The 115343-nt window shown below is 43.3% G+C and carries 84 protein-coding genes, 1 tRNA gene and 2 pseudogenes; 40 read left to right on the top strand and 47 right to left on the bottom strand.

What is annotated here, in order from left to right:
• Positions 1-158: 158 nt before the first annotated feature.
• The 5 genes and pseudogenes from M0Q51_03930 (at position 159) to M0Q51_03950 (ending at position 5559) form a co-directional block, all read left to right on the top strand.
• On the top strand, positions 159-557 hold the full coding sequence (locus M0Q51_03930; GenBank protein MCK9399134.1) for an ABC transporter transmembrane domain-containing protein: 399 nt from the start codon (positions 159-161) through the stop codon (positions 555-557).
• A 229-nt stretch (positions 558-786) separates the two neighbouring features.
• A pseudogene (locus tag M0Q51_03935) lies at positions 787-1134 on the top strand (ATP-binding cassette domain-containing protein).
• 172 nt (positions 1135-1306) lie between these two features.
• Positions 1307-2530, top strand: coding sequence for an ATP-binding protein (locus M0Q51_03940; GenBank protein MCK9399135.1), 1224 nt, complete (start codon positions 1307-1309; stop codon positions 2528-2530).
• 359 nt (positions 2531-2889) lie between these two features.
• Positions 2890-3561: an EthD domain-containing protein gene (locus M0Q51_03945; protein ID MCK9399136.1), complete on the top strand. Its 672-nt coding sequence runs from the start codon at positions 2890-2892 to the stop codon at positions 3559-3561.
• A 54-nt stretch (positions 3562-3615) separates the two neighbouring features.
• Complete coding sequence (locus tag M0Q51_03950; protein ID MCK9399137.1) at positions 3616-5559, top strand: acetoacetate--CoA ligase; 1944 nt, start codon at positions 3616-3618, stop codon at positions 5557-5559.
• Positions 5560-5633: 74 nt separating this feature from the next.
• Here M0Q51_03950 and M0Q51_03955 read toward each other — a convergent pair whose 3' ends face one another.
• From M0Q51_03955 to M0Q51_03980, 6 genes are all read right to left on the bottom strand, one after another.
• Positions 5634-8207 (bottom strand): outer membrane beta-barrel family protein, encoded by a 2574-nt coding sequence (locus M0Q51_03955; protein ID MCK9399138.1) that lies wholly within the window; start codon positions 8205-8207, stop codon positions 5634-5636.
• A gap of 93 nt (positions 8208-8300) precedes the next feature.
• Positions 8301-9119 carry a GLPGLI family protein gene (locus M0Q51_03960; GenBank protein ID MCK9399139.1) on the bottom strand — a complete coding sequence of 273 codons (819 nt, stop codon included), beginning with the start codon at positions 9117-9119 and terminating at the stop codon, positions 8301-8303.
• 143 nt (positions 9120-9262) lie between these two features.
• The gene (locus tag M0Q51_03965) at positions 9263-9466 is read right to left on the bottom strand and encodes a hypothetical protein (protein ID MCK9399140.1); all 204 of its coding nucleotides are present in this window, start codon (positions 9464-9466) and stop codon (positions 9263-9265) included.
• 813 nt (positions 9467-10279) lie between these two features.
• Positions 10280-10456 carry a hypothetical protein gene (locus M0Q51_03970; GenBank protein ID MCK9399141.1) on the bottom strand — a complete coding sequence of 59 codons (177 nt, stop codon included), beginning with the start codon at positions 10454-10456 and terminating at the stop codon, positions 10280-10282.
• Positions 10457-10747: 291 nt separating this feature from the next.
• Positions 10748-11092: a hypothetical protein gene (locus tag M0Q51_03975; GenBank protein MCK9399142.1), complete on the bottom strand. Its 345-nt coding sequence runs from the start codon at positions 11090-11092 to the stop codon at positions 10748-10750.
• The gene (locus tag M0Q51_03980) at positions 11089-11892 is read right to left on the bottom strand and encodes a DUF4065 domain-containing protein (protein MCK9399143.1); all 804 of its coding nucleotides are present in this window, start codon (positions 11890-11892) and stop codon (positions 11089-11091) included. Before M0Q51_03980 ends, M0Q51_03975 begins: the two co-directional genes overlap by 4 nt.
• Before the next feature lie 178 nt (positions 11893-12070).
• Between M0Q51_03980 and M0Q51_03985 the strand changes: the two genes are divergently transcribed.
• The 3 genes from M0Q51_03985 to M0Q51_03995 are packed head-to-tail and all read left to right on the top strand — an operon-like array spanning position 12071 to position 14325.
• The gene (locus M0Q51_03985) at positions 12071-12622 is read left to right on the top strand and encodes a sigma-70 family RNA polymerase sigma factor (GenBank protein MCK9399144.1); all 552 of its coding nucleotides are present in this window, start codon (positions 12071-12073) and stop codon (positions 12620-12622) included.
• A 9-nt stretch (positions 12623-12631) separates the two neighbouring features.
• Positions 12632-13303 carry a hypothetical protein gene (locus M0Q51_03990; GenBank protein MCK9399145.1) on the top strand — a complete coding sequence of 224 codons (672 nt, stop codon included), beginning with the start codon at positions 12632-12634 and terminating at the stop codon, positions 13301-13303.
• Positions 13300-14325: a hypothetical protein gene (locus tag M0Q51_03995; protein ID MCK9399146.1), complete on the top strand. Its 1026-nt coding sequence runs from the start codon at positions 13300-13302 to the stop codon at positions 14323-14325. The genes M0Q51_03990 and M0Q51_03995 overlap by 4 nt, the downstream gene beginning before the upstream one ends.
• Positions 14326-14375: 50 nt before the next feature.
• On the opposite strand, the gene M0Q51_04000 is transcribed toward M0Q51_03995, so the two are convergent.
• Together M0Q51_04000 and M0Q51_04005 are read right to left on the bottom strand one after the other, a co-directional pair.
• On the bottom strand, positions 14376-15005 hold the full coding sequence (locus M0Q51_04000; GenBank protein MCK9399147.1) for a hypothetical protein: 630 nt from the start codon (positions 15003-15005) through the stop codon (positions 14376-14378).
• Between the two features lie 12 nt (positions 15006-15017).
• Entirely contained in the window at positions 15018-18419 is a 3402-nt protein-coding gene (locus M0Q51_04005) for a methylmalonyl-CoA mutase family protein (GenBank protein MCK9399148.1), read from the bottom strand.
• Positions 18420-18509: 90 nt separating this feature from the next.
• Between M0Q51_04005 and M0Q51_04010 the strand changes: the two genes are divergently transcribed.
• Entirely contained in the window at positions 18510-20630 is a 2121-nt protein-coding gene (locus tag M0Q51_04010) for a (Fe-S)-binding protein (protein ID MCK9399149.1), read from the top strand.
• A gap of 57 nt (positions 20631-20687) precedes the next feature.
• Here the strand turns inward: M0Q51_04010 and M0Q51_04015 are convergent, their stop codons facing one another.
• From M0Q51_04015 to elbB, 10 genes and pseudogenes are all read right to left on the bottom strand, one after another.
• Positions 20688-21659 carry an electron transfer flavoprotein subunit alpha/FixB family protein gene (locus M0Q51_04015; protein MCK9399150.1) on the bottom strand — a complete coding sequence of 324 codons (972 nt, stop codon included), beginning with the start codon at positions 21657-21659 and terminating at the stop codon, positions 20688-20690.
• A gap of 31 nt (positions 21660-21690) precedes the next feature.
• Positions 21691-22440 carry an electron transfer flavoprotein subunit beta/FixA family protein gene (locus M0Q51_04020; GenBank protein ID MCK9399151.1) on the bottom strand — a complete coding sequence of 250 codons (750 nt, stop codon included), beginning with the start codon at positions 22438-22440 and terminating at the stop codon, positions 21691-21693.
• A gap of 262 nt (positions 22441-22702) precedes the next feature.
• Positions 22703-23842: an acyl-CoA dehydrogenase family protein gene (locus M0Q51_04025; GenBank protein ID MCK9399152.1), complete on the bottom strand. Its 1140-nt coding sequence runs from the start codon at positions 23840-23842 to the stop codon at positions 22703-22705.
• 16 nt (positions 23843-23858) lie between these two features.
• Positions 23859-24818 (bottom strand): nitronate monooxygenase, encoded by a 960-nt coding sequence (locus M0Q51_04030; GenBank protein ID MCK9399153.1) that lies wholly within the window; start codon positions 24816-24818, stop codon positions 23859-23861.
• Between the two features lie 137 nt (positions 24819-24955).
• Positions 24956-25219, bottom strand: a pseudogene (locus tag M0Q51_04035) (hypothetical protein).
• A 139-nt stretch (positions 25220-25358) separates the two neighbouring features.
• Entirely contained in the window at positions 25359-28298 is a 2940-nt protein-coding gene (locus M0Q51_04040; protein ID MCK9399154.1) for a DEAD/DEAH box helicase family protein, read from the bottom strand.
• A complete protein-coding gene (locus M0Q51_04045) occupies positions 28295-28558 on the bottom strand; it encodes a hypothetical protein (protein ID MCK9399155.1) in 264 nt (87 codons plus the stop codon). The genes M0Q51_04040 and M0Q51_04045 overlap by 4 nt, the downstream gene beginning before the upstream one ends.
• 10 nt (positions 28559-28568) lie before the next feature.
• A complete protein-coding gene (locus M0Q51_04050; protein MCK9399156.1) occupies positions 28569-28910 on the bottom strand; it encodes a hypothetical protein in 342 nt (113 codons plus the stop codon).
• Positions 28911-28989: 79 nt separating this feature from the next.
• Entirely contained in the window at positions 28990-30549 is a 1560-nt protein-coding gene (locus tag M0Q51_04055) for a hypothetical protein (GenBank protein MCK9399157.1), read from the bottom strand.
• A gap of 145 nt (positions 30550-30694) precedes the next feature.
• Positions 30695-31342 carry an isoprenoid biosynthesis glyoxalase ElbB gene (elbB, locus tag M0Q51_04060; protein MCK9399158.1) on the bottom strand — a complete coding sequence of 216 codons (648 nt, stop codon included), beginning with the start codon at positions 31340-31342 and terminating at the stop codon, positions 30695-30697.
• 187 nt (positions 31343-31529) lie between these two features.
• On the opposite strand from elbB, the gene M0Q51_04065 reads away from it, so the two are divergent.
• Genes M0Q51_04065 through M0Q51_04075 form a run of 3 tightly spaced genes read left to right on the top strand, consistent with a single transcriptional unit; the run spans position 31530 to position 36049 of the window.
• Positions 31530-32594 (top strand): arabinogalactan endo-1,4-beta-galactosidase, encoded by a 1065-nt coding sequence (locus M0Q51_04065; GenBank protein ID MCK9399159.1) that lies wholly within the window; start codon positions 31530-31532, stop codon positions 32592-32594.
• A gap of 21 nt (positions 32595-32615) precedes the next feature.
• Positions 32616-33686 carry an arabinogalactan endo-1,4-beta-galactosidase gene (locus tag M0Q51_04070; GenBank protein ID MCK9399160.1) on the top strand — a complete coding sequence of 357 codons (1071 nt, stop codon included), beginning with the start codon at positions 32616-32618 and terminating at the stop codon, positions 33684-33686.
• 2 nt (positions 33687-33688) lie between these two features.
• Positions 33689-36049, top strand: coding sequence for a DUF4982 domain-containing protein (locus tag M0Q51_04075; protein MCK9399161.1), 2361 nt, complete (start codon positions 33689-33691; stop codon positions 36047-36049).
• A 224-nt stretch (positions 36050-36273) separates the two neighbouring features.
• Here the strand turns inward: M0Q51_04075 and M0Q51_04080 are convergent, their stop codons facing one another.
• The 4 genes from M0Q51_04080 to M0Q51_04095 all read right to left on the bottom strand — a co-directional run bounded on the left by M0Q51_04080 (position 36274) and on the right by M0Q51_04095 (position 44025).
• Complete coding sequence (locus M0Q51_04080) at positions 36274-37416, bottom strand: SusE domain-containing protein (protein ID MCK9399162.1); 1143 nt, start codon at positions 37414-37416, stop codon at positions 36274-36276.
• Between the two features lie 23 nt (positions 37417-37439).
• On the bottom strand, positions 37440-39023 hold the full coding sequence (locus tag M0Q51_04085; GenBank protein ID MCK9399163.1) for a RagB/SusD family nutrient uptake outer membrane protein: 1584 nt from the start codon (positions 39021-39023) through the stop codon (positions 37440-37442).
• A 19-nt stretch (positions 39024-39042) separates the two neighbouring features.
• Positions 39043-42078, bottom strand: a complete 3036-nt coding sequence (locus M0Q51_04090) for a TonB-dependent receptor (GenBank protein ID MCK9399164.1) — start codon at positions 42076-42078, stop codon at positions 39043-39045.
• A 96-nt stretch (positions 42079-42174) separates the two neighbouring features.
• Complete coding sequence (locus M0Q51_04095) at positions 42175-44025, bottom strand: glycoside hydrolase family 13 protein (protein ID MCK9399165.1); 1851 nt, start codon at positions 44023-44025, stop codon at positions 42175-42177.
• Positions 44026-44203: 178 nt separating this feature from the next.
• Here M0Q51_04095 and M0Q51_04100 point away from each other — a divergent pair, with 178 nt between their 5' ends.
• From M0Q51_04100 to M0Q51_04120, 5 genes are all read left to right on the top strand, one after another.
• Positions 44204-44734: a hypothetical protein gene (locus M0Q51_04100; GenBank protein ID MCK9399166.1), complete on the top strand. Its 531-nt coding sequence runs from the start codon at positions 44204-44206 to the stop codon at positions 44732-44734.
• A gap of 177 nt (positions 44735-44911) precedes the next feature.
• Positions 44912-47317: a TonB-dependent receptor gene (locus M0Q51_04105; protein ID MCK9399167.1), complete on the top strand. Its 2406-nt coding sequence runs from the start codon at positions 44912-44914 to the stop codon at positions 47315-47317.
• A gap of 113 nt (positions 47318-47430) precedes the next feature.
• Positions 47431-48111 carry a hypothetical protein gene (locus tag M0Q51_04110; GenBank protein MCK9399168.1) on the top strand — a complete coding sequence of 227 codons (681 nt, stop codon included), beginning with the start codon at positions 47431-47433 and terminating at the stop codon, positions 48109-48111.
• A gap of 127 nt (positions 48112-48238) precedes the next feature.
• A complete protein-coding gene (menA, locus tag M0Q51_04115) occupies positions 48239-49198 on the top strand; it encodes a 1,4-dihydroxy-2-naphthoate octaprenyltransferase (GenBank protein MCK9399169.1) in 960 nt (319 codons plus the stop codon).
• Positions 49199-49227: 29 nt separating this feature from the next.
• Entirely contained in the window at positions 49228-49842 is a 615-nt protein-coding gene (locus M0Q51_04120; protein ID MCK9399170.1) for a CPBP family intramembrane metalloprotease, read from the top strand.
• Positions 49843-49881: 39 nt separating this feature from the next.
• Here the strand turns inward: M0Q51_04120 and M0Q51_04125 are convergent, their stop codons facing one another.
• The gene (locus tag M0Q51_04125; protein MCK9399171.1) at positions 49882-50700 is read right to left on the bottom strand and encodes a nucleotidyl transferase AbiEii/AbiGii toxin family protein; all 819 of its coding nucleotides are present in this window, start codon (positions 50698-50700) and stop codon (positions 49882-49884) included.
• A 4-nt stretch (positions 50701-50704) separates the two neighbouring features.
• Complete coding sequence (locus tag M0Q51_04130; protein MCK9399172.1) at positions 50705-51523, bottom strand: hypothetical protein; 819 nt, start codon at positions 51521-51523, stop codon at positions 50705-50707.
• An 81-nt stretch (positions 51524-51604) separates the two neighbouring features.
• On the opposite strand from M0Q51_04130, the gene vsr reads away from it, so the two are divergent.
• The 4 genes from vsr to M0Q51_04150 all read left to right on the top strand — a co-directional run bounded on the left by vsr (position 51605) and on the right by M0Q51_04150 (position 55633).
• Positions 51605-52021 (top strand): DNA mismatch endonuclease Vsr, encoded by a 417-nt coding sequence (gene vsr / locus M0Q51_04135; protein MCK9399173.1) that lies wholly within the window; start codon positions 51605-51607, stop codon positions 52019-52021.
• A 2-nt stretch (positions 52022-52023) separates the two neighbouring features.
• Positions 52024-52284, top strand: coding sequence for a hypothetical protein (locus M0Q51_04140; GenBank protein ID MCK9399174.1), 261 nt, complete (start codon positions 52024-52026; stop codon positions 52282-52284).
• A gap of 7 nt (positions 52285-52291) precedes the next feature.
• Entirely contained in the window at positions 52292-52615 is a 324-nt protein-coding gene (locus M0Q51_04145; protein ID MCK9399175.1) for a DNA cytosine methyltransferase, read from the top strand.
• 75 nt (positions 52616-52690) lie between these two features.
• Complete coding sequence (locus tag M0Q51_04150; protein ID MCK9399176.1) at positions 52691-55633, top strand: T9SS type A sorting domain-containing protein; 2943 nt, start codon at positions 52691-52693, stop codon at positions 55631-55633.
• 142 nt (positions 55634-55775) lie between these two features.
• Here the strand turns inward: M0Q51_04150 and M0Q51_04155 are convergent, their stop codons facing one another.
• Complete coding sequence (locus tag M0Q51_04155; protein ID MCK9399177.1) at positions 55776-56861, bottom strand: PQQ-dependent sugar dehydrogenase; 1086 nt, start codon at positions 56859-56861, stop codon at positions 55776-55778.
• A 141-nt stretch (positions 56862-57002) separates the two neighbouring features.
• Between M0Q51_04155 and M0Q51_04160 the strand changes: the two genes are divergently transcribed.
• The 12 genes from M0Q51_04160 to M0Q51_04215 all read left to right on the top strand — a co-directional run bounded on the left by M0Q51_04160 (position 57003) and on the right by M0Q51_04215 (position 69048).
• Positions 57003-57329 (top strand): helix-turn-helix domain-containing protein, encoded by a 327-nt coding sequence (locus tag M0Q51_04160; GenBank protein ID MCK9399178.1) that lies wholly within the window; start codon positions 57003-57005, stop codon positions 57327-57329.
• The gene (locus tag M0Q51_04165; GenBank protein MCK9399179.1) at positions 57313-59160 is read left to right on the top strand and encodes a KTSC domain-containing protein; all 1848 of its coding nucleotides are present in this window, start codon (positions 57313-57315) and stop codon (positions 59158-59160) included. Before M0Q51_04160 ends, M0Q51_04165 begins: the two co-directional genes overlap by 17 nt.
• A 12-nt stretch (positions 59161-59172) precedes the next feature.
• Positions 59173-59382 (top strand): KTSC domain-containing protein, encoded by a 210-nt coding sequence (locus M0Q51_04170; GenBank protein ID MCK9399180.1) that lies wholly within the window; start codon positions 59173-59175, stop codon positions 59380-59382.
• A gap of 11 nt (positions 59383-59393) precedes the next feature.
• Positions 59394-59681 carry a WYL domain-containing protein gene (locus M0Q51_04175; GenBank protein ID MCK9399181.1) on the top strand — a complete coding sequence of 96 codons (288 nt, stop codon included), beginning with the start codon at positions 59394-59396 and terminating at the stop codon, positions 59679-59681.
• An 11-nt stretch (positions 59682-59692) separates the two neighbouring features.
• Positions 59693-60793 carry a PIN domain-containing protein gene (locus M0Q51_04180; GenBank protein MCK9399182.1) on the top strand — a complete coding sequence of 367 codons (1101 nt, stop codon included), beginning with the start codon at positions 59693-59695 and terminating at the stop codon, positions 60791-60793.
• A 6-nt stretch (positions 60794-60799) separates the two neighbouring features.
• Complete coding sequence (locus M0Q51_04185; protein ID MCK9399183.1) at positions 60800-61018, top strand: hypothetical protein; 219 nt, start codon at positions 60800-60802, stop codon at positions 61016-61018.
• Positions 61019-61163: 145 nt separating this feature from the next.
• Positions 61164-61511, top strand: coding sequence for a hypothetical protein (locus tag M0Q51_04190; GenBank protein MCK9399184.1), 348 nt, complete (start codon positions 61164-61166; stop codon positions 61509-61511).
• 3 nt (positions 61512-61514) lie between these two features.
• A complete protein-coding gene (locus M0Q51_04195) occupies positions 61515-62528 on the top strand; it encodes a DUF4263 domain-containing protein (GenBank protein MCK9399185.1) in 1014 nt (337 codons plus the stop codon).
• 161 nt (positions 62529-62689) lie between these two features.
• Positions 62690-62989, top strand: a complete 300-nt coding sequence (locus M0Q51_04200) for a hypothetical protein (GenBank protein ID MCK9399186.1) — start codon at positions 62690-62692, stop codon at positions 62987-62989.
• 11 nt (positions 62990-63000) lie between these two features.
• A complete protein-coding gene (locus tag M0Q51_04205) occupies positions 63001-63189 on the top strand; it encodes a hypothetical protein (GenBank protein MCK9399187.1) in 189 nt (62 codons plus the stop codon).
• The gene (locus M0Q51_04210; GenBank protein ID MCK9399188.1) at positions 63173-65587 is read left to right on the top strand and encodes an AAA family ATPase; all 2415 of its coding nucleotides are present in this window, start codon (positions 63173-63175) and stop codon (positions 65585-65587) included. Before M0Q51_04205 ends, M0Q51_04210 begins: the two co-directional genes overlap by 17 nt.
• 62 nt (positions 65588-65649) lie before the next feature.
• The gene (locus M0Q51_04215; protein MCK9399189.1) at positions 65650-69048 is read left to right on the top strand and encodes a T9SS type A sorting domain-containing protein; all 3399 of its coding nucleotides are present in this window, start codon (positions 65650-65652) and stop codon (positions 69046-69048) included.
• Positions 69049-69168: 120 nt separating this feature from the next.
• Here the strand turns inward: M0Q51_04215 and M0Q51_04220 are convergent, their stop codons facing one another.
• From M0Q51_04220 to M0Q51_04245, 6 genes are all read right to left on the bottom strand, one after another.
• Positions 69169-70668 carry a T9SS type A sorting domain-containing protein gene (locus M0Q51_04220; protein MCK9399190.1) on the bottom strand — a complete coding sequence of 500 codons (1500 nt, stop codon included), beginning with the start codon at positions 70666-70668 and terminating at the stop codon, positions 69169-69171.
• A 275-nt stretch (positions 70669-70943) separates the two neighbouring features.
• Complete coding sequence (locus M0Q51_04225) at positions 70944-71696, bottom strand: thioesterase (protein ID MCK9399191.1); 753 nt, start codon at positions 71694-71696, stop codon at positions 70944-70946.
• A gap of 136 nt (positions 71697-71832) precedes the next feature.
• Positions 71833-72414 carry a YceI family protein gene (locus tag M0Q51_04230; protein ID MCK9399192.1) on the bottom strand — a complete coding sequence of 194 codons (582 nt, stop codon included), beginning with the start codon at positions 72412-72414 and terminating at the stop codon, positions 71833-71835.
• A gap of 102 nt (positions 72415-72516) precedes the next feature.
• Positions 72517-73278, bottom strand: coding sequence for a LytTR family DNA-binding domain-containing protein (locus tag M0Q51_04235; GenBank protein ID MCK9399193.1), 762 nt, complete (start codon positions 73276-73278; stop codon positions 72517-72519).
• Between the two features lie 16 nt (positions 73279-73294).
• Entirely contained in the window at positions 73295-76213 is a 2919-nt protein-coding gene (locus M0Q51_04240; protein MCK9399194.1) for a histidine kinase, read from the bottom strand.
• A gap of 4 nt (positions 76214-76217) precedes the next feature.
• A complete protein-coding gene (locus M0Q51_04245; GenBank protein MCK9399195.1) occupies positions 76218-76772 on the bottom strand; it encodes a YceI family protein in 555 nt (184 codons plus the stop codon).
• A 241-nt stretch (positions 76773-77013) separates the two neighbouring features.
• Here M0Q51_04245 and carA point away from each other — a divergent pair, with 241 nt between their 5' ends.
• From carA to M0Q51_04265, 4 genes are read left to right on the top strand one after another with little or no spacing between them, the layout of a single operon-like run.
• Positions 77014-78126 carry a glutamine-hydrolyzing carbamoyl-phosphate synthase small subunit gene (gene carA / locus M0Q51_04250; GenBank protein ID MCK9399196.1) on the top strand — a complete coding sequence of 371 codons (1113 nt, stop codon included), beginning with the start codon at positions 77014-77016 and terminating at the stop codon, positions 78124-78126.
• Positions 78123-81347, top strand: coding sequence for a carbamoyl-phosphate synthase (glutamine-hydrolyzing) large subunit (gene carB, locus M0Q51_04255; GenBank protein MCK9399197.1), 3225 nt, complete (start codon positions 78123-78125; stop codon positions 81345-81347). The genes carA and carB overlap by 4 nt, the downstream gene beginning before the upstream one ends.
• A complete protein-coding gene (locus tag M0Q51_04260; protein ID MCK9399198.1) occupies positions 81334-83097 on the top strand; it encodes a glycosyltransferase family 39 protein in 1764 nt (587 codons plus the stop codon). The genes carB and M0Q51_04260 overlap by 14 nt, the downstream gene beginning before the upstream one ends.
• Positions 83094-83831, top strand: a complete 738-nt coding sequence (locus tag M0Q51_04265; GenBank protein MCK9399199.1) for a glycosyltransferase family 2 protein — start codon at positions 83094-83096, stop codon at positions 83829-83831. Before M0Q51_04260 ends, M0Q51_04265 begins: the two co-directional genes overlap by 4 nt.
• A 343-nt stretch (positions 83832-84174) precedes the next feature.
• On the opposite strand, the gene M0Q51_04270 is transcribed toward M0Q51_04265, so the two are convergent.
• The 7 genes from M0Q51_04270 to M0Q51_04300 form a co-directional block, all read right to left on the bottom strand.
• Entirely contained in the window at positions 84175-86472 is a 2298-nt protein-coding gene (locus M0Q51_04270; protein ID MCK9399200.1) for a PKD domain-containing protein, read from the bottom strand.
• 202 nt (positions 86473-86674) lie between these two features.
• A complete protein-coding gene (metF, locus tag M0Q51_04275) occupies positions 86675-87628 on the bottom strand; it encodes a methylenetetrahydrofolate reductase [NAD(P)H] (GenBank protein MCK9399201.1) in 954 nt (317 codons plus the stop codon).
• A 115-nt stretch (positions 87629-87743) separates the two neighbouring features.
• Positions 87744-91499, bottom strand: a complete 3756-nt coding sequence (gene metH, locus M0Q51_04280) for a methionine synthase (GenBank protein ID MCK9399202.1) — start codon at positions 91497-91499, stop codon at positions 87744-87746.
• Positions 91500-91819: 320 nt separating this feature from the next.
• A tRNA-Ala gene (locus tag M0Q51_04285) sits at positions 91820-91893 on the bottom strand.
• Between the two features lie 93 nt (positions 91894-91986).
• Positions 91987-93510 (bottom strand): hypothetical protein, encoded by a 1524-nt coding sequence (locus M0Q51_04290; protein MCK9399203.1) that lies wholly within the window; start codon positions 93508-93510, stop codon positions 91987-91989.
• Between the two features lie 95 nt (positions 93511-93605).
• Entirely contained in the window at positions 93606-94139 is a 534-nt protein-coding gene (locus M0Q51_04295) for a hypothetical protein (protein ID MCK9399204.1), read from the bottom strand.
• Between the two features lie 63 nt (positions 94140-94202).
• A complete protein-coding gene (locus M0Q51_04300; protein MCK9399205.1) occupies positions 94203-95435 on the bottom strand; it encodes a transposase in 1233 nt (410 codons plus the stop codon).
• A 398-nt stretch (positions 95436-95833) separates the two neighbouring features.
• On the opposite strand from M0Q51_04300, the gene M0Q51_04305 reads away from it, so the two are divergent.
• Genes M0Q51_04305 through M0Q51_04315 form a run of 3 tightly spaced genes read left to right on the top strand, consistent with a single transcriptional unit; the run spans position 95834 to position 101638 of the window.
• Positions 95834-96943, top strand: coding sequence for a glycoside hydrolase family 16 protein (locus M0Q51_04305; GenBank protein ID MCK9399206.1), 1110 nt, complete (start codon positions 95834-95836; stop codon positions 96941-96943).
• Between the two features lie 24 nt (positions 96944-96967).
• On the top strand, positions 96968-100063 hold the full coding sequence (locus M0Q51_04310; protein MCK9399207.1) for a TonB-dependent receptor: 3096 nt from the start codon (positions 96968-96970) through the stop codon (positions 100061-100063).
• Between the two features lie 18 nt (positions 100064-100081).
• Positions 100082-101638: a RagB/SusD family nutrient uptake outer membrane protein gene (locus M0Q51_04315; GenBank protein MCK9399208.1), complete on the top strand. Its 1557-nt coding sequence runs from the start codon at positions 100082-100084 to the stop codon at positions 101636-101638.
• Between the two features lie 295 nt (positions 101639-101933).
• Here the strand turns inward: M0Q51_04315 and M0Q51_04320 are convergent, their stop codons facing one another.
• From M0Q51_04320 to M0Q51_04360, 9 genes are all read right to left on the bottom strand, one after another.
• Positions 101934-102470, bottom strand: a complete 537-nt coding sequence (locus M0Q51_04320) for an archaemetzincin family Zn-dependent metalloprotease (protein ID MCK9399209.1) — start codon at positions 102468-102470, stop codon at positions 101934-101936.
• Positions 102463-103800 carry a sigma-54 dependent transcriptional regulator gene (locus M0Q51_04325; protein ID MCK9399210.1) on the bottom strand — a complete coding sequence of 446 codons (1338 nt, stop codon included), beginning with the start codon at positions 103798-103800 and terminating at the stop codon, positions 102463-102465. Before M0Q51_04325 ends, M0Q51_04320 begins: the two co-directional genes overlap by 8 nt.
• Positions 103801-103810: 10 nt before the next feature.
• A complete protein-coding gene (locus tag M0Q51_04330; GenBank protein MCK9399211.1) occupies positions 103811-105001 on the bottom strand; it encodes an ATP-binding protein in 1191 nt (396 codons plus the stop codon).
• A gap of 568 nt (positions 105002-105569) precedes the next feature.
• Positions 105570-106289 (bottom strand): hypothetical protein, encoded by a 720-nt coding sequence (locus M0Q51_04335; GenBank protein MCK9399212.1) that lies wholly within the window; start codon positions 106287-106289, stop codon positions 105570-105572.
• A gap of 49 nt (positions 106290-106338) precedes the next feature.
• Positions 106339-107568: a polysulfide reductase NrfD gene (nrfD, locus tag M0Q51_04340; GenBank protein MCK9399213.1), complete on the bottom strand. Its 1230-nt coding sequence runs from the start codon at positions 107566-107568 to the stop codon at positions 106339-106341.
• Entirely contained in the window at positions 107558-108427 is an 870-nt protein-coding gene (locus M0Q51_04345) for a 4Fe-4S dicluster domain-containing protein (GenBank protein ID MCK9399214.1), read from the bottom strand. The genes nrfD and M0Q51_04345 overlap by 11 nt, the downstream gene beginning before the upstream one ends.
• Before the next feature lie 50 nt (positions 108428-108477).
• Positions 108478-110169 carry a hypothetical protein gene (locus M0Q51_04350; protein ID MCK9399215.1) on the bottom strand — a complete coding sequence of 564 codons (1692 nt, stop codon included), beginning with the start codon at positions 110167-110169 and terminating at the stop codon, positions 108478-108480.
• Positions 110170-110587: 418 nt separating this feature from the next.
• Positions 110588-114586, bottom strand: coding sequence for a T9SS type A sorting domain-containing protein (locus M0Q51_04355; GenBank protein ID MCK9399216.1), 3999 nt, complete (start codon positions 114584-114586; stop codon positions 110588-110590).
• Positions 114587-114703: 117 nt separating this feature from the next.
• Entirely contained in the window at positions 114704-115288 is a 585-nt protein-coding gene (locus M0Q51_04360; protein MCK9399217.1) for a hypothetical protein, read from the bottom strand.
• Positions 115289-115343 lie beyond the last annotated feature (55 nt).

The following is a 115343-nucleotide window of genomic DNA, read 5'->3' on the forward strand; positions in this document are numbered from 1 at the left end:
GCTGAGAAATTAACAGGCTCTTGGCCTTGTATCACTGAGTGATGGTATTTTGTTGCGAAAAATCCCCCTGCGCTTCAAAAAATCGGATGGTTATTATTAAAATGGGGGACATTATGGACAGACACTAATTATATAAATTTGTAAAATTCTGATAATTAATGGCCAGATACCACCAACAAAACGGCGACCGGGAAGTAGCAAAGAAAAAGATCACACGGGAAGGCATTAAGAGGCTTTATCGCTTATTCCGCTTCATCGGGCCGCAGAAATACGTCTTTATTGCAGGCCTGGCATTTCTCATCCTTTCCAGCCTGACCACACTGGTTTTTCCGATGCTTATCGGTGAACTGCTGGATTCAGCAACGAAAGGGACTTTGGATAAAATCAACCAGTTAGGATTTATCCTGATCATCGTTTTCCTCGTAAATGCCGTTTTTTCCTATTTCCGGATTTACCTGTTTGCCGTTGTGACCCAAAAAACGCTGGCATTACTCAGGCAAACAACCTATAACCACCTGATCAAGCTTCCGATGTCGTTTTTTTCAAGCAGGCGCTGATCCCGGTGGAGAGGTTTATTTGTTTCATTCATCGTCTTTGCCTTGTTCGGCTCTATTATCGGGGTGATCTGGTATGGGGTTTACCTGATCAACCAGGGGGCCGGCCTTTCCACCGGTGATTTGCTGAAATTTGTCCTTTATTCGGTATTTATCGGTGGATCAATCAGTGGGGTGGCTGATCTTTATTCAGATATACAAAGATCGATCGGTGTATTTCCCGGAGGGGTTGGAAACCCTGGTGGGAGAAAGAGGGATCCAATTATCCGGAGGTCAGCGGCAGCGTATTGCCATCGCCCGTGCGATCCTGAAAAACCCGGCTATCCTGATCCTGGATGAAGCCACCAGTTCGCTGGATTCCGAAAATGAACGCCTGGTGCAGGAAGCCCTGGAGAAGCTGATGGAAGGCAGGACCTCCTTCGTGATCGCCCACCGCTTATCCACCATTCATAAAGCCGACAAGATCATTGTGATAGACCATGGCGAGGTTAAGGAAATGGGGACACACGAAGAACTGCTTGCCCTGGAGGATGGTATCTACTATCAGCTTACGAAGCTGCAGATTAATGTGATTGCTTAAGGGAAGTTGACAAGTAGGCAGTTGACAGTTGACAGTCATATGGTAGTGATCAGGATACCGATTTGATAAGAAAGCGATAAATCAAATATAGTTCAAGATGTGAAGCAATTAATTTCAATCATAATTGAATTTAATATTACATTTGTAGCATTCATCAATTACAATTGAAACAATGATATTCCCCTTCAGAAGTTATAAACCCAGGCCTCTCTATATTGAAAGAATAAAACCTTTCATCGGTTTGGATATTATCAAAGTGATTACAGGCCAACGGCGTGTTGGCAAGAGCTATTTGCTTTATCAGCTTATGGATATGATTAACATTACATACCCAGGCAGTACCATTGTATATCTGAACAAAGAGCTGGATGAATTTTCAGGTATCACCAATGATAAGGAATTGCTTGAGTTCGTATATCAAAACAAAGGGAAAACGGGTAAAACTTCTCTTTTCATTGATGAAATACAGGATATCACCGATTTCGAAAAAGCCCTGCGCAGCCTGCAAGCCGACGGCAGCTATGACATTTATTGCACCGGAAGTAATGCCAGTATGTTATCAGGCGAGTTGGCAACTTACCTCAGTGGCCGGTATGTTGAATTCAAAGTGTTCAGTCTTTCGTATCCAGAATTTCTGAGCTTCCACCAAAAAGAAGATTCCATTGAAACATTTACAGAATATCTCCAAAAAGGAGGGTTGCCTTATCTCATCCATTTGCCTGATGAACAGCATATTGTAAATGAATATCTCAGGAATATTTACAGTACAATTCTTTTTAAGGATGTTGTAACACGCTACGGAGTAAGAAACGTCCCCTTTCTTGAAAACCTGGTGCGGTTTCTTTGCGATAACACAGGGAGCCTTGTTTCGGCCAAAAAGATCAGTGATTTTCTGAAATCCCAACGCATCAACATCTCTACACAGGTTGTGTTGAATTATTTGGGATATCTTGAATCGGCGTTTTTTCTGTTCAAGGCAAACCGCTCTGATATTACCGGGAAAAAAATATTTGAAGTAGGCGAAAAATATTATTTCGAGGACCTTGGCCTGCGGAATTCAATCATTGGATACAAAGTTGCCGACATTGGTAAGATCCTTGAAAATATCGTGTATATTCACCTTAAGATTGCTGGATTTACTATCTATGTGGGAAAATCGGGGGATAAAGAGGTGGATTTTATTTGCGAAAAAAACGGAGAAAGGATTTATGTACAGGTTTGTTACCTGTTATCAAGCCAGGAAACGATCCAACGGGAATATGGCAGCCTGATGGAAATACCGGATAATTATCCCAAATACCTGGTGACTATGGATGATGTGGGTAAAACGACCAGTTACAAGGGTATAGAACATTTTCATGCAAAAGATTTTTGCTTGAATCTGATGGCAAAATGAAACCTGTGATTGACAAAACCCTCAGGGCTTATCTGAATTGTTTATCAAAACTGGCTGGAAGTTAAAAAAAACTACCACAATTTTATAATTTTCTTCGCCATCTTAATGACCTTCCCCAGGGTTTCCAACCCTCGGGTTGGAAACCCTTCCTTTCCTCACGATAATAGCTGATTGTCCGCTCCAATGCCTCCTCATGGCTGTATTTCGGCTTAAACCCGAAATCGCGCCGGAACGAGAAGCTCCCTTATGATGGCTTTTCCTAAAAACCCGGCCCCACCGGTAACCAGGACATTATATTTTTTCTGTGAGAACATAATTTATCTTTGACATAAATTTCAGCCTGCAAAGAAACAAAGAATATGAGAAAAGAGATGTATCTCATTCGCGGTAATGCAAAAGAAGATCACCGGCATTTTACTGACCGCATACTAAACATGGCTATTACAACAGCAGAGCTAATCAATCCGGAGGCCCTTAAGGTTACCCTGACACAGGAGCCTCCTCCAAAAATATCTGTCATCCCGTTCAGGAAAAGCAAGATAGCTGTTTTCTCTGTTTATAAAGAAGATCATGTAAAGGTTGATTTTTTAATGAAATCCGAAGGATTTGCCGGGGCCTTCACGGTAGAGGAAGCGCTCCCGGTGTCTTATGAAAAAACATGGGCTGATCGTGAACCGACGCCGGGCATCTGCCTGCTCACCCTTTTCCACCGGAAACCGGGGATCAGTTATGATACTTTCATCCACCGCTGGCACAACGGCCACACCCCCCTGTCACTAAAGCTTCATCCCCTGTGGAATTACAACCGGAATGTCGTTATTCAAAAGATTTCTGAACATCCTGACTGGTACGACGGCATTGTGGAAGAGCAAACCTGTACCAGGTCGGAACTGATGAATCCATTTAAGTTTTTTGGCAATCCCCTGGAGATAGCTGGCAATATGTACGCGGTTTATACTGATACCAAATCGTTTCTGGATTATAAAAGAATTGAAACCTACCTGGCGATGGAATATCACATCGTGAGTTAACAGGATTTCCAACCTGAGATGTCATCTCAAAATCAAATCAAAATAACTAAACCAATGGAATATAAACGTCTCTGGACCCCGGACACTGATCTTGCTAAAAAGTCACAGATGTGCCAATATATGGAGTTTGTGAACGCCTATTCTGACAGGAAGTTTAAAACCTATGACGAGCTCCACCGCTGGAGCGTAGAAAACATTCAGGCATTCTGGGGAACTTTCTGGCATTACAGCGGGATCAAATTTTCCGTTGATTTCGACCAGGTTGTGGATGATCCGAAGAAAATGCCTGGTGCCAGATGGTTTCACGGGGCCCGGCTCAACTTCGCCGAAAACCTGCTGCAACGGCGCGACAATCATCCGGCCATCATTTTTCGTGGTGAAAACGGCTACACACGGATATTCTCCTTCGGTGAATTATACGAAGAGATCCACCGTGTGGCCGAAGGCCTGAAGCGGCTTGGCGTGAGTAAGGGTGATCGGATTGGGGCCTTTATGCCCAATATACCGGAAACCGTTATCGCCATGCTGGCCGCGGCTTCCCTAGGCGCCATCTGGTCGTCGACCTCGCCCGATTTCGGGATCAAAGGGGTGCTCGACCGGTTCAGCCAGATCGAGCCGAAGATAATCTTCGCCGTGGATGGCTATTTCTATAACGGAAAACATTTCGATTCGCAGGAAAAACTCCGTGGAATCCTTGGGGAGCTTCCTACCATTGAACACGTGGTGATGGTTAATTTCACCGGGAAGCCCGATTTGGAAGGTATCCCAAATGCTATATCCTGGGAAGCTTTGGCATTACCGGTTGAAGGAGATATGAACTTCGTTCAGCTCCCCTTCGACCATCCGCTTTACATCATGTACTCTTCCGGCACTACGGGCCTGCCGAAAAGCATTGTCCATTCCGCAGGCGGCACCCTGATCCAGCACCTGAAAGAACTTAAACTGCATTGCGATGTACGCCCGGATGACGTTGTCTTCTATTTCACCACATGTGGCTGGATGATGTGGAACTGGTTCGTGAGCAGCCTCGCTCTTGGCGCCACTATCGTCTGTTTCGACGGAAATCCTTTCTATCCCGGACCGGAAGCGCTTCTCCAACTGGCTGATGAACTGAAATTTACCCTCTTCGGTACCAGTGCCAAATACATTGCCTCTCTCCAGCAAGCCGGCGTCAAGCCAAAAGAAATATCAGGCTTTCCTTACCTTAGAGCCATAACTTCAACAGGATCCCCATTGGCTGATGAAAGCTTTGAATATGTTTACGACAAATGGAAAAAGGATGTTCAGCTATCTTCTATCTCAGGCGGTACTGATATTATCTCCTGTTTTATGCTGGGGAGCCCCATTTTGCCCGTTTATCGCGGAGAGATCCAATGCCGCGGGCTGGGTATGGATGTTGATTGCTTTGATGACAGCGGAAAGCCGGTCATTGATAAACAGGGCGAACTGGTTTGCAAGTCCGCGTTCCCCTCCATGCCCATCTATTTCTGGAATGACCCGGATGGCAGGAAATACCACAGTGCCTATTTTGAGAACTTCCCTGGAATATGGTGCCATGGCGATTATATGGTGCTAAGCCCGCATGGCGGGATCACCATGCTTGGCCGGTCTGATGCCACGCTGAACCCCGGCGGCGTTCGGATCGGAACGGCTGAGATCTACCGGGTGGTGGAAAATATGGAAGAAATCGAAGATTCAGTGGTTATCGGGCAACAATTTGAAGGAGACGAAAGGGTAATCCTGTTTGTAAAGATGAAACCAGGTTTTGAACTGAACGAAGATCTTCTCAAAAAAATCCGGACCAGTATCCGCCAGCAATGCAGCCCCCGGCATGTTCCGGCTGTAATCCTCACCACACCTGACGTGCCGTATACCATCAACGGGAAAAAAGTAGAGGTTGCCGTAAAAAAACTCATCCAAGGGCAGGAAGTCAAAAACCAGGATGCGCTGAGGAACCCGGAGTGTTTGGAATTTTATAAGTTAGTGGTTATTGGTTAGTGGTTATTGGTTAGTGGTGGTCATAAAGTTGTCATTAGGTAGTCAATTACCCAATAACCATTAATCATTCCTCACTAAAAACTAAACTTAACTGACAGAAATACCTGGGAAGGACGTAAAAAATAACTGGATTCCCAAACTATGAAGGCATTTGCCTGGTATGTTGTATAGGTTTTACTGTTGAAGATGTTGTTCCAGCGGAATTCGACATCAATTTTTCGTTTTGTAATTGTGTAACGGTATAGAAAATCAACAAAGAGGTTATTGTCGCCCTGGCATTTGTAATATTCGGATGAAATGCTGATCAGTTGGCTTTTTGTTGGAAAAGCAAAGACATTGAAGTTGTTTCTCAAGATGGAAATGTTGCCCTTCTTTTCATTTTCGATAAAGGTTTGAATATAACTTGCATTTAATCCATATTCTGCATTCAGCCATTTGGTTATGCGAATATTTAGCTCGGGTTTGAAGTTGAACAATATACTTGTGGCAATAAATAATTCTCCATTCATCAATGACTTTCCCCGGCGCTGATTGTAGTTAGCATGAAAGCTGATGGTTGTTTTAGTTACAGCAAAATACTTACTGGTATATGCCTGCAGGTTATGGGAATAGCTTGTATTAGGCAACTCAACCGCTTGTATTATAGTTGTCCCGTCAGACTGAACTTTGTTACCGTATATCAAGTTATTATGACTAAAAACATAGATATAGCTGAAGGAGTTAAAAAAGGAAGTGATAGGGTTGCGGTATGACAGATTCAATGAAAAATTGTTACTGGAAGTTTCTGAAAGGGGCGCTGCATTCTGGCTAAGGTCACGATAGTTTCTCAGGATAAAACCGAAGTTTACCCTGTCAATGTCGCCTAATCGGTTGGCATAGCTCCATGAGCCTCTCACGCGCCAAAAACCGTTAATCCGGTAATCCACCGATAGATGAGGATCGAACAGTAAGCGGCTGAGTTTCTGCTCCCCTTCTGATGTCAAATCATCCATATATATCTGTTGCCAGCTAAGCGGTAGCCTGGCCTTGAGTGTAAGGCCTGACTTTCTGTATTCAACTTCAGTTTGCAAATAGGCGCGGGTATGGCGGCCGTCAAGTTTATTGATAAAGCTGGGTCCGGCTTCACGCTCTTCTTCCTGCTGTGTGATAAAGATATTACTTTCGAGCATCTGCCGGCGGTAAGCTATACCTAGCCGGGGATTGATATTTAGTCTTTTCCAACTCAACACCAGGCTGGCTGAGTGGTCAGCATAAAAGTGTTTCAAATCCATTTGCTGGAGTACCTTTTTGTAAGACTCACCATAGTTCAGGTTCTCCTCGAACTGGCCGGGGCTAACTGCCAGGCTATGCGGACTATGGTCGTAAGTAATAAAGGACCAAAATTCCACCAGATATTTACCCACCGGGTTTACTGTTCTCAATTCGTTTGAAATGGCCTTAAAAGGATCTTTCAGTGATTGGACAATATCTTCACTTCCTGTATTAATCACTCCCGTCTGTTTGTCCCATCGCGATTGTATCTTCAACTCATTATTCAGGTAATTGTTCTTAACATTGCGGGTTAGTGTGAACTCACTATTCAGGTAATTGTCGTGAAGCCGGTTATTGAAATCTTCTGTAAATGTTAGGGTGTCGCTAGGAGTATAGAGAGTGCGTTGCAGGGCAGCCTGTTCCCCTTGAATGTCGTTTATATAATAAAGGTTGGCTCTTAACTGAAAATCCCGGCTGATGCGCTGTAGTCCATTGAAATTAAGTAAGTTTATGTTGTTATCAAGGTAACGGTTCATGGAAATTTCAGGAGGATTTACATCTATTATTTGTAACATTCCAGGGTTTTCAGCAGGGCGGTCTACATTCTTGAGTAAATCTTCCAGGGTCAAAACTTTGAGTTGTTGAGAAACATCATTACCCGTGTTGTTGGTTTGATAAGAAGCTAACACTTGAAAGTTTTTGGTGAAGATCATGGGCGTAATGTTAACATCCCAAAGAAAAGGCTTGACCCCTGTTCCCAGTTTGGCAGTACCTGTGGTGGTGATATCGTGTTTGAGCTTAAGGTTAAGTGAAGGCTGGTAGGATGTGGTTCGTTCTTCCAGAATTCGGATTGGCTGGTGATTTTCGAGTATTTCAACGACGCTGACAGAGCTTTGGGGGAGATTTTTACTTACAACCCCATAACGGCCATCCATCAGGTCGAGCCCTTCCACGTAAAACTTTTGAAGAGGTACTCCCTGGTAAAGAATACGTCCGTTGGGTTCAACTTCTATACCCGGCATACGGCGCAATACATCTTCTATCGCCCTGTCCTCTTTTACCGCGAACGAACTTACCAGATAGCTGATGGTGTCACCCCTTTGTTCGATGGGTGATGCTTTTATCGTGATGCCTTTCAATTGTTTTACATCAGGAAGAAGCTCGAATTGCAAGTTTTGTGAGGTATTGGCAATGCTACGGTATTCTTTGCGGTATTGAATGGAACTCACCTCAATATCAAGGCTGTCTGAAGTGCTGTTTACACTGGTTTGGAAATGCCCCTGATCATCGCTTACCGCGAAAGCCACAAGCACCTTACTGCCAGGATTATACACCAGTATATTGATATTTGACAAGGCTTCACCTTCGGTATTCATCACCCGACCCTGAAGGTTCACCTGCCCCCAAAGGTTTTGCCAGAAAAGCAATGTAATTATAAACGCTGCTAAAAATCGCATATGACTGGTACCCGCTGGCTTTCAATTTATATTTTACTTTCGCTTTAACTCGATGGGATTGTTATCCTCGGCCATCATTCTCACGGCACTTTGTTGTTCTTCGTCACTGAAGCCTCTGTTTTTTGCCCAACTTAAAATGTTATCACGATGAGCATCTTTGGCTTTAAAAAAACCCTGTTTTGTGGTTTCAATGTATTGCCTTTCCGCATATTTAATCATAAGTTCATTTGAAGGTTTTTCGATAGATACCAGTTCAAACACATAATGATTACGGGTATCATAAACCGTTATAATCAAACCAGGCAGGCCATTGAATACATAGGGACCGTCATTTGAAGGAATTTCAGGACTAAACCAGGCAACCCAGCTTCTGCCTCCAAAATCGCAGGTGGCTTTTTGTGCTTTGTATCCATTGATAGTAGTCGTATCATTATCTAATTGCCACTTAAACAAATCAAGGTTTTCTTCATATTTTAGATGATTAGGAGAAACATAATCAGTAAAGGAAATTTTTCCTTTAGGAAAATTCTTATAAATCCTGTACACAAGATGTGGCATGGGGGGCCTTTGATTCAAATACTCCTGAAGTTGAGATTCAGTGGCGATTTTTTTCATGTCATTTTCGAAAACATAAGAATTATTGCTTAAAAATTGACTGATATTTTTTCCTAAAAAAAGCAACATATTATCCTGCCTTATAAAGTTTGGATTTAACGAATCTTCCTGATATTTCAATGAATAAGTAACGACATATTCAGCCGGTTCCAAGTCTTTTACGGGATAGTCGGCCAGCAATTGTGAGAATGAAGGCTCAGACCATATTATTATAATAATGATAAAAAGTATTCGCATGATAAAATATTTTTAAATTAGAATCATAATGATGATTAGTTTGTCAAATTAAATATAATGAAATTGAAATAGAAACTTAGTTCTATACTGATTTCGTCAGATAGAACTAAGTTTCATTACTTTGTCAAATTAAATATTTCATCTTAATTAATTGCTCCACAAAGTACCTCATAACCTTGCACCAAATCTTCCCAATCACAAACTAATAAATAGTGTTGTGACCCATTGCTACATGTTATTATTACGGTAAAGCAATCAGGAACAGGAGCGGGAGCAGCTTCGGATACATTGGATGTTCCAAAGGCGAGTAGCCCCAAAAATGCAAGAATAATTAATAATTTTTTCATTATTTCTTATTTTTTATTGTTGAAAAAATGTAAAATGTGAGAAGTGAATTTTTGCGATCTAACTTACTTCTCAATATGCTCTGTCTAATGGTGTCTAGGCTCGCATTTTCCATGAAAAGCCACCCCGCATCAACCAGCCAAACACGGGGTGACTTTGTTTGTCAAACTTGTTCTTGCCAATAAAAAAAATATATTTATTGCAACAATAGGATAAATACGCGTAATGTTTGTCGTCATTTATCGGGTTGTTTGAGCAGATGAAACCAAGTACGGGAAATGCTTGAACATGAAAGATATTGGCAAATAAAAAAAGAAAGAAGTTTATGCCATAGTTTAAAAAAGCCTCCGGTATTCCGATTGATAATAGAATCGGCGTACAAAAGCAGGACTGGGGGGGGGGGGGGCTAAATGCCTTTATACCAAAACAGTTTGGCAGCCTTCTAAAAATATTGCTTTGTATTTTTGGATGAAATGACATTTCTCATTTCCGATTAAATTGCACCTAAATTAGCAATAATTATAATACAAATGGAAAAATATGGTGAATATTTTATATTTTAATTTGTTTTATTGCAACAATTGGCGGTTAAAAAAATCAATAATTAAATTATCTTATGAAAACATTGTCTCATTGCAGTAATGTCTTCGCAATGAATTTCAGTTAGCTTTGTAAAGTATTGGCAATGTTTCGGTATTCATTACCCGACCCTGAAGGTTCACTTGCCCCCAAAGGTTTTGCCAGAAAAGCAATGTAAAAATAAACACTGTTAAAAATCGCATATGACCGACACCCACTGGCTTTCAATTTATATATTACTTTCGCTTTAATTCGATGGGGTTGTTGCGTTCTTCCATATTTCTTGCAGCATTTTGTTGTGCCACGCTGCCAAGGCCTGCTTCTTTAGCGCTGCTGATAATATCGTCACGAAAAGCATCTTCCGCATGGAAAAATCCCTCTTTGGTGGTTTCAATATAATCCTTCTCTATCATATTAATCATCACTACATATCCGGGCTTTTCGGGTCTGATAACAATCCTTGAAACTCGGCAAGAGAAGTTATCCGTCTCGTTATAGTATCGAAAACAAATAAATCATTGCTTATAAACTTGCTGATGTTTTTCCCAAAAAGAGCAACATATTATCCTGTCTGATAAAGTCCGGATTTAAGGAATCCTGCTGATATTTCAACAAATAGGTAAAGATTAACTCAGTAGGTTCCAATTCTGTTATCGGATAATCAAATCGCAATTGAGCAGATGCCGGCAGGGAAAATAACAACATTAATAAAAATTGTCAATTATCCTCTGTCTATCCTCATTTTCCTTATCACGCTTATGAGATAGTTCAATGAAAGTAATTTTTTGTTCCTCTTTAAAATAGGCATAAATCAACCGTAATCCTGAATTTACTCCACTGCCTTTCAGCGCTTTACAGGCAATCTTTTTCACTTTGATGATGCATGTTTTCAGACCCAGTCCATCAATACGAAAACTGAAAGGTGGTCTTTCATCGGGCATTACTTCCAGAACTCTCCTGACAATCTCCAGGTCATCATTCAGTGTCCTGTATTTCTTTAACAGGGTTTTCAAATCCTTTCTGAATTCGGTTAATTCATCAAAAGTCATTGTTCTTCAATTTCGTCCTCATAGTCTCTCACAGAATGGGGAGATTCTCTGTAAAAAACCAATTCGTAATTAATTTCTTCTCCCTCTTTTGAAACCAACCAGGGCATATCTTTATGAGAATAATTGCTGATCCTGGCAGCCGACCAATCACTCATTTGCTCAATAACCCTGTCGATAACTTCTTTTTCACTGGCTTTTAACTGGGTCAGATCCGCTTTCACCAAAGGCAGGTAGCGGGCTTGCGGATAGTCATGATATTCTGTTTTCACTCTTTGTAATTGACTTTGGTCAATCATTTGGTTAATGATTGCGTCTAACTTTTGCGGAACCGGTCCGTAAGGTAACTTCCGATAACTGGCGCCTGTCAATTGCTCTTCATACAATTCGTAGTAGTTGAAATCGGAGAAATACAACAACTTGTAAAGGACAGTTTCACCGACATTCGGTTTACCTGCACACCGTTCAAGAATGTATAAAAGCACATTCTTAAACTTATTGACTTGCAAATTGGGAACAGAAATACGCTCTTGCTGTATTTTGGTTTTCATTTCTGCATTAATTTCAATTTCCTGGCTGACCTTGTAATCGCTTGACATAAAATCATCTAAGGAAAAACCCAAGACCATTGACAAACTTTGTAATTCAAGAATATCAACACTTCTATTCCCTAACTCTATCTGAGCCAAAGACGGTCGGGAAATCTTGATGCTCTTTGCCAAATCTTCCTGAGACAGCCCTTTCCGTTTGCGAAGTTCGGCTATCCTTTGGCCTATTTGTTTTTGCGACAGTTTTATGCTCATATTAATTGGCGTTTTGCTTTACAACGGGACAAAGATAAGAAATGTTTCAATACAAAACAATAGTTTGTTTAAATATAAAACATTTATTTTTCAACTGTCAACTGCCAACTGTAAACTGCCAACTCATTTTACTTTTCCCTATCTTTATCGTAATATAATCAGAAGCCAAAATTATTCTATGCTGACTGACCTGCAGGAAATCATTGAAAGCGTTAAAAAAGGCGATCAGGCCGCGTTCCGCAGAATAGTGGAGGAATACCGGCAGCAGGCTTTCAGCCTGGCGTTCCGGATAATGTGCGACGAAGAAGAGGCACGGGATGTCGTCCAGGAAAGTTTTATCAAGGTCTGGCAAAAGATAGAAACATACGACATGACGCAGAAATTTTCAACCTGGCTTTACAAGATAGTCGCCAACAGTGCGATAGACCGGTTAAGGCAGATCAAAAGGCACAACCTGGTCAACCTTGAAAAAGTCATCAGCCAATTAGATCACATCAATCGTGAGATCACGCAGATGGAGGTCGATAATAAAGAAACCACCGAGCTCATCAGGTGGTTGGCAGAAGGACTTCCTGAAAAACAACAGATTGTATTTGTCTTGAGGGACCTCCAGGGCATAGAATCTTCGGAAGTCCGGCAAATCCTCAACCTGTCAGAAAACTCGGTGAAAAGTAATTTATATCATGCCCGGAAAGCAATAAGGGAAAAACTGCTCAAAGTAATAAAATAAGAGATCACCATGGAATGCATCAATGTCAGAAAGGAAATTGAACGGTTGGTTTATCTGGATAATCAGAACCTGGGTGATGAAATATACCGTCACATCGAATCCTGCAGGGCTTGTGCCCAATACCTGGAAGAGACCAGGCTGGTCGCCGGTAAGATTGCTGGAATACGCCACAGGGAGCCCATTTTAAAAAATCCTGAGGGGTTTACTGAAGATATCATGAAAGCTATCCAAATAGATTCAAAAGAGAATCATTTCCAAATAACTGAAAAATCCGGAAAATTCCCGGTTATCACATTCCTGCAGCGATTATTGGCTGCAGCTTCGGTTTGCCTATTCCTGGTCTTTGGTTATGAGGAGTATGTTGTGGTGGATAAAATCTCCCGACTGGAGAAGCAAAATGCAGCAATCTCCCAATCTTCTCAATACCGCAGTGCCTTAAAGCTAAAAAAAACCATAAGTATTCTCTCGGCTGATCCGGAAATGCTCAATCAGTATACAGAATTAAAAACAAAAAAGATAAACCTCCGGACATTGCTCAAGGCGGCTATGTATGCCGATGTGGCCGGTATCACCCCGGATGCTCCTGGATGGCTAAAAAGGTCTGACTATAATGCTTCAATATCGCCTTTCATGTCCATCCTTAAACAATTCGATTCAACCCATTATACCATACAACGATGAAAACACAAAACATCATTTTATCGCTAATCATCATGCTGCTATTGGCATTCAGCGCCTGCCGGGAGATTACGGTCACCACGAAGGTTAACCCTGACGGGACTTTTACCCGGATCATCACAGTTACCGGTGACTCATCGGATGTTTTCAAAACTGATTTACCGTTCCCGGTAAACGAAACATGGGAACAGAAGTCCTCGAAGAATCCGTCAGACAGTACGAAGTATATGGTAACCTATACCAAATCTTTTAGGAACAGTGATGATCTCAAGACAGAAATCAAAGGTGATACCAGTGAGTATAGAAATCTTGACCGTGATATATCGGTTACAAAAAGGTTCCGTTTTTTCTTTTCCTACCTAACTTTCAATGAGGTTTATAAATCCGCCAATCCATTCAATAAACTGGATTACCGGGATTACCTTACCGAAGATGATATCCTGTGGGTCAACGACCAGAAGATACCTGTCTCTGAAGCTGACAGCACACGCAAAGAGGAAGCCGAAGATAAATTCTCGGTTTTCCTCACCAAATCTGCCGTGGCAGAAGTGGAATCCGTATTGCAGGATGGAATTAAAAGACTGAACAATCCTCAGCTAAATCCTGTGGATCTCTCCATTTATTATGACAGCCTCTATAAAAATATGGAAGGCTTGAACTTTATGAATGGGATTGATTTTATTGACTTATACCGCAAATGGTCAGGGAATGAAGCTTTTTCTCTATTGGATGATCTCGAGCCTCCATTATTTGAAGACTTCGCAAAAAAATTGAAAATGCTGGAAACCATTATTGAACTTGAAGGATATACTGAAGAAGTGGAGATGCCCGGGTTGATTACTAATACCAACTCAGCTATGCTGAACGGAAACCAGGTTGGCTGGGAATTCCAGTTTGGGTATGTCCTGATCAGTGATTTTGAAATGTATGCAGAATCAAGAGTGATCAACTACTGGGTCTTTATCCTGGCCGGCCTGGTGCTGCTTGCGCTGGTAATAATACTTGTAATAAAAGCAGTAAGGTGAATTTCCATAAAAAATTCCCCAACTTAAACCTTAAAACTTAAACCTTAAACCTATTCTTTAAAACGCGGTTCCCCTTCCAGCACAATGGGAATATGGTTCACCTCTTCATGGAAAGCAAGCCAGTCGATGATCCTGAATGCAAGTTCATCGTTCAGTTTGCTCATTTCATAGTAATAAATCTCATGAAACCTATCTTTTTCGGAATGAGGTTTATGAGAATCTTTCGGGTTTTCATGTGCGGCAATGATCTGTCCGTCACGGCGTTTTTTTTCCAGAAGTTCTTCATAAATTTCAACCTCGACTTTATCCATAAGTTTGGCCACATTGAAAAAAATCACCCGGACATGCTTGTAATGAATCATCTTGAAAGGATGCAACAGGTTTTTGAACTCCGTCTTCTCCGTTCGCCGGCTGCTTGAAAAATAGCTGAGATGGTTGTCAAGCCTGGATTCTTTTTGTTTTGTATTAATTTTCCCAAAAACTTCACGGTGCTCCATGGGAAGGTTATTCACCCTTTCTACCAGGCTTTGCATCTTGCTGATAAATCCTCCGTAAGTTTCTTTGTTCTTCTGATAGTTCTGCTGGATCCTGAATTTTTTATCCTGAACCCTCGCGCTTCCGGAAGCCGATCCTTTCCTCCGGCTTTCCTGTTGTTCTATTTCATCAAGCCAATGCGCCATAACTTCGTGAGTTTACATGTTCCTTCTGTATTGCCCTCCCACTTCAAAGAGTGCGCGGGTGATCTGGCCGATGGAGCAATATTTTGCCACTTCCATCAAGCCTTCGAAAATATTCTCGTTATTTCTTGCCCTTTCCTTAAGGCCTTCTAACAGTGCTGTTGTCTTATCTGAAAAGGTTTTGTGCAGTTCTTCAAGCATCGTTATCTGGTATTCCTTCTCCTCCGGCGTTGCACGGATCACTTCTCCTGGCGTAATGGTAGGCGATCCTTCGGACGACAGGAAAGTATTCACGCCGATTATAGGCAACTCACCGGTATGCTTAAGTGTTTCGTAGTAGAGCGACTCTTCCTGTATTTTGCTACGCTGGTACATGGTCTCCATGGCCCCGAGCACCCCTCCCCTTTCCGTCAGCCTGTCGAATTCCTTCATAACTGCTTCTTCCACCAGGTCGGTCAGTTCTTCGATGATAAAAGAGCCCTGGAGCGGGTTCTGGTTCTTTGCCAGCCCGAGCTCCTGGTTAATAATGAGCTGAATAGCCACCGCCCGGCGCACCGATTCTTCGGTCGGAGTAGTGATGGCCTCATCGTAAGCATTGGTATGCAGCGAGTTGCAGTTGTCATAAACGGCGTAAAGCGCCTGCAGCGTGGTGCGGATATCGTTAAACCCGATCTCCTGCGCATGCAATGAGCGTCCGGAGGTTTGAATATGATATTTCAGCTTTTGTGAACGGTCATCACCACCATACTTGTATTTCATCGCCTTCGCCCAGATCAGCCGCGCAACCCTTCCCATGACCGAGTATTCAGGATCGATACCGTTGGAGAAAAAGAAAGAAAGGTTTGGCGCGAATTTGTCGATGTCCATCCCTCTTGACAGGTAGTACTCCACATAGGTAAACCCGTTTGACAAGGTCAAAGCGAGCTGGGTGACTGGATTGGCACCTGCTTCAGCGATGTGGTACCCGGAGATGGAAACTGAATAGAAGTTTCTGACATGGTGAAGGTTAAAATATTCCTGAACGTCGCCCATCATCTTAATGGCAAAGTCGGTAGAAAAGATACAGGTGTTCTGTGCCTGGTCTTCTTTCAGGATATCGGCTTGAACCGTTCCCCGGACCCGACAAAGCGTATCGGTTTTGATCTTCTTATAAACATCCGTCTGTAGGACCATATCGCCGGTGACTCCCAGCAGCATCAGTCCCAGCCCGCCGTTTCCTTCCGGTAACTGTCCCTGGTACTGCGGCCGTTTGGTGCCTTTTTTGGCATAAATCGCCGCGATTTTCTTTTCAACTTCATCCGCCAGCCCGTTTTCCCGGATATAGATCTCACATTGCTGGTCTATGGCGGCATTCATGAAATAACCCACCAGGGTTGGCGCAGGGCCGTTGATGGTCATGGAGACCGATGTCTTGGGATCGGCCAGGTTGAAACCGGAGTAAAGCTTCTTGGCATCGTCGAGACAGGAGATCGAAACGCCGGAATTGCCGATCTTTCCGTAAATATCCGGGCGGATATCAGGGTCGTTACCATATAGGGTGACGGAATCGAAAGCGGTGGAAAGCCTTTTGGCCGGCATTCCTTTGGAGAGATAATGAAAACGTTTGTTGGTGCGCTCCGGGCCACCTTCACCGGCGAACATCCGGGTCGGATCCTCGCCTACCCGCTTGAATGGGAAAACCCCTGCCGCGTAAGGAAATTCACCCGGCACATTCTCTTTCAGGCTCCACCTGACAATATCTCCCCAGCCTTTGTATTTGGGAAGCGATATTTTCGGGATGTTGGTGTGGGAAAGGGATTCAACATGCGTATTTACCCGGATCTTCTGGTCCCTGACCTGGAAAATGTACTCCGGCTGGCTGTAAGAACCGACCTTAAGCGGCCAGGTCTCCAGGATGAATTTAGTCTTGCCGTCGAGCTCCGGCTCAATCTTCTTATATTCCTCTTCAAGAGCGCTTTTCACGTCTTCATTTGCAGTGTTTCCGCCCTTGAGGATTTTAATGGTCTCCTGGATGGAATGAAGCCGCTGGGCCACTCCGGCCTGCTTTTCGGCCCACTTGTTATAATTTCTTACCGTTTCAGCGATCTCTGAAAGATACCGGGTCCTGTTGGGTGGGATGATAAAGATCTTATCCGCCATGCCGGCTTCGGCACGTATTTTCGTGACAAAGCCGGCGCCGGTCTTTTCATTGATAATATCGATCAGCGCCTTGTAGAAAAGGTTCACGCCCGGGTCATTGTACTGTGAGGCGATGGTTCCGTAGACCGGCATTTTATCCGGTTCTTCATGCCAGAGCTGGTGGTTGCGGGCAAACTGCTTTCGCACGTCGCGCAGGGCATCCAGTGCGCCCCTCTTATCGAATTTATTGATGGAGATGATATCGGCGAAATCGAGCATGTCGATTTTCTCGAGCTGCGTGGCCGCGCCATATTCGGGGGTCATCACGTACATCGACACATCGCTGTGGTCGACGATTTCCGTATCCGACTGGCCGATGCCGGAGGTTTCGAGGATGATGAGGTCATAACCTGCTGCCTGCAGGATGGTTTCCGCGTCTTTCACATAACGTGAAACGGCCAGGTTCGATTGGCGTGTAGCCAGCGAGCGCATATAAACCCGCGGGTTGTTGATGGCATTCATCCGGATACGGTCACCCAGCAGGGCGCCGCCGGTTTTGCGCTTGGAAGGATCGACGGAGATGATCCCGATGGTTTTCTCCGGGAAATCGTGTAAGAAGCGGCGGACTATTTCATCTACAAGGGAAGATTTGCCAGATCCGCCGGTGCCGGTTATCCCCAGCACGGGAGATCTCTTTGAGTGATGCTTTAGCCCGTCGATCAGGTCCCTGGCGCTTTCAGGGAAATTTTCAGCAGCAGAGATCAGCCTGGCAATGGCGTAAACGTCTTTTTGCCCTGATTTTTTTATTTCGATGTCTTCTATCTGGTTACCCGTGGGGTAATCGGATTTCTCCATCAGGTCGTTGATCATGCCCTGCAGGCCCATCTCACGGCCATCGTCAGGTGAATAGATCCGGGTAATGCCATACTGGTGAAGCTCTTCCATCTCGTCGGGAAGGATCACCCCGCCGCCGCCGCCGAAAATCTTAATGTGTCCGCAGCCTCTTTCACGGAGCATGTCGAGCATGTATTTGAAGAACTCCATATGGCCGCCCTGGTAGGAGGTGATAGCGATAGACTGGGCATCTTCCTGTATGGCGCAGTCGACGATCTCTTTCACAGCTCTGTCATGGCCGAGATGGATCACTTCGGCTCCCGTAGACTGGATAATGCGGCGCATGATATTGATCGCGGCATCGTGGCCATCGAACAACGACGCTGCGGTGACGATGCGGATGTGGTTCTTCGGCTGATAAGGTTTCTGCTCAGGGTGCATGAATTTGCGGATATGATATTGCAAAGATATAAAAAAGTTTGCATGGAGGCATGGGGGCATGGAAGCATGGATGTTAACATTTCATTATCTTTACCTCTCTAACTAATAACCATTATGCTGAAACAGATCCTCTTCGCCATCTCATTGCTGATTACGCTGGGAATCTTTGCCTATACGACCTGGCAATATTACCTCAGGTTCAAACTGACCAAACCCTATCCTGTCAAAGAATTCGGCAGGCGTTTCAAGATTATGCTGACGGTGGCTTTCGGACAGACCAAGATCCTGCGAAAACCTGTCATTGGCCTGATGCACGCACTCGTCTGGTGGGGTTTCCTGGTGATCCTCATCGGGAGCATCGAAATGGTGATCGACGGGCTGTTTGGGACGGAAAGGGCGCTGTCTGTTCTCGGTCCGGTGTATGATGTGATTACTGCCTCCGGCGACATTTTCGCTCTCATTATCCTCTTTGCCATCATCGCTTTCCTGGTCAGGAGGATATTTCTGAACATCCGCCGTTTTACCGGCATCGAGATGAAGCATATCTCCCATAAGGATGCTAACCTGGCGCTTTCGCTGATCCTTTTCCTCATGGTGTCTCTGCTGGGGATGAATACCTTTTACCTGGTGATTCATGGGGGCATGGAAGCGGGGAGGCATGGAGGCGTGGGAGTTTTCCCGGTGAGCCAATTCATTGCGGGATGGTCTGGGGGAATGCCCGGAGGAGCAATCCATGTGTGGCACGAAATCTTTTGGTGGTCCCATATCCTTGGCATATTCCTTTTTGCCAATATCCTTCCGTACTCAAAGCATTTCCACGTCTTCATGTCGGTGCCGAATGTGTTTTTAAGCAGGCTGGAACCCCTGGGCTATCTTCCGAATATGCCGGATATCACAAAAGAGGTTAAGAAAATGATGGATCCCAGCCTGGCTTTTGCTGCTCCGGCCGAAGGGGAAGCTGCGCCTGTATCGCGCTTCGGGGTATTGGATGTGGAAGATATCACATGGAAGAACTACCTGGACTCGCTGGCCTGCACAGAATGCGGAAGATGCACCGAAGTCTGCCCGGCGAATATCACCGGGAAGAAACTCTCACCCCGGAAAATCATCATGGATGTCAGGGCGAGGATGAAGGAAAAAGCGCAGGGGCTGATCAGGGACAAGACATTTGGCGATGGCAAATCCCTTATCCGGGATTATATCTCTGAAGAAGAGCTCTGGGCCTGTACCACCTGCAACGCCTGTGCCCGCGAGTGCCCGGTGAACATCAACCATCCCTCGCTGATCGTGGATATGCGGCGCTACCTGGTGATGGAAGAAGCCAAAGGGCCCGGGGAACTGAATGCGATCTTCACCAACATAGAAAACAACGGCGCTCCGTGGCAGTTTTCACCGCAGGACAGGATGTTGTGGGCTGAGGAGATTTATATGGAAAAAGTAAAAGTTTCTGTTCCAATTATGTCCGACTGTTACGCCCGGGGCGAAAAACCTGAGTATCTCTTTTGGGTTGGTTCTGCAGGCGCTTTTGACGACCGCTATAAAAAAGTTACCCGCGAGTTTGTGAAGATATTGGCCCATTTTGGCATAAGCTACGCGGTGCTGGGCACCGAAGAAGCCGACAGCGGCGACGTGGCCCGCCGTGCCGGCAATGAAATGCTCTTCCAGATGCAGGCTCTGATGAATATAGAGCTTTTTAACATGTATGAAGTGAAGAAGATCCTCACCTGCTGCCCGCACGACTACAACACCCTCAAAAATGAATACCCGGATTTCGGCGGGCAGTTTGAGGTGATTCATCACACACAATTCCTCGCCGAAATAGTTCAAAGTTCAAAGTTCAAAGTTCAAAATGCCAAATCCAAATTTCAAATTTCAAATTTCAGGATCACCTTCCATGATCCGTGCTACTTAGGCCGGGCAAATAGCGAATATGACGCTCCGCGCGCAGTGCTCTCCGCCCTATGCCCTTCGCTGATCGAAATGAAAAGGTCGAAAAGCTTTGCCCTTTGCTGCGGTGCCGGTGGCGGACAAATGTTTAAGGAAGCCGAACCGGGGAATAAGGAGGTGTTTATTGAGAGAATTGAAGATGTCATCTCAGCCGGCGCCGATATCGTCGCTACTGCCTGCCCATTCTGTATGGTGATGATGACCGACGGGATCAAGTATAAGAATAGGGAGGAATCGCTGAAAAACTATGATGTTGCAGAACTAGTTAGCATAGCGTTGGGATTGTGATTGGTGATTGGTTATTAGGTGAATCTGCTGACTGTCAACTGTCAACTGTCAACTCCCTCAATGCTTCTTCGCTTCCCTTACTGCTTCGATCAGCCTGGGCAGTACCTGGTGGACATCAGCTATCATTCCATATTCCGCCGCTTCAAAGATCGGGGCGTCTTTGTCGGTATTGATCGCAATGATATGTTTCGATGCGCTTACGCCGCCCAGATGCTGGATAGCTCCGGAAATACCCAGGGCAATATAAACGTTCGGGCCGATGATCTTTCCGGTCTGGCCCACATGTTCCTGATGTGAACGCCAGCCTTCGTCGGAAACAGGCCTGGAGCAGGCAGTGGCAGCGCCTAAAAGCCCGGCCAGCTCTTCCAGCGGGCCCCACTTGTCAGCGCTTTTCATGCCCCTTCCGCCTGAAACAACAATTTCTGCATCCGTGAGCAAAATTTTATCTGTGACTTTTTTTACATCCAGCACCCTGGTCGCAAAATGTGCATCGGTCAGTTGGGGCGTGAAAGATTCTATCGTAGCTTTTTCATCTGATGCAATGGTTTCGACAGAATTCGGGAAAAGGGTCAGGATCTTTTTTGGGGATTTAATGGTGATATGGCCGATGGCTTTACCGGTAAAAACTCCCTTTTTGACGACAAAAGGCTGAAGAGAGTCTGGCAAAGCGTTAACGCCGGATGCAACGCCGGCTTTTAGCTTCACCGCTACCCGGGGTGCAAGGGCCTTACCGGTGAAATTATGGGAGAAAACCACCACATCAGCCGATTCCTTTTCAGCTACCTGAGCAATGATCGCCGCGAAAGCCTTGTTGATCAATCCATCTATCCGGCTGTCTACAACCTTAATAATTTTTGAAGCCCCATAATGACCAAGCTTTTTAAGTTCTTCTTCAGGTACATCCCCGATAGAAACAACAATTGCATGGGTCCCCATCTGAACGGCAAGCTGATGCGCGTAAGAAACCAGCTCATAGCTGATCTTCTTGAATTTTCCGTCCCAATTCTCTGTATATGCTAGTACTGACATAATTTTCAAATTTCAATTTTCAAATTTCAATCTAGAACATCTTCAAATTATTCTTCATGACATCCACCAGTTCGTCGATATTATCCGCATCAATCATCCTGCATTTCGCATGGGTAGGTGGAAGTTCAAAGCTGGTAAATTCCGCCAGCTCTTCCGCTGCAATAGCCGGTTTGACGGTGAGAGGCTTGGTCCGGGCCATCATAATACCTCGCATGGACGGGATTCGGGGTTCTTTGGTTATGCCTTTCTGTACAATCGCCACAAAAGGCAGGGTCGTCTCCAGGACTTCCTGCCCGCCATCGATCTCCCGGCTGAGCCTGACCTGGCCATTCTCCAGTTGCAGGCTGGAAACAGAAGAAACTGAAGGGCAATCGAGAAACTCGGCAAGCATTCCTCCGACAGTGGAACCGTTATAGTCGCTCGATTCAATCCCGCAAAGGATAATATCGTAGGGCTGGGATTTGATAAAATCAGCTATTTGAGCTGAAACCTGGAAAGAATCTTTGCAGTCAGCATCCACCCGTACGGCATCATCCGCGCCAATAGCAAGCGCCTTCCGGAGAGTAGGCTCCGTTTCCGGCTTGCCAACCGTGATCACGGTAACCTTTTCAATCGTGGTTCCTGATGTTTCCTTGATTTCAAGAGCGCGGGTCAGGGCCAGTTCGTCCCACGGGTTGATGATCCATTGGACACCCGTCGCATCAAAATTCTTCGAGTCACCTGTGAATTTTATTTTCGTCGTGGTGTCGGGGACATTGCTCAGGCAGATCAGGATTTTCATCTTTTACTTGTTAAATGGTTCGATTGTTCGACTGTTCAATTGTTCGATTGTTAGTCGCAAAAATATAATTTTATTTTGACAGAACCATATCGGTGTACTTTATCCATTGGTTGAATATCCGTGAGTTATTAAAAATAGAACGCGGATGACACGGATACAACGGATTTACGCGGATTACATTAGCAATACGAAACTGGGTACTACGGACTGCCAATTTTCTAATGCTGACTGTCAACTGTCAACTGTCAACTACTGACTTCTCTCACCGCTGCAGCGCTCTTGAGATCACGATCCTCTGTATCTCCGAAGTGCCTTCGTAGATCTGGGTTACCTTAGCTTCCCGCATCAGGCGTTCGACGTGATATTCCTTTACATAGCCATAACCGCCGTGGATCTGGACGGCTTCGGTGGTGACCCACATGGCGGCATCAGCGGCATAGAGCTTGGCCATGGAACTGGCCAGTCCATAAGGTTGGTTGTTATCTTTAAGCCAGGCGGCTTTGTAAACAAAATTCCTGGCAGCCTCCACCTTGACAGCCATATCGGCTATTTTAAAACTGATGCCTTCGTGTTCTATGATAGGCCTTCCGAATGCTTTTCTTTCCTGTGCATATTTCAATGATCTTTCGAATGCGCCGGCAGCAATACCGGTGGCTTGGGCAGCGATACTGATCCGTCCTGTTTCGAGCATCTTCATGGCAAATGCAAATCCGAAGCCATCCGCGCCGACGCGGTTTGCTTTCGGGACTTTTACATCGCTGAACATGACGGAATGGGTGTCGGAACTGCGCAGGCCCATTTTATCTTCATGGGGAGAGAGAGAAATTCCGGGCCACTCTTTTTCGACTATGAAAGCATTTATCCCTTTATGGCATAACTCCGGGTGGGTTTGGGCAAAGACGATATAGACCGATCCGCAGTTTGCATTGGAGATCCAGTTTTTCGTGCCGTTTACCAGGTAATAATCGCCCATGTCGGCAGCGGTAGTACGTTGGCAAGTGGCATCAGAGCCGGCTTCCGGTTCTGATAACAGAAAAGCGCCGATAGTCTTTCCGCTTGCAAGGTTTGGAAGGTATTTTTCTCTCTGTTCCTCCGTACCGTATTTCTCAATGCCAAAGCAGGGAAGCGAATTATGAACCGAAAGGATTACCCCCATGGCGGCATCGATTTTTGATATTTCCTCGATGGCCAGCACGTAAGCAATAGTGTCCATCCCGCCGCCGCCATATTTCGGGTCGACGTTCATACCGAAGAATCCCAGTTCAGCCAGGTTTTTAATGTGCCGCCAGGGTATTTCCGCCCTGGCATCGCGCTCTAAAACATCCAGTATCAGTTCCCGCTCGGCATAATCTCTTGCAGCCTGGCGGATCATGAGTTGCTCTTCGGTAAAGGTGAAGTCCATTATTTCATCGGTTTGATTAACGAGAAAAGCAAATGTAGGTAAAATTAACTAATTCCCCCCTCGCTATCTCGAACTCAGCCACAATCTCCTCCACGATCTTACCGGCCGGCTTGATTTCATTGATATATCCCGAAACCTGGCCGATTTCAAGTTCGCCTTCGTCGAGGTCGCCTTCAAACATGCCTTTTTTCGCCCGGCCGTGTCCAAGCAGTTCGCAGATTTCTTCCCGGGTAGCGCCTTTATCTTCCAGGGCTTTTACTTCATGGTAGAACTTGTTTTTGATCAATCTTACCGGTATAATTTTCTTCAGTGTCAGGGAAGTATCCCCGTCTTTTGCTTCTATGACTTTCCTTTTGAAATCCGGGTGTGCGGACGACTCTTCCGACGCCACGAACCGGCTGCCGATCTGCACACCGTCGGCTCCCAGCGCGAATGCCGCCAGCATAGCCCTTCCGGTACCGATGCCACCGGCAGCGATCAGGGGTAGGCTGGTCACCTGGCGAACCATCGGTATCAGCGACATGGTGGTGGTTTCTTCAATCCCGTTATGCCCTCCTGCCTCAAAGCCTTCGGCCACGATGGCATCCACCCCTGCTTCCTCACACTTCCGGGCAAATTTGGTGTTGGCGATCACATGGGCAACTGTGATCCCCCTCTCTTTGAAGAAGGATGTATATTTTGCGGGATTACCTGCCGAAGTGAAAACGATCTTCACCCCTTCATCAATAATGATCTGTATAAGATCATCGACCTGCGGGTAAATCAGCGGGAGATTAACCCCGAATGGCTTGTCAGTGGCTGCCTTGCATTTGCGGATATGCTGCCGCAGGATATCCGGGTACATCGACCCGGAGCCGATAAGGCCAAGTCCGCCGGCATTGCTGACGGCCGACGCCAGCTCCCAGCCGGAGCACCAGATCATGCCGGCCTGAATGATTGGATAGCGTATCCGGAAGAGAGAAGTAATTCTATTCATAGTGTTGAGGTTTAAGGTTTAAGGTTTAAGTGGGGGACTTTTCTCACAGTCTTACGGTCTTACAGTCTTATCGTCTTACAGTCTTACAGTCCTACAGTCTTACAGTCCTAAAATTTTCTCAGTTTTTAACCCGTGACAATTGGTTCTGTATCAGCAACATCCGTTAATCGCATTTTCCCATCGGCTGCCGGCATTTTCAAACCGTTACAATTTGTAACGGTTTCGTTTCCTTCGTCTAAAAGCCTCTTTTTTAACACTCTCCAATATGTTTGCGGGTTCTCGCTTTCCGTAAGTATTGCAAGTACATCAACAATAGAAAAATACCATTTTTCCTGGTCTTCATCCCAAATGGTTCTTATCTTTTTGTCATTAAATAATTTGATAGCAGTTTCTTTGGTCATAAGATTAAATTTATAAGTAATTCAACCTAATCAATTGATTCTTCTAAATCAAGATGCTAACTTTAAGTTTATCATCATGGCTAAATGTTATTTGGGGAGTTTTAGCCTTTTTAGGCGAAATTTCAGGGAATTCGCCTGATCAGGCTAATCTTTCCAGCAAATCATTAAAACTATCAAACCAATAGGCCCTGTATTCTTCCGGAATTCCGGCAATTCCACCTTTTGCCGGAAACAATAATAGTCTGGCAGTTACCTTCAGGCTATCATGCTCAAAAATCTCAGGTGCCTTTTTATCAGCTTGTTCATAAATGCGTCTGAATCCATCAATCTTTCTTAATCCATCCGTATGTTCTGTACCTTTCGGATCAATAAATAATATTTGATAATTATTGCCTTTTTGCAACCAGAAAATAAAATCAGGTTTAAATTTTGAGATTCTGTTTTCTTTTGGATTGTAATAGGGAATGTAAACTTCATCAAGACTTTGATCAAGTTTTGAAAACATCCACCAATCCTGATTTTTAAATAGATTGACTTCCTTTTTTAGATATTGCTCCAAATGTTCGATGAATTTGACTTCACTAGGAACTGTAATGATATGATTCAGATAATCAAGCCTTTCATTTTCCGATACGATTAAAGGAATAAAATAATGATTTGGAATATATTTGATCTTTAATTCTTCAAAACTGGCTTCCTCAATGAAGTCAATTTCAAGCTGTTTTAATTTCTGCTTATAAACGGTTTTATCACCGGTCTTATCAAATTCCTTATCAATTGCCTTTTCCTGTACTTCTTTCTGGTCGTAATTCTTGACACGTTGGATGTTCTCAATTATTTGGTTGTATTTTTCACCATCGCTGAATTTAATTTTCTTAAAATGAACGATTTCCTCCTCAAGTTTTTTGAACTTCTCTAGTTCTTTATTCCGGATGCTGAAATAATCAAACACTCTTTGCAAAAGCAGTTCAGGATCATAAATTGATCTTGTTTCATCAAAATCGAAATACGTATCAGGGGCGGAAAAGCTCTCAGCCACTTTCGCAAGGATTTTTACTTCGGATTCAAATTTTACGAGGGTCACTTTTTCCTGCAGATAATTATAATAAGATTGAGCAAGTTCGAAATCTTTTCTGCTCATTCTAAACTTTTGAACTATATCTTCTTCTGCATAAATATTGTCGGAATCCCTATAAACAGGTATCAGCAATTGCTTTTCCTCTGAAGCCTTATTAACCTGAAATTCCTGGCCGATGTTTTTATCTTGTTTTTCATCATGCAAGGCCTTGATAATTTGCTTGAGGTTTCCGGCGTTTGTTCCAAAAACAAACAAGCTTTCTATTGGAAGGATGAAAGATTTGACTTTTTGATACACGTAAATTTCTACTTCTTTACCCTGAACTAAGTTTGCCAGGCGTTTCCGTTTATTTTTTAACGGTTCTATCCTTACCCCGCGTCCAATGGATTGAAGTACAAACTTCTTTGCATCACTTCCTATTCCAATGTTGACAAATAATACAATATTCGGCCTGTTTGAATCCCATCCCTCGTAAAAAGCCCGGGATCCCATTAAAAGGTTGATTTCCGAATCATCCAGGTTAAGTTTCCTGAAAACGCTTTCATTTTCAAAGCTTTCAATGATTTCATAACCTTCCAGTTTATCTTTAAGCCAACCGGAAATATCACCGATCTTTATTAGTGCAAAAGGTTTCTCAGAGGTCTGAAGTTTGAAAATTATTTCATTTTTATTACCTGGAATTTTAAGCACTTCAATCTTTCCAGGGGAAGGAGAATTATAGACATGGGTCAGCAGGTCCTGATAATCAATCTCCTGCAGTAACTTTTTATCGTAAACCATTTTTAATTCTTCGAATTCAAAATCCGGATCAGCCTCCAGCTCTGAAGCCAACTCCTCTTTTGCCAAATCCATCACTTCATTCCTGATTTCATTGGAGGCAACTTTCTCTAATTCATTAAAGAAGAGTTTTAAATCGGATTCCTCTGTATCTACTGAATTTACCAGTGTTAAAAGTAATGGCCGATGATAAAAAGCGCTGTTAAAGTTCCTTACTTTATTAAAATGCTTTTTAATGTATGTCAGCAAAATCAATGTTTTGATAACGATTTTCTGTTTTTCAATTTCGGAATAATCATCCTGATCGCGAAAAGCAGTGACCTGAGAACCTGAAACATAGATATGCTTACCGTATCCTTCCTCTATGAACTTCGACAAATTAAAATTGAAGACGCAGGTGGCGTAATCCCTTGGATCAGTAAAAGTTGCTGAAAAGTTGAACAGAAAACCGTTCCGGCTTAATATGGAATAGAATATTTGTCTTTTGCTGTCTTCTTTATCGCCTTTATGTGCTTCATCAAGAATAATGTACCATTTGCCCTGATTGTCGTAGTTTTGGTAATTGATGATCTTTTCTTTCTGTTCGTCTGAAATCAGGTCGGAACGGTAATAAAAAATTGTAATCTCATTTTTACCAAAAGTCAATACATTGTCTCTTTTTACCTGGTCATATTCTTTTAAGTTCTTCAGGTTGATTTTAACATCATGATTGAAACCATTGAATTCTTCCACATGGCTTTTAAACTGTTCAATGAGGTCGTCACGGTGGGCCAGGAATAGAATATCTCTTTCAGGTATTTCTTTGTCTTGTAATAGTTGCCTGAGCAAATCGATCAGTTTTACGATGACAAGGGTCTTCCCGGATCCCGTGGCCATCCAGTAACTCATCCGGTTGATGAAACAAGAAAATGATATTTTTCCTTCAACAACAGGATAATCCTTATCATATTCCAGCAGATATTTTGCAGTTTTCCCGTCTTGCTTTCTGTGTAAATCGAAATCAAGACTCTCTTCCAGGTCAAAATAAGTGAAGAATTTCTCTTTTTCTCCTCCTTCATCTCTGTAGAAACGATAAAGCGCCTTCAGGGTATTTTTTAAGGCATTTCTCTGAAAATCAAACAGTACTTTATTTGATGAAAATCGACCGAAGTCAAAATTCTGCCATTTTCCCGGCAGGTTTTCAAATGAAATATTCTCAACGACCGATTGCAGATAGAGCTTCATAAAGCTAAGAATAAGGTTAATGGCTTATCTGAATTTGGAATGTGCAAAAAATGCACATTGCTTTTTTTGTCAACTTCGGAATCCCTGAAAATACTATTTATATGTTTTGTGATGACAGACCGCTCCTTACCATATAATTCAGCAATTTCATCCTGTTTAAGCCAAACGGTTTCTCCTTTAAAACGCACACGTAATTCAGCCTTGTTTTTGGAGATTTTATAAAGGCGGATTTCACTTGTGTTATCTTCCAGCTTTTTCATAAAAACCTATTTATTCCCACCAAATTAACGGTTTAATCATCCTGTAATCCAATTTTTCATCGGTGTAAACCCTTTCATAGATGTTGTTATGAAAAGGGGTGGAATTGAAATAGATAGAGCCGCTTTCGGTGAAATAACGGTTGAAAAACGAAAATAATTTATCGAAAAGCTCATCCCGGAAATCCGGATATTGCTCAAGCGCTTTATCAATATCAGCCTGCAGGAGTTTTTCTATTTGGGAATAATATCCTGCTTTAATTTTCATCAAATTGATAAATCCGCCTTCACCTTCGATTTTTGCTCCGATGAAAACATCCTGCAGCGCTTTGAAAAATTTCTGTTCTTTAGTCATTTCTAAATGAAATTTAACTGCTTTTGTAATGATTCAATTCCTCGATCAGAGAATAAAGTTAAGGTTATTGGGATATCATTCAAATAATCCTCCTTCTAAAATTAACCACCCATCTGACCGTCTCTTTATCTTTCATCCATATTTCAACGTTATCCATCAGGTAAAACGCCGCTTCATCCGTCTGGCCCGGGGAATAATACTCTTTGAGATCATCGGGCATCTTTTCTTTTCCTATTATAATCCCGATAACATGCTTATTAGCCATATAGGCTTTATTCAGCGCTTCGTCGGATGTTTTTCCTGTGCCGTGGGTTTTAAAAACAAAGTAGGCATAATTATACAGCCAAAACGCCGATTCTTCTCCTTTATATTTCTTATGCAACTTGTAAAACAGATCGTATCTGTAATTTATAAGCAGCAATCTTGCCAACTCATAACGCACTCCCTGGTTGTCATTGGGGTTCAGCTTAAGCATTTCCTGATAGATCTTTATCGCTTCTTTTTCTCTGCCTATGGCTTCCAGATATTGTGCCATTCCGAATTTTGCAGTCATATAGGGCCTTGTCTCAATCAATCCCCAGAAATGGCCCTTATTTACCTTAAAAAACTGATCACCCAATTGTTTTTCCCCCAACTCAACAGCTCTTTTTAAAAGAATAAAGGATTTTTCAGGATTTGACTCATTTTGCGCCAGATAATTGTAAGCCCTGACATTTTCCGGATCAAGTTGCAGCGCTTGCTGCGCAAGCCTGATCCCTTCTTCCGGATCGTTATCATAAGCCTGGTACATAAGATCACCCGATTTATCTTTAGTGGATTTTCGGCCTTTCTTTTTTGGAACGATTTCATCTATCGGCTTACCCATCACATTTTTAGCAATGAAATCATTCAAATCTTCGATACTGGAAAAATTCTGTTCTTCGATGTATTTCATCAGTTTTTCATTTGCCATCTGAACCATATCAGGCGTCATGGGCTTTACTGTTGGAGTAGCTTCCTTATCAAAGTCTTCCGGTTCATCAAAATCATTTTCATCATCATCTTCGTCTTCATCCTCATATGCTTTTTCTTCATTCCCATCTTCTGAAATGATAGTGTAATTGCCTTTTCCGACAGATTTATCAAGAATTTGAAAAATCCGGGATGGATGTTCCTCATGACCAATGAATATCGCCGGCTGTCCGTCCAGGCCGAATTCAATATCCATTAATTCAATCCTTTCATCATCTTCCTCCAAAACATATTGAGCCAAAGTAAAGTCTTTATGGGGACGAAAACCAAGGTCCTCCGCATAAGAAACAGCGCCGTATATAATATTATGAACCAAGGTGTAATCTATCTGAACGTAAGGATCCTTACTACCGGAAAATTCAGCATGCCGGTCAATAATGTCCGAAATGGCCGAAGGTGGTTCATTGAACTGCCATAATGCATTTTTGATCCCAAGACAATACATATCAACCTGGAACATAGCAAAAGTCAGGTTCCCGGTTATATGCTTCCGTGTTACAATAATGGAAGCCATGCCGCTGTCATTCCACGACTCATTGATATAGCAATCAGCTAATGGAAGTGCCCGTGCACGCGTCCGGATATAGTTTTCAGGGGAAAGTTTTGGCTGGGATTTGCTTTTTGACATGAATTATTAGAATTTTTTGTTATTGATATAAAATTGTGATTTTGTTCATTCCATCTGTGTATTATCTGTGATAATCCGTGTAATCTGTGGTGAAAGAGAGTAGATTCACCACAGATGACTCAGATTTACACAGATTTATCATAGATCAGATAAACTTTAACATCTCTCGCACTATATTGCTCACTCCCTCGTAGATCTGCACAATCGTCGCATCCAGCATATAACATGGCGTGGTGAATACTTTGTTCTTCTTGTCAATAATCACCTCGCCGTGCGTAGCTTTGATATGTTTTCCGCCCATTTTTTCAATGGTGCCGGCGGTTCCCGGATCGTTCCCGATGGTTACTTCGACATGTCCCAGGATCCGGGCTATAACGGCCGGTGCAATGCAAAGGGCGCCAATTGGTTTGCCAGCCTTATGCATGGCCCTTACCGCTACCTCAACTTCGGGGTCTACTTTAGCATTTGGGCCATCAAAAGCCACGGTCGACAGGTTTTTGGCTACCCCAAAGCCGCCGGCGAAAATGATGGCATCGAAATCAGATGCCCGGAACCTGCTGAGCGGACTGATCTTGCCGCGGGCAATACGAGCCGATTCCACCAGGACGTTACGCTTTTCCGGCATCTCTTTGTGGGTGAGGTGGTTTATTACATGGTACTGGTCGATATCCGGGGCGAATATTTCATAAAACGCTCCTTGTTGCCCGATGGCCAGAAGGGTGAATGTTGCTTCGTGTATCTCTGCACCGTCGAAAACGCCGCAACCTGCTAAAATAACTGCAAATTTCTTCATGGTTTTTGTACTTTTGAATTTGATTATTTCAAAGATAATAAAGTTTCAAATGCTGACAGGTCTTCGACGCTGTCAGATTTGAAGTGATTTTCTGATCTGTCAGCGTCCGCCGAAGGCGGGACCTGACAGCATCATAAAAGTTTATCAGTATTTTTTATCTTTGTAAGAACAACATCCACTAACTATTATGAAACTTCCTGCTTTTATTTTCATTATCCTGCTTCTGATCTCATGTGATAATAAAGATAACATCCCTGACCCTGCCGAAGATACTTTCATGCGTGGTGCCGACCTTTCCTTTCTGCCTGAAATTGAATCCTATCACCCTAAGTTTTTTGATCCCGCGGGGAATGTGAAAGATGTCCTGACTATCCTTAAGGAAGCTGGCTGCAATACAGTAAGGTTACGTCTATGGCATACGCCTCAAAGTGCACATTCCGGCTTTTCCGAAGTGGCTGAATTTTCCAATCGCATCAAAGAAGCCGGGATGAAAGTATATCTTACCGTTCATTTTTCCGATACCTGGGCCGACCCGGGACAGCAGGCAACACCGTCTGCCTGGCAAAGTCTTTCTTTCGCCCAGTTGAAAGACAGCATTTACCATTACATGGAAAAAATTATAACAGTTATACAGCCGGAATATATTTCCCTGGGTAATGAAATAAACGGAGGTATGCTCTGGGAACAAGGCAGGATCAACAACGGCACCAACCTGTATCAATTGCTGGAACAAGCGGCCCTTGCCACCAGGCAGGCATCTACCTCAACGAAGATCATCATCCATTTTGCAGGATTAGACGGCTCAGACTGGTTTTTTAACCAGGTCAGGAATAATGGCATCGATTATGATATCATCGGCATTTCCTATTACCCGGCCTGGCATGGGAAAAACCTTGACTCCCTTAAAACCATGCTAAATAGCCTGGCCACTGATTTCAACAAACCGGTTTTGATCGCTGAAACGGCCTATCCTTTTACGCTGGAATGGGAAGACTGGACGAATAATGTGATTGGCCTGCCGGAACAGCTGATCCCTGCCTATCCAGCTACACCACAAGGGCAGGAGGATTTCATGTCAGCACTTAAAGAAACCATTATGTCGGTGACAAACGGAACAGGTTTTTGCTATTGGGGCGGGGAATGGATCGCTTATAAAGGTCCGCTTGCCGAAAATGGCTCAAACTGGGAAAACCAGGCACTCTTTGATTTTGACAATCACGCGCTTCCGGTCCTAAGCGCCTTTCATAAATAGTCCACTCTCAATCCGAACAACATGAAAAAAACATTATGCCGCAGGTTTACTATTCGCTCCGGCCTCATCCTTTGGCTGATCATTCAGATATGCTTCAATAAAACATTATCGGCTCAGGAATTTGCGATCGGGGCGGACCTGTCATTTCTAAAAGCCGCAGAGGAAAATGGATTTCAATTTAAAGAAGATGGAAAAGTAAAACCCGGACTGGAGATTTTCAAAGATCATGGTTATAACTGGATCCGCCTGCGCTTGTTCCATACCCCCACGGAACTGCCAAATGACCTGGAATATACCATTGACCTGGCACAAGAGGCGAAAAAACTGGGATTCAAATTGCTTCTGAATTTTCATTATTCCGATACCTGGGCCGATCCGGCAAAACAGTTCATTCCGGAAGCCTGGGCCGGAAAATCTCATGAAGAGCTGGTGAGCGCCGTTTTCGAATATACCCGCGATGTGCTGGTAAGGTTCAGGGAAGCGGGAGTATTCCCCGATATGGTACAGCCGGGCAATGAAGTGATCAACGGAATGCTCTGGCCCGACGGGAAAATACCGGAAAGCTGGGATCATTTCGCCGATCTTCTCCGGGCTGGCATAGAGGGTGTATATGCCGGATGCGGCAACCTGCCGCGTCCCCTGATCATGGTCCACATCGACCAGGGTGGCAATAAAGACCGGACGAAATACTTCTTCGATAAAATATTTGAATACGGTATTGATTTCGATGTGATCGGGCAGTCATATTATCCCTGGTGGCATGGCAGCCTGTTCGACCTGAGGAAAAATCTGATTTTCATGGCAAAAGAATACCATAAACCGATCATGCTGGTGGAGGTAGCTTATTGCGCAGAACCGACCGAATATCTCTCTAAACCAGGTCCTTTCCCGGAAACCCCGGAAGGGCAAAAGGAATTCCTGGAAGAAGTTACGAAGATTGTCCTGGCCACCCCGGATAACCTGGGAACGGGCATTATGTGGTGGGAGCCTGCCACCGCCGGACTAGGCAATGTTTCAGCGAGGGATTTCTTCGACGATGAAGGAAATGTACTTCCGGTAATAAAGGTTTTTGACAAGTACTATCGATATTGAAAATGAATAATTGCATTTTCAAACTTCCTGTGCTGGTGATCATGTTGCTATTGATAAACGGCTGCCGTCAGCCTGAATATTCCGCACCCATGGCTCCAATGCTTTTCAATGACGGATGGGAATTTATTCTTGCTGTGGACAGCTCTGAAGTCTTTAACACCAAAAGCGGATTGGCCTGGGAAAAAGTCAAGCTGCCGCATACACCGGTGATAGAACCACTCGTGGTTAATGACCAGTGGCAGGGAATATGCTGGTACCGGAAGGATTTTGTCCTTCCGGCCAACGCAGTGGGAAAACGCCTGTTTCTGAGATTTGAGGGGGCTATGAATGTCGCGGATGTGTGGGTTAACGGCGTGAAAAAAACAAGGCACCTCGGCGGCTACCTTCCTTTTGTCATTGATTTTACGGATAAGGCTCTACCGGATGCATTAAACCATGCGATCGTCCGGCTGGATAATACCGATAACCCTATCACAGGTCCAAAACCCCTGAAACAACTTGATTATAATACCTACGGAGGACTGTACCGGGATGTTTTTCTGATTATGGAAAATACCGTTTTCATTACAGATCCCATCTTTGAAAATAAACCGGGCAGCGGCGGGATTTTTGTAAGTTATCCTGAGGTCAGCAGGGAAAAAGCTGTGATCAGGATACAGACACATGTGAAGAATACTGGTGCCCATGATCAGGATATCGTCATCAGTCATTTTATCCTGAAAGGCACTGACGAAATTATAAGATATTCAGCGCCCGAAAGGGAATTAAAAGCCGGAAGTGACAAGAAATTTATTGAGGATATTACACTCCAATCACCGGATTTATGGTCCCCTGCTTCTCCAAATCTATATAAGCTGGTGACACGCGTTTCTGCCGGCAACCGGCTCCTTGATGCAGATACGACCCGGATCGGGATCAGGCGCTTTGAGATCCGTCAGGATCATTTCTCCATCAATGGGGAGGAGATGTTCCTTCGTGGAGTAAACCGGCACCAGGAATACCCTTATATCGGTTATGCCCTCAGCAATGAGGCACAATACAGGGACGCCCGAAAGATCAAAGAAGCAGGGTTCGATTATGTTCGCCTGTCGCATTACCCTCATGCTCCTGCGTTCATGGACGCGTGTGACGAACTTGGGCTTATCGTTGTTGATGCGATCCCGGGCTGGCAGTTTTTTAATGAGAATGAAGCATTTAAAACGCAGGTGATACAAACCTGCCGGGATATGATCCGCAGGGACAGGAACCATGCCTGCGTGATATCCTGGGAAGTTTCCCTTAACGAATCCTGGATGCCGGAAAAATTCATCGGCCAGGCTGTGGCGGCATCCCGTGAAGAGTTTCCCGGTGACCAGTGTTTCACTGCCGGCTGGATGAATTACGGCTATGATATTTTCCTGCAGGCACGACAGCACAGGCTTCAACATTATGAAGAACCCGGTAAACCATATATTGTTTCGGAATATGGCGACTGGGAGTATTATGCCATGAATGCCGGGCTGGAGCAGAATCAATGGAAAGACTTAGTGCCGGATGACCGTTCAAGTCGCCAGCCACTTGCCGCAGGTGAAAAACAGCTCCTTCAGCAGGCCACCAATATCCAGGAGGCGCACAATGACAATTTCAACACCCCTGCTTTTGCGGATGGTTACTGGGTGATGTACGACTATAACCGGGGGTTTGCGGATGACCTCGAAACCTCGGGCATCATGACCATCTTCCGGGTCCCGAAATTCAGTTATTATTTCTTCCAAAGTCAGCGGGATGCAGATGAGGTTTCATCATTATTTCCTTCCGGCCCGATGGTATATATCGCTTCCTGGTGGGATGAAAATTCTTCATCAAATGTCAGGGTATTCAGCAATTGCGAAGAAGTGGAATTGTCATTGAACGGCGTTTTGATTTCCAGCCAGAAACCCGACACCGGCAGGATTTGCAACAACCTGGCACATCCACCATTTACATTCCGGTTAGATAAATTTAAACCGGGAACGCTTGTGGCAGTTGGTTTTATAGGAGGGGAAAAAGCAGCGCAGGATACAGTCACAACACCAGGTCAGCCGGCTGCTATAAAACTCGTATATGATGAAAGCGGACTACCCCCAAAAGCAGGATGCAACGATGCGGTCTTTATTCATGCCATCATTCTTGATGCGAATGGCAACAAGGTTCCTATCAATGGCGTCATGGTCAATTTTTTTATATCGGGTGATGCGTCAGTCATAAATCCTGAAAGTAAGGCATCAAGTGAGGCCGGCATCGCGGCTGCCCTGATCCGTATCGGTGAATTACCAGGCGAGATTACCATACAAGCTTCAACAGCCGGATTATCTCCCGCAAAACTGAGAATAAAATCTCAGTGAAAAAGGATTGTATTGACAATAACGATTTTATTTTAACCACTAAGGCGCATTAAGGGTTTTCACTAAGGCGCACAAGGAAAATCTGCGCTTATCTGCGCCTTGATCTGCGAAAATCCGCGAGAAATATTTAAAAAGTTTCTCGCAGATGAACGCAGATTTGATATGCAGATTTTCGCGGATTTATTATTTAATCCTTTGTTCCTTTGTGATGTACTTCGTGCGCCTTATTGTGCTTCGATCGTATATTTCATGGTTGTGAGATCAACCGTGATCAGGTACTGGCCTGCAGCTGACGGAGCGGGAATTGAAGGCGGATCAGGCACGCTTTCGGTTGGTCTATAAGAGAGTAAGCCTTGTTCGCCTGTGCCATCACCATTAGTCCCCCATTGTGGAGCCCAAGCTCCTTGCACCTCCAGGAATTTCATTCCGCCGGCGGCATTCAGGGTTGTAACCATGGTAAAGATATGCGGGGCACTTTCAGTAAACTGTATGGCAGCAGCGGCATCCCAACCCACTGTTGTCGCATCGCCAACCAGGTAGAGCTCGCCTGAAGTAAGGAAAGTAGAATAGGTCAGGCCCAGGGTATCTGCCATGATGTAATAGTTTCCTGCAGTGGCTCCTACCGGGATAGCAGGCGGATCGGGCACGCTTTCGGTTGGCCGGTAAACGAGCGGTCCGGCTTCCGCGGTGCCGGTAGCATCCGTTCCCCATTGAGGCGCCCATAAACCAAGCATTGAGATAAACTTGATGAACATGTCAGTTCCGGAAGTCAGGGTCTCAACCCTTGCGAATTTTCCGCCACCGATGTGTTCCATCGGTAGGGCAAGGGTGTTGTCCCAGCCCACCGTGGTCCCGCTGCCCAGGAGGTAGATCGGCTTGATAATCACCAGGTCACCGTATGGTGTGATATTGATGGTAACCGTGTCGGAGAAAACTTCCGAATATTTGGTGATATCGTTGATGAATGAACGAACCCTTAACTCTATACCCTGCGCTACATCGGGATCAAGTTCCAAATTCAGCAGGAGGGTGTTCATTGCACCTACCGTCATACCGAAAGAAGTACCTTCCGTGCTGGCCAGGTCATGGGCATCAGCAAAATTATTACCGGCGAAGTCCATTTGCAGCACATACTTCGTCATCTCGAGGTTGGTAAGGTTATACTGCGCGGGAGTCCATTCAAAGTTAGTCATGGGATTTTCAGCCTCATCCTGGATGAGGATAAAAGATGCGCCATCTGCCGGTGTTGTAATGACCGGACGAACAGTCTGGCTGACATCCAGTTTGGGATCCTTAAGCTCCTTTTCGCAGGAGATTAAAAAGCTGGTCCAGATTATTGCAAGGAATATGATTATTAATTTTTTCATCCTTATAATTTTTAAATGTTTGTTTAATACCCGGGATTTTGAACAAGGTTTAAATTCGCGGTCAGGTCGGCGGCCGGGATCGGGAAAAGGTTATATTTCGCGTCCGTTCCAAATCCTTCTTTTACCTTTCCCTTCCAGGGCCAGAGGTATTCGCTGCCGGTGAAGCGCCCATACCGGATCAGATCGCTTCTCCGGTGCCCTTCCCAGTAAAGCTCGCGGGCACGTTCATCCAGGATGAAATCCAGGTTGATCTGGGCCACATCCCCGGAATTGTCGCCATAAGCACGCAGTCTCAAATCATTTACATAGCCAAGAGCAGTTCCGATGTCTCCGCCTGTTCCGTTTCTAAGCACGGCTTCGGCATACATAAGATAGACATCGGCAAGTCTGAACATCGGGAAGTCGGTATCGGTATGGACCTGGTGACTTCCGGGTGCACCTGCTTTGTCTACATTCTTGAACTTGGTGAGGGCATATCCGTCATTGAAAGAACCGATGTCTTCGATTTCCAGGTTCTGGCCATCCGTATGGAACATCGCGCGGCTGTCGGTTGCGCCGGTGATATCATCGAATTTGGCAACAAAAGCGCTGGTGGTCCGGGTACCGCCCCATCCCCCGTCTATACCAAAAGCAGCGGGATCCATCGTACCGCCGACTTGTGCATGGATTATGAAAGTAGTGCCGCCCCAGGTCCTGGTATTAAGGCCATCAAAGTTCACTGCGAAGATCACTTCATTAGAAAAGGCATTATCGGCCAGGAAGAGGTCCTGGTATTCGGGCACAAGGGAATAACCGGCGTCGATGATCTTATTGCAATAAGTCAGACACTCGGTGTATTTCTGTACCCCGGTATAGACCCCGGCATTAAGATACAATTTGGCCAGCAGCATCCAGACAGCAGCTTTGTCAGCCCGGCCGTAGTCATTCTGCCGGGCATCGACCAAAAGGTCTTCGATGGCCAGCAATTCGCTCTCGATATAATCGAAAAGGTCGGCCCTTTGGATCTGTTGTGGAAAGAAGGCTCCCACTTGATCAAGTTCCGTTACAAACGGCACATTGCCAAAGTGGTCCAGGGCATGCCAGTAACTGAGCGCCCGCAGGAACCTTGCTTCAGCACGGAAAAAGCCGATGTCGGTCCTGATATCGCCGGAAATTCCACGACCATCGAGTTTACTGTCAGTCGTTTCCCGGATGAACTCATTGCACAATGAAACCTGGTACATGATCCGGTAATAAAATGCCGTGATGAAAACATCGCTTGCTCCCCAGGTTTGGTAGTGAAGGTCCTTGATAGTCTGGTCGTTCCAGCTGATCACGGCCTCGTCGGTGGTAAGCTCCTGCATGTACCATAATCCGCGGAGGTATTGTCCGAATCCTTCGTCAATACCGCTGATATCGGGATTTCCGCTCGGGCCGGTCTGTCCGGAAACGGCCAGTCCGGCATAAAGCTTTGCCAGGACCTGGATATAAGATTCCGGGTTTTCATAAACGCTTGCAGCAGTGACCTCGTCCTTGTCGATAGGCACTGTATCCAGGTCCTTAAAGCAGGACGTGGTTAAAAGTGAAAAGGCCACAATCATTAAAGGGATATAGAGTATTTTTTTCATGAGTGTACTGATTTATAGGTTAGAAACTCAGATTAATTCCAAGGGCATAAACCCGCGGGCGGGGATAAATCCTGTTGTCGATCCCGTTGTTGATTTCAGGATCGATCCCGGTATAATTTGTAATGGTAAATGCATTATTTACCGTCGCCGAAATACGGAGATCAACCTTCTTGTTGATGATATCATCAAACAGGTAGCTGAGGGAAATAACGTCCATTTTAAAGAATGAACCATCCTGGATGAAGTAATCGGATAAATACTGGGGACCGACGAAATTGATGGTGGTTACATCGGAGGTAACATTCCCGATATAAGGCCCTTCAGCACGATATAGCCGCTGGTAGACCCCATTTTCGGAACTAACATTGTTATATACATAATTCCCGAAATTAGCCCGGCCTGCAAAGAACAGGTCCCAGTTCTTATAAGTGAGGGTGGATGAAATACCGAACCAGAACTTCGGATTGGCGTCTTTGTATTGATACCGGTCTTCATCGGTCACCGCGCCATCACCATTCCTGTCCACATATATCCCTTCTATCGGGTTGCCATCGGCATCGTAAACCTGTTCATAAACAAAGAAAGAATTCATGGGGAAGCCCACACTCTGGATCTGGACGGTACTACCTACACCGCCTGAGATATTTCCTGTGAGGACACCGAGGTAATTGGTATCGGCCGTTGCCGTCAGTTTGGTGATTTCATTAATGCTGTACGTTGCATTAAAGTTGAGTTCCCACATCCAGTCTTTTGTAACTACAGGTTTGGTGAAGATGGCAAACTCAACACCCTTATTTTCCATATTGCCGACATTGGTCAGGATGTAGTTGGTGAGGTTCGATCCTGCCGGTACCGGGATCGTGTTGAGCATATCTTTGGTTTCCCTGTAATAGAAATCCAAAGAACCATAGATCCTATCCTTCAGGAATCCATAATCCAGACCGATATTCCAGGTCGTAGTCTCTTCCCATTTTCTACTGTAATCATATCCCTCGGGACGTAATGTGATATAGTAGTAATCCCCGAACTGATAGGCGGCAGTCGGTTCGCTGTACGTATAGCGCGCCATGTATGAATAGTCATTCAAGGTACCGATGTTTTGTTGCCCCGTGACACCCCATCCAAGCCTGAGCTTTAACTGTGACAAATTCTCCAGGCCTGCCATCCAGGGTTCTTCATTGATCTTCCAGGCCAGTGCCGCAGATGGGAACCATCCGGCGCGAGTCTCGGGAGAGAACCGGGAAGTTCTATCATTCCTAAAAGTGAAAGTAGCAAGATACCTGTTTTTAAAAGCATAAATAAAACGGCCATATAAAGAAATGAGATAACTTTCTGAGGCATAATCTGAACTGTCATTGACAAGGGTTCCGGCCACGTTGGTGGAATAGTTCGAGCCTTCTCTCCAGAAGTGCTGCCAGGAGTAACCGGCCATCACATTGAAATTACTGTGGATAGATTCGACATCCTTTACATAATTTCCATAGAACTCCAGGATTTCATTCTTTTTACTCTGGTCATATACTGTCTTAATACCTCCTGTATTGACCGCATCATATTCCCATGCGGCATATTCCGGGACATCTACCGTTCCATCGCTCCAGGAATCATCCAGGCCGAGGTTCAGGTTAAGATGAAGATCCGGGAAGAAATGGAGTTTATAATCGAGCTGGATATTTCCGATCAGTCGTTTAACATCGGAATTGTCATCCCTCATATTCAGCAGGGCGACGGGGTTGCTGGAACCCTGTGCCACCGGGTCCTGGTTATAGGTCTGGATCCAGGCATAGTAACCGCCATAGGGATTCGGGAAATAGATCGGTTTTTCGGTTTCTGAATCATAAAAATGTAGTGAGTCGGCAGTAACCGGTTGGGTGGGATCGTACTGCAAGGCAGCGCCGATGGCGCCCTGGTCTGCAAAATGATTCTTGACAAAGTTGCCTTTTGCGTTGATATTGATTTTCAGATGATCGTCGAAAAGGCTTGGATTTAACGATAGGCCAAGGGTTGTGCGTTTCATGTTATCGGTCTTAAGGATACCGTCCTCGTCAGTATAACCTACTGAAAACCGATAAGGAAGAATATTAACGGCTCCTGAAATACCTATATAATGGTCCATGCCGAAAGCAGTCTGGTATATTTCATCTTGCCAGTCGGTATTGGTGTTTCCCATCATCCGGAGGACTGTTTCATTGCTGTCATAACGTTCATTCATGATAGTCCGGAATTCGTCGGCATTGAGAACATCGATCGTTTTTGGCACCGTATACAAGGAAAAAGTACCGTTGTACTCAAGGCTTATAGGCTTTCCCTTTCCATCCTTCCCCAGGGAGCTCTTCTTGGTAGTGATCAGGATAACCCCGTTGGAGGCCCTGTTGCCGTAAATGGCTGTTGCAGAAGCGTCTCTCAGAACAGTGAAGGTTTCAATGTCATTTGGATTGAGGGTGCTGAGGGCATTCCTGGTACCGGAGATGCCGTCATTGTCTACGGGGACCCCGTCGATGACGTACAACGGGTCATTGCTGGCCGAAAGGGAAGATCCCCTTCTGATGCGGATGACAGATCCTTCACCTGGCGCGCCGCCGACAGATGTAATCTGAACCCCCGGTATTTTTCCGACGGCAAGCTGAGGCACGGAAGTAATGCTCCCTTTGTTGAAATCTTTCGTGCTGATTGCAGACACCGAACCGGTTGCATCTTCCTTTTTCTGCACGCCGTAACCGATTACTACCAGTTCCTCGAGGAACTCTGCTTTCGCGTTCAGGGTTATATTAACAACGGTATTTGGCTGAACCGTAATTTCCTGCGGTTTATAGCCAACGAAAGAAAAGACCAGGACGTCTCCGGGATTGACCTTGATTCGGAAAGCTCCGTTGACATCCGTAATTGCACCTGTCTGGGTTCCTTTAATCAGAACAGTCACCCCCGATAATAACTGCCCGTCAGAAGCATCCGTAACCTTGCCGGTTACATCGCCTCCCTGGGCAAATGCTCCAGAATAACCAATAAACAGCAATGACAGGAGCAGAATCAATTTTTTAGTGTAGCGCTTTGTCATAATTAGGTTTTTACTTATTTGTTATAAAAAATATTTTAAGGAAAACAAAAAGAAAAAATAAAAATAATATAATTTTTATGTGTTATTTTGAAAATATTAATTTAATTCCAAAATCAAGACCGATCTGGCTGGAACGATAAGTAGATCAAGAGCATGAACCTTGCCGGTCAGCACATCTGTACCCTGACGGTTTGAACCTGTCACTTCTACAAATCTTGAACCGTTCAGGTTTACGTCTTGATCATTCATATTGATCGCCACCATGACTTTCTCCTTTTCGTTGTAACGGAAATAAACATAAGTCCCGTTCTCAGGGGAATAATGGACCAGTTTTCCGTCATGCAGGCAGGTTTTGGTTTTGCGCCAGTTTACCAGTTTCTTTATATAAAGTTTTGCTTCAATTTGTTGAGCCGATAAACCATTATCGTCAAAGGCATTGACAGGATCATTTTCCCAACCTCCGGGAAAATCACCCCGGATAATGCCATCATCTTTTTTGCCCGGGCTTTTCATCAGGATTTCTGTGCCATAATAAATCTGGGGTATGCCCCGTATCGTAAGGATATAAGCTATGCCGATCCTGAAAAGGTCATAATCTTCATTAACCTGGGTAAAGAACCTGTTCATGTCATGGTTATCCGGAAAGATGACCAGGTTATACGGGTCGGCGTAAAGGAAATCATTGGCGAGCATTTCATACATTACGATCAGGCCGTCATTATGATAAACATCTGCCCCGTTCAATCCTTTCACCAGGGCGTTTTGCAGGGGGAAATCCATTAAACTGCCCAGGCAGGAAGTGTAACCGTCGGAATTGACCTTGCCTTTCTGCCAGTATGCAATAATGGCGGGATTCTCAGTCCATTCTTCGCCTACAATGCTGAATTCCGGGTATTCATTCATGATCTCGCAGGTCCATTGTCTCATAAAATCCTTGTCGGGGTAGGAATAGGTATCCTGGCGAATGCCTGAAAGCCTGGCATATTCTATCCACCAGATCGAATTCTGGATCAGGTAGCGGGCAAACAGCGGATTCTTTTGGTTCATGTCAGGCATCGATTTCACAAACCATCCATCGGAAAAGAGTCTTTTATCTGATGGGGAAACATGGGGATCCTGAACAGTTGAACGCCGGTGGTTTGTCATGACGTACTTTCCGCCGTAATTGATCCAGTCGCCGGAAGGCAGGTCTTTCATCCACCAGTGCTCTGAACCGCAGTGATTCGCAATCATGTCCATGATCAGTTTAATCTTCCTCTCTTTCAAAATAATTCCCAATTGCCGGTATTCCTCATTCGTGCCATACCTGGGATCGATCTTATAGAAATCTGTCGTGGCGTATCCATGATAAGACGTCCTCGTCATATTATTTTCAAGGACAGGATTCAGCCAGATGGCTGAAAAACCCATATCTGCAATATAATCAAGGTGGTCAGTAATCCCTTTTATATCACCACCATGGCGTCCATCCTTATTCGCCCTGTTGGCCTGATCCGTATAGCCGGGAACGTTGTCGTTTTCCGGGTTTCCGTTGGCAAAGCGGTCGGGTGTGATCAGGTATATAACATCAGAATCGTTAAAACCTATTCTTTCAGCGGAGCCCGGTTCCCTTTGTAAAAGCTGGTATGTGTAACTGACTTTGGATTTCCCCTCTTTTTCAAAAAATATTTCGAAACTTCGGGAGGTAATGGCTTCATTAAACTCCAGCAGGATGAAAAGATAATCAGGGTTTGCCACGGCGGTGACCTGTCTGACCTTCACCATGTCGTCCAGGATAACCGGTTTGAGGTCCGAAATTTCAGGGCCATATACCATGAGTTCAAGCCGGTTGTTTTTCATGCCGGCCCACCAGCAAGGGGGCTCCAGCCTGGTAATGGTGTAACCGGCATATACCTGCACGGAAATCATTATGACGAAAACCGGTATTACAACTACTTTTTTAAGCATGGATAGGAAAATTGAAGGATTCAACTTTTTCAAGATAAGAGATATTTATAGAATAAAAATAATTGAATTTTTAATATATTCTTCAAGACAAGCGAATATTGATTAATTGGTGGGATGGAGTCCCCAAAGGTTAATGGTTTTTATTAATTTTACCTCCGGAATAATCCTTGTAAAAAGTTTGAAGAAAAGCATTGCTATATTGCTTTTGGTTTCCTTAACGGCTCCTTTTGTGGGGACATATGTCTTTCTGCAATACAATAAAAATAAGATTAAGAATGAAATCGCTGCGATGATCTTTATCGGCATTGATAAAAAGGATCTTGTCCAGCTTAAGTTCACGAAAGAAGAGGCTGAAACCAATTTAAACTGGAAGCATGCCGGTGAATTTGAATACAAAGGCCAGATGTATGACATCGTTGAAAAGAACCGTAAAGGCGATACTACCTTCTACAATTGCTACAAAGATCATAAAGAAACCAGGCTGAAGAGTAGGATTGCACGGCTTGCCAGCAGGGCGATGGGACAGGACCCATGCCAAAAGAGCCAGACAGAAAAAATCATGAATTTCTTTAAAACTGTTTACCGGTCGGATGTATTCAACTGGAAACCTTATTCTTCTCAAGCCACAATTTTAAATTTTTCATTTTGCATTTTTCATTATTCTTCTCTGTCTCTTTCTCCTCCTGCTCCACCGCCTAAAATGGGTTAATTTTTTTACCACATTAGACACAATAGGGCACAGTAGGAAAACACAATAGTCATTATTGCTTTTTAACTATTTATCAAGCATTTGACTAGTCATTCTAATGTGAATTTGTATTGTGTTCTATTGTGCCTATTGTGGTGAAGTTTAAATCCATTTTTACTAAAATAATAATTCATAAAAATGAAAAAATATTTATCTCTCTTAATATTTACAGGGACGTTCCTTCTTGGTCATTCTCAGGTTATCACCATTAAAGACAAGGAGAACCACCAGCCTCTTGAACTGGTAACCCTTTCAAGCGAATCCCCACATGCATCGGCCATCACCAATGCAAGGGGGCAAGCAGATATAACTTTTTTCAAGGGATCAGCCCATATTGAAATCAGGATCCTTGGATATTCACCGGTATTTAAAAGTTATCAGGACCTTGAAAAGGCTGGTTTCCAGGTTTATATGAGCCAATCCACTATCTCCCTTGACCAGGTGGTGGTTTCGGCCACACGCTGGAGCCAGCTGAACCGGGAAGTCCCCGCTAAGATCACCAGTATTTCGTCCAAAGAAGTGGCTCTGCAAAATCCCCAAACTGCAGCTGACCTTCTTGGTTCCTCCGGTGAAGTGTTCATCCAGAAAAGCCAGCTTGGCGGGGGCAGCCCGATGATCCGCGGTTTTTCAACCAACCGCCTGCTGATCGTGGTGGATGGTGTACGCATGAATACGGCTATCTTTCGCAGCGGAAACCTGCAAAATGTGATTTCACTTGATCCTTTCGCTATCCAGAAAACTGAAATTTTCTTCGGGCCGGGTTCGGTTATTTACGGAAGTGATGCGATCGGCGGTGTGATGAGCTTCCAAACCCTGAAACCCCACCTTTCAGTTGATGAAGATCCGTTTATTTCGGGAAATGCAGTAACCCGCTTCTCTTCAGCCGACCAGGAACTTACCGGTCATTTGGATATAAATGTGGGCTGGAAGAAATGGGCCATAAATACAAGCTTCTCTCATTTCAACTTCAATGACCTCCGGATGGGTTCAAACGGTCCGGATGATTACCTGAGACCGAATTACGTCCAGCAGCATGACAGTGCTGATGTCGTCATCACAAACCCTGATCCGTTGGTACAGCATCCTTCAGGATATGCCCAGACAAACCTGATGCAGAAAATCAGGTTTGCGCCAAATGACAAATGGGATTTCACTTATGGATTCCATTACTCCACTACCACCGATGTTTCGCGTTACGACAGGTTGTTGCGCACAAAGAACGGCCTGCCCCGGAGCGCCGAATGGTATTACGGGCCACAGATCTGGATGATGAATGTTTTAAATATCGAAAATAAAGCCACTTCAGGGATTTACGACCAGATGAACATTCGCCTGGCCAGGCAGTATTTCGAAGAAAGCCGTCATGACAGGGACCTGAATAAACCGACCAAATTTAACAGGAACGAGAAGGTTGATGCCTCTTCCGTAAATCTCGATTTCACAAAATTGATTAAGGAAAAACATACAATTAATTATGGCCTGGAATATATTTTCAATAAAGTCACTTCAACCGGAACGGACGAAGATATTACCTCCGGTGAAATCGTACCCGGACCAAGCCGGTATCCGCAGTCAAAATGGGCTTCTTATGCGGCCTATCTCACTTACCAGTACAATGTGACTGAAAAATTTAACCTGCAGGCCGGGGCGCGGTATAACCTGTACTCACTGAATTGTGAATTCGACACGACCTTCTATCCATTTCCGTTTACCACTGCTGATATCAACAATGGAGCACTGACCGGAAGCCTGGGATTAGTTTTTAATCCCACTGAAAAATGGACGATGAGTGCTGATTTTTCCACAGGATTCCGCTCTCCCAACGTGGATGATGTAGGTAAGATATTTGACTCCGAACCGGGTTCTGTGGTCATTCCAAACCCGGACCTGAAGGCCGAATACGCCTACAATGCAGAGATAGATATCGCCAAGGTTATCGGCGATTTCCTGAAGATCGACCTTGTGGCCTATTACACCTACCTCCAGGATGCAATGGTTCGAAGGGATTACACCCTGAACGGGCAGGACAGCATCATGTATGACGGCGAAATGAGCCAGGTACAGGCCATGCAGAATGCTGCATTTGCAACGGTTTACGGGGTTCAGGCAGAGGTTGAGGTCAAAATCCCTGCCGGCTTTGGTTTTTCAAGCCAGATTAATTATCAGAAGGGTGATGAAGAGCTTGATGACGGGACTACCAGTCCTTTGCGCCATGCTGCACCATGGTTCGGGATGTCAAGCCTGACCTATTCTGCAGACAAGCTTAAAATGGACCTTTACGCGACATACAGTGGTGAAGTCCGTTATGAAAACCTTCCCCCGGAAGAACAAGGCAAAGATTACATGTATGCCAGAGATAACGACGGAAATCCATATTCTCCCGCTTGGTACACTTTGAATTTCAAAGTGATGTACCAGATTACAGATATCCTCTCTGTAAGCGGAGGGGTGGAAAACCTGACTGATATCCGGTACAGACCTTACAGTTCGGGAATCACAGCCCCGGGAAGGAATTTCATTCTTTCACTGAAAGCGAATTTCTGATTGAATAATAGGACTCCATCCCGCGGGATGGAGTCCCTTTGTTGAAATTCCTGTCTAACCCAGTCGATTATTTTGTATATTTGAAGTGGTTTGATAACCTAACGATCAGTTCTATGAAAAATCCATCGAAAATCATTCTCTTCCTTATCTTTAGCTGGTTAGGTTATAATCTTTCGGCGCAGGAGGACTGCATGGTGCTTAAACCGGAAATTGCCGGTAAATATATGGGAAAGTGCAAAGACGGGCTGGCCCATGGCAAAGGAAAAGCCGTCGGCCAGGATACTTACGTGGGCCAGTTCAGTAAGGGCCTGCCAAAAGGTACAGGAACCTATACATGGGCAAACGGCGATACCTATGTCGGGGACTGGGAGCATGGATTAAGGCAGGGCGAAGGAACCCTGAGGTTTAAATCGAACGGGAAAGACTCAACACTCACAGGTATCTGGGAGAAAGACCAATATAAAGGACCTGTGCCTCCTAAACCAATTGTTATCAATAAAGTTAGCATTGACCGCTATACTTTCACCAAATCAGGAGGGATAATAAACCGGGTACTTATTAATTTTTACCAGAACGGAACAAGAAACTTTGGTATTGAGAACTTAATGCTTTCCACTACCAGTGGTACCAATACGAGCCTGGGACAATCAATAGGGTACGAAAATATCATATTCCCGGTTACTATTAAAGTCACATATTCTACCTGGAATAAGGTCCGTACGGTTTTGGTTTATGCAATTTTTGAATTCGAAATCTTTGAGCCCGGTGATTGGGTGGTGGATATTCATAATTAGCCGTAAATTCATGGCAGTCAACGGCGCAGGCATAGCCAATCGACTTATCATCAAATTTTATAACTTTGCTGCCCCGAACAAATCATATATTGTTTTGTTAAATAATGACTTTACAAGCTTAATATAAATGGAAGAACAAGTTAAAATACCCTTTTTGAAAAAGTGGTGGATTTCTGCCCGCCCATTCTCATTCCCGGCTTCAACGATGCCGGTTATTTTTGGAACTGTCCTCGCCTATGTATATGGCGGATATGAGTTTAAACCCTTGTTGTTTATCATGGCCTTTTTTGGAATGGTCATCCTTCATTCAGGCGCCAATATTCTGAGTGATATTTTTGATTACCGGAAAGGGCTCGACAAGATCCCTTCGCCGGTAAGCGGCGGGATTGTCAGGGGATATATCACCATCCGGGAAGCATGGATCGCTTCTGTCAGCATGCTCGTCATCGGCACTGCCCTCGGACTCTATCTTACATACGTCAGCGGCCCCTGGCTGCTTCTGATTGGCTTCTTCGGGCTTTTTGTCGGCACATTCTACACCACCGACACTCCCTTTGCCATGAAATACCATGGGTTGGGCGATCTGGCTGTATTTCTGAATTTCGGCATCCTCGGCTCGCTGGGCGCTTATTATGTGCAATCCGCGACACTGTCGTGGATACCGGTAATTTGGGCTATCCCCATGTCGATGTTGGTGATTGCCATCCTGCATGCGAATAACTGGCGCGACATCCAGTCGGATAAGGCGGGGAAGATATTTACCGTTGCCGCTCTCCTGGGTGATAAAAGTTCATTGCGGTATTACGGCCTGTTGATCTATGGGCCTTTTGCGCTGGTATTGGTGCTGATTCTTGCGCCGTTCTTAGTGGTTCCTGATATGACCGCGATGCCATTCACTTTTCTTATCACCATCGGTGCACTGCCATTAGCGATCAAGTTATGGAAAAAGGCGCTGAACCGAGAGCATCCTTTGCAGCCACTCGATTTCATCGCCCTCGATGGGGCCACTGCCCAACTGAACCTGCTGTTCGGATCGCTCTGTACCCTTGCGCTGATCCTGCATGCGGTGATACGGTTATTCGGGTGAAAATCTCTTCTATATCAACTGTGATTTTTGTGTCAACCCTCGCCGTCCTGATGTTCATCCCCATGTTCGTCCTGCATCAGATCGGACCGTTCGACTTCTGGTGGTGGATGAGCACTAACCTTGTCGTGCTTCTCGCAATCTGTTTTTTGACAGACCGTGGATATCTTTCCCTGCTTAAGAAAGATTTGAGCGAAGGACTGCTTCGAAAAACGGGAATCGGCCTCTTATCAGCCGCTCTGTTATTCATTCTTTTCTTTATCGGAAATTATTTATCCCGGAAATGGTTCGATTTTGCCGGTTCAGGGATTGAGGGGGTATATGGTTTTAAAGGAGATGCAGCAGGGATCAGGATCGCACTGCTGATGCTGCTGGTGATCGGTCCGGGGGAGGAATTGTTCTGGCGCGGTTATCTTCAACGGAAACTTTCATTAAAAGCCGGAAAATGGACCGGTTTTTTTCTGGCGCTTCTTTTGTATACCGGTGTCCATGTCTTCACCGGCAACATCATGCTTATCCTGGCTGCCTTCATATGTGGCCTTTTCTGGGGCTGGATGTACCTGAAATACAATTCCATGTTGATAAACGTGGTCAGCCATACAGTATGGGATATAGTGGTGTTCCTCCTTGTGCCATTCAGTAGTTAGCCAGGGACTCCATCCCGCGGGATGGAGTCCCTGGCATTTTCACTCCATGAATTTCTGAAATCTTCGCCAATGCTTTCCTAATTCACGCCATACATCATTAAAATCCGGTATGTCTTTCATCTGATTAGCTAAATGTTCCTGCCAATGTACTGCATAGGTCTTTTCTTTTCTCAGTAGAACTTTGATTAATTCCCTGGGATTATATCCTTTATGATTTGCCTTGTCCTGAAATGCAAAAATGTGATCTTTAATGTCTTGTCCTTCAATTTCAAAGAGATACCAGAGGTCATAGATGTCCCTGGGGGCAGTTCGTTGCATCAGGGAACGCATTTTCTCAGCTACAACTTCTCCGAGGGTGTAGCAAAGAATACTATATTTTTCCTTGGCAAGGTCGGAAAATGGATTGATAATCTGCCTTTCCTCCGGTGCATTGTATATTAACTCGTCAGGGCTTATGTCAACTTTAATATCCTTATTTGCTCCTGTACCGCCTAAAGGCCCGGTGTAGGAAAGGTAAAAAGTATAATTTCCGGTCACGTGTTGTATTTCGTCTATTATAGATAACTTTACACGAGCCGCCTCGTATACCCATTCCACCAATTCGTTAAACGCCGTCTTTATGCCTTTAATGTCAAAATCTTTTCCGTAATAAGTAAAGTCAAGGTCTTCTGAAAAACGGAAGTCGGGGAAGTAAACCTTTTTCAGTACTGTCCCTCCTTTGAAAATAAGATGCTCTTTCAAATAGCGATTATTTGCAATACCCGATATAATCCATGAAATGACATAATCCTTTTCAATTTGCGTATCTCTAACGCCTTCTTTTCCTGCAATGGATTGTATTTCTCCCGGTGTTATCACTGGATTAGGTTTTCAGGGAATCAAGAACCGTTTTAAAATCTATGTTATCTATGATACCCCACTTTGAATTGTAATAGCCCTGCTTTGGTAAAGAGGGGTCTAAAGGTGCATAGGAAGAACTGATTTTTCCGGCAATAAAATTTTGAAGTTCAGGAAAAAGCCCAAGTTGGCTTATGATAAAACCAAGCCGCTTATAAACCACTTGAGTATCAAATTTTTCGAGATAACTCTGAAATATAGCAGGTTGCAGTTTTTCCCTGCTTTTAAAGAGTGCTTTGGTTATTTCAGTGATTCCGCCTGCAAAATCCGGTTTGTATAAACAGTCGAGTAATGTCTTTTCAAGATCGCTACAGTTCACTTTGTTAAAATCATCAATCCACTGCATTTTAAAACCAAAGAAACGGTTTTTACTCAAAGTAATAAACTCGAACCGGACATTCTTTACTTGTTGAGATTTGGGTTTCACCTGTTCCTTGGTAACAACCTGTTCTACCATTGAAGGCTGTGTAATAAGTCCATGAATATCCAGCGCACTGTAAAATCCGATATAGTAATCTTTTGGCTGCACCATGGCTACCGCTGTCAGGTGCCAGTCTGGAAAATACTGATCCGGCTTTTGCTCGTATGGAATGCGGTGATACAATCCTTCCTTGATACGCATAATCACGCCTCTCTTTGTCATGTCGCTGAGCAGTTTTCTTACCGTTGTATTATCCTTTCCGGTAAGAATTTCTGAGGCATCCTTTAATGTAAAGAAATCCTTTTTCTGGCTGATTAAAGCGCTTAAGAGTTCAGAAGATCTGTATGAAATACTTTTAATCATATCTTGGATGTGAGATATAGGCTCACAATTCAGATACAAATATAAGAATTATTTTATAAAATTTGCTATCTTTGTATCAAGATGACAGATGTACACGAACCGGCAATAAGGAGTTATAATATGAGCCGTATAAAAGGCAAAAACACTAAGCCTGAAATACGGGTTAGAAAGTTTCTTTTTTCCAGTGGTTTACGATATCGACTCTATGATAAAAATTTGTCGGGAAAGCCGGATTTGGTTTTGCCGAAATATAAGACGGTCATTTTTGTTCATGGCTGTTTTTGGCATGGGCATAAAGGGTGCAAATATTATGTTATTCCGAAAACAAGAACCAAATGGTGGAAAGAGAAAATTGATATTAACATTAAACGTGATATAAATACTACAAATAAATTAAAATCAGAAGGATGGAAAGTAATAGTTATATGGGAGTGCGAGTTGAAGATACATAATATTGATGAAACATTACATCAATTGTTGAACCAATTACAACTGTAGGTATGAATGTAAAAATCAATAATCAAAAAGATCTATATGAGTTTATAGAGCAAATCATCAATGAAGGAGTCAGTTTTCATCCTGATGATGATTTCAGGGATGTTATTAATTTCAATACTGGTAAAAAAATATACTCTGAAAGTGCAGCAGATATTCGGAATAATCTTTTAGATCAATCTTTTTCGGTATGTCAACGCGATGGGCTAGATTTATATGATTTGACAAATGATATATTAAAAAAACATATTGAATTAACCCGATGATGAAAACATGATTCCAGTAATAGATTTGTTTGCCGGTCCAGGGGGATTGGCAGAAGGCTTTTCTAATGTAATGATCAGCGGTCAAAGGGTTTATGATATTAAATTATCTATCGAAAAAGATAAAAGTGCACATAAGACTCTTGAATTTAGAAGTTTTTACCGGCAATTTCCCATTGGACAAGTTCCGGATGAATATTATAAAGTATTACAGGAAACCAATTTATCAAAGAGGAAACTCTTAAAAACCCAGCTTTTTGAAAATTATAAAATCGAATCGGAAAAGGCCAAACAGGAAGCTTGGCATGCTGAGCTTGGTTTACAATATAATTAAGCATCGGAATTCTTTTATCTCTTTTCTATATCTACAAGGAATTCAACCTGTTAAATTCTTCTATTAACCAGACAAATGAAAAATTACTTCTATACGGCCGTCTTATCCCTGCTGCTCCCAATAATGGCTCTCAGCCAGTGGAGCACAAATCCTGCCGTCACCAACCCTATCAACACCATGACAGGTGAACAGGCCATTCCTAAAATTGCTACCTGCCCCGATGGAGATTCCTATATCGCATCTTTTTCAAGCGAAAACGGGAACTATAATGTCCGGATGCAGCGCCTTGACGCCCAGGGCAATACCCTGTGGGCCACTAACGGCATCCTGATCAGTGACAATCCGCAGATGACCTGGCTCACAGACTGGGACATGACTGCCGATGGCAGCAACCATGCTATTCTTACCTTCCAGGATATCCGGAATGGTGGCAATAACAACGTGGTTGCCTATCGTATCGCCCCGGACGGCAGTTTTATCTGGGGACCTGACGGCATCGCCCTTTCAAATAGTACAGCTTTCAATGTTTCACCTAAAGTCACTGTCACTTCGTCAGGAAATGCCGTTTTCGCCTGGCAGGCCGACGAAGTTATCATCATGCAGAAAGTCAGTCCCTCAGGCACGCTGTTGTGGGGCTCAGGAATCATCCTTAGCGGCACTCCCACATTTTCCTGGCCCCAGTTAATGCCGGTGGGATCCGACGATGTCATCCTGAAATATTTTGAAGATACAGGCCCTTCCTACTCCCCCACTCGCCATGTATTTGCCCGGCGATATAACTCCAGCGGAAGCCCCGTCTGGTCATCACCCGCAGCTATCTCAACGGCAGGTGGGATCTCCGCATGGACACAAATTTTTCCATTTATCAATGACGGGAGTGATGGATTTTATATCGCCTGGCATGATGACCGTGACAATAACATGCTGGCGAGCGCTTATGTCCAGCATATCAGCAACTCAGGAGCAGTATTGTTCCAGGCTAACGGGGTGGAAGCTTCCACCCTGAGTGGCAGGAATCACTATTATCCGCAGCTCGCCCTGCCACCCGGCTCATCAAATGTATTCGTATTCTGGAATGAAATGGACGGTGACCAGAATTTGCGGGGAATCTATGGCCAGAAACTTACATCCACCGGGTCTAGGTTATGGGCCACTACCGGTATGGTTTTCATTGAGATATCTTCAACAAATGTATATCCCTATGCCGCAAGAAATTCACCCACCGATGTGGTCTTGTTTTATGATGAATATTTTGATGCCGTCAACAGCCAGCTTAAGGCCATGCGGGTCGATGCCGATGGCGGTTATGTATGGACACCATCCTTTAAAACCATCTGTTCCGTTAACTCCGAAAAAGTGCATACGGAAGTGAACGACTTTGCCGATAACCAGTGGATACTCAGCTGGGAGGACAACCGCTCCGGTGACAGGGATATTTATGCCCAGAACATCCAGCTGAACGGTGACCTTGGACCCTGGGACCCGCAGGAAGGAACAATAGAAGGGATGGTGACCCTCGTTGGAGGAACCGCCAGCGTTACCCTTGTAAGCGTGGAAGCAGGAGAGATTGTGACCAACCCTGATACCACAGGGTTCTATTCCATGGTGGTTCCTAGTGGAACTTATGAAGTTATCGGCAGCCTTGCCAGATATGAATCAGATACTGTTCCCGGTGTAGTAGTAGTAACCGACCAGACTACTGACGATGTCAACCTTACACTGGTAGCTCTGCCAACTGGATTTATTACCGGAACAGTAATTTTGACTGAAGGGAACGGGGATGTGACCGAAGTGGAAGTCACTGCAGGTTATCATACTGTCAACCCGGATGCATCAGGCAACTATACAATGGAAATCGAGATTGGCACTTATGATGTAACAGCTGCCCTTGCAGGATATGTCGCTGAAACAGATACGGGGATTGTGGTTGTTGAAGGTATGACTACTGTCGGCGTGGATTTTGAGCTTTCTCTCGTTCCAACCACCGGTTTTATCGAAGGCATGGTCCTGCTTCAGAATGGCACAGGAGATGTGACCCAGGTGGATGTTACCGCAGGGACTGTAACCGTTAATCCGGATACCACAGGACATTATATCATGGAGATAACGGCCGGTACCTGGGAGGTCACAGCCAGCCTTACAGGATTCCTTACGGGGGTGGTCCCGGGAGTAGTAGTGCAAGTGGAGCAAACGACTCCCGATGTGGATTTCTTCCTTTACCAGGCCCCCGATGTTGGCTATATTGAAGGTTTTGTCACCCTTTTGAACGGATCCGGTGATGTAACGGAAGCAACAGTCGCGGCTGGTGGGCAGACAAATCATCCTTCATCCAATGGATATTATTTCCTGGCCTTGCCGGAAGGCACTTATACGGTGGTTGCCAGTCATCCTTACACCCTGCCGGACAGTATTACCAATGTAGCAGTGGTAACAGGGGCAACCACGGGAGATGTTGATTTGGAACTCGAAATACTCAGAGGAGATTTAGTCAGTAAAGCAGTCGATGATTTCAATAACCCCCTTAATAATGTTGATGTTGAGATTACCGGCCCGGAAGGGATTTATACTGGAACCATTACAAACGATTCGCTGATCTTCGAAGATCTCCCTTACGGCCTGTATAACGGCACTGCCTGGCTTGAAGGCTTTGAACCGGTTTATGCGAATGATGAAATGGACGAGACAGATCATGATATAGTCTTCTATTTTTATACCACGGGAATTATTGAAGGTAAAGCTAAACCAGATGAATTCATGGTCGTATCCCCGAATCCTTTTTTCGGATCTACTTTTATTACCTTACAATTGAATGATCCTTCTGCTGTCTCTCTAAAAATCTATTCCCAGCAGGGACAATTAATCACAACGCTGGCTGAAGGGAAAATGGATGCGGGTATTCATCATATGGCCTGGAGTGGTAAAAGCGAATCCGGACAGGTTGTTGCGCCAGGTATGTATACAATCGTTCTGCAAACTTCGTTGGGTAGGTTATCAAAAGTTTTAATCAAACAGTTCTGACGCTGTCAGGTCCACTTTCAGCGGACGCTGACAGGTCAGTTTGCTGTTTCAACCTGACAGCTCCGCCTGAGGCGGACTGTCAGCGTTGTAAAGATAAACAGGTTAATTGGGTTGACCCTTTGGTTTGTTCTTAATCAGTAACTTATTTATAAATCCTGTAAATGCACCCGGCCAGGTCGTCAGATATAAACAGCGATCCATCCGGCCCGACTTGTACATCAGCAGGCCGGCCCCAGGCTGTTTCGCCCTGGAGCCAGCCGGCAGCGAAAACCTCGTAACCAATTGCGCGCTCTTCATCAATATTTACATATGAAATCCGGTATCCCGTCTTTTTTGAGCGGTTCCACGAGCCATGCTCAGCAATGAAGATTCCGCCCTTGTACTTTTTATCAAACATCTCCCCGGTATAAAAACGCATGCCCAGTGCGGCAACATGAGCAGGTAATTCTAAAGCAGGAGTGGTGAAAACGCCGCTTTTGGGCCGTTGAGGCCAGAATTCGGGATCTATTATTTTCCCGTGTATGTATGGAAACCCAAAATGCTGGCCATCGACACGGGCTTTATTCAATTCATCAGGCGGAATATCATCACCCATATCATCGCGTCCGTTGTCAGTAAACCAAAGCACACCTGAGGCCGGGTCCCAGTCGAACCCTACCGTATTTCTCACACCTTCGGCATAATATTCCAATACTTTACCATCCAGCGACATCCTCATAATCCTGGCATACCACACTTTATCAGGAAGACAAACATTGCACGGAGCTCCAACCGGGATATACAACTTGCCGTCCGGCCCAACCCGGATGAATTTCCATCCATGTAATTTGTCTGAAGGGAAATTACTATTGACAACAACCGGCTTCGGTGACGTATTCACCGTCTGCAGGATGTTTTCATATTTAAGGATGCGGGAAATCCCGGAGACATATAAGTCGCCTTCATAATAATCAAGCCCTGCAGGCATTTCCAAACTATCATCAATGATAATGACCGATCGGTCCGGCCTGATAGCATACACCTTGCCTTCTTCCATCGAGCCAACAAATAAAGTACCGTCTTCGGCAAAATCCATAGCACGGGCATTGGTTACACCTATGGCATAGACCTCAATTTTGTATCCTTTGGGCAGCATGATCTTTTCCAGGTTGAAAGAACTTTTTGGTATTACCTGGCTGATAACTATCAGTGGAATTAGGATCAGTGCTGTTAAAATTATTTTTATCATGCGGTTGGTTCTGTTTACCGGTATAAGACTTTGATTGAACCGGCAAAGTTAAATCAAAATTGATGTTGAAAAGATTTTTGGAAATAACGTTGTCAGTTAAATTATTACCGCTATTTTTGACACTAAATGTCAATAGAATATATGTCAACAGAAACGATAGGCGAAACGCTGAGAAAATTAAGGGGGCAAAACGAACTACCTTTACGCAAAGTTGCTGCATTGCTTGACATCGATGTCGCTATTTTAAGCAAAATGGAACGAGGCGAACGCAAGATGACAAAGGAAGTTGTTTTAAAACTTGCAGACATATACAAATACAATGCAGACGATCTTTTAGTTTTGTTTCTCAGCGACAAAATAATGTTTGAAATTCGAGACGAAGACCTTGGAGAAAAAGCACTGAAAATTGCGGAGCAAAGAGTGAAATATTTAAATGATAAAAAGAGCATAAGTGGCGCTACCGATTAATATCGATGAGTTACTACATGGTAATACTGTTGAATGGGACCGTATTGAGCTTAAGAAAGGCTGCAATCCTGAAAGTATTTTGCATTCTCTTTGTGCTTATGCGAATGATATAAACAATTGGGATGGAGGATATATTATAATTGGTGTAGAAGAAGAATATGGAGTTGCAAAGCTTCCTCCTATGGGGTTAAAACCAGATCAACTTGATGCAATTCAAAAGAAATTAATTGAATTATCCTATAAAATTTCTCCTACCTATATACCTGTTTCACAACCATATCTAAAAGAGGGGAAATATATTTTAGTTATATGGGCACCGGCCGGCGATAACCGTCCATATAAAGCCCCAGTTAGCCTATCTGGGAAGAAATCAGAGAAGGCATGGTACATAAAACGTGGTTCTATAACCATTAGAGTCAAAGATGGCTCTGCGGATGAAAGAAGATTACTCGAATTGACAGCAAGAATTCCTTTTGATGACCGTATCAACCAAAATGCCAAACTTGATGACTTGAGTTTACAATTGATCCAGTCACACTTGAAAGAGATAATGAGTTCATTGTATGACGAAAGTTCAAAGATTCCTTTTCAGGACTTGTGCAAACAAATGAAAGTTGCAAAAGGCCCTGACGAAAACCTCAGGCCTACAAATGCTGGATTATTGCTATTAAATGAACAACCGGAGCAATTTTTCCCCGGGGCTAAGATAGAACTTGTAATACACAAAGGTAAAGCCGGTAAAGATTATGTAGAAAAAATTTTTACCGGTCCTATAGTTAAGCAGGTAAGAGATTCCCTGAACTTTATAAACTCCAATATTATTCAGGAGCAGGTTTCTAAAGCTCCTGGTCAGGCGGAGGCAGTACGGTTCTTTAATTATCCTTATCAGGCTATTGAAGAAGTATTGGTCAATGCTGTTTATCACAGAAGTTATGAACGCGAAAATCCGGTTGAAATACAGATACTTCCCGACAGGATTGAAATTTTAAGTTTCCCAGGGCCAATGCCGCCGGTTGATAAGGAAATGCTAAAAAGAGAAAGAGTTGTTCCCAGAGAATACAGAAACAGGAAATTGGGTGGATTTTTAAAAGAACTTAAACTTACCGAGGGTAGAGGAACAGGATTCCCTAGTATTCGTAGAAGTCTTGAACTTAATGGCTCGCCTCCTCCTACATTTGAAACAGATGATGACCGGTCTTATTTCCTTGGTATTATTGAAATTCATCCTTTGGCTCAAAAGATAGAACCACAAAGAGCCGTAGATGTGACCAAAGATGAGACCAAAGATAATGGCTTGTTAATTAATTCTTTAGATGATGTTGACTATTATCTTAGGTCAGTGGATGACCAAAGATGGAACCAGGTTGAAAAACAGATAATAGGGAAAGTAGATGATTTATATTTAGACGTATTGCTTTATTGCATTACCCCCAGAACAAGAGAAGAAATATTTAAACATATAAAAAAATACAACAATAGCAGGAACTTTAACAATTACATTCAGCCTGTTGTTGAGGTAGGTTGGTTGATGCTTACTTTACGCGATAAACCTACCAGTAAAAATCAAAAATATGAAACATCCCATTTAGCCAAAAGACTAATTAAATCTCAGATAACAGGCATAAAACGGGAACCTGTTGCTTCATCAAATATTGCTTCGGTGGGTTATGATGCAGAGAGAAAAATTCTGGAGATAGAATTTCATCATGGCGGAGTATATCAGTACTTTGATGTACCTGAAGTAATTTATGAAGAATTGATGAGTTCGTCATCGCTTGCCAGTTACTTTCACCATAATATTCGTGAAAATTATAAACTTGAGAAAACATAAACCAGAGCAAAAATGAAAAGGGAAAGTGTAAGTTCATCAAATTTAGCCTCAGTAGGTTACGATGCAGATAAGAAAATTCTAGAAATAGAATTTAATCATGGTGGAGTTTATCAGTATTTTGATGTGCCAAAAGAAGTTTATGATGAATTGATGAATGCCGATTCTCTTGGTTCCTATTTCTATCATAATATTCGAGATGATTATAAATATATCAAACTTTAAAAAATATCAACATGAAAAATGAAATTTGTAAAGCTATCAGGAACAAAAAAATAATAAAGTTTCTTTATGATGGCGAAAGTCGTACTGTTGAACCTCATTGTTATGGTTTAACAACCAAAGGTAATGAAGCAATTAGGGCATATCAAATTGCTGGTTATAGTTCTTCAGGCAAGATGGGTTGGAAATTATATGACTTATCTAAAGCTGGAAATATTCAGGTGCTTGATGAGTCATTTGATATTAGAAACGATTACAAAAAAGGAGATAAAGGAATGAGTGAAATTTATTGTGAATTATAAATAAAAAAATAATGGAAGAATTTGATATTTTTAATAATAATAAAAAGTATCCTGATGCTTCACAAATATTTGATCTTAAGGTCAAATCTAAAGAAGAAATAAAAGATAAGTGTTTATTTCTTATTGATACAAATGCATTACTGATACCATATACCGTTTCTTCACATGGTTTAGAGGAAATTAGAAATTTTTTTAAAAAAATTATTGCAGAAAAGAGATTCTTTATTCCAGCCCAAGTTGCAAGGGAATTTGCAAACAATAGACCAAATAAACTCACAGAAGTTTTTCAAAAATTAGTTAGATATCGAGATGGTTTTCAAACTCCAAAATTGGAAGAACATCCAATATTACAAAGTACAGTTGAATTTGATTCATTACAAAGTAAAAAAGAAGATTATGATCTAGCACTCAAGAGATTAAGAGAAGAAGTACAAAATGTTATACATGTTGTTGAAAATTGGAATTGGGATGACCCTGTAAGTTTGACTTATAAAGAACTATTCAATAAAGATTTGATTATTGAACATGCTATAATAGAAGATAAATTTAAAGAAAATTTAAAATATAGATATAAACATAAAATTCCACCCGGATATAAAGACAACTCTAGAGAAGATGAAGGAATTGGAGACCTATTGATTTGGGAGACAATAATAAAAATTGCTAAGGAAAAAAAACAAGATATTATTTTTATTACAGGAGATAATAAAGCAGATTGGAAACATAGAAGTGAAAAAAAAGGATTATACCCCAGATTTGAATTAACTGTAGAATTTAAACAAAAATGCGATAATAAGGATTTGTTATTACTTGAATTATCAGAAGCTCTTAAACTATTTGGGATTAGTCCTGAAACAGTCAAAGAAGTAAAATCTATCGAAAAAGAATATGAGAAAATTATGAAAAGGAAAAGTGTAAGTTCATCCAATTTAGCCTCGGTAGGTTACGATGCAGATAAGAAAATTTTAGAAATAGAATTTAATCATGGCGGAGTTTATCAGTATTTTGATGTGCCACAAGATACCTATGATGAATTGATGGCGGCTGATTCCCATGGCAGATATTTTGTGCATAATATAAAAGATGATTATGAATTTAACCGCTTAAAATAATTATTTATGGAAAAATATTTAAACAAAAGTGGCAATTCTCCCATCACTCATTATGAAATTGGTATTGATTTCATTATAGTTAGATTTAAAGGAGGAAAAGATTATATTTATAGTTATAAAGGCAAAGCAGGTAAGTATAATGTCGATATTATGAAATCCCTTGCAGTTCGTGGTTCGGGATTAAGTGCATATATAACCAAGAATGTAAAATATTCATATGACTAAACATTTTCCCAGCAAAGACTCATACAGTTCAGCTTAGGTTCATGTCTTAGACATAAATATCGGATGGATACTAAATCTCTTGGAAAATACTTTATGGCAAATATTAGGAATAATGATAAATATGTTAAACTTAAAAAATAAAATTATGAATACATTAGAAATTTTAATTGAAGCTATCAAGAATAGGCAGCCAATTTCCTTTGAATATAACAAAGAAGGAAAAGTAGAGGGAACACGATTTGGAAAGCCCTATGCAGTTTTTATTTATATTGCAAAAAACACTAGAATACAAAGCACTAAAGTTCATATTGTTCAAACAGGTGGAGTTTCTGATACAAGAGAAGAAAACCAATTTGAAAGTTTTAGAATGTTCAATATTGAAGATCTTTCAAATGTAAAAATCTTAGAAGATGAAAAAGTCTTTGGACCTCCTTTTCACGAAAATTATAACCCTGAATGGGAAGGCTATAGAGATGTAATTGCAAAAATTTAGAAGATGAGTATTCAATACGATAAAGAAATATTTTCAAACAACAATTTTTCTTTAAAAGTAAATTATTCAGGTATTAAAGACAGTGTTGTTGAATCTTCTAGTTTAATAATGTCAGTATATGCGTATGATAAAACTGGAAAACCTATATTTTCAGAATCATTAAACTTTGAGCAAATCAAAAGTTTGTACGAACATTTAAATCAAATTTCTATTATCACCGATTCTACCCAGACTACATCGGGTAAATTTATAGAAACTACAGGTGAAGTTATTGATATTCTGAATAAGTTAAACAATCTTGACCCAAATATATTAAAGGTTGTATTAAATAAACTTAAAAACATAGAAAGCATTCAAGCATCATTATCAGAAGTTGAAGATAAAATGGGAGTTCCTATATTAGAAAATATTACTGCTTATGAAAAATTTAAATTTTGGAAAGAAGAAATAAAAAATTTGGAACTTCTTTTACAATTAGAGGAAACTGGTGATATTGTTAAAGAAATTAAAGGCCAACAAAGTTTAAGAGCTTATATAGCTGGCCAACCAGAAAAAATATTTCAAAATTGGATTGAAAGAAATCATCAATGGGTATTTGGCGTTGAATATACTAAAATAAAAAAAGGTAGAAAAATCGCATTGTTTTCTGAGGGGGATTTATTAATGGAGTCTATGGATGGTTTTTTAGATCTCATCGAATTAAAGCGACCCCAATATGGTATTCTAAAATTGGATAAAAGCCATAAAAGTTATTATCCATCATCTGATTTATCTAAGGTTATCGGACAATGTTTATATTATTTGGAAAAAATGGATAATCTTAAAATGAATCTTGAACAGGAACATAAAGTTAAAATATTAAGACCGAGAATAAAAATTGTTTTAGGTAGAACAAAAGACTTTAATGAAGAACAATATAATGTACTGAGAATGTTAAATTCTAACTTAAATCATATTCAGATAATTTCTTATGACTATTTATTAAGTTGTGGCGAAAAAATGATTTCTAACTTATAAGAATCAATATGCAATCCCTGCAAATAAACTTCGATTCGCCTAAGCATTTTGAGTTAAGCAATATTAAACCACTTAGTGGTATAGTTGGGATTTATTTTATTTTCACGATAAACACACTAATTCAATATCCTTTCAGAAAATCCCGGTTACTTTATATCGGAATGAGCGAAAAGAAAACCAATAGTATTGGAAGCCGTTTAACAGGTCATTTTGAAGGCAAATCAAAAAATGTAGGATTAGTTAATTACAGAAAAATTGAACCTTTATTTTTTACTTATATGAATTTTGAGATGCTTAAATCATTCTGGCAATTAAGGATTGAAGATTTGGAAAGCTATTTTATTTTGAATTTTGTAGAACATTTTGGTGTTTACCCGATTTGTAATAACAAAACCGGTTTTGAAGTTCTCAACAATGTTTTAGAAGTTGATATTTCAATTGATTGGAATTACTTTGATTAAAATTATAATGTATGGAAAATGTAAAATCTGGGAAACAAATTCTTGATGATTTCTTCAATGAAATAGAGAATTTACCCGATATTGATAATGAAATAGCACAATTATTTGCAACCTTATATTCTCAAAACAAATTTACGGATGTAAATATCAAGAATGAATTGCAAAAATTAAGAGAAAAAAAGGATGAAAATCAAAATTAAGAATATTACAATCAAAGGATTAAGAGGTGTTAAAAAGCAGATTGATCTTGACCTTAGCGGGAAATCCATTTTATTGTATGGTGATAATGGTACAGGGAAAAGCAGTATTACTGATGCTTTTGAGTGGTTTTACTATGATAAGGTAAACCATTTAAGTAATGAAGAAATAGGGCGTGATGGAAAAGAAGCCTTACGCAATACCTATTTAGAAGAAACTGAATCTGCCGCTATTCGAATAGATTTCTCTGATGTTGGTATTTCATCAGAGAAGTCATTAAATATTAAGAAGGGGAAATTAGTATCTGAGAATTCAAATTCTGAAGAAAAGTTTTTACAATATATAACTGAGTCTCAAGAAGAAAATTTATTACTAAGGTATCAAGATTTAAGAGGTTTTATTGATAATTCTAAAACAGATAAACTAAAATATTTCTCTGATATTATTGGCTTTTCAGAGGTTACAAAAGTAAAAGATGTAATAAAGAAAACTTTTAATGCAATAAGATCTGAAATTAAAAATGGTGGATATGAAAATCAGATTCAAACGCAACAGTCAACCCTTCTTTCGAATATCGGGGCTAACATTTACTCTGAAAATCAATTATTTGATAAGCTTAATGAACTAATAAAACCTCTTAATACTGGTATTGATATCAATCAATTTAATGATATTGAAACCTTGATTGAAATAATTAAAAAGCCAACTGATAATCAAATCATTGAAAAATTAAATTTTCTGCAAAAATGCTGGGATTTATTGACAAATATTAAAAAAGATATTACTGCCATTAATGACCATTATTTAAAATATTTTAAGGAATTTGAAAAATTATTTAATGATGTTGAAAGTTTAAAACAAAAAATCTTTGAAGAATTATTAAATACGGGAAAACATCTATTAATTCAAAAATACTATACTGATAATAAGTGTCCACTATGCCTACAAGACAAAAATAAACAGGAATTAATATCCGAAATTGAGGATAGACTTAAAATAATAGAATTATCAAAACAAAAATTAACAGCATTTGAAAAATTACAAACTGACACAAAACAGATTATTGAAAACAGGATAAAACAAATAGATTCGACATTGACTGAAAAATTGATAATTGAAGAAACTCATCTTGAATTAAAAGAATCAATTGAGAAAATTAAGTCAAAATTATCCGTTTTCATTTCGGAAATCAACATTAAATTGCTTGCAGGTAAAAGAATTAGAACTATTGATGAAGTTAAACTTACAGATTCTGATCTTAATTACATTTCTTTTATTAATGAAGATATTTTATCTATTAAAGAAACGTTGAAAAAAGATAATTCTTCTGATATTAGAGTTAAGGTCGAATTTGCAAAGAATTCTTTCAATCAGATTAAACAACTACAGACAGAACTTCAAAAATTAGATCAACAGAAAAATAATATTGAAATTATTTATAATGCTTTTGCGAAAAAGCAAAAAGAAGGTTTAGAAAGTTTTCTTAATAATTTCTCGACAATTATAAATGAATATTATCAATTTATGAATGTTGACGAAGCGTTTAAAGATTTGAAAATTATTCCGATTGAAGATGATGAAGAACTTAAAGGAATTACTATTCAATTCAAATTTAATGACAAAGAAGTTACTCCATTACAAAAATATTTTAGCGAATCACACTTGAATTGTTATGGTCTGGCTTTCTTTTTAGCTTCTGTAAATGCTTTTAACAAAGAAAACAGATTTATTATTCTTGATGATATTATTTCCAGTTTCGATTCGAATCACAGAAAAAGATTTGCAGATTTGTTATTTGAAAAATTTAACGATTATCAGATAATATTATTAACTCACGAAACTCAATGGTATGAATACATTAGAGCAATCGCTAAGAATAAAGGTTGGCTATTAAATAAAATTAATTGCAATGAAGAAAAAGGAACATACTTAGAAGAAAGCCCTGAAGATATCCGAGAACGTATTGTTAATAACTTTAAAAATAATATTGAAACAAATTTAGGGAATGATATCAGAATTTATTTAGAGTTTTTTATAAAGCAGATTTGCTACAATTTGGAAGCAAAAGTAAATTACTTGCCAAATGAAACTAACGAAAAGAGAATGGCTCCTGAAATGCTGAATGCATTAAAATCAAAAATAGAGAAGTATAACAAAACTTTAATTGAGAGAACTACTAATTCAAACATTATTGGAAATCTTCTTTCGCATGACAATAAATATTCTTCCAAAATAGGTGATTTAAAAGCATTTTGGAAAGACATTTTGGAACTTGAAAATTTATTTTTATGTGAAGATCATGACTGTAAAAGCAGGATTGTATCTTTTAAGAATTTTGACTCTGTGAATAAGAAAATTAGATGTGGTTGTGGTAAAAAAGAATATGATTGGAAAGGATAATCCCTACACTATGGTAAGCACAAACCGTTAGATAATAACTTACAACATTCAAAATAAATATAATGAAATCAATCCCTATTATTATTCTCCTGTTGGTCTTTATGATCATCAACCTCACCCCGGCAGGCGCTCAAAAAACGATGAAACTTCAAAAGGCAGTCTATTCCGACAAGACTCCTCCCCTGCGGGAAATGGAACTCTTTGAGCCTGGTCCTCGCGACCGGAGCTGGAAAGATGGCATCATCCGGAATGAAGATTCGGAAAGGGAATTCAATGATAATCCTCAACCTCTTCCGGTTGGGAATGATCCGGTTTTGCAGGATTTTTTCGGGAACCGGGCCGGCAATGAGATTATTTCCAATTTTGAAGGCGTGGGTAACCTGAACTCGGTCTATCCTCCGGATACTGAAGGAGATGTGAGCCCCGACCATTACTTCCAGATGATCAACCTTTCATTCCAGATTTTCGACAAACAGGGCAATTCCCTTTATGGTCCTGCCGATAACCGCACCCTGTGGAATGGGTTTATCGGTTCATGGACCAGTACCAACGACGGAGATCCTGTTATTCTGTACGATGAACAGGCCGACCGTTGGGTTGCAACCCAGTTTGCCATCAACACACCTGACGGGACTTACTGGGAACTTGTGGCTGTTACGGAAACGGGTGATCCGCTGGGATCATGGTTCCGGTATGCTTTCCAGTTTCCGGTTTTTAACGACTACCCAAAAATGGGAATATGGCCCGATGGGTATTACTTTTCTTTCAATATGTTCGGCGGTGATTACCGCCGGGCTGCCGTTTGTGCGCTTGAAAGAGATGCCATGCTGGTCGGCGATTCAAATGCCCGGATGATCCTGTTTGATATGCCAGACGGAAGCGAGCCGTGGAGCCTGTTGCCGGCCGATTTCGACGGCACTCCTCCACCTGACGGAACGCCGGACTATTTTGCTTATGCTATGGATGATGCTTATGGCAGTGGGGATTACCTGAGCATCTGGGCTTTCAGGTCCGATTGGGAAAATCCTGAAAATTCGACCTTTGAAGAAGTTACAAAGCTGAACACAGAGCCTTTTAATTCCTGGTTCTGCGATGCTTCACTGGGGTCTTGCATTCCCCAGCCTGATGGCGGGCCGAACCTGGAAGCCCTGTCCGACCGGTTGATGTACCGCCTGCAATACCGTAATTTCGGGGATTACCAGGTCATGGTCACCAACCATACCGTGAATGCCGATGGGAACGGCCATGCCGGGATCAGGTGGTACGAAATGAGGGATCTCAATGATGGCAATGGATGGTTTATTTACCAGCAGGGCACCTATGCTCCCGATGAACATCATCGGTGGATGGGTAGTGTGGCAATGAACGGCAAGGGTTATATTGCGTTGGGTTTCAGCATTGTAAGCGGGACCAAATATCCATCGATCTGCTATACCGGCCGTAGCCCGAATGACCCGTTAGGCCAGATGACTTTCTACGAAGAAGAGATCATGGCAGGATCAGGAGTCCAGACCGGACCGGCCGCCCGCTGGGGCGATTACAGCATGATGTCAATTGATCCGGTAGATGATACCACGTTCTGGTTCACGACCGAATATGTCAAACAGACCGGCCAGGTGAGCTGGCGCACCCGCATCGCAGGATTCACGATGGTGGAGGATCACATCTCCCCTGCTGAAGTGAATGACCTGGCTGCTCTTGCCAACACTACCAATTCTATCACCCTGCAGTGGACTGCCTCCGGGGATAATGGCATTTCCGGTACAGCTTTCTTATATGATATCCGTTATTCCACAGAATCCATTACGCCTGAAAACTTTGAAGCGGCCATTCAGGCTGAAAATGAGCCATCGCCTGCAGAAGCCGGCAATACCGAATCATTCACCATAAAAGACCTGGATTTCTCAACAAGGTATTATTTCGCAATGAAAGTCCGCGATAGGCAGTTTAATTTTTCCGGTCTTTCCAATATAGTGCAGGCAACAACACCGGGCTCCCCGGAGATAGCGGTCCAGGAAACCGCAATAGAGCAGAAACTGTTCCCGGGTTCTATGGGGACACGTGATTATAACATTGAAAACACAGGCGCCAGTGATATCTATTTCAGGATTTTGAAAGATACGGTCAATAGCAGGGGGCAAGGGGATATCCGCGGTATCTATGAAAATTCCACTAATGCGGTCAGCGGTCTGGCTTGGGTCGGGAATGAATTACTGATGATCGATATGCAGAAGAATTACCTCTTTCATTACGATACTGCAATGCAGCAACTCACCGATACTGTGATTATCCATAGCAGTCCTTACGGCCTGGTTTGGGATGGGGAGAATCTTTGGATCGGCGATAAAAATGGCCATGTCCTGGAATATACGCTGGATGGAATTCCAACCGGTGCTTCTTTTAACTGTCCGACAGCAAGTTACTCATCACTGGCCTGGGATGGCGAATATTTCCTGACCAACTTCATCCTGGAAAGTGATCCGGTAATTTATCGAATTGATGAAACCGGCGAGGTGATCAGCAGCTTTAAAACCGACCTTGACCACATGAGAATCTGGCAACTCACCTGGGCGGATGAGCATTTGTTCAGTGGGGAGGTCTGGTTTACGAACAACAGTGGGGTGATCGGGCAGATTAAACTGGAAGATGGTACCGGAAATCTGATAAAGCAATTCCCGGCCCCGGCCAGTGTGTCGTATGCCATCACCCATGATCATTCTGACCTTTGGTATGGGAAAACCGGAGGGATACTTTACCGGATTGATGATGGGATTGATGAGGTTAACTGGCTAAAGGTCGATCCGGAAATTTCAGCTATACCGGCAGGTTCCGTGAACGGGATCAATCTCCGCTTTGATGCAGGTATGTTTGATGAAGGAAACCATCATGCAAACATGATTATTCTAAGCAATGATGAAGACGAGCCTGAAATCAGGGTCCCGGTGGATATGCTGGTGACCGGCATATCGATCGGTCCCGATACCAGTTTCTGCGGCCATCTATCAATAATGCTCGATGCCGGCGAAGGATTTGCAGGCTACCTGTGGTCGGATGGCTCCACCGGGCAGACCAACGAGGTGGATTCGACCCTTTATGGCATTGGCTTCGCCACCTTCTGGGTAGACGTAACCGACCTGGGCGGTACGATAAAAAGGGACTCCATCTCAATTAATTTCTTTGACTGCACAAGCATTTTTGAGTTTGCATCCGGGCTGAAGGTGACCGTTTATCCCAACCCTAATCGCGGCACTTTCAATATCCGCGCAGAAGGGCTGAACGGAACGCTGAGTTTGAGCATTTCCGACATGACAGGAAAGATGATATGGCAGCGAGAGATGACATCTCAGAGTGAGCCGGCGAAAGAAATTACTGTTGACCTGACCTCACATCCCAAAGGCCATTACTTGCTGCGGCTTTCCAGCGGAGAAGGGATAAAGGTGGAGAAGGTGGTGGTTTATTAAAAGTAACGAAGTAACGATATAGCGATGTAGCGATGTAATGAAGGGTAAGGTAGATGTACCAGGTCCTTCGCTACATCGTTACTTCGTTACATCGCTACTTCGCTACATCATGAACCATCCTTAATGAATAATTTTCTCAACGGATTGTTTATTCCCAGATGATATCAAAAGGAAAAACACCCCATTTTCAAGCTCCCTGAGATCAAGCCGGTAAGGCAATTGACCGGGTAGAACCGATTTTTCTGACAGTATTCTTCCTGATAAATCTGATAAAACAATTATCAGATGATCTTCAAATTCCACAGGATCTACCTCAATCATAAGGTAGTCATTTGACGGTACCGGGTATATCCTTACCGGCAATTGTTCCTCCTCATTTATGCCTGTAGGAATTAAATAAGGGCTTCCCCATTCTTCATTACCTTTCAAATAATAGTCGAGATACTGGCAGGGCATACAATAGTATTCATCACTGAATGAAAACCAGTAACTTCCCAATCCTTCAATATATCTTGTATAAGAAGACCACATTGGCTCATAGCAGGTATCCGGAGGAATATAACCGTAATAGATCACGTAAGGATAATCGATCCATTTCCTGCCAAAGTACGATGACTCTTCAAAGTACATACTCATATCATAAAAACCATCATCCCCGGTCCAGATTGTTTCAGTCGGCAGATGACCGCCGGCAACATACGCACCGAGGTCAGTATATGCCTCAACAACTGTATCATATTCCACCTCAGACGTTCCTTCAGGGCCGACATTCCACCTGATCGAACTCATCTCATAAAAAACGGTATCCTGGTCATCAGAATAATATTTATCCAGGACTTCGAAAATCTCATACATGATGCCGATGACGTAGCTGTAAACTTCACTGCTCCGATGGAAAATATCCCCAATTTCATAATCATATACCTCTCCATAAGTCATCAACCCGGTGCCGATAACCGTATCGGGTGTGGTGATACCGGTCAGTTCATAAGTATCATATGTCTCATAAGGAAAGAAATCCCGGAAATTAAAAGTCCTGACAAGCCCGTGATTTTTACTCAGGATCAGGGAATCAATTCCGAAATCAATGACCTTAACACTATCGGTAAACCCCATGAAACTCATGGTATCATAACGGGTTACCGTTGCCATGGTATCGGATCCGAAAATTACACCAATATCAATAAAACACCATGAATCTCCAGGCATTGCAGAGGTTTTCACAAGTAAGGTGTCAATGATATGATATGGCCATCCGGAATCATCACAAAGCCCGTAGAGCAGATTATCACCATTGGGTTTAACCAGGAGCTTCAGTCCCATCCAGGAAGGACCGTCGGGTTGGAAGCACCAGTCGTACTCATCGTAAAAATACCTGAAAATGGCCTGATGATTATACCATTCCGTCCCTTCTTCGGTCACTACAGATGAATCAAGTCTAAGTGCAACCACAGACGGATTCCATGATTCAAGCTGGTGATAAAAATACACGGCATCCTGCCGGAAGCATTGATAATCCTGCGGTTGCTGTGCAATGGACGATTTCCCGGCGATTAATCCGATGAGAAGAATGATTAGGCAGACCCGTCCGATCTGAAAATACGTGGTATGAGTTTTCATGATCTGGAATTATAATCCTCATAAAATTAAGAAATTAAAATTTAGATAATCAAAGAGCTTCAATATTAATTATGGCTATCGATTTATTAAAATTTAGCATTATATCGTGATCATACTCCGCGAAACTCTGTGTGTCCTCAGTGGAACTCTGCGAAACTTTCGTATTATTTTAAGTTATACAGAGTTCCGGTAAGAAGTTGCGATGTAACGATGTAAAAATATAACCATATCTGTGAAACTTCGTTACGTCGCTACCTCGTTACGTCGCTACCTCGTTAATTCGATACATCATAATCAAACCTCGTCCTGAAAATAGCCTTGCCATCTTCCTGCCTTGTCCCCTGGATATATTGCGAATGATCACGGGAAGGCCCGGAGGATATCTGTATGGTTTCATCCGTCAGCACTTCCGACAGGTAGTTGATAACCATGGAACTTATCCGGTGGGCCCGGTGCCATTCCGCCGGCAGTGCATCAATGCACCAGTCAATATACCGGATATTGTTTACATGCCCATGCTGGTCGACCTCGCTGAACCGCACTTTCCGGGATTCAGTGGCGGAAATTTCTTTCAGCGCTAACAGGAAAGGCGGATTTTTATCCAGAATATCCTGGTGGGTTGCCAGGTGGAGGATCGGCTTGACGATATCGACATTTTTAGGGCGACGGGTGGTCAGATCAAGGATCATCCAGGAAGAAGTTGCTGCCCCGATGACTGTGCCGTCGCTGTTCGTGATCCTGAAATCCCTGAATGCAAAGAGCCTGTCAATTCCTTTGGGCCAGGTTTCAACGGTGATGGTCTGCCCCCACTCGGGATAACCGACCATCCGGATCATCAGGCTGACAATTACCCAGAATTCATTGCGCTTTCTGGCATCTTCATAACCAAAACCAAGATGATTAGCGTGTCTCCATGCTGATTCCTGCAGGTAGTTGGCGATAGCTGACATTTTGATATGGCCGTTCAGGTCGGTGTCATACCAGTTTACAAGGTATTCTTCCTTCCAGATCTTTTGAAGGTTTATCATGGAGTTGGTAAAGATTTATTTAAAGGCAAAATTAGCAAAAGAGATGGCATCCCCGGAAAACATTAAAAAACCCCGGAAAACTCGCTTGAATGAGCCTCCGGGGTGATCGAATATATTGAGATATTGAGGTGCTATTCTATATTTTCGACAGCTCTATATCTACTGTCACCTCAATGGTTTCGGCAATATTTTTTACTACCGCACCAGGAATTTTTATATTATAATCGGCAGGCTTTACATTGAATTTACTGGTGCCGTGTATTTTATCACCGGACTTGACCGTAAATGTCCCTTTTTCACTGATGTTCTTCGTCACCCCGTGTATGGTCATATCTCCTTCTATCAAGGCATCATAGATGCCTCCCTTTGAAAAATTAATCGCTGATAAATTCGTGATCTTCCCCTTGAAAGTTGAGTTGGGGAATTTATCACTCTCCAGGTAATTTTCGTTGAAATGTTCCTGCATCAATGCCTTCGGAAACTGAAAAGACTTTATAAGGATCTTGCAGACTATGTCGCCTGTTTGGGTGTCCAGGACGGCATTTACCTGTTCATTGACTGCCTTGATGGTTTCCATCGGCGTTTCGGAATAGAACATAATGTTTCCGTTCTTGGTCATGTATTTCTGGGCATGAACACTAATAGAACTAACCAGTCCAATTAGTAAAATAGCTATGATCTTGATTGAAAGTTTTATGAGTTTTGCAGTAGTATTCATGGTGTTTTTGTTTTAAATGATGACGCAAAGTAAAGCCAAATCTACACCCTGAAACAAATGATTGTTGGTGAACGGGGAGTTTAAGGGGATGAACGGGAAAAACTACCATCTCCCTCTCAGCCAATCCCTGAATTCAGCTGAGCGCTCGGTGCTGGTGATGGATTCGAGATCACAAGGAGGCTTCAGCCTTATTTTGATCCTGGCTTTGGAATAGGTTATCATGGTCTCGATTGATTCCAGGCTTATGATGAAAGCCCGGTTAATACGGAAAAACCGCTCCGGATCAAGCTGTTTCTCAAGCTGGTCAAGGCTGAGGTCCATCGGGTGCCGGTCCTTAGTAAAGGAAACAGCAAATACAATCTTCTCTTCAATATAAAAATAGGCAATGTCTTTTACTTCAACCACCTTGATTTGCTGTCCTATCCTGATCATTAACCGTTTGAGATAGTCTTTCCCTGATTTGCCAATCATCGAGGTCAAAAGGGCAAGGTCGATCTTAGGTGATGACAGCTGAATTTTTCTGAATTTTCGGATGGCTTCGGCCAGCTCGGTTTTCTTGATAGGTTTCAGTAAGTAATCGATGCTGTTGACCTTGAATGCCTGTAGAGCATATTGATCATAAGCTGTTGTGAAAATAACCGGGCAAAATATAGTAATCTCCTTAAAAATTTCAAAACTTAATCCATCTGCCAGGTGGATATCTGAAAGTATCAGGTCGGGTTCAGTATGGGCATGGAACCAATCTACTGCAGATGAAATACTGTCAAGTATTTCCAGGACAATAATTTCCGGATCGATTTCTTCTGCCAGCTTCTTCAGCCGTTGGGCCGAAGCAGGTTCGTCTTCTATGATCAGGAGTTTCATGGAGTAATGTTATTGGTTAGTGGTTAGTAGTTATAATCGGAAGTTTCACCCTGAAAATATCTTCTGTTTTCTCCATCTCTGGTTCTTTTGCGGTGATCAGCCTGTATCTTTTCGAAATATTCTCCAGGCCAATTCCTGTTGAAATTTCAGAAATTTTCTTAGGACGAAGGTCATTTTCGACAATAATTCTTCCTCCCTGCTCATAAATCCTGATATGCAATGGTTTATCTTTTGAAATGATATTATGCTTGACAGCATTTTCAATCAGGATCTGTAATGTCATCGGAGGGATAAACGAATTCTGTATGTCCTTTCCTAATGAAATATCCAGGTGCAGGTTTTCCCCAAATCGCTTTTTCAACAGGAAATAATAGTTGTCGATAAGGGAGATCTCGTCTTCGAGGGGTATGACTTCCTCATCCCTCAACTGCAGGATGATCCTGAAAAAGTCCGATAGTTTTTCGGTGTATTTCAGTGCCTGGTCAGATTTCTCTTCGATAAGCGCCATCAGGGTACTGAAACTGTTGAACAGGAAATGGGGATTGACCTGGTTTTTGAGAACCTGGAATTCAAATTCCACTTTTTCTTTTTTCTGTTGCTCAATCCGGCGCATCCGCTCTTCGCGATAGCGGACAATAAAATAGATAACTGCAGCAAGCGCAACAATTACCAGTATCATAAACCAGGCACTTAGCCAGAATGGTCCTTTGATCCTGAATTCATAGGTTTCTTCAGAAGCGTTATGGAATGACTGGTCCAGGGATGATCGAACCCTGAAGGTATAAATTCCCGGGGGAAGGCTTGAATAAGTCACTGACCGGTCGAAAGTATTCTTCCATTCCAGGTCATAGCCTTCGAGCATCACCTGGTAGGTTACTGCTTCCGGGTTCGACAACCATAAGCCGGAATATTTAAAAGAAACATTGTTTTCACCGAAGCCCAGGATGAGGTCTTTTTTCATAACCATCGGTTCAAGGTAAACTGACATTTCTTCAAGGACCGTCCGTGGACCGTAGGATTCCGCATTTGTTCCGGGCTGATAGCGAATGATCCCGGTCCGGGTACCGATCCACACATTCCCGCCAGGGTCTTTACTTATGACATTCAAATCCGGAGAAATTCCCGCCAGGCCTACTTCATCCCCAAAATGAGCAATACGGTCCGTTGGAATGTGTAGAATATCAAGCCCATCATCATGGATGATAATAACTTCATCGCCGCAGGTTGTTATTCCGGTAATTTCAAGGCTGCTTAAACCATCTTTGATCCCGAAATGGCTGAACTTGCCCCCGTTATATTTATAAATCCCATCGCTGGCCGATGCAATCCAGATATTCTCACGCTGGTCGCCGGTTATGGAATAGATCACATCATCTCCAAGCCCGTTTTTCTCATCATAAGAAATCCACCCGCTTTTTGTTTTCACACTAATCCCATCCCCATCTGTTGCAAACCAAACCTGGTCATGTGTATCTTCAAATACCGAATAGATGAAATTATTCACCAACCCGTTATCGCGGTTATGGGAGGTGATAAGGAAAGGCCCATCAGGTGCGCGTCCTTGCAGGATGATCTCCGAAGCTCCCCCGAGGGTTGCCATCCAAAGCGTGTCAATATGTCCGGAGATCGACAGAACATTATTATTTATAAGCCCTTGTTTCTCCGTGATCTGAATCCAGGAACCATTATCCGGATGTATCCGGAAAACGCCATAGTTAAAAGTGCCGGCCCAGATATAACCCTGGTTATCCTGAAATAAGCACATCACTTTCAGATTGGGAAGATTAAAACCTTCCAGGTATTTCCTGGTACTGCCATCAGAAAGGTACAGGAGAAATATTCCCTCATCGTTACTAAACCAGAGCTTATTATAGTTCAGAAGATCGTGTCTGACGGCATGGATATTCTGCAGTTCGGCACCATTGGCCTGGTTGTAAAACTTCAGTCTGGTCCCGGAAGTGCGATACAATCCCGAGTAAGATAATATCCAGGCATTTCCTTCGGTATCCTCAAGAAGATCATTAATTTTTCCGTATTTGAAGAGGTCTTTATTGGTAACACGCTGAATAGATCCAGTAGCGTTGCCGGGGTCAATTTCCAGCAATTCTCCCGACGCTGTAGCTATCCACAGGGCATCCCTTAAAACCGCCAGGTCCTGAACCGGCCCATAAGGCCAGGAAACATCCGGGTAAGGAGTCCTGAAATCTGACCGGTCAGGCAGCAGGTATCCCGCACCGCCATCTTGAAACCCCAGCCATAATCTTCCGGAAGGATCTTCTTTTATAACTCTGACAATAATGTCAGGAAGAGGCTTGCCAATTTCAAGCGGCTTCACGTTTTTAATGCCATCCGTCTGCCGGCAGGCGGCAATCCCGGCGTCCGTCCCTGCCCAGATCAATCCCGTGTGATCGCACTCGAGATCATACACATAATCTTCGTTCAGCCCGTCATCATGGTTGATATTAAAAACACGGTTATGATTATAAAAATAGATGCCTTCTCCTGTTGTCGACCACCAGAGCACACCTTCCTTATCGGTAATTATATCAGAAATAGCTTTCCCGGCTGTTCCTTCTACAGGATTAAAAAGAGATATGACGCCCTCATCCAGCCAATAGATCTTACCATCTTTGCATCCAACCCAAAGGACCCCATCCGGTCCTTCATGAATTGCAGTAACTTGAAGATCAATAGAATCAATAGGTGAGAAATATTGCCTGAAAGATATCCCATCAAACCGGAATAACCCATTATCAGACCCCAGCCAGATAAAGCCTTTATCATCCTGAAACGCTTTATTAAAGACGGGCTCTTTTGTGGGAATTGAAAACCGGATCTTTTGGATGAAAGGGGACTGGGCTCTTGCCGGAAATATTACAAGCCATAAGCAAATAAAGATCAGGCTAAACCTGGTTATATCTTTGAATTTTAACACTTGTTCAATCAATTTTTTTGGCCAGTTCAGCTGTGATTGACACATCAATGACTTCAGCGATTTTCTGGAAAACGACTCTCGGTATCTTGATCTGGTGATCTTCCAGCAAAACCGTGAATTCAGCATGGAGTTTGATATTATTCTCTGTCAACCTGATTGTTCCCCGAATGATCCTTTCCTGTTCAATACCATGAATATCAAGCATCCCTTTTGCTCTGACCATTTGTTCTTCACGTGAATTGAGGTCAATTTCTTCGATGATTTTACCTTTAAATGTTGAAACAGGATATTTCTGAGCTTCTATATAGTTTTCAAAAAAGTGTTCCTGCTGGAGACTGCTGTTAAAGCCTTGAAAGCTTTTATTATCGATGGTGAATGCAAAGGTGCGGTCAGCTGGATTGATAACTCCTGACAGTTGGTCTGATTCGGCTTTAATGACCTCAAGGGGAGCATTGGAAGTAAAGCTGGCCGAACCATTGCGTGTAATAAAAAGCTGCTGTGAGAATGAGGTTTGTAGAAGAAAAGAGGCAAACAATATGATGACCGGAACTGTTTTCACGTGCCTGGAATTTAAGCGAAGATAAATATAATCTTTATTAAGATTGTGCTAATGAACCAAGACGATTCCGGATTATTGTCCATAAATATCAATTGACTGTCTATTTTTACACTTTTGATGAAACTGAAATGAGATGCCATCTCTTTTACTTTCTTTTCAACAACCCGGAGTTTATATAATCAAAAGAATTATTTTTAATTCCAGGAAATAATCTGAATTACCTTTCCTGACAATTAAGCTTATGAATCCTCTGATCCCCGCCGCACTTGTCCTTGATGACGGAACGGAATTCCCTGGCCATTCCTTCGGGGCACCGCATTCCGCCGCGGGTGAAGTGGTGTTCAGTACCGCCATGAACGGCTACCCGGAAAGCCTTAGCGATCCATCCTACAAAGGACAGATCCTGGTGGCCACCTATCCCCTTATCGGTAACTATGGCGTGCCAAATATCCATTTCGTCGACAATATGCCGGAATTCTTTGAATCCGGCCGGGTGCAGATTTCCGGCCTCGTTATATCCGATTATTCGTTCAGCTACAGCCACTGGAACGCGGCAAAAAGCCTTTCAGACTGGCTGAATGAACACCAGGTCCCGGGTATCTATGGTATCGATACACGCAGGCTGACAAAAATAATCCGCGAAAAGGGTGCTATGCTCGGGAAAATCATCATTAATGAAGATATCCCTTTTTACGACCCTAATAAAGATAACCTGGTCGACCAGGTCTCGGTCCGGGAAAGTACCACCTATGGCAACGGCCAGTACCGCATCCTGCTGGTGGATTGCGGTACAAAAAACAATATCATCCGCTGCCTGCTTAAACGCAATGCCACCGTTACCCGGGTACCCTGGGACCATCCCATCGATCCTGCCGGATATGATGGCGTCCTCTTCTCCAATGGGCCGGGAGATCCTAAAATGTGCAAAGCTACCATCGGATCAGCTAAAAAGCTTCTTTTTGGGAATGTCCCGGTTTTTGGCATTTGCCTGGGCTCTCAAATTATGGCACTTGCCGCCGGGGCCAATACTTATAAGCTGAAATACGGACACCGCAGCCATAACCAGCCTGTCATCATGAACGGTACCAACCACTGTTTCATCACTTCCCAAAACCATGGCTATGCAATTGAAACTTCTACACTGCCCACAGCCTGGGAACCCTGGTTTGAAAACCTCAACGATCAGACCTGTGAAGGCATCCGGCACAAAACCATGCCCTTCTTCGCCGTCCAGTTTCACCCCGAAGCTTCCGCCGGACCTGTGGATACTGAATTTCTGTTCGATGAATTTATGAAACTTGTTAAAAAATATGTCGATGGACGTTCGGAAAACGATCAAACCGTAGCCAAATGATTCAGTCCGTAAAAAAAGTCCTTCTCCTTGGATCAGGTGCGCTGAAAATCGGCGAAGCAGGCGAGTTTGATTATTCAGGTACACAGGCACTCAAGGCATTGAGGGAAGAAGGCATCTTCACCATCCTCATCAACCCAAACATTGCAACGGTACAGACTTCGGAAGGTATGGCCGATAAGATCTACTTCCTCCCGGTAACGCCTTTGTTCGTCGAAAAAGTGATCGAAAAGGAACATCCTGAGGGTATCCTGCTCTCTTTCGGCGGCCAAACCGCGCTGAATTGCGGTATTGCTCTCTACCAATCAGGCATCCTTGAGAAATATGGGGTCCGGGTGCTGGGAACACCGGTCCGGGCCATTCTCGATACGGAAGACCGGCAATTGTTCACACGCAGACTTGATGAAATCCGGGTAAAAACACCGCGCAGCCTTGCCGTCACCAGTATTGAAGAAGCCGTTCTGGCCGCCAACAGCCTGGGATATCCCGTTATCGTCCGTTCTGCGTTCGCCCTGGGTGGGCTCGGTAGCGGATTCTGTTCAGGTGAGGAAGAAATAAGGCTGCTCACCCAGAAATCCTTTTCCTATTCCAGCCAGGTTTTGGTAGAAGAATCCCTCAAGGGTTGGAAAGAAGTGGAATACGAAGTGGTCCGGGATGCCTACGATAATTGCATCACGGTGTGTAATATGGAAAATTTCGATCCGCTGGGCATCCACACCGGTGAAAGTATCGTGGTTGCACCCTCGCAAACGCTTACCAACAGGGAATATCATATACTCAGGGAACTGTCGATCAGGATCATCCGCCACATCGGCATCGTTGGAGAATGTAATGTCCAGTATGCCCTCGACCCTGATTCTGAAGATTACAGGGTCATTGAAGTCAATGCACGCCTCTCGCGTTCCAGTGCCCTGGCCTCCAAAGCCACCGGGTACCCCCTAGCATTCGTAGCCGCTAAAATCGCCCTGGGCTATGGTTTATTCGAACTGAAAAACTCCGTCACGCAGGATACTTCCGCTTTCTTTGAGCCTGCCCTCGACTATGTCGTCTGCAAGATCCCCCGCTGGGACCTTGATAAGTTCCACGGCGTATCCCGGGAGATCGGCAGCAGCATGAAAAGCGTCGGTGAGGTGATGGCCATCGGGCGCACATTCGAAGAAGCCATCCAGAAAGGATTACGGATGATCGGCCAGGGAATGCACGGTTTCGTGGGTAACAAGGATATCGAAGACATCATCATCGATAAGGAGCTTTCTGTTCCCACCGATATGCGTATCTTCGTGATCGCCATGGCACTCTATAAGGGTTACAGTATCGACCGAATCTTTGAACTGACCCGGATCGACCGCTGGTTCTTGGGTAAACTCCAAAATATCTTCGACCTGCGGACCGAAATTCTTCAGTTTAATGTACTGGAAGAAATCCCTGATCCCCTTCTTCTTAAATCAAAACAATTGGGATTTTCTGATTTCCAGATCGCCAGGTTCGTCTTTAAAAGCGACCGCAGCCATATCACAGATGACCTGCTGAAAGTCCGCAATTACCGGAAAACAAGGGGCATAACGCCTTTTGTGAAGCAGATTGATACAATGGCCGCAGAATACCCGGCCCGGACCAATTATCTTTATCTTACTTACAACGGGGCGGAACATGATATAACCTTTCTTCACGAAGGTGAAGAAAGCGTTGTCGTCCTTGGCTCAGGAGCTTACCGCATAGGTAGCAGCGTTGAATTCGACTGGTGCGGGGTAAATGCACTAGATGCGATCAACAAAGAAGGATATCGTTCCATCATGATCAACTACAATCCGGAAACGGTCAGCACCGATTATGACGTATGCGACAAGCTGTATTTTGAAGAATTAACCTTTGAAAGGGTGATGGACATTTTAGATCTGGAAGATCCGCTTGGGGTGATCGTTTCTACCGGCGGCCAGATACCGAACAACCTCGCCATGCGGTTATTCGGGCAGGGGGTCAGGATTCTCGGTACATCACCGCTTTCCATTGATAAGGCCGAGAACAGGCATAAATTCTCAGCTATTCTTGATGAACTCGATATCGACCAGCCACGGTGGATTGAATCTTCAACAGTAAAGGATGTTTATGAGTTTACGAAAGAAGTCGGGTTTCCTGTGATTGTCAGGCCTTCCTATGTTCTATCCGGTGCGGCGATGAATATCGTGTCGAACCGCAGCGAGCTGGACCATTTTCTCGAAATGGCAGCCCAGGTTTCGAAACAGCACCCTGTAGTGGTTTCCAAATTCATCGAAGACTCCAAGGAAATCGAAATGGATGCCGTTGCTAAAGACGGTGAGATTATCTGCTATGCCATCTCTGAACATGTGGAATTTGCCGGCGTTCATTCCGGCGATGCCACGATGTTGTTCCCTCCACAAAAGATTTATGTCGAAACAGTCCGGCGGATCAAGCGCATAAGCCGGCAGATCGCGGAACATCTTGCCATTTCAGGCCCTTTCAATATCCAGTTCCTGGCTAAAGATAACGACGTGATGGTCATCGAATGTAACCTGCGTGCCTCCCGAAGTTTTCCCTTCATTTCCAAAGTCCTTAAAACCAACTTTATCACAATAGCCACGCAGATCATGCTGGGAAAAGCTGTCACAAAACCAGATAAGTCTCTGTTCGACCTGGATTATGTAGGAGTGAAAGCATCTCAGTTTTCCTTTTCACGGTTACAAAAAGCCGACCCGGTGCTGGGCGTTGAGATGGTCTCCACCGGCGAAGTGGGCTGTATCGGCGACAACTACTATGAAGCCATCCTCAAAGCGATGCTGTCGGTCGGCTACAGCATCCCATCAAAAGCCATTCTTTTCTCAAGCGGCCCGTATCGTTCCAAGATAGAACTGCTCGCAAGCGCACGGATGCTGGCTGAAAAAGGGTTGACGATCTACGCAACAGGCGGCACCCACGATTTCTTCACCAAAAACGGCGTGAATTCCATCATGCTTCACTGGCCCGGCGAGAGCCGTGAACCAAATACTTTGGATTACCTGAAACAAAAGAAGATCGACCTGGTGATCAACATCCCCAAAAATCTCAGTAAGAGTGAACTGGATAACGATTACCGCATCCGCCGCAGTGCCGTCGATTTCAACATCCCGCTGATCACCAATGCCCGGCTTGCCAGCGCTTTCATCTATTCCATCTGTAAGGTCGATATCGATAATATTGCAATAAAAAGCTGGGATGAATATAAGTAAAGATGAAAGGGACTCAATCTCAGTGAAAACCAAACCGAAAATATTTTCATCTTACTGGATAATTATCATTGCAGGGATCATACTATTCATGCCTTTTCTGGGAAGAGTCGCCCTTTTCGACTGGGATGAGGTCAATTTTGCCGAGATCGCCCGCGAAATGATCGTTACACATGATTACCTCAATGTTCAGGTAGATTATCAGCCTTTCTGGGAAAAGCCTCCCTTGTTTATCTGGATGCAGGTCCTGTCGATGAAGCTCTTCGGCATAAATGAATTCGCGGCCCGCTTCCCCAATGCTGTTTGCGGGATCGTGACTTTGCTCATCCTGTTCCGGATCGGTAAAAAGTTATTCAATCAAAGGATGGGCATGATCTGGGCGCTGGTTTACGCAGGTTCTGTCCTTCCGTTCTTCTATTTCAAGTCGGGCATCATCGACCCCTGGTTCAATCTATTCATCTTTACCGGCATTTATTTTGCCATTCTTTACATCGCCCAATCACCCAGTCACCCAGTCACCCAGTCACCCAGTCACCCAGTCACCCTCTTCCTCTCCGGCCTCTTCATCGGCCTCGCCATCCTGACCAAAGGGCCCGTTGCATTCCTGATATTCGGCCTTACCGGCCTGGTTTACCTGATTTCATCCCTACCCTCTTACCGTCCTAAAGTCCTACAGTCTTACCGTCCTACAGTCCGATTCAGGCTGAATATCAAATTGACCCACATCCTGCTCTTCCTTGCCGGGATCCTGCTCACGGGCGGATCATGGTTCATGATGCAAATAGCAGCCGGAAATATCGATGTGGTGAAGGATTTCATCGTTTACCAGGTCAGGCTTTTCAGCACAAAAGACGCCGGCCACGGTGGATTTCCACTATACCATGTGGTCGTGCTCATGTTTGGGGTTTTCCCCGCATCGGCCTTTCTTTTTAATGGTTTCAAGGCTTCACCAGGCGAATTGCCTTTGCAGCGGGAATGGCGGAGGGCTTCTATCATCCTGCTGCTCATAGTTGTGGTGCTTTTCGAAATCGTACAGACCAAAATCATCCATTATTCGTCCCTGGCTTATTTCCCACTGACTTACCTCTCCTCCCTGGCGATTTACCGGGTAGTGGAAGAGAAAAGCCGTTTCAGCCGGCTGGCAAAAATTCTGCTCATAGCTTTCACCAGCCTGTGGATTATCGTTATTGCCGGATTCACTATTGCCGGGCTGCAAAAAGAATGGCTGATCAATTCCGGGATCATCAAAGATCCCTTCGCCATGGCGAATCTTCGGGCTGACGTAAGCTGGACCGGTCTGGAAGCGCTCGTTGCGTTGATCCTGATCGCCGGGGTGCTGGCTTTCTTTTTCCTTAAAAAACCTTATGCAAGGATTATCTCACTTTTCACCGCAACGATCATCTTTACTTTTTTCACCATGTTCGTATTTACCGGCAGAATTGAAGGTTATACCCAGCGTGCGGCACTGGATTTTTACCGGCAGCACAGCGAAGAAGACTGCTACATCAACACGCTCGGCTTCAAGAGCTACGCCCACTTGTTCTATAGCAAAAAGCTGCCGCAGGATAATCCGCTTTCTTACGATAAAGAATGGCTTTTAAACGGGCTGATTGACAAGCCTGCCTATTTTGTTTATAAGATGATTAAAAAAGATGAATATTCCCGGCTTTATCCGCAGCTTATTGTGCTTTACGAGAAGAACGGTTTTATCTTTGCAGCGCGATATCCTGAAAAACTAAAACCTGGTTTATGATCAACGGGAAAAAGATCAGTGTTGTGCTTCCGGCTTATAATGCCGAAAAAACGCTCGAACAGACTTTCAGGGAAATACCCTTTGATATTGTGGATGACGTGATCCTGGTAGATGACCGCAGCAGGGACAATACCGTCGATGTGGCGAGACAGCTTGGCATCAAGTATATCATCGAGCATGTGGAAAACAAAGGCTACGGAGGAAACCAGAAAAGTTGCTACGATAAGGCACTTGAGATCAATTCAGATATTGTGGTGATGCTGCATCCCGATTACCAGTATACTCCCCGTCTGATCCACAGCATGTGTTACCTTATCGCCAACGATGTCTACCAGGTTGTTCTGGGTTCGCGTATCCTGGGAAAAGGGGCGCTAAAAGGAGGAATGCCGCTGTATAAGTATATTTCCAACCGTTTTCTAACCCTCGCCCAGAATATCCTGATGAGGCAAAAACTTTCGGAATATCACACTGGCTACCGGGCCTTTTCACGTGAGGTCCTTCTGAAAATTAAATACCAGGCCAACTCCGATGATTTCATCTTCGACAACCAGATGCTGGCCCAGATTTGCTACGCCGGTTACGAGATCGCCGAGATCACCTGTCCGACCAAGTATTTCGATGATGCCTCTTCCATCAATCTGAGCCGGAGCATTAAATACGGAATGGGGGTGCTGGGGGTTTCTTTCCGGTATTTTTTGCAGAAAAGAGGGTTGATGAAATATCGGATTTTCTAACCTTTAAATGTTTAGCTGTTTATCCCCTCCGGGGAATTTAACCAATTGTTACCTTTTTCGCTACAAGACTATAACCGCAATGCGGTATTCGTTCACATGCAACGCCAATATTCAATTTCAGTTTCCTTGCCTGTAGGGCATGGGGTATTGTAGTAAATTATAAAATATCAGGTCTTTACCCCGTGGGGGTTAAACATTTGCAAAACCCACCAATGGTCTTTCTTTGATAACCATTCCTTGATGAATTTTGGTGTTCTATTTGCAATCTCGGGTTAAAAATTCCAGAGCTCCAAATTTCAAATTTCAAGTTTCCAACTGCCTACTGTCAACTGTCAACTGTCAACTACTCTACCTTAATAAACTTCCTCTCCGAATTACCATTTTCTCCATACATCCGAAGTCCATAAACACCTCTGGATAATGTCGACGTATTGATCACAAACTGCTGGTTCCCATCGGTCTGATGGTCATATAAAACCTGTCCGAGCTGGTTTATAATAACGATCCTGCTGTCTGCTGCCTGACCGGCAAAGCGGATAATAAGTTCGTCCTTTACCGGGTTGGGGAAGATACTGAATGAAGGCCCGTTGCCTTCGCCGATTCCCAGGCAGTCATCGATGAAAATATCATAGTTTGCCGTGGTGACGGTGCATCCTTGCGGATCCGTTTCCGTTACCTTCACATATCCTGAGCCCGGATTTCCCCAGTTGACGCTGATCTCATGTGTTCCGGCGCCACTGGCAATAGTACCACCGGCTAATTCCCAGGTATAGGTGTTACCACTATTATCTGCAGTTGAATAAAGTATGCCAAGGTCCTCCTCGCAGACTTCCTGGTCGCCGGTAATGGCAGGCTGCGGTGCAGCATTGACCGTTACGTTAAGGTTATCGGATGGAGGCCCCGAGAAACAGGAATTGACACCCACTACGCTGATAAATGCCATGCCATAAAACGCATCATCCCAGTCGATGATTGCCGTCGTAGTGTTACCTGTGATCATTCCGGCACCTGATGGAGTTAAGGTCCATGAATAAGAAGTTGCGTTAATGGCTCCGTCTGTAGTATAAGTCACATTATTGTGATTGTTGCATTCCTGCGTAGATCCAGTGGGAGTACCCGCCTTTACCGGCTGATGGATCATGTAGATATAAGCGTTACCAATCATGGCATTATCGCAATAATCCGTGTAGGCAAGGCAGGTGTATATCCCCTCCTCCGTTTGGAAGCCAAAGTCGAGCGCGGATCCGGTGCCTGCCATGATCTGGCCGGTGGCATCCCCATCCAGATAAAGTTCGTAATTGACACCTTGCTGGGAGCCATCGAGTGTCAGGTCAAAACCCTCGGCGCCTTCGCAATAACCACCTCCTTCTGAAAGGGTAAATTGATCAGGCGTGAAATGAGCTGTTGCATTGAGCCCCTGAGACCAGGTGCCTGTTCCGCAGCCATTGTCGGCCCTGACTTTGATTGTGTAAGGACCGAGATATCCGGGAGCGAGCGTGAATGGTGCCACTGTATCAGGCCCCGAGATGGTGCCGGCTGCCGGCGGATCTATTGACCAGGTATAAGTTGTAGCCCACTGAACGCTATTGGTCAGGTATTGGAAGCCTGATGAACCCTGGCAGACAACCGTCGGCCCTGTGGGTGTCATGGGTTGTACCGGCGGGGCAATAACCAGGATGTACTCAGGATTAAGCAATGTATCATAAACTTCTCCGTCATAAACAATGAGCCGGACATCATACTGGCCAAGTGCATTATAGGCAATCACAGGATTTTGAACCGTGGAGGTGGGTGGATTTCCACCTTCAAAAACCCAGTTCCAGGAAATGATTTCCCCTAAGGATTGATCTTCATATTCAACCGAAGTGGTGATGCACGGTGTATTGTCTGTGCATTCGAAACCTGCTGTTGCAGGCATTGGCTGAAGATTAGGAATAGCTACTTTATTCCCTTGCAGGATTTCCTTGGTGCCATCATTCTGCAGGAAAGCGACTATTTCACAGTTATTTGTCACCCAATCTGAGCTTATCGTGAACTGAAGGTTGAGAACAACCGTGTTTTCACTGGTAAAATCTACCTGAGTCCCCAGGTGATCAGGTGCCATGAGCCTTTCTACATAATTCAGCTGATTTTGTCCCTGCCATGAATAAACGATTTCAGATTCTGTCAGTGCAAGTTGGGCTGTCAGAGTAGTCCAGGTACCACTTTCTTTCGTTATGACTAACTGAACATCATAAGTTGATCCGGTATGCTGACCGAAAATCTGTATCGTAAAATTGCTCGGAATTACTATTCTTTGCTGGTATAGCGGCAGATAATTAGGATACATACTTTGAGTATTGCTGCCTCCGACATATTCGAGAACTCCGTCGAAATGGGCCGTCGGGTAACCTGGAATGTTATAATAGGCATTTCTTGCATCGGAAGCCGTATTTGTAAACGAATCCCCGTTATGGTATTCGATCACGCCGACCTGGCAGCCGGCCTCGATCAGATCATCAGCGCCCATGGCCGCTCCCGGGCAATATTGGCACCAGGTACCTGTGCCGATCTCCAGTATGACCTGCTGACGGGCTACAGGCTGTGACATCAATCCCAGGCTGATCACACATAAAAAGGTAGAGAAGTAGAGCTTTTTCATAGTTAACTTTTTTTAATTCAGGTTTTTAAAACGATATAAAAGTAAAAAAAATTAAACGATTGATTCAGATAGTCAGATATTTATAAAGATTCTAAATAACCTGATTCGTAATCGGTTACGCTTTTTGAATTGATAAAATTCCCGAACTTAAATTTCAGAACTCAGAACTTATCTAAGTCCCTAACTTAAAATTCAAAACTAACTAAAGTACTTCTTTCACAATCTCCCGGATATTATCAGACTTCCCCATGGTAAAATAATGAAGCGCCGGAACGCCTGCTTTCATGAGCTCTTTGGATTGCATGAGGCACCACTCGATTCCTGCCTGGCGCGCTGCCCGGTTGTCTTTGCATTTTTCAACCTCTTTCTGCAAATCTTCAGGAATGGAAATACCGAAGGTCTTGGGTAAGGTGTTAAGCTGCCCTATCGTTGCGATTGGTTTTAATCCGGGAATGATTGGCACCGTGATCCCGGCCTCCCGGCATTGACTGACGAATTCAAAAAAATTGCGGTTATCAAAAAACATCTGGGTGACAACATACTCGGCGCCGGCATCAATCTTTTCTTTCAGGTGTTTGATGTCGGTTGTCAGGTTCGGTGCTTCGGAATGTTTTTCCGGGTAACCGGCCACACCGACAGTAAAATTTGTCTGGGAATTGTTTACCAGCTCATTATCCTGGTAAATACCTCGGTTCAGGTCCATGATCTGGCGGATCAGGTCGACGGCATATTGGTTTCCGCCTTTTTCGGGTTTGAAGAATTTGTCACCGGGAAGGTTATCTCCCCGGATGACCAGTAGATTGTATATCTCAAGAAAATGAAGGTCGATAAGGCCGTTTTCGGTCTCTTCCCGGTTAAATCCGCCACAAATGATATGCGGGACCACCTCCACTTTGTACTTGTACTTGATAGCTGCAGAAATTCCTACTGTTCCCGGCCGTTTGCGGAGAACTTTCTTCTCTATGTTTCCGTCGGACAGCTCTTTGTATGTGATCTCCTCCCGGTGATAAGTCACTTCGATGAAAGAAGGCTCAAACTCCATCAGCGGGTCAATGGCCCGGTATATGGAATGAATATCGTTGCCTTTCACCGGGGGCAGGATCTCAAAGGTGAAAAGTGGTTTTTTCGATTTTTCTATGGCTTCTACTACTCGCATGGTTTTTTTATGTTTCTCGCAGATATTCGCAGATTTGTACGCTGATAAACGCAGATTTTAAATCTGCGAAAATCTGCATATTTATCAGCGTTAATCTGCGAGAAATTTTATCATATTATTCTTCTAACAAATTCTGTCTTAAATACTTTTTCGCCAATTCAACAGGAATGTTCTTCCTTCTGGCATAATCCTCCACCTGTTCCTCCGAAACCTTTCCAAGGTTAAAATACCTCGAAAATTCATGGCTGAAATAATAGCCGCTAACTGCCGCTGCCGGATACATGGCAAAGTTCTCTGTCAAAGTTATACCCGCATTTTGCTCCGCATCCAGCAAATTAAATATCGTCCTTTTTTCCGAATGCTCCGGGCATCCCGGATAACCCGGTGCCGGCCTTATGCCTTGATATTCTTCCTTTAACAAATTCGACACCGGAATGTTTTCATCGGGTACATAACCCCAGAATTCCTTCCTGACCCGCTCATGAAGCCGCTCGGCAAATGCTTCCGCAAGCCGGTCAGCCATGAACTTGAGCATGAAGCTGCTATAATCATCAAGTGCGTTCTCGTAATGTTTCACCCATTTTTCAATGCCAATCCCAGCCGTGACTGCGAAAATACCAATGTAATCCATGATCCCGGAAGCCTGTGGTGCGATGAAATCTGCCAGGCTGAGGTTTGGAATACCTTCTTCCTTTTTCTCCTGGTTACGGAGAAAATGTAAGGCAGAGAGCTGCTTCTTCCTTTGTTCATCCTTGTAAATTAACACATCTTCACCAACGGACCGGGCAGGATAAAATCCGAAAACCCCATTTGCCTGCAACATCTTTTTTGAAATTACTTCTTCAATCATGTATTGTGCATCGTTAAATAATTTCCTTGCTTCCTCCCCTTTTAACGGGTCATTGAAGATTTCCGGGTATTTCCCCGGGATTTTCCAGGAATGGAAGAAGAAGGTCCAGTCGATATAATTCCGCAATTCCTCTAATGGATAATCAATCAATGAACGATTTCCAATGAAAGCAGGCTTTGTGACCAGTACTTCGTTCCAGTTGATTTTCAGGCGGTTTGCCCTGGCTTCTTCCAGAGTAATGAAGACATCCTCACTTTTCCGGTTTTCGTGCCTGGTCTTCAGCTCTGAATATTTATTACTGATCTCCCTGACATACTTTTCTTTATTCTCGGGAGATAAGAGATTTGAAAGGACCCCCACGCAGCGCGAGGCGTCCCTGACATGAATGACAGGATGATCATATTGTGTGGCGATTTTCACAGCCGTATGGATCTCAGAGGTCGTGGCCCCGCCGATCAGGAGAGGGATATCAAATTTAAGCCGCTGCATTTCTGAAGCCACATGGGCCATTTCTTCCAAAGACGGTGTGATAAGCCCGCTCAGGCCGATCACATCGACTTCCTTCTCTTTCGCCGTCTGCAGGATCTTTTCCGCCGGTACCATCACACCGAGATCAATCACCTCGTAGTTGTTGCATCCCAGCACCACCCCGACGATGTTCTTTCCGATATCGTGCACATCGCCTTTTACAGTGGCAAGTAATATCCTTCGTGAAGTTCCCGGTTCCCGGTTCCCAGTTCCCGGTTCTTGTTTATCTGTATTTTCCCTGACTGCGGACTGCGAACTGCGAACTGCGAACTGCGAACTTTTAGCTGCAGATTCCCTCTTTTCTGCTTGTAGCCATGGCTCCAGCACCGCCACCGCTTTCTTCATCACCCTCGCGCTCTTAACCACCTGAGGCAGAAACATCTTCCCGGAGCCAAACAGGTCGCCCACGATGTTCATCCCATCCATCAGTGGTCCTTCAATTACATCCAGCGACCGCGGATAATGGCTCCTCGCCTCTTCAGTATCCTCCGCGATATGATCCAGGATCCCACGGACCAGGGCATGTTTCAGGCGTTCCTGCACACTGGCCGATCGCCATTCTTCGACCTTTTCCTGCTTATCTGTTTTAGCCTGCATTTTCTCGGCATAAGCGATCAGCCTTTCCGTTCCGTCCTTGCGGCGGTTCAGGATGACATCCTCGGCCAGTTGAAGCAAATCCCCGGGGATTTCATCATAAACCGGCAGGTTCCCGGCATTGACAATCCCCATATCCAGCCCGGCACGGATAGCATGATAAAGAAATGCCGAATGTATCGCTTCCCTTAGGGTATCATTACCACGGAAAGAAAAAGAGAGGTTGCTGATCCCGCCGCTAACCTTGGCATGCGGAAGGTTTTGCTTGATCCACTTCACTGTATTGATGAAGTCGATCGCATAGTTGTTGTGTTCATCCATGCCCGTGCCAATAGTCAGCACATTAGGATCAAAGATGATGTCGGAAGGATGAAAATTTATCTCCTCCGTCAGGATTCGGTAAGCTCTTTTACAAATTTCGGTTTTACGTTCAAAAGTGACCGCCTGTCCCTCTTCATCAAAAGCCATCACGATGACAGCAGCGCCATATTTTTTGATCTTCCGGGCTTTATCTTTAAAAGCCTCTTCACCGTCTTTAAGACTGATGGAATTCACGATGGCCTTACCCTGCAAGCATTTCAGCCCTGCTTCGATCACCGGCCATTTGGAAGAATCGATCATGACCGGCACGCGGGCAATGTCGGGATCGGCAGAAAGCAGGTTCAGGAACCTGACCATCGACTTTTCGGCATCGAGCATGGCATCGTCCATATTGATATCGATCACCTGGGCGCCGTTCTCAACCTGCTGGCGGGCAATGATAAGCGCATCCTCAAATTTCTCGTCCCGTATGAGCCGGGCAAAAACCTTCGAACCGGCCACGTTGGTCCGCTCGCCGATATTAATGAAGTTGCTTCCCGGGAAATACACCAATGGCTCAAGTCCGCTGAGTTTGAGGGAATCAGTCGGTTGGGGAACCGTTCTTACCACAGCATTTTCCGCAATTCTGGCAAACGCCCGGATATGCTCCGGCGTAGTCCCGCAGCACCCTCCAACAATATTGATAAACCGGTTTTCGATAAAGTCTTTTATTTGAGATGACATCTCCTCCGGCGTATCGTCATACTCGCCGAATTGGTTAGGCAATCCTGCATTAGGGTAAACGCTGGTATAGAAAGGGGCCTTGTGGGCGATCTCTTCGACAAACGGCCGTAGTTCCTTTGCGCCAAGAGCACAGTTAAAGCCAATGCTGAATAAGTCGACGTGCGAAACCGAATTGAGGAATGCTTCGACGGTCTGGCCCGAAAGGGTCCTTCCACTTAGGTCGGTGATGGTCCCGGAAACCATTATGGGTATTTTGATTCCGCGTTTTTCAAGCAGGTCTTGTATCGCAAATAAAGCTGCTTTGGCGTTTAGGGTGTCAAAGATAGTTTCGACCAGCAATGTATCGACGACGCCGTCGAGCAAGCCTTCCGCCTGGGTGTAATAAGCATTATAAAGCTGTTCAAAGGAAATAGCGCGGTAACCCGGGTCATTGACATCGGGCGAAAGGGAGGCGGTTTTATTGGTCGGACCAAGTGCGCCGGCCACGAAACGGGGCTTACCAGGGTTCAGGCGGGTGAACTCATCGGCACAGGCTCGGGCAATCTCAGCAGAGGCCCGGTTCAGCTCATAGGCAAGGGACTCCATTCCGTAATCGGCCTGGGAGATCGAATTGGCATTAAACGTATTGGTTTCGATGATATCGGCTCCGGCTTCGAGGTAAGCATGGTGTATTTCCAGGATGATATGCGGTTGCGTAATCGATAGCAGGTCGTTATTGCCTTTCAGGTCGCGGTGATAATCGCGGAACCGCTCCCCCCGGTAATCAGCTTCTGAAAACTTATACCGCTGGATCATGGTTCCCATTGCCCCATCCAGCACCAATACCCGTCTTTTTATTTCGTGGTAAATATCCATTGCGGTATATTAAAACTTGAAATTGGAAATTTGAAAATTATTCAACTTTGAAACATGAACTTTGAACTTTGCCCTTTGAACTTTGAACTGAATACGTAGCGCCTTCACTTCCAGAAACTGGTGAAGGCTCAGCGCATGCACATAGGCAGATGAATGGAGATAGGTAATAATCCGGTCATGGTGTATGGTTTAGACCGCGACAAAGTTAATATTTAAAATGGTTCTAAAGAAAAATATTGAAGACAATGGACGATTTTTCATTTAAATGTTAAATGGTACATCGTCCATGTAAAATCGTCCATGTTCGCGTCCATGTTCGGTGGAGTATACCGGATTCGAACCGGTGGCCTCTACAATGCGAATGTAGCGCTCTAGCCAGCTGAGCTAATACCCCGAAGAGGGTGTGGGTGTGAGGTGTGCAAGTGAAGTGTGGGTGTGAGGTGCAAATTTAATATTATTCTTGTCAGGGATATTTTGAAAAATTCAGCTAAAAAATACTGTAGGTCAATCTGGCACCGATGTTGTTATTCATATAATGCGTAATCTCATCACCATAAATATCATCCGGCAGTTCCTGGTTCTTTTTGGTAAATAAATAGGTACTGTTGATATTTAACGAAAACCTGAGTTGAGGCGAGATATAATAATAGCAGGCCAAATATAAATCGCTATTTACCAGAGTTTTGCCCACATCTTTTTCCGGGTCATCACTAATTTTCTCGTCGCCCCAATATTGATTAAAGCTGGTATTAATACCCAGCCTGAAATGGGTTCGGGAATTCGGATAATACCCGATCGCATAACGAAGCCTTAATTTTAGGTTTGGTGAGTTAAGCCTGCTTTTTAGCTCGTCGGTCAATATGTCCATATCATAGATTTTGCTGTTCATTTGTTGATAGAATAACGAGTACGACAGATCAGCATTCACCGTATGCTGCCAGTAAAGGTTCGCCGGTTTTTCCCATACATATCCGGTCACAAAATCCAGACCCCATGAATTCGTGTAATACTTGCTTTTATGCGTGTAGCTTTCAATGATTTCAGGATTATTAAGTGTATCACGATAGTAATTTTTCGATTCATCTAAAGACAATTCAATACCCGGTACCAGTCCGAATGAAAAACGGCCGCCGGTACTGCGAACCGGGCCGTTGGCATTGTCCCAGTTATCATTCAGCAGGGTGAAATAGCTTGCATCTGATTGAGCTTTCAGGTCCAATACAGTCAAAAAGGAGTCGATGGCCGTAATTTCAGCTATTTTCCTGATTCGTGAATCAAAGAAACGTTGATTTTTGGTTTGGGTAATGAACCGGGCAAGTGCCAGCGTTTCTTCACTGGTTGGCGCCCTTTTCAGGTCGCCTGATTTTCTAAGATCATCCAGGATATATACAGCCAGTCGTGCATCCTGCACCTCTTCAATCCTTCCTTTGCCGATAAGCAGTGGAATAGAGGCTGATAAAGTGTATTCGAAATCTGTTCTTTTGTTAACATAAGGAAGGTATTCCTGGTCGGCTGAATATTTATGAAGTGAATGATTCAACCTGCCATCAAAATTTAAATCGATTTCAGCAAACCGTTTACTTTTGTCGTAAAAACGGTTCACAGTTCGGGCAAGCAGGATAATATTCTGTTGATTGGATTTCTGGTCATCTTCCAGATCATTCGTGACATCCATGTTATTGTTATGGGAGGATAAAACATCGCCATATAGAATGAAATCCTGGTATCCCTGGTAGAATTCGGAATTCTTTGTTGCGTAATAATCAATATCCAATCCGCCGTTAATCCTGTCAGAATTTTTCTTTTCCGTTATTCCCCTTTCAATCTCTTGTTTATAATAATTGTTATTACCTCCAAGTGCAAAACCGAGATCAAGCTTTTGCCAGCGATAGTCCGGATTTTTATAATCCGAAAGGCGGAATTGATCCTGGGCAAAAGAAAGATGGGAAAACACAACCACGATAACGGAAAGCAGTAAAAAAGCTTTCCCGGACTTTTTGAACGTTTTCATTTTAATAAATTTGGTTCGTTTAATAATTACTAATAATAGCATATCCGGGGTACCGGATGGATGGAAAAACTACAATAATCGAACCAAATTGTCTCCTACAGCGGGTTCGCCGTCATCTTCACCTTGAATTTGAACTTGCACACGAAATCGATCGGAGCGCTGCTGGCCGTGCCAACATTTTTAACAAGTGCCTTGTGCGGGCTATTCTTGATCAGTCCGGCAAAACGATCAATCCCGGCCTGGTTCACGGTGAGGGGTATCGGGTTGTTCAGGATTGACTGAAGATCCTGATCGGCAACAGTACATATAATTTCTTCCCCCGCCCCAAATTCATCAGCAACCGACAATGTTGAACTGACGATCTTCTGCCCGGTAGGACCGTTGAAAGAGGTCAGCCAGACCGTGATTTCGGTGATTTCGATTTTCGTGATCTTGTCGCCATAATCGGCAATTACAGAACTATATACGGCTGCATCAAAGATTTCTTCATCACTAAATGCGGCAGTTGCAGAATTGGCCACAAACTCTATTTCAAATTCAAGATCCTCGGTAATATCGAGCTTGTCACAACCAGTGTTAATGGTAAGTGATAGTAAAACAAAAAGTGACAGAAAGATTCCTTTTTTCATAGCTGTTTGATTTAAAAGTTAGAATAATCGGTTTTAATTATTAAACAATACTCCGGTAAAATTTTAAGCAGCTAACCTCCCGATGCTCAAACACTCATCATATAACAGACGGATTTTTTCGCAACTCAGGTCGAGAGCTAACTTTGAAAAAATAAAATCAGTGATATATTGGTTGAAATACATTGTTTTAACATCAAGCATAGAAAAGCTTTCCCGTTGTTCTTTCGGAATGGGAAGATAATGGAGAGCTTTTGCTAAAGAAACTGTAGTAAGCGATGCATTCACATGGAAGTTTATCTTATTTACACTCCTTGCCTGGCAGTTTTCCAGACCTGCGAAGTTTTTTGCATCGCGAAACAAAAACTCAATTTGAAATCGCTGTTTGTAATAAAGCAAGATTTTTTCAGGGCTCAAACTCAGATCAATTGAAAACAGGATGGCATGACCTTTTGCATAATTGTCCTGGCCGTAGTGTTCAATATAAACAATCCGAACCTGTCGTTTTAAACTAATGCTGTAAACAATGCCTGAAAACACACATGTATTCTCATCTATGTCAAAGCAATACCTGATTCTGCGGCGATCAATGAAATTTGTGTTCACTTTTCCGGCATATAGTTTGGGTCGCCCTCTGCCGATATGCTTGGGGCCATGGTATGTATATCGAAGGTTAGCATCCGGTCTGAACTTACTGATGACCTGGAGATGGGAGTTTTCGGTTATACCGTTAATAAACTTTACTTTTGCGAAGTACCCGTCAACGGCAAGGTATTTAATGTTCAGTTTCTCTGCTTCTTTTACACGGTTTAAAATGACACCAAGGTGATGATCGATCGAGTTTTCTTCCCGGTTTATGTCCTTTGGGATCAAAGGTGTCTGGACAGCTTCCAGCGAGAAGGCAGTGGCATTGGCAATATCAACAACAGCAACAGACCCGATCTCAATACCCCGCTTCACTGCTTGTGCTGTCCCGCTCCAAAAGTTGCCGACATGAGGCGTTTTCTTCCCACTCTTCGAAAGGTAAGACGGGTCGTAAGCCAATATAAGCTCCTTCGAACAGCTTTCCAGAATCAGTTCCGTGTTGAAGGCTGCAAAATCAAACGATTTTTCCATTTGGTTCCGGTAGGTCTTTTCTTCGTAGCTGCCATACCTGGCCATGTTAATAAAGTTGTATTTGCCTCGGAGTCCCATGTAAAGGATCAAAATGTGTTGAATAAATTTTTGTGTAGGTTTGGTAGTTTTGCCAATCTTTGCTATTATTGCAGTGATAAGGCTTTCAGCTTTATTGAGAAGCATTTTGTTTTGTCGTTTTGGTTAACAACAAAGCAGATGCTTTTCTCTTTTGGCTTCAGCCTATCAAGCAGGTTTTTACAAACATGTCATTGTTAAATTCATTGTTAAATTTTTACCGGAGTATTGATTAAACAAATTTAAAAAAATAGATAAGGAAGAATATATAATTAACATTTATTTACCAAAGTTCTCCCTGATTTTCCGTGTTTAAGAAATGGTGTCATATGTGTTTTACCACAAAGGCGCATTAAGAAAATCTGCGTGTATCTGCGTCCTGATCTGCGAGAATCAGCGAGAAACAATCAAAATCACATATTTTGTTTCTATTTTATGAAACGCAAGGTATATTTTAATGTAAATTTGAATTTGCTATTACATAGCTCCCGTTATAAAGAAAAGATATGAAGGTTTCTAATTTTATCCTGATTGCGATGGTTTCTATCCTTTTATCATTCCTTCTTGTCTTCTGTGATAAGAACGACAGCCCCGACAATACCCATGATCCGTCGAACCTGACGGTAACAGTCGTATCCATCAATAACGAAACCGGGGAAGTGGTTATCCAGGCCATTGCAGACAATGCGGTGCAATACCAGCTGTTTGTGGGGAATGCTGACGCGCCGGCAGAGGTTAATGAAACGGGTTATTTTGAATACACCTTTGAAGGCGATGGGCAATACGATATTACCGTAAGGGCTTATGGAGAATCCGGCAGGTATATCAAAGCGAACAGGACCATAACAATTTCGGTGTTGCCAAATGAACAGGTACCATTGGATAGCGGCTATTTCAGCCCGGTAACGTATGACGGCTACACGCTGGTCTGGCAGGATGAATTTAACGGAAGCAGTGTCAATGTAGAAAACTGGACCTTCGAGACCGGCGGCAACTGGTTCAACAACGAGCTGCAATATTACCGTGAGGAGAATGCCTGGGTGGCCGATGATGTCCTGACCATTGAAGCCAGGAAAGAAAATTACGGGGGCAACAACTACACTTCTGCCAGGATGATCACGCAAAATAAAAAATCATTCAAATACGGACGGGTGGATATCAGGGCGTTATTACCTGAAGGACAGGGCCTATGGCCGGCGTTATGGACGCTGGGCAACAATATCAGTAACGTTGGCTGGCCCAAATGCGGCGAAATTGATATCATGGAAATGATCGGAGGATCAGGCAGGGAAAAAACGGTACACAGTACGCTGCATTGGGACGACGGCAACGGCTATGCCAGCTATGGACTAAGCTATACCTCAACCGGTAAAAATTTCCACGAGAAATATCATGTCTTTTCGATTGTCTGGGACGAGAACCAGATCATGTCCTTCGTCGATAATCAGCAGTATTTCACTATCGATATCACGCCTCCGGCGTTAAGCGAGTTCCACAATGAGCATTTCTTCATTTTCAACGTGGCCGTCGGAGGAATCTGGCCGGGAAATCCCGATGCTTCCACCATATTCCCCCAACAAATGAAGGTGGATTATATCCGTGTGTTTCAAAAATAATAGTAATCATTAACAGCTAAGCAGATGAAGGAACATTTTTACAAATTAATTTTTCCCGTCATTTTCATTTGTCTCACAACCGGTTTAATTGCCCAAAAGCAAACCGTTACCGGAACTGTGAACGATGGCATTACTGAGACGGGCATACCTGGTGCTACTGTACTGGAAAAGGGCACAACCAATGGCACCATCACCGATGTAAAAGGCAATTACAGCCTTACGGTTTCGAGTGATAAAGACACCCTGATATTCTCTTTTATCGGGTATAAAAAAATTGAAATACCTATCAACGGGCGTGCGATAATCGATGTAAATCTGTATTCTGACCAGACAGAGCTCGATGAAGTCGTGGTCATCGGTTACGGCACGCAGAAGAAGAAAGTCGTTACCGGCGCCATTGCCACGGTGGATGCAGAGCAAATAGGAAAAATCCCGGTTCTTCGCGTCGAGCAGGCCATGCAGGGCCAGGCGGCCGGGGTGCAGGTGACGCAGATGTCGGGCCAGCCCGGTGAAGCACCTACGGTGCGTATCCGCGGAACTGGCACTACCATGGATTCTAACCCGCTGTACGTTGTCGATGGCATGGTTGTAGGCGGGCTTGACTACCTCAACCCGAGCGACATCCAGTCGATCGATGTGCTGAAAGATGCCGCTTCCGCTGCCATATACGGGGCCAGGGCTGCCAATGGCGTGGTGCTCATCACGACGAAAGGAGGAAAAGCCGGTGGCGGAACCAGCCTGAATTTTTCGACCTATTACGGCATCCAGAACGTCGGCAAAACCATTGAAATGATGGATGCGGACCAGTACCGCATGCTGATGAACGAAGGAGCAAGAAATGCCAACCAAACCGAACCTTTCGACCTGAATGAAGTATCAAATGCTAATACCGATTGGCAGGAGCTCCTCTTCACCAAGAATGTCCCGATCATGAATTATGATCTCAGCATTGCAGGTGGTAATGATAAGACTACTTATGCTTCCTCGGTCTCGTATTTTTCACAACAGGGTATCATTGGCGGTGAAAAGTCACAGTTTGACCGTATATCAGCAAGGCTGAACGGCGATGTCAAAGCTACCAATTGGTTTACTTTCGGGAGCAACCTCGCTTATTCGTACCTGTACAGGAGGGGTATCGCAAGCAACCAGTCATTTAACGGGGCATACAGCAGCGCCTTGAATCTCGACCCACTGACCCCGCTGTACGAAACCGATACGGCTGAGCTCAACGACCAGCCATATTCAACCCAGCCGGTTGTAACCACCTCCGATGGAATGGTTTACGGTATTTCCGATTTAGTCGGTGCAGAAGTCGTGAATCCGATGGCGTTACTGGAAATCCAGACCGGTGAGACCCGGGTTGATAAATTCGTGGGGAACATCTACGGAGAAATTACCTTTATTGAAGGATTGAAATTCAGGTCAAGTCTTGGATCCGACCTGGCGTATGTCCACTGGGACACCTACACTCCGCTTTATTACCTCAATGACGCCCAGAAAAATGTTAATAAGACGACGGTCTACAAGAGCATGGAGCGTTTTTTCAACTGGCAGTGGGAAAATACATTGTCTTACAGCAAGAAGATAAAGGATCACAATTTCTCTGCACTTGTCGGCACAACAGCAAAAGAAGACAATTCTGAAAACCTCAACGGGTTCAATGCCGATGTCCCGCTCACTGATCCCGACAATGTTTACCTGGACATGGCCACCGATAGCGCCTGGAGAGCCCGTGGCGGTGCAAGTTCTTATGCTTTGTTCTCGGTGTTCGGCAGGGTCACCTATGACTATAAGAGCAGGTATGCCTTTACCGGGATCATTCGTCGTGACGGCTCTTCAAATTTCGGACCGAACAACCGTTACGGATGGTTCCCGTCATTGGGAGTGTCCTGGATGCTGACCGAAGAGAGCTTCATGCCGAAGCTTGGACCGGTGGACTTCCTGAAGTTAAGGGCTTCATGGGGTATCAATGGTAACGACAGAATTGGCTATTACCAGTATGTATCAACCATTGACAAAAGCCGTGGCTACATCTTCGGCGGCGGAAGTCAGACAGGCGCTTCACCTGGATATATTGAAAATGCCGATATCAAATGGGAGGAGTCTGAGCAGATTGATGTCGCCCTCGATGCAGGCTTGTTCAACAACAGGCTGACTGCAACGGTCGATTACTACATCAAAAATACCAAAGACCTGCTGGAAAGTATTGAGATCCCCGGGTATGTCGGCAACAATCCCCCAGTCGCCAATGTAGGAAGCGTTCAGAACAAAGGTGTTGAAATGTCTGTCAACTGGAGGCATTACGTGAAGAAGATCCATTACTATGCCGGTGTGAATGCTGCTTACAACAAGAACAAGATGACTAAGATCGGTAACGAGCAAGGCGAACTCTGGGGTGCATCCTGGGCAATTGCAGGCCCTGTTGAACGTTGTGAAGAAGGAATGCCGATTGCTTACTTCTATGGCTACAAAACCGATGGTATCTTCCAGAATCAGAACGAAATCTACCAGCATTACGGTAGTAACGGTATCCCCTTGCAACCCAATGCAGTTCCGGGAGATGTCAGGTTTGTGGATGTCAATGGGGATGACAAGATTGATGATCAAGACCGCACTTTCATCGGAAACCCGTCTCCTGAGTGGACCCTCGGTATTAATGGAGGTATCGAATACATGAACTTCGATCTCTCATTCCTGTTCACCGGTGCTTTTGGCCACCAGATCTTCAACGGGGCGCAGCGCCAGGACCTCCTCTACACCAACAGGCCGGTTTCAGCGCTTGACCGTTGGACGGGCGAGGGGACATCAGATGATATCCCGCGGTATACCTGGAGTGATATCAATAAAAATTACCAGGTATCTGATCTTTATATTGAGAATGGCGATTACCTGCGTCTTAAGAATATCCAGATCGGGTATACCCTTCCGAAAAAATTCCTGGAACGCATCAAAAGTTCATCCTGGAGATTTTACATCTCTGCTGAAAACCTCGTCACCATTACAGGATACAGCGGGGCTGACCCTGAAATCGGTGCCATGAGTTCATTAAATATCGGCATCGACCGCGGTATTTACCCGGCTGCCGTGACGTTCAGGTTTGGAACAAGCATTTCATTCTAATTTAAAAACCAGGAAAAAATGAAAAAATATATTTTATACCCGCTTTCGGTTATCGTGCTTGTCATGCTTGCCGTGGGATGCAGCGAGGAATTTCTTGACCGCCAGCCCCTGGACCGCGAAGTGAGCACCAATTTTTACCAGACCGAAGATGACGCCATGATGGCCCTTACCGCAGTCTACGACGCATTAGGTTGGGATCAGATGCCCGGCGTGTCCTGGGCACCTTTCTGCACCGTTTCCGATATCCTTTCGGATGACTCCTATGCAGGAGGATCCGATCCGAATGACGGGATGGATGAAAATGAGCTGAACACCTACAACATCCCCACAACCAATTTGCTCGTCAAGGCGACCTGGATGAAGAATTATGTCGGGATATACAGGGCCAATCTGCTCATGGAAAAGATGGACCAGATCACGATGTCGGATGATAAAAAAGCAAGGATGATCGCAGAATGTAAATTCCTGCGCGCTTACTTCCATTTTGAGCTTGTACGGTTCTTTGAAAATATCCCGTTGCTGACGGCCACGATCAAAGGGCCGTCGGAATACAACCAGGACCAGGAGACCCCGAAGGAAGTGTACGACCAGATCGCGCTTGACCTTGTGGAAGCTGCTGCAGTCCTCCCAACTTCGATCCCGGCAGCAGAAGCAGGCAGGGTAAGCAAATGGTCTGCTGAATCCCTCCTCGGAAGGGTCTACCTGTTCTACAACGGCGTTTACGGAGCTGAGCTCCAGGCCGGTGAACTGGTCGTTGACAAGGCTAATGCCCTTGAGTTCCTCGAAGACGTGATCACCAACAGCGGCCATGATCTCTTCGCGGATTACAGTACCAATTTCAAGCTTGCCGGCGAATTCGGCATTGAATCCGTATTTGAGATCTCACACGGCGACACCCCGCCATGGTGGGACTGGTACTATGTCGTCGGTGGCGAAGGCAACCTGGCCGCGCAGATGCAGGGGCCCAGGGTTGCACTTTCAAGTGACTGGAACCGCGGATGGAGCTTCGGCACGGTCAGCCAGAAACTTATAGATGATATGGGAGATGACCCCCGGCGGGTATTCACCGTGGTTAAGCAGGAAGAACTCGACGGCACCCTTACCGAAGGCTACCAGCACACAGGTTACTTTTCAAAAAAATATAGTTCAGATGCAGAGCACTGGGGCGCCGATGGTCAGTTCGAACTCAACAGGACCTGCAATTTCCGCGTTATCCGTTTATCAGACGTCCTGCTGATGGCAGCAGAACTTGGCAGTCCGAACGCACAAGGGCACCTCGATCGTGTGAGAGCCAGGGTTGGATTAGGCAGCATACCTGCAACACTTGATAATATCTTAAAAGAGCGCCGACTCGAATTGTCGCTCGAGGGAATACGTTATTTCGATGTCATCAGGCGCGGTATGGCTTACGCAAACCAGGAATTTACCGTAATCGGCTTGCGGGGCCCTAAATATACAGATGACCAGGTGGTATACGATGTCACATTCAACAGCGCAACAAAAGGGTTTTTACCAATTCCGCAAACCGAAATCGACCTCGCGGGAGGCGTATTCCGTCAAAATGATGGTTATTAGCATCTATATTCCTGGCTATGAAAACAATCCTGAATATTACCCTTTTACTTGCTTTTGGACTGATAATCCATTTTATGTAAAATATTTTGAATAGATCAATTAAAAGCCGTATCTTGTGGCAAATCTGTAAAATTTTGGCAAATTATTCATTTAAGATCCCCGATTCAAAACTTTTAACAGGGTCAACAGTTGGTAAATATCCTGTAATACTTGACGGTGGCAGAACAATTATTTATATTTCAGATAAGAGCAGGGAAGCAGAGGTAAGGGAAAGGTATGAATTGAGAAGACGGACTTAAAGTATTCCTATCTCATTACGACACTTGATGCAAAGGTTGTGATGTTTTAAATCTATATCCTCAACATATGTGCTGGATTTCATGACACAGGTGGGGGTATGGCAGTGTATTAATCCAAATGCATGACCAAGTTCATGAATGCATACTTTTCTGAAGCGGTCATGAAGCAAATTTTCATCCTGTCTCATTCCATATAGCTCATTCTTAAGCCGATATGTTGAAGCGATCCCGCTGCGTCCTTTTAAATATGCCTGTCCAAAAATATATGTCAGAATAGGAATAAAAAGATCCACATTAAATAATCCCAGGGTCTTTATCGATTCAGAAGGGAACATTGAATCCACTGCCTTCAATAGTTTGATTCCATCGTATTGTCTTCGGCCGGGACCATAAAATTCACTTAAATCAATACGACCTTCTTTAATATTCACTGGAAAAAGAAATTCCTGCTTCACTGCGCCAGCAATCTTCTCAAGAAAATCTTTCTCGAAATACCCAAAAGAAATTAAAGTGATATTTTGCGATTCATTCAATCTGCTTTAAGTCGTATTTCTTAATTTTATTGTAAAGGGTTACCCTGTCAACTTTTAAAGCTTTTGCCGAACGGGAAATGTTCCAGTTATATTTATTAAGAATTTGAAGAATGTGTTTCTTTTCATGATCATCCAGGCTTTCCACAGTACTGTTCAAAATATCTTTACCCAACGGAAGGTCTTTAAGATGAATTTCTTTACCATTTCCTATTACAATTGCACGCTCGATCATATTTTCAAGTTCCCGCACATTCCCGGGAAATTCAAACTCCTCCAAACGGGCTAATGCTGCAGGGTCAATGGTAATAAGGTCCCTGCTCATTGATGTGCAGTATTTTTTAATAAAATAATCCACGAGCATGGGAATGTCTTCAGTTCTTTCCCTGAGTGGCGGAACAATAATACTCACAACATTCAGCCTATAATAAAGATCTTCCCGGAAAGTCCCGTTTTCCACCATTTTTTTCAAATCCCTGTTTGTGGCACATATTACCCTGAAATCGGATGTAATTTCCTTATTTCCACCCACCCGTATAAAACTCTTTGTTTCAAGAACACGAAGCAATTCTATCTGCATTTTAGTCGAGATGGTGGCAATTTCATCAAGGAAGATTGTGCCGCCATCGGCCATTTCAAACCTTCCTTTACGATTGTACATGGCTCCGGTAAAAGCCCCTTTTTCGTGCCCGAATAATTCACTTTCCAGTAAACTTTCGGTCAATGCCCCGCAATGAACACTAACCATGGGAAAATATTTACGCGGAGAATTGGAATGTATAGCCCTGGCAATAAGCTCTTTACCCGTGCCACTTTCACCAATAATTATCACTGAGGAATTTGATTGCGCCACACTCTCAACTTCCTTAAGAACCTTCATCATTGTTGCACTGCTCCCAATAATATCATCTACATTTTCAAGGGAAACGACTTTCTTTAGCGCTTCATTTTCTGCTTTTAAAGTAATCTGTTTTGTAGCATTACGGATTAAATGTGACAAATCATCAGGGTCAAATGGTTTTGTAATATAATCATACGCACCGTCTTTTAAAGCCCGGACTGCGGAATCAACAGATGCAAACGCTGTCATAATAATAACGATGGAATCCTTGTTTAAGGATTTAATTCTTCTTTGCATTTCCAATCCATCCATTCCCGGCATCTTGAGATCTGCCAGAATTATATCGAAATTCCTGGATTCAAGGATTGATAACGCCTCTTTTGCATTTTCGGCACATTCGACGTTATACCCGTCTTCTATGAACCAATTGTATAAAGAATCCCTTACCGATTCTTCATCGTCGACTATTAATATAGAAATTTTTGCTGCCATTGTTTTCTAATTAATTTTTAATCAAAGGCAAGATTACGGATATTATTGTTCCTTTTCCCAGTTTAGATTCTACTTCTATTTTCCCCTTATGGCTTATGACAATGCCATGAGCAATTGCAAGGCCCAGGCCAATACCACTTGTTTTATGCTTTGCCGAAAAGAAAGGTTCGAAAATATGCGGAATGTCTTCAGGAGCAATGCCTGATCCATTATCGATGATTTCAAGTCTTATATTATCCGTATCGGGATTAAATGTTCTGATAAGAATTTCTCCGTTCTCCGAAACTGCCTCAGAAGCATTTACAAGAATGGCAACGCATGCTTGTTTAATCTGATTTTCACTGCAATATATTAAATCTGACTGGGCTGAAAAATCTGAACTAAAGATGATGTTTTCCATTTTCATCTGATGTGCGATCAAATCAAAGGTTTCCTTTAGCACTTTATTAAAGTGTTGATTGTTAAAATTCTCCTGATCTTTTCTTGAAAAATCCAGCAAGCCTTTAACAATATCTCCACAACGCTTCGTCTCGGTTTCAATGACTTTCAGGTGTTTTAGCATGGATTGCTTTACAATGGGATCTAATTCTGTCTTGCTTAATTGTTTATGAACCAATTTAGTATAAGTCAAAACTCCTGATAGCGGATTATTTATTTCATGTGCAACAGAAGCGGATAATTTTCCAAGAGAAGCTATTTTTTCAATATGTATTAACTCATTTTGAGCTTCCAGTAATTCTTCGGATTTTTTCTGGACTTTATATTCCAATTGATGTGACCAGTTTTGAAGCTCAATTGAAGCAGTATTTATATTATCAAGCATATTATTAAATGCGCTGGAAACCATCCTTATATCGTCCAATTGATTAGGTTTTATTTCTAATCTTGTACTGTTATCACCTTTTGCAACCGCTTCACTGGCTTTTATAATTGCATTTAATGGTTTTTTGATTCTTCTTCTGGTGAATAAAATCAAAATTGAGGCAAGTGCTAATGTTGTAAAAATGGCTAACAGAAAAAATTCTGTTGAAGACTTTTGGACAGCCTTATCAAGATTATTCAATGGCATTTTTATAAGCAGCGATCCAAGAACCTCCTCACTTTCCGGATGTGCATGGCAGGAACTCAGAAAACAGGATCTTTCATTTAATATGGGTGACCTTATCAGCAGTTGCCTGTAACCCTTTTCGGTCTGATTCATGCTGCAGGTGCTTTTCACATCAATAATCCTGTAGGATTTTTCTTTCCGGGGAAACATATAATAAATATCAGTGTGGCAACTGATACAATTCGGATTTCCATGGTTGGCAGTATCGGATGAAAAAGATGAATAAACAAGCCTGTCATGGTTATCATACATATTAACCTCATCAATACCCGACATGGTATGAATAATATCTAAAGTGCTTTGCAGCGCCCCTTTATCATTTGTAAGCATGGATTGATATAATGCTCCCTCAACTATGGAACCGATATTGTTTCCATTTTGACGAATGACCGTATTCAAATATTGCTCATATACTGATCTGAAAATGATGCCAAATGATGCAAACAGAAAAACAGACATCACGGTAATGATAAAAACCACCCTGCCATATATCGACGACCGGAATCTTAAATATTTATTTAAAAATGTTCTTATTATTTCATTTTTCATTTTGCGAACATCTGATAAAGATCCTCGTTTCCAAATTAACTAATTATTGTCTACTGTAAAATACAAAAAAAACTGGTGTTTTGACAGCAGTTATAAATTAATCTTATTAATTTTAAAAAGTTTGATCTAAAAATTCTTTCTGGAAATCCTGCCATATTTCACCCGGCATCTCTGAAAGTGCATTGTCGCCTAATTCTCCGCCATCCTGCAAAATGATCATTACAGTTTCGGGTGAACCGTTTCCCCTTGATAAGGCTAAAAAATCCTTAAATCTTTCCAGTTCCTTTGTTGACCATTTTATTGCTTCTTCCGCCAGGAAATAAGATTTGGTTTCTTCAACCCAATTGGTGGGTTTAATTTTATAAATCCATCCTCTTCCATAAGGATCCTCATTTAACATTCCGGGGCTCTCATGAAGTAATGGATTTGTATGAAGAATTTTCCCCGAAATGGGTGAAAATATCCTGAGAAGTTTGCCATTTTGATCAATTTCTGCCAGGAATTCCCCTTTATTGATTATTTCATCCGGATTTTTGAAATAGTTCAATCTCACTTCTCCGGTCATATGCAGCAGCAAATCATCCAATCCCACTTTTGCTGTTCCAGATTTTTCCAAATAAGCCCATGTATGATTTTTACTGTAAAATAATCCCTGGGGGATTTTTAAAATATTTGCTGAAAGCATGCCTGATGCTTTCCGTATCTGCTTTGTAATTTTTGTTTTTTTGTTCAATTCCAGCCAAAAAGGGATCAGCAACACCAGAAAAGCAATGATTGCCAGATATTCAATTCCTTTTGTTTCAAAAATGTTATTATAACTAAATCCGTCCATTTTTTTATTTTTTATGCTTTCAAATGATCATTGGTGAAAGCTGGTTAGTTTAGTGTTTATCATTTACCCAGGGTGGTGATTCCCGTAAAACCGGCATACGATTAATAACCCACCTGAAAATCCATAATTCCGTAAATAATACGGCCAGGGTAACAACAATTTCCATCCATGACGGAACATAGCGTACCGCCATATCCCATCTGAATCCAATCACCGTGACATTAAGCCTGTTCAAGATGACGCCAAGGATGGTGAGGATGGCTGCAAGCCTTATCATGGATATATTCCTTGCCCGGTAACTGTAGAAGAAGAGGAACATGGGAATAAGGACAAAACCTATCATCTCGAATAGAAACCAATAACCCATTGGTGTATATAGAAGGTCCCAATGCTTATCATGAATAAAGACGAGCAATTGCAGGAAAAAGTAAGCAAACAGTGTACCTGCGCAGATTTTCGATAATCCATGGAGGATTCCCTTCTGTGCCAGATGGTTTTTTTCACTGATCTGCGCGAAAAATACCTTATGGCTGATGGATCCTTCAAAGATGACCATCGAAAGGCCCGCAAAAATACTTGATACAAAAAACATGATGGGAATAAATTCCGAATACCAGAGCGGATGTATCTTTTCTTTGGCCATTAAATAAAGAGCACCTAATCCCGACTGATGAAGCATGGATAAGGTGATCCCGAAAATAACCGCAGCAATGGTCATACCTGAAAGGATTGTCCGTGCGCGCCTGGCGCCAAGCCATTCTGCTATAGCCGGCGAAAATTCAATCAATTGTGCTACCATATATAGCAGGAAATGCCACGCCACCAGGAACAAGACCGAATTGGTGCCAAAGTTGTTCCCGATGATGGGATTGACCACATTCCACGGGCGTCCCAAATCAAGGAGCAAGGCTCCGGCGTAAAACACATAGGCAAGAAAACCGTTCAGTACGGTAACCCTGACGATGGAATGGTACTTGCGCATGTTCAGGATATACACCATGAATGTAATCACATAAGCTCCCCCGGCAAATGCAACTCCCGTGACCACATCAAACCCTATCCATAAGCCCCAGGGAATTTCCTGTGTAAGGTTTGTGATAGCGCCGATTCCCTTCCAAAAACGAATGACGATCAGCACCAGACCCAAAAGAATGATAGGAATGGAAATAATATTAAAGGGAGTAAGAAATTTACCTCTGGGTTTAAATTCTCTTAACAAAAACTTCCAGATGGATTTACCATCATTATCTATTGCGACAGGAAAATCATTACTCATCATCTTTTTCCTCGTTAAGGTGATTATTTTTGGTTGATTGCTGAATTCCTAAGAGTAGTGCCGGCATAAGAACAAATATAGTGGGCACAGTATAGAGAAATCCTTTTGTCAAAGCCGGGTAAGATGCTTTTTGTAGGGAAGTATTTAACCCCAATTCTTCAAATGGCACCGGGGAAAGATATAACCACCCCGTTCCGCCTGCTTCGTTTTCACCATAAATATTGTCCACATAAACATCCGGTTTCTCATAAATCCTTCTTCTTGCTTCCTGGATCAACTCCCTGCGGGTACCGTAAAGTAATGCCTCATTTGGGCAATTTTCGACACAAGCAGGCATTTCTCCTTTTTGCAACCTGTTTTCAAAACACATCGAGCACTTTTCAATTTTCGGATTCGGGCTGTGGTATTCAAATTTTGGAATATCGAACGGACAAGAAACCATACAATAGCGACATCCCATGCATTTATCGCCCCTCCATATAACAGGGCCTTCCTTGGTCTTATACATAGCTTGGGTCAGGCATGCGGAAACACATGCAGGCTCATTGCAATGCATGCACTGCCGTTTGACATAGACCTGCCCCTTCGAAGTGTTATAGCAGTTGATCACGCTACGCCTGGATTCATCAGTTTCATGGACGACCCCGGGTTCGGGGGAATCCTTTGGTTCTGGTAAACCGTTTGCCTCAGCGCAGGCAAATTCACAACTCTGGCAACCCATACAACGTGTTGAATCATATAAAATGCCATGGAATTCTACATCACTTTCGATTTTCGGCGTTGCATTCAGTTGCTTTCCAATTGCCAATGATACCCCGGTAAGCCCCAGTACCTTAAAAAAGCCTCGTCGATCTATTTCCATGATTCTGTTTTTTTTGGTTAACTTTAATGATCCCGGTAAAAAAACTGTGGCTATTTGTAAGTATCAAGAAAATTTGTTTGAAAATCATCCCATACTTCAGGCCCAAAATCCGCAAGAACGCTGTCTTTCAGAACTCCACCGTCCTGAAGTACAACATTCTCATATTCCATTCTATTAACTTTAAGAGATGCAGCAAGAAAATCCTTTAACCTGGAAAATTCATGGAATAACCAATTTTTATATTTTTCCGCCATATCCAAAAACTGAATTTCTCTTGACCAGTTTGCAGGTTCTATCTTATAAACCCAACCTTCAGAATAGGGTGAAGAATTAATAAGAGATGAATTCGAAAGAAGTACTTTATTCTGATCTTTTATGGTTCCTGAAATCGGCGAATAAATGTTCAATTGTTTGCCTTTCTGAATAATTGACAAGGCCATATCGCCTTTTTTTATCTTTTCTCCGGTTTTCTTCATCTCAATACGTGTAATGGGCCCCGTAATATGTTGAAGGAAATCATCTATACCTATTTTAACTACACCGTCTTTTTCCATAAAAGCCCAGGTATGGGTTTTGTCAAAATACAGGCCCTTTGGAATGATTACGGAATTCTCATTAAAAACAAGAGGGTAAGCAGCGTTGGCAGCCGGAATTGATATCCTTTTATTTCTTTTGAAGTAGACAATTGTGCTGATAATTAAACTTAGAATGATAATGGCAGTAAAGATGATCGCTGCCAATGCCGGGAAGGAATAAATATCCTTTGAAGGAGGTATATTAATGTTAATGCTGTTAAACTTATCAATTTTAGATTGTCTTTCACTGTAAACAAGGTCACTATAACCGCTTTCATATAAAAAATGTTGTCCATCAGTAAGTATCCATTTTAAAAATGCTACATCAGTTTCATTTGCCGGTTGTGCTGGAGAAACATAATAAACGTCTCTGTATAAAGCTTTTGGATATTTTCCAATCCATACTCCACGAGCGAAAACATCCAGATCATCATATATTTTCTCCATATAATCAATTTTGCCATTACCATTTTTATCAATCGGTAATAATTTGATATTTTCGACAACACTTTGCTTATCCGGTCCAACAATATTGATCAATTTGCAAAAGCCAATCGCATAGGGATCGTTTTGAATAGCAGATATTATTTCTTCCTTACTTGTTATGGTTATCCCTTCAGCCGGCATCTGATTTATGTTCAGAAATTTCTTTACAACTTCTATTACCGATTCATCATTAATGACATAGAGATGAACAGGAATATTTTGCTCATTTGAAAGGATATTTCCCCATATCCGTTTTTCCGGATTATTAAAAATCCAGGCAAATTGCTCCGATGAAATGCCACATTGAAAAATTTCTTGCAAAAACGGGTTTTTTGAACCAGTAATAGGCACGATAACATCGCGGCCAACCGCCATTTTCCATAATATCTCATCATCAGGTGCAATAGTATGATCACCTGAAATAAATCCAAAATTTGCGTCTGCTTCGTGGAGACTGGTCGTATTGGCGTCCTTATCACTAATTACATTAATCTTCAATTCAGGATGTAATCTGCTGTATTCATTGGCCCACTTAGTTGTCAGGTTATATAATTCAGGAGTACTCAAAACATTTATTGAACCCTCCTGAGAAAGGTTGTTTTTAGTTTCAACTTTCTCACTGTACAGGCCGCTGCTATCTAGCACCAGCACACCGATTAATGCTAAGACTATGTTTTTCATAACTGTTAGATTAAAGCGCAAGTGCATTTCTTATCCGATATAATGAACAGATATTTCACCTTCATATATTAATAATTGAGCCTTTTCAATTATAATGCCAAGTGATATAACAATTTGTATATCAATATTTTGCTTTGTATTAGATTAAGATTGCTTAAGAAATACACAAAACAATATGTTGAATTTTTAAACACCGAATCCTTGTAGTGCATGCATAGTTCTGATAACCAGATTATTTAAGAGCATTGTATATTATTTATACGGCTGTATAATAATTCAACAATTTCATTAATCTTGTTACTAAGAAGTGCTGAATGGACACCCTGAGGGTATCCGGAATTGAAAACCCTGAGGGTATCCGGAAATGGACACCCTCAGGGTCAGTTAATATCGTTTACTGCTATTATATCTTATTACACTACTTCACGACAACAATCCTTCCGGTATATTGCTTCCCGGCATTAAGCCTGTAAAAGTAAACCCCGCCGGGAACCGGGTTTTGGTTGTCGCTTGTTCCATCCCAAAGCATACTGTGTGTGCCTTTATCTTTTATGGTGTTTAGGAGAAGCGTTTTTACTTTTTCCCCTTTAATATCGAAAATCTCGAGGCTTATTTCAGCTTTTTCAAAAACCTGGAAGGAAATAGTGGTTTCGTTGGTAAATGGATTCGGGAAAACAGCTACCGGATTTCCGGCAGATGAATGATCCGGATCAGCTATTCCGATACCTATATCTACAGTTAACATTACCGGAATCTCTGTTTGATTGCTGAGATTATCAGTTACGATAATTAAACAACTATAGTCACCTTCTGACAAACCGGTGGTGTTAAAAGTAAGTTGAAGGTCATCCTGCTCACCGCCATTCAGGCTTCCGCTTACCGGGTTGATGGAAAGCCAGCTAACCGGGTCAAGTGGATTTTGGAAAAAGCTCCCGGTAATTTCAATGGAATATTCTAATAAGCCACCGCCAATGTTAGCGATCATGAGCGTATCAATATCGGTTTGATCGGGCGGCATAGTTTTAGCAAGCGATTCGGGATTTAAATATAGTTGTGGCAAGCCATTGTCGAAGGCTGGAAACAAGATGTAGTCGATCCAGGCACAGTCAGACCCGCTGTTTACAGAATAGTCTTTATGATAAACCCAGCTTAGTGTATGCAAACCTGCACTAATCGGATAAACTTCCAGGCTCCAGGGCACCTCATTATCCCACCTTCCTTTTTCGTCATCATCCACCCTAAACGCCAGGTAATCATAACCGGTACCATTCGGGTCATTTTCACAGGATACTTTTTTATAAAAACTGATCTCTCCATCATATAAAATATCCAGCTCAAGCGTAAGTATCGATTCTTCCTCATCATCAATACTACCGGAACGTGTACTGTATTCGCCTTCATACATTTCGCTGTTAACAACATACCAGTTTGCATTACCATCAAACGCCCATGGGTACTTCGAGAAATCACCGGTTTCATAATCCTCGACTATAAGGCCAACCACCAGGCCAATGCCTGCGGTTGTTGCATAGCCCTCTGCTGCTGTAATATCGAAGGTTATCATGATAATATGTCCGGGAGGAGCTGTTTCATCCACCGTAATATCAAATGTAATAACCTCGCTGGCCGCCGGATCGAGCACATCGATATAGGCCGTCGTGTTGCTGATGGTTACAAAAGGATCGATAGTGGAAATATCTAAATTAATTGCATTGGCAGTTAAACTTCCGCTATTTACAATCGCCACCTCAATCAGGGCCGTTTCGCCAGGATCAAGGTATCCGTTTCCGCCATCGTTGACAACAACAAGGCCTGGTTCAACCACAGGAGCATAAGCTTTTAATTTTATCGTGCCTTCCCACAAATCCACACTCGAAGTGGTCAGTGTTGTTAGGTTTACAGAGTAATTATCGGGGACATTTGTAGTAACATCAAAAGAAAAAGCGCCTGCAATTAAAACGCTGTCGCCGGGCTGAATTGTTCCAAAAAATTCATTGCTGTCAGTTATGTTGATATACTGACCGTTAAAAGAAATGGTCATATCCAAATCTTGGGCAGCAACCTCCATGGTATTCTTAAGCTGGACATCCAGGCTCACTGTTTCGCCAAATTCGATAATATCATCATCGCCTGCATTTACTGTGTAAGTGATAACAATATCCAGGGGTACCACCGGATGTATATCGGATTCCCAAAGGCCCCGGCCATAAGTACCGGCTCGTATTTTTCCCGATTCGTAATGAATCTCCATTTCATTAATAATTACATTGGGTATTCCTTCACTAAACGGTTCCCATTCGTCAAGAGTATTATCCCTGTAATAAATCCCCACATCCATCCCTACATAGATTCCTTCGTGCTCATCGTTATTGAAAATGACGCAATTTGCAGGAATATTGGGCAGGTTTTCTGAGTAATTCTCCCACGTATTTCCGGCATCGTAAGAAATGTAAACTTTATCCCCATCATCAAAACCCGAAAGGCTGACTGCCACAGTTTCCGGGTAGAGCGGATGAACAGCAATGTAGGAAATAAACAGGTCGGGCAGTCCACTGGTAATATTTTCCCAGGTAGTACCTCCATCAGTAGTTCTGTAAATTGTCCCGGATTTTGATACATATAAATAATCAGGATCTGATTCGGAGATATACATATTGTTGATATTCCCGCTCCCGAGGTTTGAAATGGTTGTCCAGCTATTCATACCACTGGTGGTTTTGCGAACATTGGTCGTTCCAACATATAAAGTTTGGGGATCTACAGGGTGCATGACAAAAGGTGTCACCCAGGCCCCGCCGCCCGGTTGCACTATCCCAACATTTCCGCCGTTTCCGCCATTGTTTGATTTATAAAAATTTCCATTTTGAGAGGTGCCATAAACGATGTTTTCATTTGTATGATCGATAGCGGCCTCCATCCCGTCTGCACCCAGCCATTCATGCCAATAGTCATCGGTATAAACACTTGTACCATTATCCTGTGATCCACCCATGAGTTTGTAAGGATTTGTTCTGCTGCCTGCTATACGGTAAAACTGCCTGATGGCAATTCCTTCGGTCAAATCAGTCCAGTTGGATCCATTATCGGTGGATTTACTAATCAGGCCATCACTACCCACATAAAGCGTCCCGCCATAAAATACCATTTCGTGAATATCGCAATGGGTATATCCGAGTGAGTTGCCCCATGTCCAATCGGTGGTTTGTGTCCAGGATTGGCCTCCATTCAGTGACTTGTAAGTATTGATTTCACCGATGTGAACCTCTTCGGCATTTTCGTGAGAGACCGCCATAGCAAGATCGTACCAGCCCTGGTTTCCCTCGGTGGGTGAAGCGGACCGCGGAGTGAATGAACTGCCGCTGTTTTCCGAACGGTAAATCCCGTTTTCGTATGAGAAAAAGTAAACATATTCAGGGTTATCTTCGGTAACAGCAATTTGCGCCCTGTTGTTATTTGGAACCCCCGAAATTTGTGAAAAACTCTCACCACCATTTGTCGATTTATAAAAACTCTCAGTCACTGCATAAACCGTATTTGGATCACCGGGTTTAAATTCCATATCATCTATATCACCCGATTGAACGTTGTACCAGTTTATACCAGCATCCGTAGTTTTGTATATGCCATTTGTCGTGGCTGCAAACAAGATGTCAGGATTGGCGGGATGAATAAGTAGTTTGGCAATAGTCCTGTTTTGGGTAATTTCCCAGTCCAACCCGGTTAACTCCCAGGTATAACCTCCATCAAGAGATTTCAACACCCCGATGCTATAATTATCGTTAGCATCTCTGTCACCTGTGCCTATATAAATGATATCAGGGTTTGCAGGATGAATGGCAATAGCCGAAACACCCATAACAGGCAATTGATCGGTCAACACCTCCCAGTTTTCACCCTCATCCGTAGTCTTCCATAACCCCCCGGAAGGGGCGCCAATATAAATAGTTAACGGGTCGAACGGGGCGCGGGCTATCACATTGATCCTGCCTATGCCCGGGTTCCAATGACCGGTAATGTTAGTCCAGGTATCGGGACCAAGCGGTTCCCAGTCGCTTCTGTTTGGGTTCCCACTATTTGGATATTTTTCGCGGAATTTCATGATCTCATTCCAAACCTGGGCATGGTTCAGACGATTGCCTGTTGGATAAACCCGTTGCTCCATAAAATATTCCCAGCGCTTAAATTGTTTCCATCCACTACCTTTCCCTGTAAACCGATCTTTGAAGTATTCATTAAAAGCCTTCTGAACCACATAAAAATTAACCGAGTGGTCTTTCATCATACCAATCCAATAGGGGTATTCCGATAAACCAGTTTTTGGAGTTTGATGTTGGCTGCTTTGATTTGTCTGAGCCTGGAGGTTGGTTGTAAAAGCAATTAATAAAAATACCAAAATGAGTAATTCTTTCTTTGTCATAGTTAAGTTCTTTAAATCAGAGAGTTACTTTATAGTCGAAAAATGATCTGGTAAAATATTCAATAAAAATAAACAGTCAGCAATCGGGCGTATAAATGAGACATACTTGATGTAATCTTATTTTTTACCAAATGCTTCTTCGAGAATAAATGCGGCGAGTGATCTGCCGGCATTGGCATAAGCCTCCTGGATCCTGGTTCCTGTATCGTAATCCAAATCAAAGATCCCGCTGCCAGGTGAATTAGTGATCGTAACTTTTGCCATTTCGGCATTCGATTCGTCGAAAAAAGTCACTTCAGCATTGATTGACGCATTCTTGCTTGTCATATAAATATTGAATCCCGGTTCGGTGAATGTAGTATGGACCACCATCCTGTATTTGCCGCCTGCATTTGGGTCTATTTTGAAATTCACCGCTAAGATGTTACAAAAGTTATTGAAGGCATCCTGGAACCTGGGCTGGAACTTTGCTCCCCTGTCGTTAACCCAGTCTTGTTGCCACTGGTCGCCTTTTCCGGGTTCCTTTTTATTATATTCTTCCACTTTCTTCTTCAGATAGTCTGCTTCTTTGTATTTACCCACCATCATGTTGTCATAGGTATATTCCACCCGGACCTCAGAAAGAGTGCCGAGAGAGGCTACTGAGCCGGATTTGAGGGCGATTTTCTGGGCATGGGATACCGTGGAGAGGCTCAGCACCAAGCCTGCAATGATCAGGAAAGAAATATTTTTCGTTTTAATTTAATTAAGTTAGTAA

Source organism: Bacteroidales bacterium (assembly GCA_023229505.1).
Taxonomy (GTDB): domain Bacteria; phylum Bacteroidota; class Bacteroidia; order Bacteroidales; family JAGOPY01; genus JAGOPY01.

Bases quoted from the DNA above. Each gene is read 5' to 3' on its own strand.
- M0Q51_04355 (MCK9399216.1), bottom strand. From the start codon at position 114,586: ATGACAAAGAAAGAATTACTCATTTTGGTATTTTTATTAATTGCTTTT.
- M0Q51_03995 (MCK9399146.1), top strand. From the start codon at position 13,300: ATGAAAACACAAAACATCATTTTATCGCTAATCATCATGCTGCTATTG.
- M0Q51_03975 (MCK9399142.1), bottom strand. From the start codon at position 11,092: ATGACTTTTGATGAATTAACCGAATTCAGAAAGGATTTGAAAACCCTG.
- M0Q51_04015 (MCK9399150.1), bottom strand. From the start codon at position 21,659: ATGTCAGTACTAGCATATACAGAGAATTGGGACGGAAAATTCAAGAAG.
- M0Q51_04335 (MCK9399212.1), bottom strand. From the start codon at position 106,289: ATGGACGGATTTAGTTATAATAACATTTTTGAAACAAAAGGAATTGAA.
- M0Q51_04025 (MCK9399152.1), bottom strand. From the start codon at position 23,842: ATGGACTTCACCTTTACCGAAGAGCAACTCATGATCCGCCAGGCTGCA.
- elbB (MCK9399158.1), bottom strand. From the start codon at position 31,342: ATGAAGAAATTTGCAGTTATTTTAGCAGGTTGCGGCGTTTTCGACGGT.
- M0Q51_04160 (MCK9399178.1), top strand. From the start codon at position 57,003: ATGTCAACAGAAACGATAGGCGAAACGCTGAGAAAATTAAGGGGGCAA.
- M0Q51_04145 (MCK9399175.1), top strand. From the start codon at position 52,292: ATGATTCCAGTAATAGATTTGTTTGCCGGTCCAGGGGGATTGGCAGAA.
- M0Q51_04260 (MCK9399198.1), top strand. From the start codon at position 81,334: ATGAATATAAGTAAAGATGAAAGGGACTCAATCTCAGTGAAAACCAAA.
- M0Q51_04290 (MCK9399203.1), bottom strand. From the start codon at position 93,510: ATGAAAACGTTCAAAAAGTCCGGGAAAGCTTTTTTACTGCTTTCCGTT.
- M0Q51_04230 (MCK9399192.1), bottom strand. From the start codon at position 72,414: ATGAATACTACTGCAAAACTCATAAAACTTTCAATCAAGATCATAGCT.
- menA (MCK9399169.1), top strand. From the start codon at position 48,239: ATGGAAGAACAAGTTAAAATACCCTTTTTGAAAAAGTGGTGGATTTCT.
- M0Q51_04150 (MCK9399176.1), top strand. From the start codon at position 52,691: ATGAAAAATTACTTCTATACGGCCGTCTTATCCCTGCTGCTCCCAATA.
- M0Q51_04140 (MCK9399174.1), top strand. From the start codon at position 52,024: ATGAATGTAAAAATCAATAATCAAAAAGATCTATATGAGTTTATAGAG.
- M0Q51_04070 (MCK9399160.1), top strand. From the start codon at position 32,616: ATGAAAAAAACATTATGCCGCAGGTTTACTATTCGCTCCGGCCTCATC.
- M0Q51_03945 (MCK9399136.1), top strand. From the start codon at position 2,890: ATGAGAAAAGAGATGTATCTCATTCGCGGTAATGCAAAAGAAGATCAC.
- M0Q51_04215 (MCK9399189.1), top strand. From the start codon at position 65,650: ATGAAATCAATCCCTATTATTATTCTCCTGTTGGTCTTTATGATCATC.
- M0Q51_04000 (MCK9399147.1), bottom strand. From the start codon at position 15,005: ATGGCGCATTGGCTTGATGAAATAGAACAACAGGAAAGCCGGAGGAAA.
- vsr (MCK9399173.1), top strand. From the start codon at position 51,605: ATGACAGATGTACACGAACCGGCAATAAGGAGTTATAATATGAGCCGT.
- M0Q51_04170 (MCK9399180.1), top strand. From the start codon at position 59,173: ATGAAAAGGGAAAGTGTAAGTTCATCAAATTTAGCCTCAGTAGGTTAC.
- M0Q51_04305 (MCK9399206.1), top strand. From the start codon at position 95,834: ATGAAGGTTTCTAATTTTATCCTGATTGCGATGGTTTCTATCCTTTTA.
- M0Q51_04330 (MCK9399211.1), bottom strand. From the start codon at position 105,001: ATGAATCAGACCGAAAAGGGTTACAGGCAACTGCTGATAAGGTCACCC.
- M0Q51_04220 (MCK9399190.1), bottom strand. From the start codon at position 70,668: ATGAAAACTCATACCACGTATTTTCAGATCGGACGGGTCTGCCTAATC.
- M0Q51_04190 (MCK9399184.1), top strand. From the start codon at position 61,164: ATGAATACATTAGAAATTTTAATTGAAGCTATCAAGAATAGGCAGCCA.
- M0Q51_04065 (MCK9399159.1), top strand. From the start codon at position 31,530: ATGAAACTTCCTGCTTTTATTTTCATTATCCTGCTTCTGATCTCATGT.
- M0Q51_04270 (MCK9399200.1), bottom strand. From the start codon at position 86,472: ATGAAAAAGCTCTACTTCTCTACCTTTTTATGTGTGATCAGCCTGGGA.
- M0Q51_03965 (MCK9399140.1), bottom strand. From the start codon at position 9,466: ATGAAAAAATTATTAATTATTCTTGCATTTTTGGGGCTACTCGCCTTT.
- M0Q51_04020 (MCK9399151.1), bottom strand. From the start codon at position 22,440: ATGAAAATCCTGATCTGCCTGAGCAATGTCCCCGACACCACGACGAAA.
- M0Q51_04200 (MCK9399186.1), top strand. From the start codon at position 62,690: ATGAGCGAAAAGAAAACCAATAGTATTGGAAGCCGTTTAACAGGTCAT.
- M0Q51_04310 (MCK9399207.1), top strand. From the start codon at position 96,968: ATGAAGGAACATTTTTACAAATTAATTTTTCCCGTCATTTTCATTTGT.
- M0Q51_03985 (MCK9399144.1), top strand. From the start codon at position 12,071: ATGCTGACTGACCTGCAGGAAATCATTGAAAGCGTTAAAAAAGGCGAT.
- carB (MCK9399197.1), top strand. From the start codon at position 78,123: ATGATTCAGTCCGTAAAAAAAGTCCTTCTCCTTGGATCAGGTGCGCTG.
- carA (MCK9399196.1), top strand. From the start codon at position 77,014: ATGAATCCTCTGATCCCCGCCGCACTTGTCCTTGATGACGGAACGGAA.
- M0Q51_04075 (MCK9399161.1), top strand. From the start codon at position 33,689: ATGAATAATTGCATTTTCAAACTTCCTGTGCTGGTGATCATGTTGCTA.
- M0Q51_04030 (MCK9399153.1), bottom strand. From the start codon at position 24,818: ATGAATAGAATTACTTCTCTCTTCCGGATACGCTATCCAATCATTCAG.
- M0Q51_04155 (MCK9399177.1), bottom strand. From the start codon at position 56,861: ATGATAAAAATAATTTTAACAGCACTGATCCTAATTCCACTGATAGTT.
- M0Q51_03960 (MCK9399139.1), bottom strand. From the start codon at position 9,119: ATGCGAATACTTTTTATCATTATTATAATAATATGGTCTGAGCCTTCA.
- M0Q51_04265 (MCK9399199.1), top strand. From the start codon at position 83,094: ATGATCAACGGGAAAAAGATCAGTGTTGTGCTTCCGGCTTATAATGCC.
- M0Q51_04205 (MCK9399187.1), top strand. From the start codon at position 63,001: ATGGAAAATGTAAAATCTGGGAAACAAATTCTTGATGATTTCTTCAAT.
- M0Q51_04010 (MCK9399149.1), top strand. From the start codon at position 18,510: ATGCTGAAACAGATCCTCTTCGCCATCTCATTGCTGATTACGCTGGGA.
- M0Q51_04210 (MCK9399188.1), top strand. From the start codon at position 63,173: ATGAAAATCAAAATTAAGAATATTACAATCAAAGGATTAAGAGGTGTT.
- M0Q51_04095 (MCK9399165.1), bottom strand. From the start codon at position 44,025: ATGCTTAAAAAAGTAGTTGTAATACCGGTTTTCGTCATAATGATTTCC.
- M0Q51_03990 (MCK9399145.1), top strand. From the start codon at position 12,632: ATGGAATGCATCAATGTCAGAAAGGAAATTGAACGGTTGGTTTATCTG.
- M0Q51_04235 (MCK9399193.1), bottom strand. From the start codon at position 73,278: ATGAAACTCCTGATCATAGAAGACGAACCTGCTTCGGCCCAACGGCTG.
- M0Q51_04315 (MCK9399208.1), top strand. From the start codon at position 100,082: ATGAAAAAATATATTTTATACCCGCTTTCGGTTATCGTGCTTGTCATG.
- nrfD (MCK9399213.1), bottom strand. From the start codon at position 107,568: ATGATGAGTAATGATTTTCCTGTCGCAATAGATAATGATGGTAAATCC.
- metH (MCK9399202.1), bottom strand. From the start codon at position 91,499: ATGGATATTTACCACGAAATAAAAAGACGGGTATTGGTGCTGGATGGG.
- M0Q51_04300 (MCK9399205.1), bottom strand. From the start codon at position 95,435: ATGCTTCTCAATAAAGCTGAAAGCCTTATCACTGCAATAATAGCAAAG.
- M0Q51_04105 (MCK9399167.1), top strand. From the start codon at position 44,912: ATGAAAAAATATTTATCTCTCTTAATATTTACAGGGACGTTCCTTCTT.
- M0Q51_04090 (MCK9399164.1), bottom strand. From the start codon at position 42,078: ATGACAAAGCGCTACACTAAAAAATTGATTCTGCTCCTGTCATTGCTG.
- M0Q51_04040 (MCK9399154.1), bottom strand. From the start codon at position 28,298: ATGAAGCTCTATCTGCAATCGGTCGTTGAGAATATTTCATTTGAAAAC.
- M0Q51_04175 (MCK9399181.1), top strand. From the start codon at position 59,394: ATGAAAAATGAAATTTGTAAAGCTATCAGGAACAAAAAAATAATAAAG.
- M0Q51_04345 (MCK9399214.1), bottom strand. From the start codon at position 108,427: ATGGAAATAGATCGACGAGGCTTTTTTAAGGTACTGGGGCTTACCGGG.
- M0Q51_04080 (MCK9399162.1), bottom strand. From the start codon at position 37,416: ATGAAAAAATTAATAATCATATTCCTTGCAATAATCTGGACCAGCTTT.
- M0Q51_04045 (MCK9399155.1), bottom strand. From the start codon at position 28,558: ATGAAAAAGCTGGAAGATAACACAAGTGAAATCCGCCTTTATAAAATC.
- M0Q51_04195 (MCK9399185.1), top strand. From the start codon at position 61,515: ATGAGTATTCAATACGATAAAGAAATATTTTCAAACAACAATTTTTCT.
- M0Q51_03930 (MCK9399134.1), top strand. From the start codon at position 159: ATGGCCAGATACCACCAACAAAACGGCGACCGGGAAGTAGCAAAGAAA.
- M0Q51_03980 (MCK9399143.1), bottom strand. From the start codon at position 11,892: ATGAGCATAAAACTGTCGCAAAAACAAATAGGCCAAAGGATAGCCGAA.
- M0Q51_04130 (MCK9399172.1), bottom strand. From the start codon at position 51,523: ATGATTAAAAGTATTTCATACAGATCTTCTGAACTCTTAAGCGCTTTA.
- M0Q51_04325 (MCK9399210.1), bottom strand. From the start codon at position 103,800: ATGGCAGCAAAAATTTCTATATTAATAGTCGACGATGAAGAATCGGTA.
- metF (MCK9399201.1), bottom strand. From the start codon at position 87,628: ATGCGAGTAGTAGAAGCCATAGAAAAATCGAAAAAACCACTTTTCACC.
- M0Q51_03970 (MCK9399141.1), bottom strand. From the start codon at position 10,456: ATGATAGAGAAGGATTATATTGAAACCACCAAAGAGGGATTTTTCCAT.
- M0Q51_04055 (MCK9399157.1), bottom strand. From the start codon at position 30,549: ATGTCAAAAAGCAAATCCCAGCCAAAACTTTCCCCTGAAAACTATATC.
- M0Q51_04350 (MCK9399215.1), bottom strand. From the start codon at position 110,169: ATGAAAAACATAGTCTTAGCATTAATCGGTGTGCTGGTGCTAGATAGC.
- M0Q51_04110 (MCK9399168.1), top strand. From the start codon at position 47,431: ATGAAAAATCCATCGAAAATCATTCTCTTCCTTATCTTTAGCTGGTTA.
- M0Q51_04085 (MCK9399163.1), bottom strand. From the start codon at position 39,023: ATGAAAAAAATACTCTATATCCCTTTAATGATTGTGGCCTTTTCACTT.
- M0Q51_04180 (MCK9399182.1), top strand. From the start codon at position 59,693: ATGGAAGAATTTGATATTTTTAATAATAATAAAAAGTATCCTGATGCT.
- M0Q51_04185 (MCK9399183.1), top strand. From the start codon at position 60,800: ATGGAAAAATATTTAAACAAAAGTGGCAATTCTCCCATCACTCATTAT.
- M0Q51_04050 (MCK9399156.1), bottom strand. From the start codon at position 28,910: ATGACTAAAGAACAGAAATTTTTCAAAGCGCTGCAGGATGTTTTCATC.
- M0Q51_04295 (MCK9399204.1), bottom strand. From the start codon at position 94,139: ATGAAAAAAGGAATCTTTCTGTCACTTTTTGTTTTACTATCACTTACC.
- M0Q51_04225 (MCK9399191.1), bottom strand. From the start codon at position 71,696: ATGATAAACCTTCAAAAGATCTGGAAGGAAGAATACCTTGTAAACTGG.
- M0Q51_03940 (MCK9399135.1), top strand. From the start codon at position 1,307: ATGATATTCCCCTTCAGAAGTTATAAACCCAGGCCTCTCTATATTGAA.
- M0Q51_03950 (MCK9399137.1), top strand. From the start codon at position 3,616: ATGGAATATAAACGTCTCTGGACCCCGGACACTGATCTTGCTAAAAAG.